Origin of the sequence: Roseovarius nanhaiticus (genome assembly GCF_900156535.1) — a bacterium.
In the GTDB taxonomy this organism is placed as follows: domain Bacteria; phylum Pseudomonadota; class Alphaproteobacteria; order Rhodobacterales; family Rhodobacteraceae; genus Roseovarius; species Roseovarius nanhaiticus.
Genome location: NZ_FTNV01000002.1, coordinates 450,213 through 561,725 on the forward strand (window position 1 = coordinate 450,213; position 111,513 = coordinate 561,725).

Below are 111,513 nucleotides of genomic sequence, written 5' to 3' on the forward strand. Positions count from 1 at the left end.
ACTCGCCGCCATCAACGCGCTCGAATTTGAAGCGCGTGACCAGCTCGTTCAGCGGCACGATTTCGGTGACGCGCACGTTGATCTTGGTTCCGCCGCTCATTCGTAAATCCCCTTCTGCTCGGGCACATTGCCCGGATCCTCGGCATCGACGCAGACGCCCTGATAGGCGGCCAGACGGCGCGAGTAGTGATCGCGCACGAACAGGTTCAGCCCGCAATGCGAGCAGACGAAGGGATCGACCTCGACATCCTCTGTGATGCCCTTGCAGTGGACGCATTGCATGCGCCGCGCGACCGATCCGCGATGCTCGGTCTGGATGGCGGTGTGCGGGATGCCGTGGCTGACGGCCTCCTGCATCGCCTGTCCCATCAGCCCCTCGGTACCGGCCAGATAGACCTGCAGGCCCATATGTGCATCCTGCAGAACCCGCCGGATCCGCTGAAGCGATGCCTCGTAGCTGGGCCCGACATGAAGTATCGCAGGCTCCTGATCGCGCAGCTTCTGCTCGTAATCGGTGCCCTTGGGGATGTAGATGATATGCGACTTAGCCATCAATTCCGGTGCCGCGATCGCTAAAATTGCCTCGGCGCCCTCGCCATCCGCGATCATAAGATGATGTTTGCCGGGGCGCGCCTCTAGGCTGCCCCAGACCGGGCGGCTCTTGATCGAAGGGGGGAAGTCGAATTTTGACATCTGCGCCGTGATCTCCTGTTGGTATCGTTTTTTTGTGGCCGGCGGCAGGGCGATCCCTGCCGCCGGCAATGTCTGATATCAGCCCTTTGCAGTTCGGATCTTCTTGTCCTTGTCGTAGAAGGGCATCTCGGCGGCCTCGGCGGGAATCTCGGTGCCATCGCCATTGCGCACGGTCAGCTTGGTGCCGGGCTTGGCCGCGTCCACGGGCATGCGGGCGATGCCGACGTTATGCTTGTTCAGATGCGAGACCATTCCGTAGGTCACAGTGCCGACCTTCTTGCCGTCGCGCAAGAGATCCGCGCCCTCATCCGCGGGCACCTCACCCTCCAGCTTGACGCCGTAGATCTTGAACCGTTCGCGGCCTTCGAGGGCATAGTGGTTCTCGGCGCCGACAAAGCCGGTCTTGCCGGGCGAGACGACGAATTCGAGGCCCAGCTCCCACAGGGTATCGCCGGCGGGATCGCCATTCTCGTGCGGATAGGTCTCGGAATTGTCGCCCGGAAAGAACAGTAGATAGGATTCGGTGCGCAAACGGTCCAGCGTGCTGAACTGCACGGGGCCGATGCCCATGTCCTTGCCATCCTCCAAGATCTGGTCCCACAGCTCGACCACGTGCTTTTTCTGGCAGAAGATTTCATAGCCCCGCTCGCCGGTATAGCCGGTACGCGAGATCATGACCGGGCAGCCGAACAGCTTGGTTTGCATGATACCGAAATAGGCCAGATCGCGAATACCCGGAACGTGCTTTTCCAGGAAATCGACCGCGACGGGGCCCTGCAGCGAAATGTCATGCAGATCGTCGTCGAAGGTCATCGCGACGTTCTTGCCCGCGGCGGCGGCGGCCATCGATTCCATGCCAGTGCCGGTGCCGTGCACGACCAGCCAGGTATTGACCGAAAGGCGGTAGATCACGCAGTCGTCGATGAACATGCCGCGATCGTTCAGCATCGCAGCATAGACCGCGCGGCCCGGCATCAGTTTTTCGACATTGCGGGTGGTGGTCCGGTCGATGACATAGGCGGCATCGGGGCCGGTCAGGTGCACTTTTTTCAGGCCCGATACGTCCATCAGCCCTGCCTTGGTGCGGACCCGCTCGTAATCGGCCTGGCCGCGCTCTTCGCTGTGGTCATAGAACCAGGCGGTACCCATGCCGTTCCAGTCCTCCAGCTCGGCACCGATTTCGGTGTGACGATGTGCGAGCGCGGAATGTCTCCAGATAATTGCCATTTGTGGGCCCTCTCCTGTGTTGCCGTATCATTTTCTTGCTCCATTCAGACTCAGGCCGGACGGAAAAGCAAGAATGCGATGCAAGACTTTTTCCTGTGAGTATAACTTTGCCGGCTGCGGTCAGCCCGAAAAGTAGCTGCCGAACCGGGGAGCACACATGACGTGTATGGCAAAAGCCTAGTTGACAGGTTTCAATCCTCGCAGTTTAGATACCGGAATAAATTTTCACCGCCAAGCAACTTTGGGCAACAAAGTTGCGCGAAGCGGTGGAGCCAACAAGGAGGGACACCCAAGTGTCATTAGACGTGAACGCAATCTATGCAGGGCAGGTCACCCTGAACTCACTCGTTCAGAACCTGCTCTATGCCTCGGGAACGGTCGGCGCGATTCTGGTCGTCGTGGGGCTTTTGATGATCGATGCAGGTACGGCGCGCCGCAAGAATCTGTTCAACTCGACCATCGAAAAGACTCTTGGCTTCTTTCTAGGGTTTGCCACCTACTACGTCGTCGGCTTCGGACTTTGGGCCGCGCAATATTACGTCATGGAAGGCGCAACCATCATGGATTCGGTCCGTGACTGGTGGATCGGCGGCGCGATGGCCAATGCCCTGGCGCATGAGACGGATCCGGCGGTTTTCCCAGGCGTCAACACCTTCCAGATCTTCATTTTCTTCCTCGCCGTCTTTGCCGGCATCATCAACGTCCTCTTCCACTTTGCGGTGTCCGAGCGGATGAAGGCTGCGGCCTATTTCATCACCTGCGTCGTCGCGGCCGTCGTCTCGTCGGCGCTTAGCTACGCGACATGGGGATCGGTCGGGCCGCTGACGAATGCGGGCTTTCATGACTTCTTCGGCGTCGGCTTCGTCTACATGTTCCCGGCGGGCATGGCGCTGGTCTTTACGCTGATGATGAAGCCGCGTCCCGGCATGATGGCCCCGCACGAGCGGGTGACGGCCTATCTGGCGCCCAGCATCGGCCTGTGTGCTCCGGGTCTCATCCTGATCTTCGGTGGTCTGCCGATGGTGATTCTCTCCTGCCTCTTCTTCTTTGATCCCGAAGCGCTGGCCGTGTCGGTCACGATGGCGAATACCAGCGTCGGCATTGCGCTGAACAACTATGCGCTGGTCTGGGCTGGCGGGGCGATCACGGGCCTCATCATCGCGTATGCCACCGGCAAATACGCCTACACGCTGCTGGGGCCGCTGGCCGGATATGTGGCGGGCGCGTCGGGCTTTGACGTCTATCTGCCGTGGCAGGCGTTCATCCTGGGCCTCGTCGCACCGCTGGCATCTTATGCGGTCTACGAGTTCACGCTGAAGCGCGGCATCGACGAGCACAAGCTCTTCCCGCTCTTCCTGGGGGCCGGAACGCTGGGCATCGTGTCGCTGGGCATTTTCAAGTCCGGCACGCCGCGGGGCGGCTATCTCGGCATCGAAGAAGGGCCCTACGCGTTCCAGCACGGGGAAATCTCGCTGGTGATGCAGTTGGTCGGCTTGGGCGTCTGCGTCGGCGTCGGTGTCGTCACGGCACTGATCCTGTCGGTGATCTTCAAGGCGACCATTGGCCTCGAGCGCAGCGCAGACGCGCAGATCGAAGGTCTGGACAAGTCCCTATGGGAGCTTGAGCCGGATGTGATGACACATGCCGACGCCCGCTGAAGAACGCCGGTGTGTATCCTAGAAAATAAAAAGGGCCGGGCGCACAAGCGCCCGGCCCTTTCGATTGGCGGCAACGCCGATGCACCATCCTTGCCAGCGGCCTCGGCCAACTGCAGGGCAAGACTTCTCAAAAAAGCCAGCCAATAGGCTTCAGTCACAACAAAGAAATCAACAAGGAGAAAGACAGTGGACGGCAATCTAAATGCACTCACCACGATCTTCACCGAGTTCTACTACTGGGTGACCGTCGTGTTCATGTTCCTCATTCACGTGGGGTTCTGCATGTACGAGGTCGGCGCCAGCAGGCGCCGCAATCACATGCACACGTTGATGAAGAACATCATGATCATACCTCTGGTAACCGTGACCTTCTTCTTCTTTGGCTGGTGGATCTATTGGGCCTTTCCGAACTTTTACATCTTCGGCGGCGCGATCAATTGGGACGCGGGCGCGGGTAATGCACCATGGGCCGAGACGATGGGCACCAACCTGAATGACCGGATCACGGGTGTCTTCTGGGCGGCGTTCCTGCTCTTCTCTTGGACGGCGGCCTCTATCGTCTCGGGCTCGGTGATCGAGCGCATCCGCTCGTCTGCGCTTTGGGTGCATGCAGTGCTCATCGGCTCGGTCTTCTGGATCATCGACGCAGCATGGGGCTGGCACTATGACGGCTGGATGGTGAAATACCTAGGCTACCACGATGCCTATGCTTCTGGCGTGATTCACGCCATTGCGGGCGGTTACGCATTGGGCGTCATCATGGTGCTGGGTCCGCGCATCGGAAAATTCGCCGCCGATGGAACGCCTCGGGATATCCCGCCGCATAACCCATGGCTGCTGACAATCGGGATTTTCCTGATCTATACCGGCTTCTGGGGCTTTTACGCGGCGTGCAATGTGCCGCTGATCTCGCCCGAGGTCATCGGCGGTGAAATCACTGGCACCACATGGACAGCGACCAATATCTACCTCGCGCCCACTTCGCTTTCGGGGATCACGTTCAACTTCCTGATGTCGCTCTCGGGTGGTTTGATGGCGGCGTATCTCGTGTCCAAGGGTGATGCGTTCTGGACCTTCTCGGGCGGGCTTGCCGGTGTCATCACGGCGTCGGCAGGGAACGATCTGTATCATCCGATCCAGGCGATGATCGTCGCCGCCATCGGTGTCGTGATCGTCTATAACCTGCACCAATGGGTCGAACGAAAGTTCAAGCTGGACGATGCGGTCGGAGCCGTTGCCGTTCATGGCTATGCCGGCGTCGTAGGTCTGATCCTCGCGGGTTTCATGCTTTGGGGGGCACCCTCGTCGCCCTTCGAAGGCTTTGCCTCGATCAATCCGGTCGGCCAGACCATCGGCGCGGTGATCATGTTCTTCGTGCTTGGCTTTGCGCCGGGATGGGGCGTCGCAAAGATCCAGAGCATGATGGGTGTCCTGCGCATTCCCGAAGAGGTCGAACTGCAAGGTCTCGATTTCGCGGATCACGACACCTACGAGGCCGCAAAGGCCAGCATTATCGAAGCAGACAAGGCGCATCTAGCCGCCAAACTCAGTGCATAAGGAGCGCGTGACATGTCAACGATTGGATATGAAAGCTGGGCCGTCGATCTGGCCGAAGTCGGGCCCGTCTACCCGTTTCAGGGAATGGAGGTGCCAATGGTGGTGATAGGCGTCGTCTTCTGGCTGGGCTGGCATCTCATTCAGTACCAGCGAGAGAAAACCCATTTGGCCAAGGCCAAGAAGATGGGCGATCAGGATCAGATCGCCCGCGCGCTCGAACGGTACTGATCCCGTCCCGCCAAGAAGGGACTGGCGACACCGAAGGAGCGTGCGCAATCGCGCGCGCTCCCATTTGCCTCAAATGAAAATTTGTTTCTTGTTAGTTGAGCGATACACTGTTTGCTGATAGCCTCAGAATCGACACCACGAAAGGATGACAGCCCATGTGCGGGATCGTAGGACTTTTTCTCAAAGACACGTCGCTCGAGCCGAAGCTGGGCCAGATGCTGACGGATATGCTGATCACGATGACGGATCGCGGCCCCGACAGCGCGGGCATCGCTATCTACGGCACGGACACGCCCGGCAAGGTCAAATTGACGGTGCAATCCGATAGCCCTGACCGCGATTTCGCAGATCTCGACAAGGATATTCAAAAGGCTTTGGGCGGCGACGTCACCATGCGCCTGAACGATACCCACGCCGTGATCGAGATCGACACCGCCTGGGCCGCCGCCGCACGCACCGTGCTGGCCGACATTCGCCCCGACGTGCGAATCATGAGCACGGGCGAAAAGCTCGAGATCTACAAAGAGGTCGGCCTGCCCAAGAACGTGGCGGCGCGCTTCGACATCTCATCCATGACGGGCAGCCACGGCATCGGCCACACCCGCATGGCGACCGAATCGGCCGTGACCACCATGGGCGCGCACCCGTTCAACACCGGCCGCGATCAGTGCCTCGTGCATAACGGTTCGCTTTCGAACCATGCCAGCTTGCGCCGCAAGCTGCGCAAGGCGGGCGTTCATATCGAGACCGAGAATGACACCGAAGTCGGCGCCGCCTACCTCACGTGGAAGATGCAGCAGGGCGCGTCACTGGGCCAGGCGCTGGAGAGCAGCCTCGACGATCTCGACGGCTTCTTCACCTTCGTCGTCGGCACCAAGGACGGCTTTGGCGTGGTGCGCGATCCGATCGCGTGCAAGCCCGCCGTGATGGCCGAGACGGATCAGTATGTTGCGTTCGGGTCAGAGTATCGCGCGCTGGTCAACCTGCCCGGCATCGAGCATGCCCGCGTCTGGGAGCCCGAGCCCTCGACCGTCTATTTCTGGAGCCATAACGCTGCACCCACCGCAACCGAGAAGGCCGCCTAAATGCAAGTTTTCGACCTCGAGGCGCAGGGGCTGCGCAACCTCAACGCCGCGCTGCAGGCGCAGGCCAAGGACACCAACCAGACCGCTTGGGAAGTGGTGAACGCCAAGGGCAGCCACGCCATCGCCGTCGGCCTCGACGCGCCGATCGAGGTGATCGTCAAGGGCTCGACCGGGTATTACTGCGCCGGCATGAACAAGCAGGCCACCATTCGCGTCCATGGCTCGGCCGGGCCGGGCGTGGCCGAGAACATGATGTCGGGCACCGTCATCGTCGATGGCGATGCCAGCCAGTACGCGGGCGCCACCGGGCGCGGCGGCACTTTGGTGATCAAGGGCAATGCCAGCTCGCGCTGCGGGATTTCGATGAAGGGCATCGACATCATCGTGCATGGCAATATCGGCCATATGAGCGCCTTCATGGGCCAGTCCGGCAACATGGTTGCGCTGGGCGATGCCGGCGACGCTTTGGGTGACAGCCTGTACGAGGCCCGTCTTTTCGTGCGCGGCAAGGTCAAGAGCCTCGGCGCGGATTGCATCGAAAAGGAGATGCGCCCCGAGCATCTGGAAATCCTGGCCGAATTGCTGGAACGTGGCGAATGCGACGCCAAGCCCGAAGAGTTCCGCCGCTACGGCTCGGCCCGCAAGCTATACAATTTCAACATCGACAACGCGTATTGAGGGCCTGAGATGAAAGACGATCACAAGGGCGCACCGCGCACCGTTCCCATCCAGTCGGCGACCTTCTCGAACCCGACCAATGCCGAGATCCGCCGCGCCGCGGCCACCGGCATCTATGACATTCGTGGCGGCGGGTCCAAGCGCAAGCTGCCGCATTTCGACGATCTGCTGTTTCTCGGCGCGTCGATCTCGCGCTACCCCCTCGAAGGGTATCGCGAGAAATGCGATACCAAGGTGACGCTGGGCACGCGGTTCGCGAAAAAGCCGATCGAACTGGATATCCCGATCACCATCGCGGGCATGTCCTTTGGCGCGCTGTCCGGCCCCGCCAAGGAGGCGCTGGGCCGCGGTGCGACGCTGGCTGGCACCTCGACCACCACAGGCGACGGCGGCATGACCGAGGAAGAGCGCGGCCATTCCAAGACACTGGTCTATCAATATCTGCCCTCGCGCTACGGCATGAACCCCGATGACCTGCGCCGCTGCGACGCGATCGAGATCGTGGTCGGCCAAGGCGCCAAGCCCGGCGGCGGCGGCATGCTGCTTGGCCAGAAAATCAGCGACCGCGTGGCCGAGATGCGCAACCTGCCCAAGGGCATCGACCAGCGCAGCGCCTGCCGCCATCCCGACTGGACCGGCCCGGACGATCTGGAGATCAAGATCCTCGAGCTGCGCGAGATCACCGGCTGGGAAAAGCCGATATACGTCAAGATCGGCGGCGCCCGTCCCTATTTCGACACCACGCTCGCGATCAAGGCCGGCGCGGATGTGGTTGTTCTTGACGGGATGCAGGGCGGCACGGCGGCGACGCAGGACGTCTTTATCGAGCATGTGGGCCAGCCCATCCTTGCCTGCATTGGCGAGGCGGTGCGCGCGCTTCAGGACATGGACATGCACCGTGAGGTGCAGCTGATCGTCTCGGGCGGCATTCGCGGCGGCGCGGACACGGCCAAGGCGCTGGCGCTGGGCGCCGATGCGGTTGCCATCGGCACCGCGGCGCTGATCGCGCTGGGGGATAACGACCCGCGCTGGGAGGCCGAGTATAACGCGCTGGGCACCACGGCGGGTGCCTATGACGACTGGCACGAGGGCCGCGATCCGGCGGGCATCACCACGCAGGACCCCGAGTTGATGAAGCGGTTCGACCCCATCGAGGGCGGGCGCCGCCTGAACAACTACCTCAAGGTAATGGCACTTGAGGCGCAGACCATCGCGCGGGCCTGTGGCAAAAACCACCTGCACAACCTCGAGCCCGAGGATCTGTGCGCCGTGACACTGGAGGCCGCGGCAATGGCCAAGATCCCGCTTGCAGGAACCAGCTGGTATCCGGGCAAGCCGGGCAGCGGCTACTGATCCGGGACGCGTGAAAAAAAGGCGCGGCGTTGATTGCGCCGCGCCTTTTGCCATCGTAGCTTCCCCAAAAAACGAAACAACAGGGACACAAAACATGACCACCGATCTGGCCAAGTTCGCCAAGGACAATGGCGTCAAATACTTCATGATCTCCTTTACCGACCTTTTCGGCGCACAGCGCGCCAAACTGGTTCCGGCCCGCGCCATCGCGGATATGCAAGAGGATGGCGCAGGCTTTGCAGGCTTTGCGACCTATCTGGATCTGACACCTGCCCACCCTGACATGCTGGCCGTGCCGGACCCGTCCTCGGTCATTCAGCTTCCGTGGAAGCCCGAGATCGCCTGGGTCGCCTCGAACTGCGTGATGGAGGGCGAGGACGTCGCCCAGGCGCCGCGCAACGTGCTGCGCCGCCTCATCAAAGAGGCTGCGGACGAGGGGATGCACGTCAAGACCGGCATCGAGGCCGAGTTCTTTCTGCTGTCGCCCGAAGGCACCGAGATCAACGATCCATATGATCGGGCAGCCAAGCCTTGTTACGACCAGCAGACAATGATGCGCAGCTACGAGGTGATCCGCGAGATCAGCGATTACATGCTGGAGCTGGGCTGGAACCCTTACCAGTCGGACCACGAGGACGCGAACGGCCAGTGGGAGATGAACTGGGATTTCGACGACGCGCTGGTGACAGCGGACAAGCACAGCTTTTTCAAGTTCATGACCAAGACCGTTGCGGAAAAGCACGGCATGCGCGCCACGTTCATGCCCAAGCCCATTCCGGGCCTGACGGGCAATGGTTGTCACGCGCATATCTCGGTCTGGGACGCGCCGGGCAAGAAGAGCAAGACAAACGTCTTCGCCGCCGAAAAGACCGATACACCCACGGGCGAGCTGGGCCTGTCGGAGCAGGGCAAGCATTTCCTCGGCGGGATCATGAAGCACGCAAGCGCGCTGGCCGCAATCACCAACCCGACGGTCAACAGCTACAAGCGCATCAACGCGCCGCGCACCACCTCGGGCGCCACGTGGGCGCCGAACACCGTTACATGGACCGGCAATAACCGCACTCACATGGTGCGTGTGCCCGGACCCGGCCGGTTCGAGCTGCGCCTGCCCGATGGCGCGGTGAACCCCTACCTCTTGCAGGCGGTCATCATCGCGGCGGGCCTATCGGGCGTGCGGTCCAAGGCAGAGCCGGGCAAGCGGCACGATATCGACATGTATGCCGAAGGTCACAAGGTGCGCGGCGCGCCCAAGCTGCCGTTGAACATGCTGGACGCGATGCGCGCGTATGACAGCGACAAAGAGCTGAAAGCATCAATGGGCGAGGAATTCTCGGCGGCATTTCTCAAGATGAAGCGCGAGGAATGGAACCAGTTCGTCTCGCATTTCTCGCGCTGGGAGCGTGAGAACACGATTGATATCTAATCATCAATTCAAGGTAACGACAAAAGGGCAGGCCGATGCGCCTGCCCTTTTCACGTCTGCGGCGCGCCGCCAAACCGCGTTAATTCAGAATACCGGCCACGGCCCCGATAAGGTCCAACACCTTGCGCGTGTCCCGATCAACTCGGTAGACGTAATCGCCCATGCGGTAATAGGTTTCGTCCCGGTCCAAGCCATAGCGCCCGGGATTTCTGATCAGCACATAGTCGCCAGTGAGGCGATCGCCGCGGCCATAAATTTTCTTGGCTTGGCCCGGTGGCAGGCATCCGTTCTGTTTCTTGGCAAGGCCCGGTGGGCAGCCCTTGGAGCTGCCCGCAAGGACCGAAACAGGCGAAACCGCCAACATAGCCGCTGCTGAGATCAGGATGATGGGACGCATAATTCCTCTCCTGTCAGATCATGCCTTATACGTGGTAACGCCGCAGCATGCGAAAGAGTTCTGATCGCAAATGACCTCACCCCTCTTTGCGCATCTCCTTGGGTGCGCCAGTAGACATTTCGGTGCCGATATACGGCTGTCCGCTTTCCTTCCAGGCCGCCATGCCGCCCTCCATATGCGCAATCGGATCCAGCCCGGCCTCGAGGCACATCTGCGCCGCCTTGCCCGAGCGCACCCCCGAGCCGCAATGCAGCACCAGGCGCTTGCCCTGCTGCCCCGGCAGGCGTTCGGGGCGGAACTCCTGAAGCGGCATCAACAAGGCGCCCTCGATCCGTTCCAGCGCAAATTCCTGCGGCGAGCGTACGTCGATCAGCACGAGACTGTCTCGGTCCGCGGCAATCTCCTCGGGGGTCCACAAATCCACGGGGCCTGCATCCGTTTGTTCGGTCTTCATGTCACTCTCCTTCTTTCATGACGCGTCAACGCCAAAACACGCGGCGCGGTTCACCAACCAAGCTGGGGATGACGACGCAGAATGGAAAGCCCATGACGCACGCAAAGCACATAATAGGAGGGATTGCCGTGTATCAGGCTCTGCCCTAGGCTTTGCAATCGGCAGATCAAGCCCCGAAACACCACATACTCATGGTCAAATTTCTTGACTTGCAGGAAACGCGCCGTTTGAATTGGGTCCAAACGCGGCACGCCTAATCTGTCCGCTTTGAACCAACAGGAGACATCAATGACGAAACGTATCGCGATCCTCGGCGCGGGCCCTTCGGGCCTCGCACAGTTGCGCGCCTTTCAATCGGCCAAGGAAAAAGGCGAGGATATTCCCGAGATCGTCTGCTTTGAAAAGCAGGACGATTGGGGCGGTCTGTGGAATTACACCTGGCGCACCGGCGTCGATCAATATGGCGAGCCGGTTCACGGCTCGATGTATCGCTACCTTTGGTCGAACGGCCCTAAGGAAGGCCTGGAATTCGCGGACTACTCCTTCGAGGAGCATTTCGGCAAACAGATCGCCAGCTATCCGCCCCGCGCCGTTTTGATGGACTACATCGAAGGCCGCGTGAAAAAGGCCGGCGTGCGCGACTGGATCCGCTTTGAGACCGCCGTGCGCCGCGTCGAAAAGAACGACAACGGCAAGTTCAACGTCACCGTCTGCAACCTGCCCAAGGATGACGAATATACCGAAGAGTTCGATCACGTTATCTGCGCGACCGGCCATTTCAGCACGCCGAACGTGCCCCAATTCGACGGCTTCGACAAGTTCAAGGGCCGCATCCTGCACGCCCATGACTTCCGCGATGCGCTGGAGTTCAAGGATCAGGATCTGCTGATCATCGGCACGTCCTACTCGGCCGAGGATATCGGCAGCCAGTGCTGGAAATACGGGGCCAAGTCGATCACGGTCAGCCACCGTACGGCGCCCATGGGCTTCAAATGGCCGGATAACTGGCAGGAAGTCCCACTGCTCACGCATGTCGATGGCAACACCGCTTACTTCAAGGACGGCACGTCCAAGGATGTGGACGCGATCCTGCTCTGCACGGGCTACCAGCATCATTTCCCCTTCATGGCCGACAATCTGCGCCTGCGCACGGCCAACCGCCTGGCCACCTCGGACCTCTACAAGGGCGTGGCCTGGGTCCATGACCCCGACCTCTTCTATCTCGGCATGCAAGACCAGTGGTTCACCTTCAACATGTTCGACGCGCAGGCCTGGTGGGTGCGCGATGCGATCATGGGCAAGATCAAGATCCCCGGCAAATCCGAAATGGAGGCAGATGTGGCGGACCGCATCGCGCGCGAAGATGCGGGCGAGGACGACTATCAGGCGATCCAGTATCAGGCCGACTACATCAAGGAGCTGATTGCCGAGACGGATTATCCCAGCTTTAACGTCGACGGCGCATGCGAGGCATTCTTCGAGTGGAAAAAGCACAAGAAGGAAGACATCATGACCTTCCGCAACAACAGCTACACCTCGGTGATCACGAACACCAAGGCGCCCAAGCACCACACCCCGTGGAAGGACGCTCTGGACGATAGCCTCGAAGTCTATCTGCAAAACTGAGCCGACCGGCTCGGCGTCAAGGCGCGGCACCCAGGTGCCGCGCTTTTCATTTGGGCTCAGCCCAGATCCAAGCCAGCGTAGTGCCGTGCGATTTTCCCCGGCGTCGTGAACCACGTCTCGGCCCCTGCCCGCTCCTTCAAATGCGTCAACGCACGCTCCAGATGCGCAAAGCGGTGCGCCTGCCCCATCAGGTAGGGATGCAGCGCGATCCCCATGACGACGGGCCGCTGGCGGCATTCGCGCTGGTGCAGGTCATAGGCGTCCTCGATCATCCCGGCAAATTCAGCACCCTCGCGGCGGCGCCCGATGATCTGCGGCACGTCGTTGATCTCTTGCGGGTATGGGACGGACAAGATTCGGCCTGTGCCGCCTTGCGTGTCGAACCACACTGGTTGTTCGTCATGCGACCAGTCCATCAGATAGCTGTAGCCGGCATCCTCCAGCAGGTCGGGCGTATCGACCGACTCGGAGATGAGCGGCGCAAGGTAGCCCGAGGGCGCGGTGCCGGTCGCGTCGGTCAGGCGCTGGCGGCTTTCTCGCAGCATCTTGGCTTCTTCTGCTTTGGGCAGCCTGCCTGGCTCGGTCGAGTTGGTCCAGCCATGCGCCACGATCTCATCCCCGCGCGCGGCGAAAGCATCCACGATCTGCGGTGCATGATCGCAAACCGCCGCGTTCAAAAGGGCCGCTGCCGGCAGATCCAGACGATCCAGCAGATCCAGCATCCGCCAGATACCCACCCTGTTGCCGTAATCGCGCCAAGCAAAATTCAGAACGTCGGGTGCATGATTGGCCGAGGCCAGAACCGCGCCGCCCGGCTCGTTGAAATTGAACCATTCGATATTAATCGCGACATAGACCGCCAAGCGCCGCCCCTCGGGCCAGGAAAAATCCGGGCGCCCAGTGATCGGTGAGTAGTCATAGCGTCGATGATGGGACATCTGTGTCGGCATGGGGCACCACCGTGTTGTTGCACAAGTGGCTTCAACGCCCGGCCCACCTCAGTGTTCCGCGTCAGACCGCATCGCGCCGCGCGCTTTGCTCGCCTACAACATCGCCATTATTGACCAGCGCCAGTGCCACGCGCCGCAAGGTGGCGCGAACCCGCTCGATATGCGCGCCCGAATGGCCCAGATCGGCCAAGGCGCGGTCCATCAGTGCCAGCCAATTCTCGGCATCCTCCTGAAGGATGGGAATGTGTTCGTGAATAAGCTTCACGTTCATATGCCCATGCCGCTCTTTGTAGTAATGCCGCCCGCCGAAAAAGCCGCTCAGGAAATTGAACTGCTCTTCCCGCGTGGCGGCAATACCGTGTCCGTCCATGTGAAGACGTACAATTTGCGCCCCCTCGGGCCTGGCCTCGACCAAGTCGTAGAAGTGCTCGACAAGGCGTTTGAGCGCGGGCTCACCGCCCATCTTGTCAAGCACGGTATCGGTCATGAGCGCGGACGTTCCTTTTTCGGGTCATACGCCGCGAAGGGTACGATAGTTGCCGGCAAACGTTTTTGATGTCCGTCAAGTTTGCCAACTTCCACTTCGGTGCCGAACTCGGCATGGGTCACATCCACCCGCGCCAAAGCGATATTCTTGCCCAAGAGCGGCGAGATCATCGACGAGGTCACTTCACCGATCTGCGCGCGCCCGATATGGATGCAATCGCCGTGGCCGACCTGCACCTTGCTGTCGATCTCAAGGCCGACCATCTTGCGCAGCGGGTTTTCCTTGCGCCGGATCAGCGCGTCCCGCCCGATGAAGTCATCCTCCTTCGATTTGAGCGGCACGGTAAAGCCGATGCCCGCCTCGAAAGGATCCGTCTGGTCCGAGAAATCGTAGCCGGCAAAAATCAGGCCCGCCTCGATACGCACCATGTCCAGCGCCTCCAGACCCATCGGCTTCAGCCCGAATTCCTGGCCCGCGTCCCAGATCGCCTTGAATATTTCGTCACAATCCTTGGGATGGCACATCACCTCGTAACCCAACTCGCCGGTATAGCCCGTGCGGCTGATGACGAAGGCGGTGCCCGTCTCGTTCCGCAGGCGCGCCGGAGTGAAACGGAACCAGCCCAACTGATCGAACTCAGGATTATGCGGTGCGGTCCAAACCAGTCTGCGTAGCAAATCGCGGCTTTTGGGCCCCTGCACGGCGACGTTGTGCAACTGGTCCGTGGAAGAGCGGACAAGAACCTTGAGCCCCAGCTTTTCCGCAATCTCGCGGATCCATTCGCCGCCATAATCCGTGCCGCCGATCCACCGGAAATTATCCTGACCCAGACGGAATACCGTGCCATCGTCGATCATGCCGCCATGCTCGTAGCACATCGCAGTATAGACGACGCCGCCGATGGCCAATGTCTTCATGTTGCGGGTAAAGACGTACTGACACAGTTTTTCGGCGTCGGGTCCGGTGATCTCGAACTTGCGCAAGGGGCTGAGATCCATGATCGCCACATCCTTGCGGCAGGCCCAGTATTCCTCGATCGGGCCAGTCTCGGCAAAGCAATTGGCCAGCCAATAGCCGTTATATTCGATGAAATTGCGCGTCAGCTTTGCAAAATTCTCGTGAAATCCGGTTTCCTTGGTCATCTTCGCCTCTGAATTGGGGGTCGGACGATAGGCAATCGACCGGCTGAATGTCTCGGTCCCGCTATAGGTGCGGATATGAATGTCGGTCGGATTCCAGCCGTTTGCGGCAGTGGTGTCATCCGGGCAGGCCGAACTGACGCAAACGATGTCGGTCAACGCGCGCAGCAGCACGTAATCGCCGGGGCGCGACCATGGCTCGTCCGTGTACATCACACCGTGATCGTCGATGGATGTATTGAAGAAGAAATTGATGGCCATCCAACCCGGCCGCCCGGTGACGTTGTAGGTCTTGAGCGCATTGTTGAAATTGGTCGAGCAGTTCACATGGCCAGGGTAGCCGATATCGTTGTAATACTTCTCCGAGCAGGCCATCGCGAAGGCATCGTGACGCCCGCAAGTGTCCTGGATCACCTCGACCAGCGGCAGCATCTCCTGATCGTAGTATTTCGCGTGCAGGCCGGGCATTGGGTAGGCATGGCTCATGAGCGTTCGGGTCGTGGTCACGTCCAGCGCGTGTTCAATCCCCTTATCCAGCTTGGAGGCCGAAAAGCATTCAAAATCCGTACATTGCCGGCCATCCACATCCTGAATTTGAATGTAGTCTCCGGCCTTCACGAAATACGCTTCGGCAGTGGCGCTATGCACCCGAATGCTCTGAAGCGGATCAGCCAGCGGATCCGGCAGCTCGAATTTGGGGACACGCTTGATCACGGCGCGGCTGACCATCACGGTCAGCGGTGTCGCCGTATCTTGCACCTCGAGATCCATTGCCCCGCCTGGCGCGGCGACGATCAGCACACCATCCCGCTCGACCGAAAACTCCTGACTGGAGCCCGCAGGCGTGCCCGCATCCCAGAACCGGTGCGCGCGCGCCTGCGCAAGGTCCAGCCCGCGCGCCTCGAGCCCCATGCGCAATCCGCGCAGCGATTGATCGGACGCGGTCAACAGCGCCTTCAGCCCCGCCGCATCACTATTGGGCGCGCCTCCGATGATGGCAGGGTCAATCTGGCCCTTCTCATCGGCAGCCACCACTTCGCACGGCTGTCCGCCCTCGTCGTTGGTGATGGTGAATCGATCGCCGGCCTCGATGCGAATCAGGATCGCACCGGCCCCTTCGACCACGTAACGCTCGGTTCCGGGCGGCAATGAAAAGACGCGCGGCTCAATTATTCGGCTGGGTCGAGGCGGTCCAGGCTGGACCCTTGCGTAGATATCGTCGAGCATCGTGACCTTCCCTGAACCATGCAAAGATTGCATCTGTGGAATAATTATTTAGCCTCGAGAATATCAGCGAAGCCCAAACCTAGCAACAAGAGCCTGCAGCCTCATGACAGATCACCAAATCAACTTTCTCGGTTGGATCCTTTTCCTGATCTCGGCCGTCGGATTTTGTATCGCCAGCATTGGGCATTTCTGGGCCATGTTCGGCTCACTGTTTTTCCTGGTTGCGTGCCTCGTGTTCATGATCCCGTTCTTTCGGAGCCCGCGCTGATGGCGTCGCTCGCATTCGGCCTCGTCGCTGCACTTTGCTGGGGCATTCACGACATCTGTGTGCGGTATGTCTCGCAGCGCACCGGCATCCTGCCGGCGCTTGCAACCGTGCTGATCATCGGCACTATCGTAATGGCGCCCGCCGCATTTTTCATGGGCGATTGGCGCGTCATGGACATCCGCGCGCTGATGCTCTCGGCCGCCAGCGGGATCGCCTTCACTCTCGCGTATCTCGGCCTTTACAAGGCGTTCGAGATAGGACCAGTCCGCTTGGTGGCTCCGATCATCGGGGCATACCCAATTCTGTCGGTCGGCTGGGCCGCCGCCTCGGGTCAGGCGGTCACGGCAGATCAATGGCTGGCCGTCGCCGCCGTGATCGCTGGCGTCGCCATCGTGGGCATGCTCACCGACGAGGCCGCCAGCAGCGGAAACAAGCGCACAGCAATCCTCTGGGCCATGCTCGGCGGCACGGCCTTCGCCGCCACCTTCGCGCTCGGCCAGGCGGCTGCCCATGCGGGCAGCGAAGCGGCCGCCATCCTCATTACCCGCGTCGTCGCCGTAGCTTTGGCGCTGGTCTTGTTGGTGGGGTCGGGCGGCATCCGCTGGCCAGCGCGCAGCGCCCTGCCGCTCCTCGGCCTCATGGGCGTGCTTGACTGCATCGCGCTTGGCATTGTCATCGCAGCGGCCAGCATGGCACGGCCCGAATTCGCCTCGGTCGCGGCGTCGACCTTCGGCATGATCACCGTCATCCTCGCCTGGGCCATCCTGCGCGAGCGGATGACGCCGGGCCAATGGGCAGGTGTCGTGCTGACCTTTTCGGCCATCGGCTACCTTGCAACCTGATCTTTCATCTTGGCAAAAATACTCTCGCCGAAGGCGCGAAGCTGCCACAGGCAGCGACCGACCGGGGCGGGGCTCAATGCCCCGGCCCGGTCGCACCCCGTTACTTGCCCGGCCTCCAGGCCCGCTGATCAGGTACGAAAAGACGCAGCGCATCCCCCACTGCCATGCGCCCTTCGCGCTCGACCCAGGCGGTGACGCCGCGGCGGCCCTTGGCGGCAGCCTTGAATTTGGGACCCCGCCCGGGATGATCCTTGTCGATCTCGCGTGCGGGAAAAAGACAAGGGCGGTTCTGCATGTCGATCACCAGCGACGCCCCGTCCGGCCCTTGCAGGCGCGCCGAGGGCGGCAGATGGCTGAAATCCGGAACGCCCTCCACAACCATCGACGCGCCGAGCCACGCGGGATCCATCGCCTCCAAACCCATCTGCGCGGCGATCTCGGCCAGCTCCTCTGCCGAAACGATGCTGAGCTGGCGGGTATTGGCGATTTCCGTACCCCGCGCGAACTGTTCTTTGACGCGCACACAGGCCGGGCGGGTAAGGCCCGAATGCATCTCGCCCTGCACGCCGGCATAGGTCAGTTCCACGTCATCCACCGGGACCGAACGGATATCGGGCCGTTCCTCGGGGACGAGGCCCAGCCAAGTGATCCGGCATTTATACGGGGTGAGTTTCAGCGCAGGCATCGGCAGGCTCCAGACATCGAAGACAATGCGCCTACCTTCTCGGATCCCGCGCATCTGTCAAATGCGGATCCGTGATAAAGGCCATCGCGACTCGACGTCAGACCGTGAGCGTAAAAAACAACCGCCGGAATGGAAAGAGAACCGTGCCATCGCCCCGGACCGGATAGGCCGTCTGCATGACATCCTCGTAGCGCGCGATCAGCGCGGCGCGCTCATCCGGCTCCAGCTCGGCAAGGATGGGCCGGGCATAGGTGCTCTCGGTATACCGGCGCACCGGATGACTGCCTGGCTCGGCCGTCAGGCGCTGGTAATACTCGGTCTCCCACATGCGGAATTTGCCCTTGGGGGCCAGCAGAGTGTCATACTCGACGGGCGGCAGGACATCTGGTCCGCTGCCCGCGTCGATACGGCCGGGAAAGAGATCCTCGGCCAGCGTCCGCCAGACGCGGTGCGAGGGCGCATTGTTCTGGTGCGGCAGTTGCACCGCCAGTGTGCCGCCTTTGCCCAGCATTGCCGCAAGGCGCGGCATCAGTGCAGGGTGATCCCCAATCCAGTGCAGCACGGCATTGGAGTAGATCAGCCCCGGTGCCCGGCGCGGGTGCCATTCCCGGATATCGGCCTGACCAAGGCTTTTATAGCCACGTGTCTGGCGCGCTTTTTCCAGCATCGCGGGCGACGCATCGACACCGATGACGTCGCGGCCCATCGCCCGCTCGGCCAGTGCGGCGCCCATTTGTCCGGCGCCGCAGCCAAGGTCGATCACATCACCGGCGCCCATCTGACCGACGGCGTTGAGCAAGTCCATCGCGGGACGCAGGCGCAAATCTTGGAACCGCGCGTAGGCGCGCGGGTTCCAGTCTGATTTGACCGTAGCGGTTGTCATCGTCCCCGTCACGCTGTGGGTTCCGGCTCCATCCCGCCATCGCCGCCGCCGCGCGGCGCCTTTGGCTTGGTCTTGGGAATGGCAGTGACCGAAGGCGCGCTGCCCGCGTCGGCACCATCATCATCGTCATCGGCTTGGGGCGGCTCGCCCCGTGCGACGCGCTGAATTTCCTCGCCGGTCAGCGTCTCGTATTCCAGCAAGCCCTGGGCCAGACGCTCCCACTCGTCCTTTTTCTCGGTAAGAATGCGGTGCGCGGTGGCGTAGGCTTCGTCGATCATGCGCTTGACCTCTTCCTCGATCAGCTCCTTGGTGTGAGCCGAGATCGAGAAGCTGCCCGCGCCATTGCCCATGTAGCCTTCATGTGCCTGCTGGTAGTCGATATTGCCGACCTTATCGGACATGCCCCAACGCAGTACCATGGCCCGGGCCAGCCCGCTGGCCTGCTGGATATCACCAGCCGGTCCGTTCGAGACATCATCCTCGCCGTATTTGATGATCTCGGCGGCCTTGCCGGCCATCGTCATCGCCAGCTTTTGCTCGCATTCCGACTTGTGCCAGTTGAGGCGGTCGATCTCGGGCAGGGACACGACCATGCCAAGCGCGCCACCGCGAGGGATGATCGTGGCCTTGTAGACCGGATCGCATTTCGGCAAAGCCAGACCAACGATGGCGTGACCGGCCTCGTGATATGCGGTTTTTTCTTTTTGATCGGCGGTCAGAACCATGCTGCGACGCTCGGCGCCCATCATGACCTTGTCCTTGGCCATCTCGAAATCTTCCATCGCGACAAAGCGGCGACCAATCCGGGCCGCCATCAGCGCGGCCTCGTTCACGAGGTTCGCAAGGTCCGCACCCGAAAAACCGGGCGTGCCGCGCGCGATGATGCGCAGGTCCACATCGGGGCCGAGCGGTGTCTTGCGGGCGTGAACCCCCAGGATTTTCTCGCGACCCTTGATGTCAGGGTTGGGGACAGTGACCTGACGGTCAAACCGGCCCGGACGCAGCAGCGCAGGATCAAGCACGTCCTTGCGGTTCGTCGCCGCGACGATGATCACGCCCTCATTCGCCTCAAAGCCGTCCATTTCGACCAGAAGCTGGTTCAGAGTCTGCTCACGCTCGTCATTGCCGCCGCCGTAACCGGCGCCACGGTGGCGACCCACGGCGTCGATCTCGTCGATAAAGACGATGCAGGGCGCGTTCTTTTTCGCCTGCTCGAACATGTCGCGCACACGGCTTGCGCCGACACCGACGAACATCTCGACAAAGTCCGAGCCCGAAATGGTGAAAAAGGGCACGCCCGCCTCGCCCGCGATGGCACGCGCAAGCAGCGTCTTGCCGGTGCCCGGAGGGCCCACCAGAAGCGCGCCCTTGGGGATCTGACCACCAAGGCGGCTGAACTTCTGCGGGTTGCGCAAAAATTCGACGATCTCTTCCAGCTCTTCCTTGGCCTCGTCGATGCCCGCGACGTCATCAAAGGTCACGCGGCCCGATTTCTCGGTCAGCATCTTGGCCTTGGACTTGCCAAAGCCCATCGCGCCGCCTTTGCCGCCGCCCTGCATGCGGTTCATGAAGTAGATCCAGACACCGATCAGCAAAAGGAACGGCAGAAGCGACAGAAGGAAGGTCTGAAATCCAGATTCCTGCTGCGCTTTGGCGGTGACGGGGATGCCCTTGTCGATCAGCGTTTGCGTGATGTCGGCATCCGCCGGTTTCACGGCAACATAATCGCGACCATCGGATTTGCGGAACTGGATGGTTTCGCCATCGAGCGTCACGTTCGTGACGGCGTCATCCTGAACGGCTGTGACGAATTCGGAATATTTCACCGACTGGCTCTGAAGCGAGCCGCCAGAGCCGCTGAAGAGGTTGAACAGCGCCAGAACCAGCAGGAACAGAACCAGCCAGAAGGCGATATTGCGTGCGTTGCCCAAGGAAACTCTCCTGAATATTCGGTTGCCCGGCACATATCATGCGGGCGGTACCTCTTAAATAGAGATCATGCCCTCTTCTTCAATGCGATAATAGCCCTGCGTTCAAATCACGCAGGTCTTGGCAGGGATCGGCGGCATAGCCTGCAGGCTCTCCGGCCAGCGGCGCCGCGATCAATTCCTGTCCATGCCAAAGCGCGGGCGAGGCATCGATGGAATGCGCGGGCAGGCCAGACGCGCGCCAATCGGGGCAAAGCGCCCGCCCCTCGGGCCCAAGCGCGGCGACATGCGTGCCGGGCAGGTTCGGCCCCATCATGCGCCAGCGCCTATCCCAGATAGCGCCGATATCTGCGGTCACGCCCCTGACTGCCCCCCATTCACGCGCCAGCCGAACGCGCCCGGCCTTTGCAGTGATGCGGCAGCCAGCAAGGGTGCCGCCCCTCCCACCCGCAAGCGCGGCCATGAGACGCGTCAGATCCGGCCCGCGCGGGGGGCCACCTGCCATCCAGGCAATGCCTGCCGCGATAATCCGGCGCGCGATGTCGGGGCGCAGGGCGGATAGCTCTGCGGCCTCCATCGTCAGATCGCCCTGATCCAGCCGGACGATGCGCGCTGCCTCGATGGCTGCGTAATGGCCCAGCGTGGCGCGCGCCTCGCTCAGATGCCCCGCGACATCGGCCAGCGCCGCCGCATTGATCCCCAGAGGGGCCAGCGCGGCCAGGGCGCGGCGCGCGCGTGTTCGGCGATAGCGCAGGTCATCATTGCTGGGATCCTCGGCCCAGTCGATGCCACGCGCCGTCAAAAACCGGCGCAGATCCTCGCGGCGGGCGGCCAGAAGGGGGCGGTGCAGGACGCTCGCCCCATGCGCCCGGCGCGCCTGCATCGCGGCGAGGCCATCCACGCCAGCGCGGCGGGCCAGACGCATTAGCAAGGTTTCGGCCACGTCATCGGCGGTATGGCCCAGTACGATCCCCGCCAGACCATGCTGTTCTGCCCAATCCGCCATCAAGTCATAGCGCGCCCGGCGCGCGGTGGCGGCCAGGTTGCCCTGACCGTCCCAGCCACGCCAGATCAGCGTGTCATGCGCAATATCCAAGGCGGCAGAGTGCAGCGCGACCACGCGCGCCTCCGCCGACGCCTCCGGGCGCAGGCGGTGATCCACCGTGACGCAGCGCAGCGGCGCTCCGCCCCACTCGACCATAAGATAGAGAAGGGCCAGCGAGTCGCTGCCGCCGGACACCGCCACGCCCAGCGGCGCCTGCGGGGCATGATCGCCAAAATGCGCCGCGATCAGCGCGCACAGATCCGCATCCGCCTCAGCCATGGCAGGCAGACACGGCAGCGCGCGTCACTGGCAGGACAGGGATTGCATCTCGGTGCGGGCGTCGGTGGCGGGTATCGTCCCGGCAAAGCGCGTTTCAACTTCGCCCAATGTCTGGCAAGCGGCATCGCCCTGCCCGAGCTGGCCCAGCGCGCGCCCGAGACGGAATAGCGACTCCGCGGCCTCGGGTCCGTTCTTGTCAGCGGAAAAGCCGTCGAGATAGGATTTGGCCGCGTCCTTGAGGCTACCTTGCTGTTCCAGTGCCTTGCCCCGCGCCAGATATGCGCGCGGCGCCAGCGGGCTGCCGGGATACGTCTGCAGAAAACTTCCGAAAAGCTCGGCGGCGCGGGCCGTCTCGCCCGCGTCCATGGCAACCTGAGCCGCGTCGAAATCCGCCTGTTCGCCCACGGCCAGTGACGTTGTGGGCGCCGGGGCCGCATCGCCCGTTCCCTGCCCCTGATCTGCGGGCTGGATCACCGAGCTGCCGCCGGTGCTGGGCATGTCGCCGCCGCCGAGTGTCGTCGTCTCGCCCAGTTTGGACGTATCACCACCCTCCAGCTCGACGAGGCGGAACTCCAGATCACCGATGCGATTGGTGCCATCCGTGACGACCCGGTCGATGCGCAGCTGCATCTCCTCGGTCCGCGCGGTGAGGCGCTGCAACTCGCTCTCGATTGCGCCCACACGGTCAAGGACCGAGCCGGATGTATTCAGCGTGCCCGCGCCGCCTGTCGTGCTCAGCTCGCGGCGTAGTTTTTGCACCTCGACGTAAAGCACCGAAAGTTCCTGCCGAATATCGGCAAGGGTCGCCTGGCGGTCCTGCGCCTGCGCCGGGGCGCTGAAAATACCCGGCAGGGCAAGGGTCAGGGTTGCGATCAGTGCTAGGATGAGGCGCATGGGCGGGCTCCGGGAATTGGCGAAAGTTTGAGGCTTAGCTGCTGGCACCGCCGACCGAGATGACGGTCACGGCCCGGCGGTTCTGAGCGTAGCACGCCTCGGCCGAGCAGATCTCGATCGGGCGTTCCTTGCCGTAGCTGACAGTGCGCAGGCGGCTGGCGGGCACTCCTTGACTAAGCAGATATTCCTCAACCGAGTTGGCGCGGCGCGCGCCCAGCGCAAGGTTGTATTCGCGCGTGCCCTGCTCGTCCGCATGGCCCTCGATCACGGCGCTGTAGTCGCGGTTGGTCAGCAACCACTGCGCCTGCCCATCCAGCGTGCGCTGCGCATCGGGGGTCAGCGTATAGGTGTCGATGACGAAAAGGACGCGATCGCCCACGGTCTGCTGGAAATAGGCCGGCGAGGTCGGGTCGCTGGCCGAGCCTGCGACCATACCGGCATTGGCCCCCATACCGCCGTTCAAACCGCCGGCCGGGTCATCGCCGAAACGGCCGGGATCGGTACATGCGGCCAGTGTCAGGCCCGCGCCGAGAAGGATCATCGTCTTGAGAAAGGTCATGTCGTGCCTCATGGGTGTTATGCTCGTGCGGACAATCCGCGTTATTTGCGCCTTTTGTAGCATAGCGCGGCGCCCAAGGGAAACGCCGCGCATCTGTTTTCCGGTCAAGCTCCGCGCTTATTGCAGCGGCGACCAGGACGGGTCGCTCGCGCCAGATGCGGTGGGCACGCGGCGCAGGTTGCGGCCGGTGATATCAACGGAATAAAGGCCCGCCTGTCCGTCCGCGCCCTGCGTCTCGCGGGTGAACATGATGACGCGGCCATTGGGCGCCCATGTCGGCCCCTCATCGAGGAAGGAGGCAGTAAGCAGGCGCTCTTCGCTGCCATCGGTGCGCATCACGCCGATATGGAAGCGCCCCGCCGTCTGCTTGGTAAAGGCGATCAGATCGCCGCGAGGCGACCAAACGGGCGTTCCGTAATTGCCATCGCCGGTCGAGATGCGCTGCGCCTCGCCGCCATTGGCGGGCATGACATAGAGATGATTGCGCCCGGTCCGGTCACTTTCGAACACGATCCGGCGGCCATCGGGGCTGAAGCTGGGCGCCGTTTCGATGGAGGGCGCATTGGTCAGCCGGGTCGAAATGCCGTTGTTGATGTTCATGGTGAAAAGGTCGGTATTGCCGCCCTGCTCCAATGAATAGACCACAGTCTGCCCGTCGGGGGCAAAGCGGGGCGCAAAGCTCATTGTGGCGTCCTGCGTGGGCAGTTGCCGGCGGTTCACGCTGGCTACGTCCAGCACGTAGATGCGGGGAAATCCGCTCTCGTAACTTGTATAGAGAATGCGGTCCCCGGTGGGCGAGAAACGCGGCGCCAGAACCAGCGACGACGAGTCGGTGAGGTAAGTCACGTTGGCACCGTCGTAATCCATGATGGCCAGGCGCTTGGCCCGTTGATCTTTGGGGCCGGTTTCGCTGACGAAAACGACGCGGCTGTCGAAATAGCCGCCCTCGCCGGTGATCCGGCTATAGACCTGGTCGGCGATCTTGTGCGCGATGCGGCGCCATCCCTGCGCGGTGCCAACGAATTGCTGTCCGCTGCCCAGCTCCTGGCCCGCGAAGACGTCCCACACTCGGAACTGGACAGTCAGGCGCCCCGAAGCATCGACATCGACCGAGCCGGTGACAAGAGCCTGCGCGTTGACGGCCTTCCAATCGGCAAACTGCACCGGGCTGGAAAAGCTCGTGATCGTGCTGATATGCGCGCTGGCAGGGATCTCGCGGAAAAGGCCTGTGCCGCTGAGGTCCGCGGCAATGAGGTTCGAGATATCCTGCGCGGCCTGCCCGCCCCCGCCCGTGGCCACGAATTGCGGCACGGCAAAAGGCAGCGGCTCGATCACGCCTTCGGTGATTTCCAGCCTGAGCGGACCGTTCTGCGCAGCGGCAGGGAGCGTTGTCAGCGCCATGAAAAGAAGAGCCAGAAGGGCCGTGAATCGCGCCATCATTTGATCCTCATGTTTTCGGGGTTGAAGACAAGCTCGACATTTTGCCAGCTTGCAAATTTTTCGACCGGAAGGCCAAAGCCGCGGGCGCCGCAACGCAGGATCGCGCGGCGGGCCGCCTCATAAGCCTGCTGCGCCGAGCCTGCGGTGCCACCCGAGCTGTCGGTCATGCGCAGGGTGGATTCGATGGGCCGCGCGTCCTCGGACATCTCGAAGCTGACGGTGACGACCGTGCGCAGCGCATCGCTGCTGAGCGAGCCGGTGTTCCAGCAGCTTTGCACGGCAACGCGCAGACCGTCCTTTTCACCCGCCGTCAGCGGTGGGCCCGCATTGATCGAGGGCGCGGGCGTTTCGGCGGCTCCGCCCAGCGCGGCGGCCAGTGCATCATTGACGCTGGAGCTGTCGACCGAGGGCGCCGGGGCAGGCGCCGGATCAGGCTCTGGCGCCGCCTCGGGCGCAGGATCGGCGGTTGCTGTCTGCGTTTCGGGCTCCGGTTGCGGCGCTGGCTGTAGATTCTGCGGACGGGTGCGTGGACGCACTGAATTGAGCGGCGCGGAGTCTTGCTCCGCCTCCTCGGCCTCGGTCACGATTTCGGTCGCGGCAGCCTCGGGGGCGGTTGCCTCGGTTTCTTCGGAAACCGTCTCGCCCGCCTCATCCGGCACCGCCTCTTCGCGCACCACGTCATCGACGGCGACGTCCGGCTCGGGCTGCGGCGCCGCCTGCGGCGCGACACGCTCAGCAGGCCGCTGCTGCGGGCGCGGTGAGGATTCGGGCACCAGAGCGGCCATGTCCTGCGACGGCTGCTCGATCACCGGCGCCTCGTCGGCGACGTCGGCCTGGGGCGCGGCGGGCGGGGGTGTCGGTGCAGGATCAGGCGCCGCTTCGGGCGCGGGCGTCGGCTGCGGCGCGTCGGGGGGCGTGTCGGCGGCACTGGTGAGATCGGGCGCGTCCTGCGGCACCTCGGGGGCGGCGGGCGGCGCGATCTCGGTCGTTTGTTCGGGCGAGGTGCTGCGCGCGACAATCTCTGCATATTCCTCGGAGCTGACGGTCACGGCCTGCACCGCATCGAACTCGAACTCGCGGTCAGGAAAGGCGCCGCCAAAGAGCACCCAGCCAATGAGGCCGATATGCCCGGCGCCCGATATGATTTGACCGATATTCACGCGGGCCGCGCCTTAGCCTTCCGGCGCGTCCAGCGCCGGACCGCCGACATCCGTGACGAGGCCGATATTGTCAAAACCTCCGCGATTGAGCGCGCCCATGATCTGCACAACATCTGCATAGGGCACGGCGCCATCAGCGCGCAGGAACACGCGATTGCTCTCACGCTCGGCGGCAATGGCGCGCAGGCGGCCGATCAGATCCTCGCGGGCGACCTCAGTGGTCTGGATCGACACGACGCCCTCGGCGGTGATGGTGATTGTGAGTGGCTCTTCCTGCTCGCCCGGCAGGGCGTTGGCCGCCGTCTTGGGCAGCTCGACCGGCACGCCGACGGTCATCAGGGGCGCCGCCACCATGAAGATGATCAGCAGCACCAGCATCACGTCCACGAAGGGTGTGACGTTGATTTCGGACATGGGCCGCGCGCGGCTCCGCCCGCGCCTGCGACGCTTGCCCCCGCCGCCGCCCGAGCTTTGGATTGCTGCGCCCATGGCCTAGCTGTCCAACTGGCGGCTGAGGATGGTGGCGAACTCGTCGGCAAAGGCCTCGTAGCCCGCGACGATCCGGTCACTGTCAGCGCTCAGCTTGTTATAGAAGATGACCGCCGGGATCGCCGCCAGCAGGCCCAGAGCGGTGGCCAGAAGCGCCTCGGCAATGCCGGGCGCCACGACGGCGAGGCTGGTGTTCTGCGAGGCAGCAATGCCGACAAACGCCTGCATGATACCCCACACCGTGCCGAAAAGGCCGACAAACGGCGCGATCGAGCCGACAGTGGCCAGCACCGTCAGGTTGGATTGCAGCCCTTCGGATTCCTTGGCGATGGCCACGTCCATGCTGCGATCAATGCGCGCGGTCGCGCCCGCGATCATCCCGCCGTCCTGGCGATGGCTACGGCGCCACTCCATCATGCCCGAGGCAAATATGCGCTGCGAATGCCCTGCCGGATCTGTTCCGATTTGCTCGAAAAGTTCATCCAAGGGCTCGCCAGACCAGAATTGACGGTCAAAGGCGTCGGCCTCGGCGCGCGCCTTGCGATACATGATGAGTTTCTGGATGATGATCGCCCACGCCCAAAAGGACGCGAAGATCAGCATCAGCATCACCACCTTCACGATGAAAGTGGCCTGCGCGAACATGCCCCACATCGAAAAGTCGATTTGATGCGCGACTGCGAGTGTCTCTGCTTCCATACTGCCTGCTCTTTTTTTGCGCGATGCGCCATATGGCCCGCGATATTTGGCCGCAAGCTATCTGATCACCGGTGCGATTGCCAATAACATCGCCGCTACCCGCGCGAAATTGCGCGATCAGTGCAAAATCAGGCGGATATTCGCCGGAAGACGTGCGGGATGGCCCGTATCGGTCAGGCACACGATGGTGACGATGGCGGCGAAGATCGCCTCGCCGCCGCGCATCACCTGCTGGCGCAGCACCAGCCGCGCTCCACTGACCGATTGAACATCCGTCAGCACCTCTAGCCGGTCGTCGAACCGCGCAGCCATCAGGTAATCGCACTCGATCCGGCGAACGGCAAAGACAAGGCCGCCCTCGTCCTTCATGGCGCGCTGGTCGATTCCCATATCGGCCACCCAATCGCTGCGCGCGCGCTCGATGAACTTGAGGTAATTGGCGTGATAGACGATCCCGCCCATATCCGTGTCCTCATAATAGACGCGCACGTCAAAGCGGTGCGGAGGACGGGCGCCCGGGGCGCGGATTTCGCTGGCCATGTTTTGCGGGGCCTTTCTGCAGGGTGGTGCTGGACGGCATTAAGCATTTTTGCGGGCGGCGGTGCAATGCGGCGGGCCGGGCTTTACGCCTGCGCGCTTGTATGCTGTTATCCAACTTACCGACAGGGGTGTCGGCAAGTGCCGCGCACCCCGCCCGCACATCCGAAAGAGGAATTCATCATGACGTCATTGCTGATCAAGAACGCGCGTATCGTGGACGGCACCAGCGATCGCCCCGGCGATCCGGTAGACATTGCCATCGAGGACGGGCGCTTCGTCGAGGTCGGTTCTGGCGTCAAGTTCAACGCCGATGAGACGCTGGACATGAAGAGCGGCATCGTGATGCCCGGCCTGATCGACTGCCATGTGCATGTCATTGCCACCACGGCCAATCTTGGCCTGAATGCGGATCTGCCGAATTCCTGGATCGCGCTCAAATCGGCGCAGATGATGCGCGCGATGCTCATGCGCGGCTTTACCACCGTGCGCGATCTGGGCGGCGCGGACCGCGGATTGCAAAAGGCGCAGGAGGACGGGCTGATGGACGCGCCCCGCCTCGTGATCTGCGGCAAGGCGCTGAGCCAGACGGGCGGGCACACCGATTACCGCGGCCCCAATCAGAGCCGCGATGTGAGCTGGTACAAGGACAAGCTGGGCTCGATGGGCCGTATTCTGGACGGGGTAGACGCGATGCGCGCCGCCTGCCGGGACGAGCTGAAGAATGGCGCGCAATTCATCAAGATCATGGCCGACGGGGGCGTCTCGTCACCCTCCGATCCGGTGGGATACCTCGTTTTTTCGGTCGATGAATTGAAGGCCGCGGTCGAGGTCGCCAAGGGGTTCGGCACCTATGTGTCAGGGCATCTCTACGACGACACGGCGATCAACCGCGCACTCGATGCCGGTTTCGAGTGCGTCGAGCACGGCAACCTGATGAGCGACGAGACCATTCAGCGCATCGCCCGCGAGGGACAATGCGTCGTGCCCACCAACATCACCTATGATCGCCTGGCCAAGACCGGCGCAGACTATGGCCTGCCAGAAGAATCGATCGCCAAGATCGCCGACGTACGCGAGGCCGGGCTGGAGCGCTTGGCCAAGATGCATGACGCGGGCGTGACCGTCGGCTACGGCTCGGACCTTCTGGGTGGGATGCAGCCGCACCAGTCGGGCGAGTTTCCCTTGCGAGGGCAGTTCATCCCCGCGGATGCGGTGATCCGCTCGGCCACCGTGGATGCGGCGAAGGTGCTCCGCATGGAGGGCGAGCTTGGGGCGATCACGCCGGGCGCACATGCCGATCTGATCGCGGTCGACGGCAATCCGCTGGAGGATCTGAACCTTCTGACCGAACAAGGCGCGCATATGCCACTTATCTTGCAGGGCGGTGTGGCCAAGAAGAAGGCAGCGGGGCTGTAGGTCGAGAGCCGGGGGCGCGGCCTGCATCTTGCGGGCGGTTGGGTGGAACGGCTGCTTCTATCCGATGCGATTCTGCCGTTCGCCACGGATGCCTCCGATGGCGGCTTTGGGAAAACCGGCGCAGAGGGTATGCTTTGCCTCCGAAGTTGAGCGGAGAGCGTTGTGTTGGAATTTGATGAACAGATCAAAAGTATCGAGCGGCTCAGAGAGCTTTTGCCGACCGAAGGCTTTACGAACACTTTTCTCAAGGTAAGCGATCGACTGAACGACACAGCGCGGAAATTCATCGAATTTGCGCCATTTGTTGTCGTAGCAACCAAAGCGCCCGAAGGTCTGATTGACGTCTCGCCAAAAGGTGACCCTGCAGGTTTCGTCGAAGTCTACGATGACAAGACGCTCATCATTCCGGACAGGCTCGGAAATCACCGTGTCGATGGCTTTCAAAATCTATTGGAAGACCCGAACATTGCCGTCCTCTTCGTTGTGCCCGGCCACGGTGACACGCTGCGCATCGCGGGCAAGGCACGCATTGTGAAAGATGCGGCAATCAGCAAGCGCCATGCGATCAACGGAAAGCAGCCATTGCTCGCACTCGTTATTGAGGTCGAGGAAGCTTTCATGCACTGCTCGAAATCTTTCATTCGGTCTCGGTTATGGCACCCTGATCACTGGCCCGAACGCAAGTCCGCCCCCACACTTGCTGAATGGGTGATGTCCACGGTCGATAGGGATCAAACGCTGCAAGAGGTCGAAGATGATCACGCAGCGGACGAAGGAACCCGGCTCTACTAGACTGCCGGAAAGAGGCCGTTTGCGCGCTACGCCGGATCCGGCGACTCGGGCCCAAGAACAAAGCCGCCGGCTGCGCGCGGTGGGGCAGATCCGAACGTCCGCGTGAGTTACGGCCCTCGATCGCCGGCCGCGTCAGTTGACACAGCTTCGGTATCTACTTTTTCAAGCAGCCAGTCGCGGAAGTCGCAGGCAGTGGTCTTGGCCTCGTTGATTCTCAAATAATAGGCTTCTGTGGACGCAGCCACCGCCGAATGCGCCATGACAAGCTGCCCCGTTTGCAGCGCGTTATGCGCCAGTATTTCTGCGACCAGGGCCACGCCCGTGCCATGTGCCGCGATGTTCAAGGCGGCGCCATACGTGTCGACGAAAATCTCCGGCTTCAGGTTTTTGCCAACAAGGGTGCCCCATGTCTTCCAACCATCCGACGTGCCCACGGCTTCGATGAGGGGCAAGATATCGACAGTCCCCGGCAGCCCCGGCGCCTTCAGGGCGACCAGACCCTTGCATTTCAGACGAGCCGCATTGCGGCCGACTTGCTTTTCAGAGCCGAAGGGGATTTCGACATCCGCTCTGACGGTATTGAAATCGTCGGGCCAGATCGTGCTCAGAAACCGCAATCGGATTTCAGGGTGCCGCTGCGTGAATTCCGAAAGATGCGGCGCGATGATCCATTGGGCGACGCTGACCGAAGATGCGATGGTCAGAACATTGTCCGTTGGCAAGGGATCGTATGCGCGCGTGGCGGCCGTCAGGCTTTCCAGGGCGGCGCCGACCTTGGGCAGCAACTTGCGGCCATCATCGGTCAGCGACAGCCCCCGCGCCCGGCGGATGAACAGCATGACACCCAGAGAGGTCTCCAACGATCTGACATGCTGACTCACGGCAGATTGCGTCATCCCGATCTCGGATGCAGCAGCGGTAAAGCTCAGGTGGCGCGCGGCAGATTCAAACGCGCGGAACCACGCAAGCGGTGGCAGAGATTTCACCATGCTCAAGCAACCCATTAGCTCTGCTAATGTCTAAGCCTCAAAATCATTCATTTGTCAAATGGGGCCCGGCCTGCGGATATTCGGCGGATGCTCTAGCGAGGAACACCATGCATCCAGAAATCCGAAAAATCGTAACCTATGATGAAGAAATTTTCATTGAGGGGTTTCGCGCTGCAGAACACCCTTGGCGCCTCTTCGCCGTTGCTGCGGTGGTCCGCAACCCATGGGCCGGGCGGTTCGTCGAAGATCTCAAGCCTGAAATCCACGCCTATGGCCCGATCCTGGGCGAGATGATGACAAAGCGCATGATCAGGCTTGCCGGATCGGGCGAAGCGATCGAGGCCTACGGCAAAGCCGCGGTCGTCGGGTTGGACGGCGAGATCGAGCACGCGTCGGGCCTCATCCACACCCTGCGGTTCGGTAACTTCTACCGCGAGGCGGTGGGCGCGAAATCGTATCTCGCCTTCACCAATACGCGCGGCGGGGCGAACGCGCCCATCATGGTTCCGCTGATGGACAAGAACGACGCGGGACGCCGCTCGCATTACCTGACGATCCAGTTCGCGATCCCGGACGCGCCGCGTGCCGACGAAATCGTGGTCGTTCTTGGTGCGGCGACTGGCGGACGGCCACATCATCGTATCGGCGACAGGTATCAGGACTTGAAGGATCTGGGTCATGACTTGGACAACCCGGCCGCGGTCTGACATCGGACAGATCAGCATGATCCGCAACGGGCAAGGACGGCAGGTCGTGCTGATCCACGGCGTCGGCTTGCGCGCCGAGGCTTGGGGCGGGCAGCTGCAAACCTTGGCGCAAAAATACGCGGTTCTCGCCGTCGATATGCCAGGACATGGGCAGAGCGCCCGCTTGCCAGGGCGGCCTTCCTTGGCGGATTTCACGGACGCGATCGCGCCGGTGATATCCACCTCCGCGGTGGTCATCGGGCATTCCTTCGGGGCGATGATCGCGCTGGACATGGCAATCCGCTATCCCGCGCGCGTGGGCGGCGTGGTTGCCCTGAACGCTGTTTTCCAAAGAGATGCGGCGGCGAAGACAGCAGTCGAGGCGCGCGCGTCGAGCTTGGACGGAGAGACGGTGGCTGACCCATCCGCGCCCTTGGAAAGATGGTTTGGTGCCGAGCCGTCTGCGGCCCGAAATGCCTGCCACGCGTGGCTCTGCACGGTCGATCCCGCAGGCTACAGAGATGCCTACCGCGTCTTCGCGACCGAGGATGGTCCGGCCGAGAGCGCCCTCGCGCAACTCCATTGCCCGGCTTTGTTCCTGACCGGCGCGGACGAGCCGAATTCCACCCCTGCCATGTCGAAACGCATGGCAGAGCTGGCGCCGGATGGGCACGCGGTCACTGTCGACGGGGCGGCGCATATGGCGCCGATGACGCATGCCGCTGAGATCAATCCCATTCTGGAGCAGTTCATTCAGGAGGCCTTGCAATGACGCAGATCGACCCCCGCGCTCTGCGATCGGCGCTCGGAAGCTTCATGACCGGGGTGACCGTTGTGACCGCCCTTCGCAACGACGGCGTTGCTGTCGGGTTCACGGCGAATTCCTTTTCTTCGGTATCGCTCGATCCGCCGCTGGTGCTGGTCTGTCCGGGCAAATTCCTGTCGAGCTTCGACACCTTCGCCAACGCCAGACACTTCGCCATCAATATCCTGGCGGAAGGGCAAGAAGACGTCTCCAACATTTTCGCCAAATCCACAGCGGATCGTTTTGCACAGGTTCCACACCGGTTCGATGCCAATGGCGTGCCGCTTATCGAAGGCGCGGCCGCTCAGTTTTCCTGCACCACGGAACAAGTCGTTCCGGCGGGGGATCATTGCATCCTGATCGGCAGGGTCGACACCTTCGTTCACGCCCGGGATGCGGGGTTGGGCTACGTCAACGGGCGGTATTTCAGCCTTGGGCTAGAGCGCGCCGCATTCGACGAAACAAGCGGCCCGGCGGTCTGCGGTGCAATCATAGAGAGCGGCAGAGACGTGCTGATGGTCCAGACCAAGAATGGTCTGAGGCCGCCCCATTGCGCGCATATGGAGCGTGGCCGCCTGATCAATGATCTGCGCGACACCCTGATCACCGCCGGGATCGAGGCGGACCTGGGCCAAGCCTACTCGGTGTTCGAGAGCAACGCGCCGCGTGTGCAGTACAGCTACTTTTTGGCAACGGGCCATTTGACTGCGCAGGCGCCAGGTATCGTCGCCGTCCCGATTGCGGACCTTACGAAGCAGACGTTCGCGAGCGCGCCCATCGCGCGGATGATGACGCGCTTCGCGCTCGAGCATCAGACGCGCAACTTCTCGCTTTATGTCGGAAGTTCCGAAGAGGGCGCGACCCACCAATATCAGACAGGAAGGTAGCCCATGGACTTCTCGCTTTTTGCGCATATGGAGCGCACGAGTGCCGACCAGGACCAGCGCGCGTTGCGCGGCGATCTGATCGCGCTGGCCAAGATGGCCGATGAGGGCGGCATGCGGGCGATCTGGACCGGCGAGCATCACGGGATGGATTTCACGATCTCGCCCAACCCGTTCATGAGCCTTGTGGACCTAAGCTATCATACCAAAAACCTGCGCCTTGGAACGGGCACCGTGATCGCCCCGTTCTGGCATCCGATCGCCCTTGCCGGGGAGGCGGCGGCAGCCGACCTGATAACCGACGGGCGGATCGAGCTTGGGGTCGCGCGCGGGGCCTATTCCTATGAGTACGAGCGCCTGAGCCCCGGTCTGGATGCCTGGGACGCAGGACAGCGAATGCGCGAAATGACCCCCTTGCTGCGGCAGCTTTGGGCGGGCGATTGCGCCCACGAGGGGACATTCTACCACTTTCCCTCCACAACGTCGGCGCCCAAGCCGGTGCAGCCCGATGGGCCGCCCATCTGGATCGCGGCGCGCGACATCAACAGCCACGCGTTCGGCGTCGAGAATGGATTCAACATCCAGGTCACTCCCCTGTGGAAGGGACTCGATGAGATTGAAAGCTTGATGGCAAAATTCAACGAGGCCTGCGCCAATCACGGTGGGGCGCGCCCGAAGATCATGCTGCTGCACCATACTTACGTCGGCTCGGACGCGGATGACATCCAAGTCGCCGCCAAGGAAATCTCGGAGTTTTACTGCTACTTCGGAGCGTGGTTTCAAAACAAGCGTCCGGTCCGACAGGGCTTGATCGAAACTTTGACCGAGGATGACATGGCCGCAAATACCATGATGTCGCCGCAGAACATGCTGCGCGACCTGACCATGGGCACCGCACAAGAGGTGATTGACCAGATCAGACAGTATGAGGATCTGGGCTATGACGAATTTGCCTTCTGGATCGACAGCGGGATGAGTTTCGAGCGCAAGCGCGCCTCGCTGGCGCGTTTTATCGACGATGTCATGCCAGCATTTGCGTGAGGGTGATGATGACACAGCTTCCACATTTTCAGATGTATATCGACGGTGCGTGGACCGAAGGGTCTGCCGCCCAGAGGATGACGTCGCAGAACCCTGCGACAGGCGCAGATTGGGCTACATTCGCCTGCGCCTCACCGGCGGATGTGGACCGCGCCATCGTGGCCGCGCGCCGGGCGCTGACCGATGCTGCGTGGCGCGATATGACCCAAACGCAGCGGGGCAAGCTAATCTATCGCTTGGCGGAGCTCATCGAGGAAAACGCCGCGGAACTGGGCCGTCTCGAGACGACAGACAGCGGCAAGTTGCTGGCCGAAACCTCGACGCAGACCGCTTATGTCGGCGACTATTATCGCTATTACGCGGGTCTGGCCGACAAGATCGAAGGCGCCGTTCTTCCCATCGACAAACCCGAAATGCATGTCTTTACCCGGCGCGAGCCCATCGGCGTGGTTGCGGCCATCGTGCCGTGGAACGCCCAGATGTTCCTGGCCGCGACCAAGCTGGCCCCTGCCCTTGCCGCTGGCTGCACAGTGGTCTTGAAGGCCTCGGAAATTGCCCCTGCCCCGATGCTCGCCTTCGCGAAGCTGATCGAAGAGGCGGGTTTTCCGGCCGGGGTCGTCTCGATCGTGACGGGCGACGCGGAGAGCTGCGCGATACCGCTGACGCGGCATCCGGATGTGGACCGCATCGCCTTCACCGGCGGGCCCGAGACGGCACGGCACGTCGTTCGCAACTCGGCCGAGAATTTCGCCGTCACGTCGCTGGAGTTGGGAGGGAAATCCCCCATTCTTGTCTTCGAGGATGCGGATCTGGAAGGCGCCGCAAACGGGCTGATCGCCGGAAACTTCGGCGCCTCCGGGCAAAGCTGCGTCGCCGGCTCTCGCGGCTTGGTCCACCGCTCGATCATGGACGCGTTGATCGCAAAAATCGCCGAAAAAAGCGCGGGAATAATCGTCGGCGATCCGATGGACCACCAGTCTCACCTCGGTCCTGTCTGCACCGGGGCGCAGATCGACAAGATCGTCGCGACACTGGCGACCGCCAGATCTCAAGGCGCGACCATTCATTTCGGTGGCACGCCGCTCGCCCAGGCCGGCAATTACATGGCGCCGACCCTTGTCGAATGCCAAAGCACGGACACCGAAACGCTGAAGGTGGAGATGTTCGGGCCGGTCATGTCGCTGATCCCGTTCGACACCGAGCAGGACGCGATTGCCATGGCCAATGACACACCGTTCGGCCTTGGCTCGGGCGTGTTCACCGAAAACCTTGCGCGGGCGCACCGCGTATCGGCAAGGCTGAAAGCGGGAATTTGCTGGGTGAACACATATCGCGCGATCTCACCCATCGCGCCGTTCGGGGGCTATAACCAATCGGGCTACGGGCGCGAGGCGGGCATGGACGCGATCCATGACTACACGCGGACGAAAACAACCTGGATCAATACATCGGACAGCCCAATGGCAAATCCATTCGTGATGCGTTGACCGCGTTTGGGAGGGGACGGGCCGTCGCGCCTCGACCGAGAATTATCGAAGGATGTCACAGACAGTATGAATGCCCGTCATGGGATCGCCGACCAGCGACGCAATTTTCATGCCAAGGCTGAGAGTCTGGTCCCTGTTTAGGGACCGATGACAGCCCGAACGTCTTGAACGCCGGTCTCTAAGGCGAAATCCAAACTCGCACTCAATCACCCTCCGCGAGCCACAAGTCAGCTCGGTCCTTGGCTGCGGCATTGCCAATCGTGCTGCACCGTGATGCCAAAGACCGTTTCGCTATAGATGGATCACAGCATTCATCACTGTGTTCAAGGTCTGCAAATTGCGGCTCCGGTCAGAGCCAATACCGGCTTTTAGCGCATCGCAGCCATGCATATATCTCACTGCAGGACGCCGTATCGGATCAAAGGCATCATTCGCGCGCATTGATGCGCGGGGCGGTCCGCCCCCTCCAAACTCCCCCTCACGAATTCAGCCGACCCACCTCCTCGATATACCCGATCATCTCGTCGCAGGTCGAAATGTCGGCATATCTCCGTCCCAGATCGCGCAGGTTGTCCTTGTGCGGCTGCTCGTCATGATCGCCCACGCAATCCTCGGGCACGATGGTGCGGTAACCCCATTGGAAGCTGTCGATCGAGGAGGCGCGGATGCAGCCGCTGGTGATGCAGCCGGTGACGATCACCGTGTCGACGCTGTGCTTGGTAAAGAACGGCACGACCGGTGTCTGGAAAAAGATCGAGGGGCCGGTCTTGCAGATCTTGACGTCGTAATCCGGCTCATAGATGCGCGGGTCGAGCTCGGTGCTGGGATGGCCGTGGATGAACTCGCGGCGGACCACGTCGATCTTCCAGTGCGGCATGTCCTCCTCGTCCTTGTAGGCCGTATAGCAATTGGCGACGGGGATGTTGTGTGCGCGCGCGACCTTCAACAGGCGCGCGGTATTCTCGAGGCCCCGCATCACCATGGGCGCGCCGCCGAGGGCATATTGTTCCTCGGTGAAGGCCTTCTGGTAGTCGATCACGACGATGCCGGGGCGCCGCCCGCGCCCGACCGAAATCGTGCCATAGCTGCGGGTCTCGTAGTCGGCGTTGGTATAGTCGGTCATGGAAATTCCTCCATATATCAGTTGAAGGCCAGTGACGGCAGCCAGAGCGACATGGCCGGGATCATAATGATCAGGAACAGCGTCACGATATCCATCGCGATGAACCACGCGACGCCCTTGAACACCTCGGGCAAGGTCACGAGGTTCCCCAGCGCGCCCTTGATCACATAGACGTTGAGACCAATGGGCGGCGTGACGAGGCCGACCTCCAGCAGCTTGATCACGATGATGCCGAACCACACGAGGTCCAGCCCCGCGCCCTGCACCAGCGGCAGGACCAGCGGCAGGGTCAGAAGCAAAAGGCCGATGGAGTCGATCAGCATCCCGAGGATGATGTAGAGCAGCGCGACCGCGAAGAGGATCCACCAGACGTTGTCGCTGACGCTGAGGATCACGTCCGCAAACGCCTGCGGCAGGCCACTGAGCGCGAGGAAGCGGGTGAAGAAGACCGAGCCGATGAGGATGATGAAGATGCCCGTCGTGCTGATGGCCGTCTGGATCAGAGCGTCGCGCAGGGCCGTCCAGCTGAACGCACCGCGCAGGATGGCGATCAGCAGAGCGACGGCCGCGCCGATCGCGCCCGCCTCGGTGGGTGAAAAGACACCCGCAAAGATACCGCCCAGCACCGAGAAAATGAGAAGCGGCAGGGGCCAGATATCCTTGACCGCCGCGATCTTTTCCTCGCGGCTGATATCGTCCTGGACCGTGCCGGCCAGTGACGGCTTGAGCTTTACTCGCGTCACGATCATCGCCATGTAGATCAGCGCCGAGACGACACCGGGCATGAAGCCCGCAAGGAAAAGCTGGCCCACCGACACCTGCGCATAGACACCGAAGAGGATCAGCAGCACCGAGGGCGGGATAAGCGAGCCGAGCGTGCCCGAGGCCGCGATCGTGCCCGTCGCCAGCCCCTTGTCATATTTCGCCTTCAGCATTTCGGGGACCGCGATGCGCGACATGGCCGCCGCCGTCGCCACGCTGGATCCCGATGCGGCGGCGAAGAACGCGCAGGCGCCGACACTGGCCACGGCCAGCCCACCGGGCAAGCGTGCGAGCACGATCTTGAGCGAGATGAAGAGGCTCTTGGTCATGTCGGTCGTCGTGCAGATATAGCCCATCAGCAGGAACATGGGCGCTGCCGTCAACTCCCACTGGCCGACGAAATCGAAAGGGGTGGCGCTGATCATGCCCCAGGCGACATTCATCGAGATCATCGCCCCGATGCCGAAGATCGACACAAGGCCCAGCGTCAGGCCGATAGGCACCCGTAGCGCGATCATCGCCAGCGCCGTCAGCGTGCCGATGATGCCGATATCGAGATTGCTCATTGGGCGTCCTTCACAAGGCTTGGCGGCGCTGGATCGCGCGCAGGAGGTTCGACAGGATGGCCAGGCACATGCCCCCAAATCCGATGGGCAGCGCCCAGCGGCTGGGCCAGATGTAGAAAAGGAAGTTCGACATGATCGTCTCGGCCCGCTGGGTCGAGCGGATGGCGTCGATCCCGCTTTGCCAGGCCAGCATGCCAAAGAAAACGAGACCCGCGACGCAGGCGAGGATGTAGAGTGCCAGTTGCGCCCAATTCGGCATCATCTGCACGAAGAGATCGACGCGTATGTGCTCGGATTTCAGCTCGACATATCCCAAGGGCAGGAACACGGCGAGTACGACATAGTAGAAAGACACCGTCTCCAGCGTGCCCACCATCGAGCCGTTGAAAACGTAGCGCACAAAGACATCGACCGCGATGTGACCCATCATCAGCAGCAGGAAGACACAGCCGAACGCCAGAAGCGCGAGGTTGACGTAGCGGATCGCGCCGTGGATCAAGCCACCTTCTTGTGGCGGGTCGGTTTCTGCGGTCATCGGGGCGTCCCTTCATCCGGGCCGGGCAGCATATTGCCCAGCGAGGTTTTCCAGAATTCCAGCATCTCCTGAAAGAGCTTGGGATCGTCGCGCCAGATCGACTGGGTCGCCATACCGCGCAGGAGGCACAGCGTGGTGTTCAGCGCTATGCGCCGCGTGCCGCGGATATGCGCGGCATCGGGGAAAAGGTTCTCCCAGATCTCATCGAGCTGGTGGTTGTAATCCGTGGCCACGGGCACCAGCGCATCGCGCATGGCGGGATCGGTGCGGGCGGCGGTCAGAAATTCGATCGTGACCATGAAAAGCGGGCCGGAAAAGCGGCGCCACATCTCGGTCAGGAAGCCGTCCACATCCATATCGCCCGCGCGGATCGCGGCGGCGATAACGGTAATCTCGGCAATCTCGCGGTTCAGCAGATGGCGCAGCGCCTCCTGCATCAGGATCTGGCGGCTGGGATAATGATGCAGCAACGCCCCGCGCGACACGCCCGCCGCCTCGGCCACATCAACGGTCGACGTGTCGCGCAGACCTTTGGAAAGGATAAGGTCCGTCGTGACATCAAGGATCTTCTGCTGCGTCGCCGCCGAGCGTTCGGCTTGCGTGCGGCGCCGCGGCGCGGACCCCGCCGCCCGGCGGTGTCCGGCGCCGCGCGATGCGGCGCCGTCCATCTCCATTATTCGACGCCGTAGGTGGCGGGGTCGATATCGGCGTAGATCTCGCGCATGGCGATCTCGGCCAGTGCATCCGGGTCGGTGCGATCGACATCCGCCAGCAGCGCCTCCCACTTGTCCCAAGTCGCGCGGAAGTCGTCGATCACCTCTTGGCCGTTGCTGAGGCCGTACTTCTCTTCGGCGGTCTTCACGACATCGGCCAGCGCCTTCTCGCGGTAGTCGAGGATGGACTGCATCAAGTCATCTTCAGGCTCGTAAACGGTGTGACCCTTCTCCTGCGCCTCGACCAGCGCATCCTCGGCGCGCTGGATGTAATTGACGTTCATCCGTGCCATGCCCAGCGCCGACGCGTCCATCATGACCTTCCGCTGCTCGGGTGTCAGCGACGCCCAGAAGCCGGGATTGACGCCCCATTGCGGCCCGGACCAGTACATCCCGGTCGGCAGGAGCGTCGTATGCTCGGCCACTTCCCATAGCGAGCGGTCGATCAGGTCATTGCCCGCGTTCGACGCGCAATCGAGGGTTCCGCGCTCGAGGCCGGTATACATCTCGGACGAGGGCACGTTGACGGGAATACCGCCAGCCGCCTCGACCCAGAGCGAAACGGTCGATCCCGCGGTGCGGATGCGCTTGCCCTTCAACTCGGCGAGGTTGCGAATGGGCTCGCGACAAAAGAGCAGATAGGGCGGCGTGGCATAGGCGCCCAGATAGACGACCCCCTTGTCCTTCCACTCGGCCAGCTGCGTTTCATTATGCATGCTGAAATCCGCGACGGCAAAAATCGCGACCAGCGGATCGGAGTAGTTGAAGCCCAGTTCCTGCACCGCATTGGCGACGGGCAGTTCCGAGGGCGTGTAGACGGCGGCGTGATGCGCAACCTGCACGACGTTGTCGCGGATGCCTTGCAAGTTGGCGCGCGGTGCCAGCAGGACGCTGCCGGTAAAGACTTCGGGCACCAATTCGCCGCCCGACATTTCCTTGACGTTCTCGGCCCAGTCCACATAGCCCCACTTGGTAAAGGGTGTTTCGGCCCCGTAGAACGAGTTGGCGATGAAGTTGGTTTCGGCGCTGGCGGCCAGCGGCGCCAGAGCAGCGATACCGGCGATGCCGGCGCCCTTGATGATGTTGCGAATGGCGGTCATGTCGATCTCCCTATTGGAGGGTGGGACGCCTGCAGCCTTCGGGCCACGCGCCCCCCCTCGCCGAACAGACTGCCTGCAGAAGGAACAAACCGTCAAGCCTGTTTGTAAGTGGCACCCTAGATCACCGCAGCAGTCGCCACGATTTCGATCAGCGTGCCGTCGCGCCGCACTGTCGCCTCGCAGGTCGCGCGGGCGGGCGGGTTTTCGGGGTCGAGCCATGCCTCGTAAATGCGGTTCATTTCATCGAAATCCCCAAGATCCGCGAGCCATATCTCGATCTTGATGATATGCGCCTTGTCCGATCCGCCGGCCTTCAGCAGCGCCTCGATCTGCGACAGGCACGCCCGCGTCTGGCCCTCCAGATCGTCCGAGGCAGTCCCAATTTGGCCAGACAGCCATAGGATACCGTTATAGGTCACCGCCTGACTCATGCGGGGTCCGGGCGCGATTCGGGTAAGGGTCATGGTCTGCCTTTCGCTATGTCGGCCTTGCGCAAGACTAGGCGCGCCGCTCTGGCGCAGCAATGCCCCAAGCGTGCTCATGTGCTGCAACACGATCGCATCCCGGCGGCCCGACGCGCGCAAACGTTCCAGCCCCGCGTTCAGCCGGTAAGTCGGCATCGTGCCGCGCCAATGCGCGCGCAAAGCTCCGACATAAAGCGCATTATGCGACAGTGGCGAATCCAGCGGTGTGATAAAGATCGAGGCTCGCCCCATCGGCGCCGCCCCGTATCGATAGGCCCAACCCGCGGCACCGGACGCGCAGATCAGTGTGATGCGCCCATCCGTGATCGAGCGGCGACGCATCCGGCCCAGATGCAGCACGCCCTCGCCCTCTAGGGAGGGCGCCCGATCACATTCGCATCGCCTTTAAAGACGAAGCCGCTCCCGGCCCGCGCAAAAACCATGACGGGCAACTCGAAGATGGGCTATGAGAAGTGAAGGGCGCCGCACATCGGATGCGTCGGGGTGGCGCCGCAGAGTCGGGCCACGTCCAGGCGAAACCCAGAGCCATCAGCCCAAGAGACAGCCGGATCATGACAAAAACTGCCCGCCTCGTGTCATCTCCCAAGATCTGGGGCTTTAAATAAAAAGGCCCGGCGGCACGTCCTGGTCGCTCAGCTCTCGCGCGCCGTCAGCCGTGCTGAAAGGCGCAGCGCATGCGCGGGATCCTGCGCCGCGCGCGGCAAGATTGGATCATAGGCCGCGCGGATCAGCTGCCCGATTTCGGGGCGCAAGACCGCCACATCTTTGCCGGGTATCAGCGCCAGTGGCGAGCGGTCCTGAAAAGCAGCATCGGACCACAGAAGAATGGTCTGCACAGCCTGGCTCAACGCCAGCGTCTCAGCGGGAACATCGCTCAGATGCGCATCCATCCGCAGAAAGACGAACGCGGACTTGATCGCGCCATCCGGCTCAAACCGGAAGATGCGGTACTGATTGGCATCCGCCGCGACAAGCCGCGCCACCAGCGGCTCCAGATCGGGGATCATCCGGCCCAGATCCGGCAGCTCCAGCAACTCGGACCAGTCACGGAAGAAGAAGACCATCATGTTCGCGCCCAGCTCGGGATCGGTCTCGACAACCTCGTGCCCGGCCAGCTGCGCCACCGCCTCGATCGCGCCCTTGACCACCGAAAGGGTTGCATCGTCGACGCCGAAAACGACCGGCGCGATGGGCCGACCCCAGCGTGCGCACAGATAGCTCCCATCCGTGCGGGTGAAATGCGCCTCGATCTCGTCAGGTGTCATGGCTGCCTCCGGCCTGAAATTGCGCCCTTTTATCCCGGGGACAAACGGCCTGTAACCCTTTGCAAACCGCGGATCAGGTATTTTCACCAAGAAAAAGCGCACCGGCACGCAGCTTCATCTTGGCAAAAATACTCATTCGCCATAGGCCATCCAGGCGCCTTCCCTCAAAACAGATCGGCCTGCCCCGCAGGTTTCGGCGGCGCGAGCCCCAGATGGGCCCATGCACCTTGCGTCAGCATCCTTCCGCGCGGGGTGCGCTGAATCAGGCCGCGCTGCAGCAGGTATGGCTCGATCACCTCTTCGAGCGCGTCGCGCGACTCCGAAAGGGCCGCGCTGAGCGTCTCGATCCCGACGGGGCCGCCCTGATAGGCTTCGGCAATCAGGGTCAGATAGCGCCGATCGGCTGAATCGAGGCCGAGGTGATCGACGCCGAGCCGCGTCAGCGCATTATCGGCTAGATCGCGCGTGATGGTGCCGTCGCCGTCGATCAGCGCGAAATCCACCACGCGTCGCAAGAGCCGCCCGGCGATGCGCGGCGTGCCGCGCGCGCGGCGGGCGATCTCATGCGCGCCGTCGGGCACACAGGGGATGTTCAAGAGCTTGGCATTTCGGGCTACGATCTCGTGCAGCTCGTCCACCGTGTAGAATTGCAGTCGCGTCGGGATGCCGAACCGGTCGCGCAGCGGTGTCGTCAGAAGGCCGAGCCGCGTTGTGGCGCCGACGAGTGTGAAGGGCTGAAGCTCGATCCGGACGGTGCGCGCGGCGGGGCCTTCTCCGATGACAAGGTCCAGCTCGAAATCCTCGAGCGCGGGATAGAGCACCTCCTCCACCGCTGGATTGAGACGGTGAATCTCGTCTATGAAAAGGACGTCGCGGGCCTCGAGATTGGTGAGGATCGCGGCCAGATCGCCCGCTTTGGCCAGAACCGGCCCCGAGGTCATGCGAAAGCCGACGCCAAGCTCGCGCGCCATGATCTGCGCCAGCGTCGTCTTGCCCAAACCTGGCGGGCCGTGAAAAAGCGTGTGATCCATCGCCTCTTCGCGCTGTCGGGCCGAGGCGATGAAGACGCGCAGGTTCGCGCGCGCCTCGGCCTGGCCAATGAAGGCGTCGAGCGCTTGGGGGCGCAGGCTGCGGCCCTCATCCTCGGCCAGCTTCTCGGGGCGGAGCGTGGGGTCCGGCTCGGTCATCACTTACCCTTTCGGCGCCAGCAGTTTCAGCGCGGCGCGGATGAGGTCGGCGACGTTTGCGTCCGGAATATCACCCGCCGCCTGCGCCACGGCGCCCGAAGCCTCGCCGGGGGCGTAGCCCAGATTGGTCAGCGCCGACAGCGCCTCGGCCTGGGGGCCGGGACCGGCGGAAACAGGCGCAGGGGCTGCGGGGATCGCCTCGATCACGTCATCCTCACCGCTTGGCAGAACCGGCGCCGGCGCGGGGGCCGCGCCCATTGCCATGATCTCGGGCGCCTTGTCCTTCAGCTCGTTCACGACGCGCTGCGCCGTCTTGGGGCCGATGCCCTTGGCGGCCTTGACCGAATTCCAGTCGCCCAGCGCGATCGCCCGCCCGATGCCATTGGGGCCGAGCGTGCCCAGGATCGCCAGCGATGCCTTGGCGCCCACGCCCTGAACGCTCATCAACAGGCGGTGCCATTCCTTTTCGACCAACGTGGTAAAGCCGAAGAGCTGAAGAATATCCTCGCGCACCAGAAGGTCCGTATAGAGCGCCGCGTGCTCGCCCGCGCGGGGCAGCGCCTGCATCGTGCGGTCCGAGCAAAAGACCAGATAGCCGACGCCGCGCACGTCGATCAGCACGTGATCGGCGGCGCGATAGTCGATGCGGCCCGCGATGCGCCCGATCATGCCAGCGCCTTGGCGATGCGCGCGCGGCTGGTGAAATGATGCGCGTGGCAGATCGCGATCGCCAGCGCGTCGGCGGCGTCGGGGCCGGTCAGCACCGCGCCGGGCAGCTGCATTTTTACCATATGAGCGATCTGGTCCTTGCTGGCGTGGCCGACGCCGACGACTGTCTTCTTCACCTTGTTCGGCGCGTATTCGCCCACTTCGATGCCGTATTGCGCCGGGGCGAGCACCGCGATGCCGCGCGCTTGGCCCAGCTTGAGTGTGCCGGCGCCATCCTTGTTGACGAAAGTCTGCTCGACCGCTGCGGTGTGCGGGGCATATTGAATGAGGATCGCGCCCAATTGCTGGAACAGTGACAGGAGGCGGGCTGGCATCTCGTCGCCCACCGAATGAAGCGTACCGTTGGCGACATGGCTCAGACGGCTGCCATCGACGTCGATCACGCCCCAGCCGAGATTTCGCAATCCCGGATCAATGCCAAGAACCCGCATGTTGAAACGCCCCTGCCCTGCCGTGATGTTCCGGCGCCTGAAGACCGCTGTACCGCGGCTTTGATATAGATCTAGCACGAAACGGGAACGCGGGCCAAGGGCTTTGCACATCGCCGCAACGTTGGAGAGCGCAGAGCGCCAGAATGCTGCATCGCGGCATACGCGAGGAGACGCCATGACGACCGGCGCAAAAATGCTACCTGAACGTTAATAAAAAGGCTGACGGCCCTTTTGGCCGACCTATGCGCGCGATGCATGATGACTATGCAAGAACCGATATTGCCAGAGTGCCTTCTCGCATCTATCTGCACTGCAGCGAAGGGGATCATCCCGTCGCAGTGATTTGGAACAGAGCCGATCCGCGGCTCTGATTTTTTACAGGATTAGCACAATGTCCGCTATCGACTTCAACAGCCCCCGCCATATCGAGCCCGGCGTCGTCGGCCTCGGCCTTACCCGTATGTTCTCGGCCTTCACGGCTTGGAATGACGCGCGCGCAACGCGCAAGGCACTTTCGGCTCTGACCGACCGAGAGCTGGAAGATATCGGCCTGACACGCGGCGACGTCGCCAATTTCCGCATCCGTTGATGGATGGCTCCGGGCTTCGCATGCGAGGCAACGACGTGACTGCGGCCAGACCGGCCAACATCTGAAACGCGCGCCCTTCTGCCAAAGGCGCGCGTTTTGCGTTGCGGGGTCCCGCCACGCTTGAAAAAACAGAAAAGCCCCCAAGCCTTACCAAGACACGAGGGCTTTGCCGAAATAGAGAAATAAAAAAGATACTCGTTAAAATACAATCAGAAACTTGAAGACACGTGCCCCCAAACACAGAGCCACAATGGAGAGGGTTACAATAGCGGAGCGATCTGGGCCTGAATGGCTGCGGTCACGGGGTCGATCTGCATCAGCCAGCCACCGATCTGCTCTGCTGCCGAGCCGTTCATCAACTCTGCTGCACGCTCGGTATAAGTGACTTCTCCCAGATGCATCAGAACCAGCACCTTGAAGCCGAAGAATGCGGCGACTGTGAGAAGGATGCCGCGCAAGGGTAGCCCCGAGCGGCGGCGTCTGGGCCGAAACACGATCAGCCCGTCGCGCCCGACCTGCGCATTATAGCCCCGAGCCAGACGGGAATGCGAGCGGCGCAGCTTCTTCAGACGGTCATTGAATCCGTCCTGCGAATTGATTTGCGTCGATGTAGACATAGCAGCTTTCCGTTTTCCGGCCCCCCGCCAGATCACAAGGAAAAACTAGGTTCGAATTGTGGCAATTCTGGGGCAACTGCCTCAATTCGGCTGCTTTACAGCGCCTTTTCAGACAATTTTCTGCAAGGTGAGCGTGGTCCAGTCACCAATGACTTCGCGGTGCGCCAGACTGTTTCCCACTTGGAGATAAACTTCCAGCACCTCGTCTGCTTGCTCGTTCAGGATACCCGAGAGAATCGCATGCCCGCCCGGCGCCATGGCCGCGGTCATCGCAGGTGCCAGATCGATCAGCGGGCCCTTGAGTATATTGGCAAAGACCAGATCGAAGGGCGCCGCGGCGGCCAAGTCCGGGTGATCGAGCCCAGTGGCCACGATGCAGTGCACGCGGCCCTCCAGATCATTGGCGGCCACGTTGACCAGTGCCACATCCACGGCCACCGGGTCGATATCGCTGGCCAATACGGTGCCGGGCCAGACGCGCGCCGCGCCCATGGCCAGCACCGCCGTGCCGCAGCCGATATCGACGATTGAGGCATGGGGCGCATCCTGCGCGGCAAGCCGGTCGAGCGCACGCAGGCAGCCTTGAGTCGTGCCATGGTGCCCGGTGCCGAAGGCCATGGCGGCCTCGATCAAAAGCGGCTCGGCATCCTCGGGCACCTTGTCGGCGTCGTGACTGCCATAGACAAAGAACCGGCCCGCCGCGACGGGCGTCAACTCGCGCTTCACATGGGCGACCCAGTCGGTCTCGGGGACTTCGGATATCACGAAGGGCCGCGCGCCATGCACCTGCGCCAGCAGGGCAAGCCCCGCGATATCCGGCGCCTCCTCGAAATAGCCGCCGACTTCCCAGGTACCGCTGCCATCCTCGATCTCAAACGTGCCGACGCCCATCGGTTCGGGCGTCAGATCGTCCAGCGCGTCGGCCAGCGCCTCGGCGCTGGTCTGGCCGGTCAGGGTCGTGAGGGCGGTATAGGTGGGCATGGCGGCCTTTCGGGGGTTACTCCGCCGGAGCGGCGACGAGGCGGGTCAGCACCGTCTCGTGCCCCGGCGCAGGATGGCGCGGGATCAGCATCGCCAGTAGCAGCGATATCCCCGCCATGCCAGCGGCCAGGACAAAGACGGCGCCGGGCGAGATCAGCCAGAGCGCACCGAGGAGCGCGGGCAGGAACACCGCCGCGATATGGTTGATGGTAAATGCAACGGCAGCCGTTGGCGCGATATCGCCCGGATCGGCGATCTTCTGGAAATAGGTCTTGAGCGCCAAGGCCAGCGCGAAGAGCAGATGGTCGATCACGTAAAGCGTCGCGGCCAGCACGACGCCCCAGCCGAACATGTAAATGCCGCCATAGGCCAGAAAGACGATCATCAGCCCGGCATATTCGAAGATCAACGTGCGCCTCTCGCCATAGCGGCCCACGGCGGCGCCCATCAGCGGGGCAAAGGCCATGTTGGCAACCAAGTTGATCAGGAACAGCGCCGTGACCTCATGCACCGCAAAGCCGAACTTCTCGACCATCATGAAGCCCGCGAAGACGACAAAGATCTGCCGCCGCGCCCCCGACATGAATTGCAGACAGTAATAAAGCCAGTAGCGCTTGCGCAGGATCATCTTCTTGAGCTGCGGATTGGGCGCCTCGAATTGCGGATAGGCGACAAGGGCAAAGATCGCGATGGCCGCCGTCAGCCCGCCCGACATGAGGTAGACAATGGTGTAGGTCAGGCCCAGCGGCTCCCACAGGAGCACGATCAGGCCATAGCAGATTAGCGTCGCGCCCGAGCCCGCAGCCAAGAGCCAGCCCAGCATCTGCGGCGCACGGGCGCGGTCGATCCATTGCAGTTGCAGCGATTGGTTGACTGTCTCGTAATAGTGAAACCCGATCGAGCTGAGCATGGTTATGGTCAGGATGCCGCCCATGGTGGGAAACTGCGCGGTGATCGCCGTGGCCACGCCCAGGAGGATCAGAGATACCAGCGCCAGAACCTGCTCGCGCACGAAGATGATGATGGCGATGACCCCGATGGCCAGAAACCCGGGGATCTCACGTACCGTATGCAGCCAGCCGATATCCTGACCGTCGAACTGCGCCACCTCGATCACGAAGTTATTGAGCAGAGCCGACCATGTGGCAAAGGCAATGGGCATCGCCGCCGCCATCAGGAACAGCAGCGTGATCGGGCGGCGCCAGAACGGCAACGCGCGGGCGTCGGCAAGGCGAACAAGGCGTGTCATGGATTTGCTTTACGCCCGGACGCGCAACTTGGCGAGCGGAATGTACACCCTCAGGACGCTGCTATCTTGCGGCTGCGCCAGAGAATGAAGATGCCGGAGGCCACGATCAGGCCCGATCCGACAAGCATCGGCACAGTGATTTCTTCACCGAAGAGCACAACGCCCAGCGCGATCCCGAAAAGGAGACGCGTGTACCGAAAGGGCGTCACCGCTGAGACATCGCCGGTGCGCATCGCTTTCATCAGACAGGCATAGGCAACGGTACCGCCCGCGATGGCGCCCAGCAGTTGCAGCGCCGCATGCCCGCTCGGTATGACAAGGCCATCACCGCTCCACAGCGCATAGATCAGCCCGGCCAGCGCCATGGCAAGAAAGCCGTAGAGGCCAAGGATCGCCGTGCTGATGGAAGCAGGCGCCGCGCGGCTGGCCAGATCGCGGCCCGCAAAGCCGACCATCGCGATCAATGCCAGGATTGACAGCGCCGAAAAGCTGTCGAGGCCCGGCTGAATGATGACGATGACGCCCGTCATCCCGATTCCGATGGCGCTCCAGCGGCGCCAGCCGACGCGCTCGCCAAAGACCAGCGCCGCGCCCGCGACGACCACCAGCGGCGTTGCCTGCAAGATCACAGTCGCCGATGACAGCGGCGTCAACGCCAGTGCCAGCACCCAGAAAAGGCGGCCGGTCACTTCAAAGCACACGCGGATACGCATTGGGCGCGAGACGACCTCGGGCTGAAACAGCGGCTTGCCCTGAAGGGCCAGCAGGCATGCAAAGACCGCCGCGCCGCCCAGCCCGAACAGGATCAGAACCTCGCCCACGGGCACCGTCTGGGAGGCGACCTTGACGAAGGAATCCTCGACCGCAAAGAGCGCCATGGCGGTAATCATCCAGAGGCTTCCCAGCAGGTTCGCGGGATGGCCCGGCAATATGGTACTGCGCATGATCCGGCCCGCCCTAATAAAAGCTCTGCGGGTCGATATCGACGCTGAGGCGCAGAGAGTTCGGCAATTTCAGCGCGCCGGTCCATTGCGCCAGCGCCGCTTGCAAAGCCGCGCCCTTGGGCGCCTTGACCAAAAGGCGCACGCGGTGCCGCCCCCTGACCCGGGCGATGGGCGCGGGCGCGGGGCCAAAGACCTGCGCGCCGATCTGGCGCAGGGGCGCGTCAGTACGGGCCAGATGCGTGCCCAGATCAAAGGCTTCCTGCATGTCGGGCGAGCTGAGGATGATCCCCGCCATGCGTCCGAAAGGCGGCACGCCCGCGTGGCGGCGTTCTTCGGCTTCGGCCCGCCAGAAGCCTTCCTCATCCCCCGACAGGATCGCGCGGATCACCGGATGCTCGGGCTGGAAGGTCTGCAGCATGGCCGCGCCCGGCTTCTCGGCGCGCCCCGCCCGACCCGCGACCTGCCGCATCAGTTGGAACGTGCGCTCGGCCGCGCGCAGGTCCGAGCCTTGCAGGCCCAGATCGGCGTCGATCACGCCAACCAGCGTCAGCAGCGGAAAGTTGTGCCCCTTGGCCACCAGCTGCGTGCCGATGATGATATCGGCCTCGCCCGCCGCGATAGCGCGGATCTGCTCCTTGAGCGCGCGTGCGCTGGCGAACATGTCACTGCTCAGCGTGGCGACGCGCGCCTCGGGGAAGAGTGCCGCCGCCTCTTCACCAAGCCGTTCCACCCCCGGCCCGACGGGAGCCATTTTGCCCTCGACCTCGCAGGCGGGGCATTTTTCGGGCATCGGCTTCGTCTCGCCGCATTGATGGCACATCAGACGCTTTTGAAAGCGATGCTCGACCATGCGGGCGTCGCAATGATCGCAGCCCACCTGATGCCCGCAGGCGCGGCAGATCGTGACGGGCGCATAACCGCGCCGGTTGATGAAGAGCAGCGACTGCTCGCCCCGCTCGATGCGCTGCGTTACCGCCGCTTGCATCGTGGGCGAGATCCAGCGATTGGACGGCAGATCCTCGCTGCGCATGTCGATAGCCCGCAACTCGGGCATCACGGCGACGCCGAAGCGCGCCTTGAGGTCGAGCCGGGTGTATTTGCCCGCCTCGGCATTGACCCAGGTCTCGAGGCTGGGCGTGGCCGAGGCCAAAACCACCTGCGCGCCGCAGATGGAGGCGCGCAAGACAGCCATGTCGCGGGCATTGTAGAGCACGCCATCCTCCTGCTTGTAGGAAGTGTCATGCTCCTCATCGACGACGATCAGGCCCAGATCGCGAAAGGGCAGAAAGAGCGCCGAGCGCGCGCCGACGACAAGCTGCGCGCCCCCCTCGCCGACCATCTTCCAGCAGCGCCGTCGCTCGGTCATGGTGACGCCGGAATGCCACTCGGCAGGCTTGGCGCCGAAGCGCTCCTGCACGCGGGTGAGGAACTCGGCGGTCAACGCGATTTCAGGGAGCAGCACCAGAGCCTGACGCCCGGCGCGCAGTGTCGCCGCGACCGCTTCAAGATAAACCTCGGTCTTGCCCGATCCGGTGACGCCGCGCAGCAGTGTCGTGCCATAGGCGCTCGTCTGGATGGCGGTATCGAGCGTTTGGGCGCAGGCGCGCTGGTCCTCGGTCAGATCCTTGGACGCATGCGCCGGATCGAGGCGGCGGTAGGGCGTGTCGCGCGGCGTGTCGACCTCATCGACCGCGCCCTGTTTGACCAGCCCCTTGACGACCGAGGAAGTCACGCCCGCCTCGTCCGACAGTTCCTTCAGCGTAAACGCCTGATCGCCCTGCCCCTCCAGCACATCCAGCACGCGCTGGCGCGCGTCGGTCACGCGGCTCGGCTCGGAATAGCCCAAACGATAGACCTTGCGCATCGACGGCGGATCGCCCAGCCCCGGCGCGCGGGTGGCGAGGCGCAGCATCGCGCTCATCGGCGTCAAAGTGTAATCGGCCGCCTTTTGCAGGAACGCCTGCATTTCCTCCGCCATCGGCGCCACGTCGAGCACGCGGATGATACTGCGCACCTTCGCCAGATCATACCCGCCCTCACCCGGCCCCATCACCACGCCCAGCACCTTGCGCGGCCCCAGCGGCACTTCGACGAAGGCGCCGACATGGCAGCCACCCTCGGGCGCGCGGTAATCCAGCACGCGGTCCAGAGGCTGCGCCGTCAGCACGCCCACCAGCGCGCCCGCATCGAAGAAATCAGGACCGGCGGTCACGCGGCATCGGCTCCTTTGAGGGGTTTCACGGGGGTCATGCATGGGATAGACGATGGTCCCAGAAACTCCAATCCATCAGATAGGGCTGCCGCCATGAAATTTTTCGTCGATACCGCCGAAGTCGATCAAATCAAGGAGCTGAACGACCTGGGGATGGTCGACGGCGTCACCACCAACCCGTCGCTGATCCTGAAGTCGGGGCGCGATATCCTGGAAGTCACCAAGGAAATCGCCGAGATGGTCGATGGCCCTGTCAGCGCCGAAGTCGTCGCGCTGGAAGCCGACGAGATGATCGCCGAGGGCCGCAAGCTGGCGCAGATCGCGGGCAATATCGCGGTCAAGGTGCCGCTGACCTGGGCCGGCCTCAAGGCGTGCAAGGTGCTCTCGGACGAGGGCAACATGGTCAACGTGACGCTCTGCTTCTCGGCCAACCAGGCGCTGCTGGCCGCGAAGGCGGGCGCGACCTTCATCTCGCCCTTCATCGGGCGCCTGGATGACATCAACCTCGACGGCATGGAGCTGATCTCGGATATCCGTCAGGTCTATGACAATTACGGCTACGAGACGCAGATCCTGGCCGCCTCGATCCGCACCGTGAATCACGCCTACCAATCCGCGATGATCGGCGCCGACGTGATGACCGCGCCGCCCGCCGTGATCAAGAAGATGGCCGACCACCCGCTGACAGATGCGGGCCTCGACCAGTTCATGAAAGATTGGGCCAAGACGGGTCAGAAGATCGTCTGAGGCGCGCGCAATCAAATTGCAGAAAAGGCCCGGCAATTGATCCTGCCGGGCCTTTTTTCTTGGGTGCGCACCCCTCTCACGCGGTTGGACATCCCGCAGACGAAGGCGTAGCATACCGCAGCCGTGGACCGGCACGATCCAGTCCCGCCTCGGCACGACCCGAAAGGACATCCCATGAAAAAGATCGACGTCGACGAAGACACGAAACGGTCCAAGTTTCTCATCAAGGCTATGGTGGCGCAGATCGTGATCGTTTTGGTCGTGATGTTTTGCTACTGGGCGTATCTGAAGGCCTGACCTCCTTCACGCAGCGGGCGCCGAATTTCTTTGACAGCGGGCGCAGGATCTTCGCAGGCTGGCTCGGTGCCTTTTTCCAAGGAGCGCGCCAGCATGTTCAACGAAGTATTCGGCAGTGACGAACAGCGCGCACTTTTGCGGCGTGGACGGGCGATGGCGGACCTGACCCGCGAGGATCCGCGCTACAGCTATTACGGCCGCACCGTCCTTCTTTCGACCCCGGAAGATGGGGATATAGATCAGCTTGCGGCGCTATGCCGTTTGCAGGGGTATTCCAGCTACAGCTGCGTTCCGGTTGCCGATATCGACGCGGTAAAGCAGGGCCTTGATACGCGCGGCCTCGCGGCGATGCACTACCTCAGATGGGAAGGATCGAATACCGCGCTTGTCGCGGCGGGCGCGATTCTGGCCGAGCATACGCTGCCGACTGATCTGAGGCTGGTGCGATTGGATGCGGACACGCCCGCCGATGTGATGACCTCGCTTGCCGAGATGTGCCTCGGCTGCGGAGTGCTGCCTGCCAGTGGCGATGTGTTGCGCGGGCTCATGTTCCCGGCGGTTTGCCTTGTGGCCATGGATGACGCGGGCCGGGTGGTCTCCTGCGCGGCATCGGCCAGATACGCGCATCCGGGCCATCCCACCCTCGGGCGGCAGGCATGGTGGGGCATGCTGGCCACAGATCCCGCCCGCCGCGGAGAACGGCTGGCCCTGATCTTGGGCGCACTGGCGATGCAGGCGATGGAACAAACCTCAGGCCTAGGAGACTTCATGACCGGCGTCGTGCCGGGCAACACCGCATCCGAGGCCGTTTGCAAGCGTCTTGGCCTCGCCCCGAGTGGCCAAGCCATCGTCGGCGCGGCGGACCCCATGTCGCTGACCTCGGGCCAGATGACAAAATAGACGTGCGCCGTTCTTATCCGCTTTATGGCGCCGTCTACCTTTCAATAGGCGCGCCATGTGCGCTGACGCTTGGGGCGGTCTTTTCCGGCGCCGCAACGAGATGACTGAGGTATTGCTTCAGCCCTCAACATGGGGTTCGCTGTGTGTTCACGCCCACGCCTCAATTTCCCCGCCCCCTCAATGACGATCTTACAGTCCCTACGTGCCCCATTTTCGGCCGACTTGGAGAGCAAAATGCACAGATTAGCGGCTGCGCTCTTGGTGGTGATTTGCGCCAGTCAGGCGCAGGCGCAGGCACCAGAACAGCAACAGAACTGCCCCTCCTTTTACCGCTTCGTCGATTTCGGGCTCAAGGGACGTGATGGGGTTATGCGGCGCGGGGGCACCATCTTTCGGGCCTTTCGCGCGGATGGAACACACCTCTTGCGGCCTGAAAGCAGCACTTGCCTTGAGGTCGAAGAGCTGGCCCGCGACGGGCGCGCGCATCCTATTCCCGTCGTCTCGAGCATCGGGATCGACGCTCAGATTGCCGGTCTTGATTTGACGGAGCTGAGGCTGGCAGCCAGCGAGGATATGGTGACCCTTGCCGCGGCAAAGGCCGCATCGCACCGAGAAAACCTCGCCCGGACGGATGCCATCATCGCCCGCGGCGAGAGCTTTCTGTGCGCTCGCTCCTCCGAACCAGAGACCGTCAGTTGCCAAATGCTGTCTCCCTATCCGGGGAATTTTCCGCTTGTGGTGTATTGCGGGGCCGGGCGCTGCACGACACCCGTCATGGCACGAGACGAACAGCTGTTTGTAACTGCGTCCTGGCGCAACAGCGCGACTGATATCGAAGAGCTTACAGATGAGATCTCGAATAAGTTGAAGCAGATTCACACCTTCTTCGAACAACAGATTTAGGTCGAGATCGGCGCCCGACAGAGAGCGCCACATCTTTCATGACCTCAAGCGTCTGTTCGCCAGCCCGGCAACTTTCTCCCATCGCGCATAAATCAAATGAAGATTTCCCCACAACCTCATGCTAAGACGGTCAAAACCAAAAAAACGAGCGTGAGCATGAGCAGCAAACCCAAGATGGACGATCACCTGCGCGAGCGGATCATCAGCCAGCCCGACGTCATCCTTGAAGATCAAGACCTTATGCACGCCCTCATCGCCGCGAACGAGCGGGCGATGGGCGGTAATATCGTCGATCTGCGCGGCATCGCGATGGACCGGCTGGAGGCGCGGCTGGACCGGCTGGAGGACACGCATCGCAGCGTGATCGCCGCCGCCTATGACAACCTGGCCGGCACGAACCAGGTCCACCGTGCCATCCTGCGCATGCTGGACCCGACCGAATTCGAGGCGTTCCTGCACAATCTGGGCGGCGAGGTGGCCGATATCCTGCGCGTGTCATCGGTGCGCCTGATCCTCGAATCGGTGCAGGACGATACTGACCCCGCCGTGCAGCGACTGGGCGATGTGCTGTCGGTGGCAGAGCCGGGCTTCGTCTCGCGCTATATCGAGAATGGGCGCAGCGGCGAGCGCCCTGTGACCCTGCGCCAGCTGAGCGGCGGCGAAGGCGCGCTGCACGGCGACGCCGCGGCGCATATCCGCTCGGAGGCGTGTCTGCGCCTCGATTTCGGATCAGGGCGCCTGCCCGGCATGCTGGTTCTCGGGGCCGAGGATCCGCATCAGTTCACTCCGCAGCAGGGCACAGATTTGCTGGCCTTTTTCGCGGGCGTTTTCGAGCGGGCCATGCGGCGCTGGCTGTCATGATCTCGCCCGCCGCGCGGGATGCATTGGAGCTGTGGCTGGATCACCAGCGGGCACTGCGCGGCGCGGCGGAGAACACGATCAGCGCCTATCAGGGTGACGTGGCCGAATTTCTGGCCTTCATCACGCGGCACAAGGGCGCGCAGCAGGGTCTTGGCGCGCTTAGCGTTCTGACCACATCGGACATGCGGGCCTGGATGGCCCATATGCGCGGCCAAGAGGTGGGCGCAAGATCGCTGGCGCGCAAATTGTCGGCGGTCAAATCCTTTTACCGCTGGCTGTCCGAGCGCGAGGGGTTCGAGCCGACCGCCGTTCTGGCCACCCGCAGTCCAAAGTTCCAGCGCAAGTTGCCCCGCCCCCTGAGCGTCGATGCTGCCAAGGCCGTGATCGAGACGGCGGAGCTGCAATCGTTAACACCCTGGATCGCGGCGCGCGATCAGGCGGTCATCACCCTTCTCTACGGCTGCGGCCTGCGGATCTCGGAGGCGCTGTCCCTGACGGGCGCCGACGCACCCCTCCCCGCCAGCCTGCGCATCACCGGCAAAGGCGGCAAGGAGCGGGTCGTGCCAGTTTTGCCCGCCGCACGCGACGCTGTCAGCGCCTATATCCGCGCCTGCCCGCATCTCATCGCGGCGGATGGCCCCCTTTTCAAAGGCGCCCGCGGCGGCGCTCTCAGCCCGCGCGCGATCCAGGGCGTCATGGCGCAGGTGCGCGCGCAGCTGGGCCTGCCCGCCACGGCGACGCCCCACGCGATGCGCCACAGCTTTGCCACGCATCTGCTGAACGCGGGCGGCGATCTGCGCGCCATCCAAGAGCTTCTGGGTCACGCCAGCCTTTCGACCACGCAGGCCTACACAGCCGTGGATACGGCCCGCCTGATGGAGGTCTACGCCCGCGCCCACCCCAAGGCCAATCGCAACAGAGCCACCAAAGCCTGATTGCCCGCCGGGGCCGCACCGCCTATAGGGACGCCATGACACGCGAAATCAAAGCCCTCTCCGTCCATCTGTTCACCGCGACCGGCATCGTCTTTGCCATGCTCGCCATGCTCGCCGCCGCGGACGAGCAATGGGGCATGATGTTTGTCTGGCTGGTCGTCGCATTCGCGGTGGACGGCGCCGATGGCCCGCTGGCCCGCAAATACGAGGTCGACAAATACGCGCCGCGCTTTGACGGCAATCTGCTCGACATGATCATCGACTTCATCACCTACGCCTTCATTCCCGCCTTCGCCCTGTTCAAATCGGGGCTATTGCCGGGCTGGACAGGCTGGGCCGCAATCATCGTGATCACCTTCGCCAGCGCGATGTATTTCTGCGACCGCAGCATGAAGACCGAAGACAAGTCCTTTCGCGGTTTTCCCGGCTGTTGGAACATGCTGGTGCTGGTCCTCTTCGCGACGTCGCCGCCCTTCTGGTTCACGCTGGGCCTGGTGACTGTGCTGGCCGTGGCGATGTTCCTGCCTTTGAAATTCATCCACCCCGTCCGCACCAAACGCTGGCGCGCCATCTCGCTGCCGATGATCTTCATCTGGACGTTTTTCGCCGGCTGGGCAGCCTGGGTCGACTTCCACCCCGAAAGCTGGGCGCATTGGGGACTGGTCATCAGTTCAGTCTACCTGCTGGGCGCGGGTGTGGTGCAGCAGATCGTGCCGGAGCGGCGAGGCTGACACCACGGCAACAGCGCCTCCCGAATTCTGTCAAACTACTGCCCCATTGACACGCTAGTCGGTGAAACGACAATGATTTGCAGAGGGCGTTGTTATGGGGACGCAGCGGATCGCCGTTCTGGTCGATGGCGACAACATCAACGCAGCGCATGCGAATGAAATACTGTCCCGAGCAGGCAAGCTGGGCCGCGTTGACGTAGCCCGTGTCTATGCCGGGCTGAATCCGTCCTGCGAATGGCTCAAAACGCCGGGCTACCGGCTGTTCCATGCCGGAGCAGGCAAGAACGCCGCAGATATCCTTCTTTGCATCGATGCGATGGAATTGGCCATGACGGGCGATCTGAGCACCTTCGTGATCGCCACATCGGACGGCGATTTCTCGCATCTCGTGCTTCGTCAGCGAGAGCGCGGTCTGCATGTTCTCGGCCTTGGAGAGGCAAAAGCACCTGAGTGCTTCCGCCTCGCCTGCTCCGAGTTCGCGACCCTCGAAGGTGGGAAGCTCGCTGCGCAGCCACCTACCTCAAGACCCGCGGTGCGCAACTGCTCGGTTCTTGATTGGAACATTCGCAAGATGATCGCCAGCGGTAGCGAGGCAGGACAAGGCATTCCGATCGCGGATCTAGGAAGGCTGATGGGTCAGAAGCACGGCACACGCATCGGCGACATGCCGGACAAGACATGGCGCGCCTATTTGACAAGCCGTGCGAAGCTCTACGATCTGGACCCACGTGGTCCGAAGGCAAAGGTGCGCTTCAAACCCGATGGCTTCGCAGCGCTACCTGTCTAAATCAGCAGCCCGCTCGCGCCCTCGTGCCGAAGCAGCCAGACCTTCGTTTCGACCCCGCCCTTGCCCGAGAATCCGCCGAGCCCGCTTGTTCCCAGAACGCGGTGGCAGGGGATGATGATTGGAATCGGGTTGCCGCCGCAGCCGGTGCCGATGGCCTGCGCGGGTGCCTTGAGCGCGCGGGCCAGATCGCCGTAGCTGCGCGTCTCGCCATGGGGGATGGCGGCGATGGCGGCGCAAACCTCGCGCTGGAAGGCACTGCCGGCCACGCGCGTCGGCAGATCGAACTCGGTCAGATCGCCCGCAAAATAGGCAGAGAGCTGTTCCAGCGACCGCCGCAGGAGCGGCGTGTCATCCTGCACAAATGCGTCGTGCCAAGCGAGCGAGGTGATCGCGCCGTGCTCTTCCGTGACGCAAAGGGCGCCAAGCGGGGTTTTGAGGGACGCGCTCGGCATGGCGCGGTGTCAGGCGGAATGGGCGCCGTCGGCCAGCCCCTTGACGAAGCTCAGCACGTCTGCGGGGCTGTCACCTGCCGCCAGCTTGGCCACGATGGCGCTGCCGACGACCGCGCCATCGGCGACGCCTGCAATCGCCTTGGACGTCTCGGGCGTGCGGATGCCGAAGCCGACGATCACGGGCAGGTCGGTGACCGCCTTGATGCGCGCGACCTCGGGGGCGACGTCGCCCGCCTCGGCGGCGGCGGCGCCGGTGATACCGGTGATCGAGACGTAATAGACGAAGCCAGAGGTATTCTGCATGACCTTGGGAAGGCGCATGTCATCCGTGGTGGGCGTTGCCAGCCGGATGAAGTTTAGGCCCGCCGCCTGCGCGGGGATGCACAGCTCGTCATCTTCTTCAGGCGGCAGGTCCACGACGATCAACCCGTCGATGCCCGCTTCCTTGGCGTCCACCAGAAACCTGTCCACGCCGTGGTTATAGATCGGGTTGTAATAGCCCATCAGCACGATGGGCGTCGTGTCGTCACCCTTGCGGAACTCGCGCGCCATCTCGAGCGTCCGTTTCAGCGTCATGCCGCCCTTGAGCGCACGCTGGCCCGCCAGCTGGATCGTCTCCCCATCGGCCATCGGATCGGTGAAGGGCAGGCCCAACTCGATGATGTCGACGCCCGCACCGGGAAGGCCCTTGACCACCTCCAGCGACGTGTCGAAATCGGGATCCCCGGCCATGACATAGGCCACGAATGCCTTCTTCCCGGCGGATTGCAACTCGGCGAATTTGGCGTCGATACGGCTCATGGCGGTCCCTCTGATTGATGCAACCGGGTTTGGCCCAAGCGCCGGTGGAAATCAATGGTCTGCTTGACGCCATGCGCCCCTCTGCCCTAGATGCCGTGACTTTTGCATCGGGAGCGGCGTCATGGGTTTCAAAATGGGTATCGTGGGCTTGCCCAATGTGGGCAAATCGACGCTCTTCAACGCGCTGACGCGCACCGCCGCCGCGCAGGCCGCGAACTTCCCCTTCTGCACGATCGAGCCGAATGTGGGCGATGTCGCCGTGCCGGATGCGCGGCTGGACACTCTGGCCGGGATCGCGGGCAGCAAGCAGATCATCCCGACGCGCATGACCTTCGTCGATATCGCGGGCCTGGTGAAGGGCGCGAGCAAGGGCGAAGGTCTGGGCAACCAATTCCTCGCCAATATCCGCGAGGTCGATGCCATCGCGCATGTGCTGCGCTGCTTTGAAGATGGCGACGTCACCCATGTCGAGAACCGTATCGATCCCGTCGCCGACGCCGAGACCATCGAGACCGAGCTGATGCTGGCCGATATCGACAGCATAGAAAAGCGGATGCAGAACATCACTCGCAAGGTGCGCGGCGGCGACAAGGAGGCTGTCCAGCAGGAGCGCCTTCTGAAGTCCGCGCTTGCGGCGCTGGAAGAGGGCAAACCGGCCCGCACCGTGGATGTCGATGACGAAGACCTGCGCGCGTGGAAAATGCTGCAACTCCTGACCACCAAACCGGTGCTATACGTCTGCAACGTGGGCGAGGCGGACGCCGCCGAGGGCAATGCGCTCTCGGCCAAGGTGGCCGAGATGGCCGCCGCCGAGGGCAACAGCCATGTCGTCATCAGCGCCCAGATCGAGGAAGAGATCAGCCAGCTCGACGCCGAAGAGGCTGAGATGTTTTTGAGTGAGATGGGCCTTGATGAGGCGGGCCTCAGCCGCCTCATCAAAGCAGGCTACGAGCTACTCCACTTGGAGACGTATTTCACCGTCGGCCCCAAGGAGGCGCGCGCCTGGACCATCCGCACCGGCACCAGCGCACCCAAGGCCGCGGGCGTCATCCACGGCGATTTCGAGCGCGGTTTCATCCGCGCCGAGACCATCGCCTATGATGATTTCGTGCGTCTGGGTGGTGAGCAACCGGCCAAGGAAGCGGGCAAGATGCGCGCCGAGGGAAAGTCGTATATCGTCAAGGACGGCGACGTGCTGCATTTTCTGTTCAACACCTGAAGGCACGCGCCGGGAAGGACGCCGGATGACGGACAAAGGTACAGGCAGACAGAGCGTCGCAAGCCGGGTGAGCGGCTGCCCGTTGGGTGGCGCAGCAACCGAGGTGACGAGCATTTTATCTCAGCCAAGTCCCTCCTTCCGCACTTCTCAGCGGGCGATAGCAGACGCGCCAGCCCGCCGGAACGGGCAGGCTCTCGCCCGGCGCCGTCGGCTTGAGTCCGGGCTGGCCTGCTTTCCATCGGCCCACCCATGAGTGACACCTTCCCCGAAGGCCTGCAGGAGTTCCTGCACCAGCTGAACGATGACATGCATGCCGCCGCCGACTGGGGCACGCCCGCCGGTTACATCCCCGAGCTTGCCGCCGTGGACCCTGCGCAATTCGCGATCTCGGTCGCTATGGCAGACGGTCGCACGATCTCGGCGGGCCAACATGACAAGCGGTTTTCAATCCAGAGTGTCAGCAAGGTCTTTACACTCGCCGCGGCTTTGGGGCGCATCGGTGATGCACTTTGGGCGAGGGTCGGGCGCGAGCCATCGGGCACGGCCTTCAACTCCATCGCACTATTGGAGCAAGAACGCGGCCGCCCGCGCAATCCCTTCATCAACGCGGGGGCAATCGTGACCACCGACGCGCTACTGGATGGCCGCCAGCCGCGCGACGCGCTGGCCGAGCTGATCCAATTCATCCGCGCGGCGGCGGAAGACAGCGACATTCATATCGACAAGCATGTCGCCGCCTCCGAGGAGGCGACGGGCCATCGCAACGCGGCCCTGGCGCATTACCTCTATTCCTTCGACAACCTGCAGAACGATCCCGATCTGACGCTGGGCACCTACATGCACCAATGCGCCATCGCCATGACGACAGACCAATTGGCCAGCGCCGGACGGATGCTGTCCGGGCTCGAGGGTGCACCGCGCCTGATTTCCGCGCGCCGGGCGCGCCGGATCAACGCCTTGATGATGACCTGCGGCCATTACGACGGGTCGGGCGATTTCGCCTATCGCGTCGGCCTGCCGGGCAAGAGCGGCGTTGGCGGCGGCATCCTGATGATCGCGCCGGGCAAGGCGTCCATCGCGGTCTGGTCGCCGGGCCTCAATCACTACGGCAATTCCAAGGCCGGTACCGAGGCCGCGCACCGGCTTGCGAATTTCACCGGCTGGTCCGTCTTCGGCACCTGACCGGCTTGCAGTTCGCGGGCGCCTGCCCGATGGTTCGGGCAACTCAGCAAAGGCCCGCAGATATGACCCAGTTTCGCAAATCCACCGCCCTCTCGCGCATTCAGCCCGCCGCGACCATCGCCATCACGCAAAAGGCGCGCGATCTTCGCGGTCAGGGCCATGACATCATCTCGCTGTCGATCGGCGAGCCGGATTTCGACACGCCGGATCACGTCAAGACCGCCGCCGCCGAGGCCGTGGCGCGGGGCGAGACGAAATACACACCCATCCCCGGCATCCCCCAGCTGCGCGAGGCCATTGCCGAGAAGTTCAAGCGCGAGAACGGGCTGGATTATGCGCCCTCGCAGACCATCGTCTGCACGGGTGGCAAGCAGGTGATCGCCAACGCATTGCTGGCCACGCTCAATCCCGGTGACGAGGTGATCGTGCCTGCGCCCTATTGGGTCAGCTACACCCAGCAGGTCGAAATGACGGGCGCTGTGCCCGTGGTGGTGCCGACGCGCGAAGAGGACGGGTTTCTGCTCACGCCCGCCGCGCTGGAGGCGGCGATCACCGAGAAGACCCGCTGGCTCATCCTCAACTCCCCCTCGAATCCCTCGGGCGCGGTTTATTCGGCAGAGGATCTGCGCGGGCTGGCCGATGTGCTGGAGCGGCACACGGACGTCTGGGTGCTGTCGGATGACATGTACGAGCACCTCATCTATGGCGGCGTGCCCTTCGCCACGATGGCCGCCGCCGCGCCTGCCATGAAGGACCGCACGCTCACCATGAACGGCGTCAGCAAGGCTTATGCGATGACCGGGTGGCGCATCGGCTATGCGGCCGGGCCACAGGCGCTGATCGATGCGATGGCGCTGGTGCAAGGGCAACTGACCAGCGGCGCGGCGCGGCCCTGCCAATGGGCGGCCCATGCCGCGCTGACCGGCCCGCAGGACGCCATCGCGCGCCAGCGGGATGCGTTTAAACGCCGCCGCGATCTGGTGGTCCAGCGCCTCAATGCCATTCCCGGCATGACCTGCCCCACCCCGCCCGGTGCCTTCTATGTCTTTCCCTCCTGCGAGGCTTACCTGGGCAAGACCACGCCCAAGGGTCGCAAGATCGACACCGACGAGAATTTCGTCATGGCCCTCTTGGAGGAGGGCGGCGTCGCCTGCGTGCACGGCGCGGCCTTCGGCCAAAGCCCCTATTTCCGCGTCAGCTATGCCGCCTCGGAGGCCGAGCTGACGCAGGCAATGGACCGCATCGAGGCATTTTGCAGCACGCTGACGTAGATCAGTAGCTTGCCTCCGCCTTGCACGATACAGCCATTTCAGCGATCGAGGCGGTGTTCGGCAGGTTCAGCGCCAGAAGGGCCATCCGCGCCACATCCTCGGGCTGGGTCATGTCCTGCGCCGAATAATCCGTGATCGCGCCGGCCATGTCGGTGTTGACGTAGCTGGGGCAGATCGCGGTGGCCCGAATACCTTTGTCCCATCCGGCCTGCCTGATACCGTGGGTCAGTGCGACCGCGGCGAATTTTGACACCGAATAAGCGCCGCTGGCCGCCGAGGCGACACGCTTGCCCGAGAGCGAGGCCAGCATGATCACCCGCCCCTCGCCCGAGCGGCCCAGCGCCTGCCATGCCGCGCGCACGAGGCGGCGGGGCGAATTGACGTTGACCTCCATCATCGCGGTCTGATCGGCCTCGCCCAGCGAGATCACATCGCCCAGCTCGATGATCCCGGCGCAGCAGATCACGGCATCGATACGGCCATAATGGCCCAGCGCGGCCTCGGCCCATGCGGCCTCGTTCGCCTCCATCGCATCGAAGGCACAGACATGGTGCTGCGCCCAGCGCGCATCGGCGTCCTGAGGGCGGCGCATCCCCAGCGACAGGCGCCAGCCCGCATCCGCCAGCTTTGCGGCCACCTCGGCGCCGATGCCCCGGCTGCCGCCCGATATCAGTGCAACCTTGTCCATTATCTGCCCTCTCGTTCCGCGTTTGCCTGCATGGTGCGAGGGCGCAGGCCGAATGGCAAGGCCGTGGCGGTCTCAGCTGAAGAGGCGCGCGAGTTGGCGGCAGGCACGGCGCGCGCGGTCTGTCTTGCCCGCCTCGAAAAACCCGTCGATCTGCTCCAGCGCCCCGCCGGTGCAGATGCTGTCGAAATCGCCCGGCGAAACGCCCGCCTCCCGCGTGATCAGGAGCGAGGTGAGGCGGCGCGACTTGGCACCATAGGAAAATTTGTAGGGCTCGTCCCCGCGCCCGAAATCATAAGTGTCGCAGCCCAGAAAAATCGCACATTCGATGGAATGGAAATGCAGCGCCGCGGCAATGAAAGGCTCGGAAGCGGCTGGGTCTTGAGCGGCCGTCACGAAATGCATCATTCCCAGCCGCGGGTCCAGCACATGGCCCAGCGCACCAATCGGCACATCCCCGCGCCAAAGGATCGGCAGAAAAAGCGCGTCGATCTCAAGTGCGGCGGTCAGGATGCGGTCGAACGCGGTCTGCGCAAGGTCCGCGGCCTTTTGTGCCGCCGCGTCCCGCACCTGCGCGCCCTTGGCTGCCCGCATCGCGCGCAGCATCGCCAGATCGGCCTGGAAACCGGGGGTGTCGGAATGGGTGAACCTGTAGGCGCCGCTTGTGAAGTGCCGCGTCTTGAAGCTGCGATAGCGCGATGCGACCTCGGACGCGACACTGCTGTCCAGCCAATCGTCGAAACTGTCCGGCAGCGCCACGCGAGGCGCGACGAGGCGGTCGATCTTGCCGTCGGCGCTGCGCTCGGGCGGCGCCTCGGCCCGGTAGCCGTTGCGGCGAAACGCGGCCAGCAGGCGCGCGGCACGGCCCAACTGCGCCATGTGACGCAGCGACAGACGCGCCCACGGCAGGCGCATCAGTCGCGCGGCCAGCGCGGCGATGGCGGCCTCCTCCTGCGCGGGATCGCACAAAAGCCCAGCCAGATCGCTGTGCAAAAGGCGCCCGCCGCCTTCGAGATAGGTCTGAAAGGCCCCGTTCGACCCACTCCACCTTGTGCTGTATTTCAGGGGCAGAACTGCGGCCATCGCGCCGCCGCCGCGCGGGCGTGCCACCAGAACGCTCCACCGATAGGGCCGCCCGGCAAAAGCCTGCTCCATCCAGTCCCAAGACAAAAACACGGTCGCCTCCGGGTCGGATGCCTCCAGCGCCTTCCACTCGCGCTCGAGCGCGCGAAACCGGGCGATGTCGTCGACGATCTCGACGCTAAGATCCGCGCCATCCTGCGCGCTTGCCGTCTGCGCCGTCACGCCGGCACCCTCATTTGGTCGGGTCTGCCCCCTGCCGCCCGGCTGAGAATTTGGCAAAACACCGTCTCGGCCTCTTCGAAATCACGCTGCAATGGCGCGGTCAGGGCGTTGCGCTGCGCGAAATGCGCTCCTACCCGGCACAGATGCGCGGCAAATTCGGGATGCACCCCCACATCGTCGCGGCTACGGATTCGGGTCTTGGACAGCCAGCCCCGGCTTTGCGCCTCGTCAATGATCAGCTGGAAACGTTGCAGCACGTGCAGTGTGGTATAGAGCGACAGGTAATCCAGATACGGCTCCAGCGCGTGAGGGCCGGAGGCGTCGAAGGCAGAGACGATCATGTCTTCCATCTGGTCGGGCGGAACGGGCCAAGCCTCGTCCCCGAGGAGCCACGCCAGATCCTCGGCGCCGTGACGCACGCCGCAATATTCCAGATCGAACCAGCGCACCTTGTCATCGGGGCCCATGGCCGCGTTGCCCGATCGGCAATCCCATTTGACGAATTGCACCGCCGGGCGCAGCGCCGCCTCGGCCAATGCGGCCCGGTCGATCCCCATGCCGCGCCCTTGCGAATAGGGCGCCAGCGCCTCTACCCCATCCGCGAAATTGGCAATCCAGTCCGCATTGATGCCCAGATGCGGCATCTGCTCGTTCAAGCCTGCGGCACGGGCCGCCGCCTGAATGCGAAAGATCGCGGCCACAGCCTGATACGCGGTATCGGCCCTTTGCGCGCGGCCCAGCTTGACGATCTCCTGATTCAGCCTGCGACCCCCGACATCGGATTGGAACATGATCTCGCCCACCACGCCCAGGCATTGTGGCACATCATCCGACAGCGCGCCGATATGCGTCAGCGCAAATGCCTCGAGGTGGGTCCGCCGGAAATTGGGGCGCAGTGTACCGATGACACTTCGGCTGGGCATGACAAGACGCCAGCTTGCCCGGCTTTCTCCGCCGGGGGCCGAGCTGTCGATGACCGCCTCGCCGAAATGCGCTTCGGCGGCGGCGATCAGCCGCGCCAGGCGCTTTGCATTGCTTTTCTTGCCCATGAAGGCCCCTTGCCTTGTCGCGCTGTCTTGGATGCCGCACTGCCAATGCCGCGCCGGGCCTATCCTAGCAACCAATCGTGGCGATTCTTTGAAAGCGATATCGCAAACCGAATCGCCTTTCGTGTCACTGGCGCGACCGCATGAGGGCAATTGACCACCTAGACGCGGCAATGCCCTAATCACCAATGGATTGTTTCCGGGGCTGCCCGGAAAAGTCCATATTTTACCTCAATTTAAATCTTTTATTGCCTGCTTCGCTCAAGCTCTCGTACCTCTTTTCCCCTGACCAAACCGCTGGGAACCTGCCGCCTCTGGCGCTCTTTCCCGCGCGCTGGATCGTTCAGTTACGAGTTGGGAAGGCAAGTTTCATGGGTAGAAAACATTTCGGCGGCAAAAAGGGCTCGGGCGGGTCCAACGGCACCAAGGGATCGGGCCACGACAAGGCGAGCGCGGGCAAATCCTACTACAATGGCGGCGTCGAGGGCGACAGCTTTGCCAAGTGGTACGACACGCATCTCGCCAGCCAGATGGGCGGCGGCAAGAACGACGATGACGGCAAGGCCGGCTCCGGCGGGACGAAGGGCTCTGCCGGGACTAAGGGCACTAAGGGCACTAAGGGCACCAAGGGCTCTGATGGTACCAAAGGGACCAAGGGGTCCGGCGGAACCAAAGGATCTGCTGGCAGCAAGGGCTCCGGTGGCACCAAAGGGACCAAAGGATCTGACGGCATAAAGGGAACCAAGGGTACTCAGGGGTCTGGCGGCACAAAAGGCTCCGGTGGCACCAAGGGATCCGGCGGCACCAAGGGATCCGGCGGCGTCAAGGGCGGCACCGAAACGCTGGGCAAGACCACGATCACCCTGCAACTGGGCGATCAGCCCGCGGTCGATGTCACAATCAGCGAGACCGATACTGGTACGCTTTTCTTCAATCTTACTCCGACAACCTTCCTGTCGGATCAGGCCGATATAGACGGCATCTTCCTGAACCTGGCGGATGACAGCCTGCTGAAATCGCTGAACTTCTTTCCCGAAGAGAACCAACGCGAAGTCACCGACATCCAGACCGATGCCAATAACGTCACAACCTTGGCGAATGGCGCAAGCGTCCCAGAAGGATACGACATCGGCCTGCAATTCGGCCTCGTGCCGGACAGCACCGAGGGCAACGTCCAAACAGTCAACTTCACATTATGGTCGAGCGACGGGCCTTTGAGCCTCGAGGATATTGACCTCGACAGCATCGCAATGATCGTCGATAGCGACACCGAAAACCCGCTGGTCCTGAAGGTCACGTCGCTTGACGCCGACCCGAACGACGACATGAGCAACGCCGACGACGACGCGCCGGATGATGGCCAAGGCGCTGGCGGCACCAAGGGCTCCGGCGGCACCAAGGGATCCGGCGGTACCAAGGGCTCCGGCGGCACCAAGGGCTCCGGCGGTACCAAGGGCTCCGGTGGTACCAAAGGCTCCGGCGGCACCAAGGGATCCGGCGGCACCAAAGGCTCCGGCGGCACCAAGGGATCCGGCGGTACCAAAGGCTCCGGCGGCACCAAAGGCTCCGGCGGCACCAAAGGCTCCGGCGGCACCAAGGGATCCGGCGGCACCAAAGGCTCCGGCGGCACCAAAGGCTCCGGCGGGACGATCGGTGGGCATGCTCAATGGCAGGGTTGGCATGCGTCGGCAGCGGCTGACAATTTGCCCGCCTATAGCGGCCATGCGGAGGATGAGAGCGGCATCACGACCGAGGACGCCCTCGCCCTCATGACCCAAGATGCCGACGACGTGAGCGACGACGCGCTGAACGGCAATGCGCCTGACGAAGATGACGAGGACTGGTACTTCGCCTGAGCCGAAATCCCGAAAACAACGGCGGCGGCGCATCATGCGCCGCCGTTTTGCGTTGCTCGTTTTTTGAATATTGGCCCGCACAGAAAATTTGCAGACAGCAAAAAGGCGCATCCTTGCGGATGCGCCTTTCCAAAAATTCAGATCGTCGAATACCCGAAAGGGGTAGCCTCAGGCCAGAGCGATATTGGTCGCGCTTTCGCGGCCATCACGGCCCGCTTCGACGTCGAACGTCACTTTCTGGTCGTCATTGAGGCCGGTCAGACCTGCCTGCTCGACGGCAGAAATATGGACGAAAACGTCCTTGCCGCCACCATCGGGCGCGATAAAGCCGAAGCCTTTAGTTGTGTTGAACCATTTGACGGTGCCATTAGCCATCGTCTTACTCCTAAATTTAGTCTGCCCGCAGAATGCGGCAGGTCGGCCAAGTCAGTGCAAGATCGAATGACTGTCTCGGTTAGAGGAGCAGTGATGCCGATAAAGGTAACGTCGCTTGGGTCACATGCGCCTTTACCACGCAATAAGCAAGGGCCATGGCACAAAAGTGGAAAAATGGCGGAGAAGCGCCGGTCGGCCGCGCCGCGAAGCGTAGCCTTATTTCACCGTCTGGCGGGTTGCGGGCAATGCCCGTTTCCAAGCCCGGTAATGCGCCAGTGCCAAAACTCTGTGCGTTTTTACGCCTCGCATTATTTGAGGCCGCGCCGGTTGGTCCCTTCTCACAACTGGCATTGGTGGCGCGGCATCGTTCGCGGACATGGCGGCCGATATCTTGGAGCGTCAGACGTTTGCGCGGGCCTTGGCCGTGCTTTCGTCCAGCGCGCGCTGCTGGCCGCGCGATACGGTCGTTACCGGCGTTCCAAAGAGCTCGGCCGCGCGGGCGGCATCTTCGGGCGTCTGAACGCCGGTCCAGTCAAGGCCGGTGATATCAAGCGCATGAAGCGTGCCAGCGCTCTCCAGCAAAGCCGCATGCGCCGCATCCGGCGCAGATTTCGGCCGCGCGGGGCCTTCGACGATCTGCGCGAGGCTCTTGAAAAAAGCCGGTCCCGCCTTGGCGCTGACCTTGTCGATCCCGATGGGAACACCCACCGTGATCGCCGGCTTCACCGCCGTGCCAAAATCAATAATCTGCATCGCCTCATCCACCACGACGCGCCGCGCGCGCGCACCATTCGCGGCGCCACGATCAACGCAGAGGGCGTTTGGCTGGTCACTGTCAATCAGATTGCGCAGGATCTTGACCTCGAACACCATATCCGCGTCCAGCGAAATGAATTCCGACATCCCGATTGCCGGCGCCGCGCGCAAGAGAGCCTGCGCCACGCTCAAATCCTTGTATCGATCAGCCGTGACATAGGTCACTCGAATGCCCCGAAATGTCTTGTCGACAAAAGCCCTTATCGCGGCGCCAGCCGATCCGAGCACGATCACGAATTGCGAGATTCCACAGCTAAGGCAATTGCGGATGATCCGCTCGAGTACGAGAGAGCCGCCCACAACCTGGAGGCAGACCGGCACATCGCCGCCCAAATCCATTGATGGAGGCCGCGTCCCCGCTGCCAGGATCACCGCGGTCGGGGCGCGCGTCGTTTCATATGCCATGTTGTCATGTCTCCTGCCAAAGGGCCGTGGTGGATGCCCGCATCGTGTCTATCTGCCAAGCGCCCGCTCGCGATGCAGCGCACCAGCCAAATTCGTCGAATTCCTGTCGATACGTCACCAGGCGTGGCCCGCATGTTGCGTGCCTAGCCTCACATCCCGCGACCGCCTGCCGCTACGCGATTATCTATCGAAACACGGCCGCAATGCCGCGGCCCGGAAATTTACGCTGACGTAAACCTTTTTAAGACCTAGGCTTGAAGTCCAGAATTGCAAGGTCGCCCGCGCCGGAGCAACCACGGATGCAAACGCCATCAAATGCGAGAAAGTCGAGAAGCGAGCCACCAAGACTGGTGCCGCCCACTCTCACTCGCCGCGCAAATACGGAAACCACTGAAAGGATTGCGGCCCAAAACAGCCCAACCAGCTGTCTTTGGCAAGGAAATGGCGGAGACGATGGGATTCGAACCCACGAGACCCTTCCGGGCCTACTCCCTTAGCAGGGGAGCGCCTTCGACCACTCGGCCACGTCTCCACCGACGCGTATAACCAAGCAAACAGAAGGGTTACAAGGCTAAAATCGCTCTTTTCAAAATTAGTCCCGTGGGCCTCAAAGCCGCCTGGAATAGCTTGAGGGGCATAGGCCATGAGTGCATTTGGGTTATATTTGACCGCTTTCTCGCTGTGTAAATGCAGCTCCGGGCTTTGAGGCTCGGGGCTGACGGCGGCTCCCGCATGGAATCGTAGCCGGAGAATTTCAGGCAAGTCACAAGCACATCGAGCAACCACTGCCGGGCAGACCGGTCAGGTTTTTGCACGCATTTTTTCAGAGAGACCTTCCGCGTCATGGCTCTCATCATCATCAGAACCTCAGCACTCCAGCCAAGGCAAGGGACGGTGACCTTTCAGAACCTCGAGAGCACCTCCGCGCCGGGTCATAATGGAATAAACCACTTCACCGATTGATGTCTGCCCTGCTCCCGAACGTCATCGACGCAGCCGCCCGACGGAATGCAGACGAGACGGCTGCCCGGCGCTGTGGCTAAATCAGAGGTCGCGAAAGCAAGGTGCCGCCCCAGCGCGTTGGACGCCGCGACATCGGGCGATAAAAACGGGGCTTTGGCATGTGTAGCCGGATTATCGCAATCTGGGCGGCTTCGGCAGCAGAAGGCCGAACCCGATCAGGTAGGTGCCAGCGTTTGAAAGCATATGCGCGTGGCTCTGCGAAAAATCCTCACCGAGCTCGATGATGGTCCTCTGGATCGCTGCGGTGCCAACCCGCGCAATCAGGTACATCAGATCCCCATGCACAGGTTGTTACGGTGGTCTCTGCTCCCTATGCCGCCCCCGGAACAGAACGCAGAAAACGGGTCGAAAAAATCAGGTGCCCCTCATCGACACCCACCCGCCGATCAAGACCAGCATGAAGGACCGGGCCCGCCCCAATGACGGCAATAGCCACTAAATAACGGAGGCTGGTCATCCTAATTTTCGTAGTGAAAATAGGGCCTGGCCGGAATGAGCTTGACCCAAAATTCTTGAGGGCCACGTACATCACAGTACGTATGCAAATCAAAAACTGCTTGCCGCCTACGCGGACGAGGCGCAAATCGCCTATGTCGCACCAGGCGCCATGCATGCCACGGAGGCTTATGACTGGTCAAATCATCGCAATGATCCTGCTCACACCGTTCGGGCTGGCGTTCATCTATGCGGGTGTCCATGAATATCTGCGTCTGAGATCCAGCGACGGCGCAAGTTACGGGCTCGTCTATGATGAGGAAACGGGAACAACGCATATTTCCGGCATCGCCGAGCATGAAGATGCCTACGACCCCGAAGAGTTCGATCCCAATGATTTCAACGGATCCGATGACGAAGCCGGTAAATCTTGACGCGCGGACGCCTTGCCGGCCCCCAAACACCTATCTGCATTGTAAAACCTGTGAATTTTGCGGCCTAAGTTCTGCCCAATTCCAAACGGTCTGACGGTCACGGGTCGTATCTGCTTTCTACGCATCATCAGACAGAGTAGTGAGCCCCGATCCGCGGAGGCTCAGGACAAACTATGGCTCAGAATTCCACCATCTATAAAGTCGAGCTGTCGGTTTCTGACATGGATCGCCACTATTACGAGGTCCACAAACTGACGGTCGCCAAGCATCCGTCCGAGACCGATGAGCGGTTGATGCTGCGTATTGTTGCCTTCGCCCTGAATGCCCATGAACACCTGGAATTGACAAAAGGACTGTCGACAGACAGCGAGCCCGACATCTGGCAAAAGAGCCTCAGCGGAGAGATCGACGTTTGGGTGGCCCTCGGGCTTCCCAGTGAGAAGGTCTTGCGCCAATCCTGCAGCAAAGCGGCAAAGGTGATTGTCTATCCCTACGGTGGCAGGACCGCAGAAGTTTGGTGGGACAAGGTCAAAAGCGGCACGACCCGGTTCGATAATCTGCAAGTCGTCAACTTTTCCGAGACCGATGCGGCGGCACTGGCCAAAATGGCAAGCCGTGCCATGAAGGTTCAGGTCAATATTCAGGACGCGGAAGTGATGGTCAGCGTCAATGAAGACACCATCTATGTCACGCCAGACATCTGGAAGGGCGCAGCCTAGCCCGGCAACGCTCGCGCCAAAGCGGGACCACGGCCACCCCGAACTGCGTTAGCTTGGCCTGACATCCATGATCCGATATAGGCGCGCGTGCGTCGCCCCTAAGACAACGATTGCGAAACTCGGCGTGCCGGGACGGCCCCAAGCCCGCGGTCCAGTCGCCGCACATGGTGATTACTCCTGCGCCGGCAACAGCGTGATCCAATTCGGCGTCAAACCGAATTCTGCAAACGCGTGACGATGCTTTGGGGGGTGACCGTTCCGATGACGGCGGCGTCCTCGATCACGTTGAGGGCGCTGTCCTCACCGCTCAGCCGGGCGATCAGGTCGCGCACCGGGGTTTCCGCGGCCACATCGCCCGAGGCGCGCCCACCCGCCTGCCCCATCACATCGCGGGCGGTCAGCACGCCGAGCGGGTTCATGTTGGCAACGAAATCGGCAACATACTCCGACGCGGGGTTCGAGAATATCTCGCGCGGGGTGCCGATCTGCACGATGCGCCCGCCCTCCATGATGGCAATGCGCTCGCCCAGCTTGAACGCCTCGTCGAGATCATGACTGACAAAGATGATTGAGCGTCTGAGATCGCGTTGCAGATCCAGCAACTCGTCCTGAAGCCGGGCACGGATCAGCGGATCCAGCGCGCTGAAAGGCTCGTCCATCAATAGGATCGGCGCCTCGGTGACCAGCGCCCGCGCAAGGCCGACGCGTTGCTGCATCCCGCCCGACAGCTCGCTGACCTTGCGGTCTGCCCATTCGTCGAGGCCAACCAGTGCCAGCTGCTTTTCGGCGCGCTCAAGCCGCTCCTTGCGGGGCACATCCGACAGTTCCAGCGCCAGTGCCACGTTGTCGCGCACATTGCGCCATGGCAGCAGGCCGAATTGCTGGAAGACCATCGACACGCATTCGCGCCGCACCCGGCGCAAATCGCGGGCCGAGCACTCCTGCACGTTGGCTGACCATGTGCCATCGTTCACCGCGACATGGCCGCGCGCCACCGGGTTCAGCCCATTCACCGCGCGCAAGAGCGTCGATTTGCCCGAACCGGACAGGCCCATCAAAACGAGGGTTTCCCCCTCGGCCACATCAAAGGTGCAGTCATGCACTCCCAGGACCTGCCCGGTCTCGGCCTCGATTTCCGAGCGGCTCAGCCCCTTGTCCATCAACGGGAGTGCCTTGTCCGGTGCATCACCGAAGACGATCGAGACATTCTGAAAAGAAACTGCTGTTGTCATTTGCTCTTCAGCCTCAGCATCCGGTCTAGCATGATGGCGACCACCACGATGATCAGACCGGATTCAAAGCCCAGTCCGCTATCCACCCGGTTCAGCGCCCGGACCACGGGCACGCCCAGCCCGTCCGCGCCCACCAGGGCGGCGATGACCACCATCGACAGCGACAGCATGATCGTCTGATTCAGTCCCGCCATGATTTGTGGCAGGGCATAGGGCAGTTCGATTTTCCACAAGGTCTGGCGGGGTTTGGCCCCGAAGGCCTGCGCCGCCTCCAAGAGGGAGGCCGGCGTCGATGAAATCCCCAGCTGTGTCAGGCGTATGGGGGCGGGCAGAACGAAAATGACCGTTGCGATCAGGCCCGGCACCATGCCGATACCGAAAAACACGATCGCCGGGATCAGATAGACGAAGGGCGGCAGCGTCTGCATCAGATCAAGCACGGGGCGCAGCGTGCGATAGAGACGCGGGCGATGCGCCGCGGCAATGCCGATCGGCACGCCCACGCCCATGCAGACGAGGCAGGCCGAGAGCACCAGGGTCAGGCTTTCGGTGGTCTCCTCCCAATAGCCCTGATTGAGGATAAAGAGGAAACCCAGAACGATGAATGCAACGGTTTTCCAGTTGCGATGCAACGCCCAGGTCAGCGCCGCGAACGCGGCCACGATGATGAGGGGATGCGGCGTTTGCAGCACCCACAATATGGCATCGATCAAGCGCTCCATCGCCAGCGCAAGGCCGTCAAAGAAGACCGCACCGTTGATCTGAAGCCACTCGAGCGCGTCCTCGGCCACGGTGGCGATGGGGATCTTGTGGTCTGTCAGCCAATCCATTCAGGGGCCCCTCGGATCTGTTGCGCAAGAAGGAGACTGACGGGCCCGCCGCTCTGGCAGGCGGACCCTCACAGCCATACGGCTAGCCTATTTGATCGCCGCGTCTACCGCAGCCATCGCGTCGCCGCCATCCATCGTGGTCACACCGTCCAGCCATGTGTCCAGCATGCCCGGATTGGCCTTGAGCCACTCACTGGCGGCGTCTTCGGGATCCTTGCCGTCATCGAGGATCGCGCCCATGATTTCGTTCTCCATGGCGAGGGTGAATTCCATGTTTTCCAGCAGCTTGCCGATGTTGGGGCATTCCTCGACATAGCCTGCGCGGGTATTGGTGCGGACAGTCGCGCCGCCCAGATCAGGGCCAAAGTAGTCATCGCCCCCGATCAGGTACGTCAGCTCGAAATTGGCGTTCATCGGATGCGGCTCCCAACCGAGGAACACCACCGGCTCTTCCTTGCGGTCCGCGCGCGCGACCTGCGCCAGCATCCCCTGCTCCGAGCTTTCGGCGACTTCGAACCCTTCGAGACCAAACGCATTCTCCTCGATCATCGTCTGGATCAGTCGATTGCCGTCATTGCCCGGCTCGATGCCATAGATCTTGCCGTCCAGCGCGTCCTTGTGCTCGGCGATCGCGTCAAAGCTGGTGATGCCCAGATCGGCGGCCACCTTGTTTGCGGCGAGCGTGTATTTCGCGCCCTCCAGATTGGTGCGCACGGTATCGACCGTGCCCGCATCGCGGTAAGGCGCGATGTCGGCCTCCATTGTCGGCATCCAGTTGCCCAGGAATACGTCGATATCGCCCGCCTCCAGCGACTTGTAGGTGACGGGCACCGACAGGACTTTGGTTTCGGTGTCATAGCCCAGCGCGCGCACGACAACGCTGGCGGCTGCGGTGGTGGCGGTGATGTCGGTCCAGCCGACATCGGAGAATGTGACCTCTTCGCACCCGGCGGCTGCCACGGATGAGGCGGCGGTGATGGCCAGTGCGGTGGTTGCTAGCATGCATTTCATTGGTTCGGTAACTCCCATGGATTGTTATCGACTAAAGCGACAATTGAACGCCGCCCGCGCCATATTGCAACCGCGATTGCAAGATGAAGCGTCACCGCCGCCCTTCGCGCGCCTCCGAGGCCGCATCAAGGCGCCGCCAAAAACGCAGACAGGCCCGCCCCGCTACCGGCCCGAAAGGTGGTCGGGAGCCGCGCTTGGAAACCGCTTCTTTGTGGCGCCGTCGTACAGAGCGGACGCCAGAAACCGAGGCGCCCCAAACGCAACATGCGATTGCCACCAAGGGCTTGGGACTTCTCGGGCAACAGCCCAGCGAAGGCCTTACGCACCTCGCGGCGCGCGGCCACGATCCCGCAAGATCGGCGCAACAGGACACGTGGCGTTCCCTCGCGGCCCGCCCGGTCTTTGTCGGAAACGCAGAAAAATGAGTGCCCGACGCCTTATTTTCATCTCTTCCCGGCTTTTTGTTGACTGACGACAAGCTTCGCGATTTAACGCGCGGGCCTGTGCGGCGATGCGCTGCGGGCGTTGCATGGGAGGGCGCGACGATGATGCGATTGATCGCCGGGATTGCTGGTGTCATCTGCTGGATCAACTGGATCATCGGGCAGGTGTTCTCATGGCTGAGCCTAGGGATTGTGCTGGTCTGCTTTACCGTCGTTGTGCAGCGCTATGTCTTTGCCATCAGCTATGTCTGGATGCAGGACCTTTATATCTGGCTTAGCGGCGCGATGTTCACCGCCGTCGCCGGATTTGCGCTGATGCGCGACGACCATGTGCGCGTCGATATCTTTTACCGCCCCGCCACGGTGCGGCGCCGCGCGCTGGTCGATCTGGTGGGCGCGCTGATCTTTTTGCTGCCTTTCACCGCGGTCGTCTATGTATACTCGATGCCCTTCGTGCAGCGCGCCTGGTCCTATACCGAAGGCTCGGCAAATGTCGGGGGCATGCCAGGCCTCTACATCCTCAAGACGTTCATCATCGCCTTTGCGGCCCTTTTGGCGCTGCAGGGCATCGCGATGATCTGCCGGTCGATCCTGATCTTCGGCGGGCGCAGCGATCTTGTGCCGCGCCGCATTCAATACCCGGTCAGCGCGAATGACGCCGCGGCCGCAGCCATCGAGGGATCGCACTGATGGACCCCATTCTGATCGGCGAAATCCTCGCCGGGCTCATGTTCTTTGGCATCATCGGCTTCTTGCTCATGGGCTTTCCCGTCGCCTTCACGCTGGCAGGCGTGTCGCTGATGTTCGGCCTGGTGGGCTATTGGCTGGGCGTTTTCGATCCCTCGAACTTCGGCGCGCTGCCCAATCGCTATATCGGCTTCATGACCAACGAGGTGCTGGTGGCCGTGCCACTCTTCATCTTCATGGGGGTCATGCTGGAGCGATCGCGTATCGCCGAGCAACTGCTGCTGACCATGGGCAAGCTCTTTGGCAATTTGCGCGGCGGCCTTGGCATTTCCGTTATCCTTGTGGGCGCCATGCTGGCGGCTTCCACGGGCGTCGTGGGCGCCACGGTGGTCACGATGGGCCTCATCTCGCTGCCCGCGATGCTGCGCGCGGGCTACGACCCCAAGCTCAGCACCGGCGTCATCTGTGCCAGCGGCACGCTGGGCCAGATCGTGCCGCCCTCCACCGTTCTCATCTTCATGGGCGACATGCTGTCGGGCATCAACTCTCAGGTGCAGATGGAGAAGGGCAACTTCGCGCCCACGCCGGTATCGGTCGGCGACCTTTTCGCGGGCGCGCTCCTGCCCGGTTTCCTGCTGGTTGGCCTCTACCTCGCGTACACGATCTTCAAGGCCATCACCGATCCCGCCTCCTGCCCTGCCACCCCGGTGCCCGCCGAGGAAAAGGGCAACCTCATGGGCGAGGTCTTCTCGGCCCTCTTGCCACCCATGCTGCTGATCCTCGCGGTCCTCGGCTCGATCCTGGGCGGCATCGCCACCCCGACCGAGGCCGCGTCCGTGGGCGCCGTGGGTGCGATGGTGCTGGCGGCCATGCGCTGGCGGCTAAATCTGACGATCCTGCGCGAGACGGTTATCGCCACCGCGACGATTACCTCGATGGTGTTTATCGTCCTCTTGGGGGCATCAGTCTTCTCGGTTGTCTTCCGCCTGATGGGCGGCGACAACCTGGTGCATGAATTCCTCAGCACCTTGCCCGGCGGCACGCTGACCGCGGTGGCTATGGTGATGGCGATCATGTTCTTCCTCGGGTTCATCCTCGACACGTTCGAGATCATCTTTATCGTGATCCCGATCACCGCGCCCGTCCTTCTGATGATGGACGTGGACCCGGTGTGGCTGGGCGTGATCGTGGGCGTGAACCTGCAGACATCCTTTCTGACGCCGCCCTTCGGCTTTGCCCTTTTCTACCTGCGCGGCGTAGCCCCGCCCGACCTGCCGACCTCGGCGATCTACAAGGGCATCCTGCCCTTCGTAGGGCTACAGATCCTTGCGATTGCGATCCTCTTCGCGTTCCCGGCGATCGTGACATGGCTGCCGAGGCTTATCGCGGGATAGCCCGCCACACTCTTCGGCATCGTATAAGGCCCGGCAGTGATGCCGGGCCTTAACGTTTGCGGCATGCGCCAGATGGCGCTTTCGGCGGGCAGGATTCACACGCATCACGAAACTGGCCCACCGACGCAAACCAGCAAATCGCGCAACAATCCGCGAAATTCGCGCCCACTTGCCATAATCCAAGCACAGTTAGGGGGCACAAACCGTTCCGACATGGCGACGTAGCGTATTGGAGAAGCCTCATGCTGGACCAAGCTCACCCAGAGACCGAAAAGATCCTGACGGATCGACGATTGGTCAAGTACAAGCCCTTTGCCAAACTCGTGGAGGCCGCAGCACGAGAGCAAAAGATTGGCGCCGGCCGCATTTTCCGCGAAATCGTCGGCCTGACCGCCCGCAAGGCAGGCCTGACAGCGGACGAGTATTTCGCCTATCGAGTCTATCGAGCGGATCTCAGCCGCACCGAAAAGCGCGAATTCGTCGGCGCGCGGGGAAGTTTCGAGCTCAACCGCAAACTCTCGCCTCCCGGTCTGACCCAGATGCGGGGTTTTCTGGGGGACAAGTTCGGCTTCCCGGCGCTGCTACAACAGACCGGCCTTCCCACTACGGAGATCCAGGCGGCCTTCACGACCGACCGCTTCATCGGATCATTGCCGGCCTTGAAAAATGCCACCGACATCGTCTCATTCTTGAGCGAGACTGCAAAATTCCCACTGTTCGGCAAACCCGTCAAAGGCGCTCAGGCACTAGGAACGATCCGCATTGATGCGGTCGATGCCGCGTCCGATATCGCAAAGCTGCACGATGGACGTGTGGTGGCCATCAGCGCGCTGTCCGAGGAGATCGTCAGGGATTTTCCAGATGGTTATCTGTTCCAGTCCGTCGTGGAGCAGCACCCTGTTCTCACGGAGACTGCGGGGGAAATCCTTGCCACGATGCGGATGGTGACCGTGATTGAAGATACAGCGCCAACCTTGCTGTATGCTCTTTGGAAAATGCCGTCACCCAAGGCGATGTCGGACAATTTCTGGCAAGACGGCAGCATGCTGTCGTGGCTCAACGTCGTGACCGGCCAAGTCGAGCGGTGCGTCACCGGCGGCGGCTCCGATCAAAAAGAAATTTCCATCCATCCCGTCTCAGGCAAGGACTTGCTGCAGATGCGCATGCCGCATTGGGCAGAAGCGACGGACCTCGTGAAAAAGGCCCACGCATTGTTTCCGGTAAATGGCTGCCTTGGCTGGGATGTCGCTATCGGCAAGGACGGCCCGCTCATCGTTGAATGCAACACGAACCCGGGCCACGATTTTTATCAGATCGGCACAGGACGCGGCGCGCTCAACCCCGAAATGCAGGCCGTGTTTTCCCGCGTGATCGCACGAAACAAAGCCATGATAGCGAGCCTGACCAAGCGCAAATACAAAATCGGGCGTTGAATTGCGTCCGAACTGCTTGATGGCTCAATATTTCATTCGGCTCCTCACACTGCTGAGCGCCTCACGCCGGATAAGCAGGCAATCAGTGCATTTCAGTTGGCAGCATCGCCCCCAACGCAAAAGGCCCGGCATCGCTGCCGGGCCTTTCCTCGCCTTGATCTTGTAATTCAGAGATCGAAATAGCTCTTGCGGGCTTGCTGGTAAGGCATGTCGATCTGCTCGGTGCGCGAGCGGACCAATTTGAGCGCTTCGATGTAGCTTTCTGTCGTTTTCTGCACCAGCGGATCGCTGTCGGCGCGCAGCTCTTCGATCAGCTCTTTCGCGCCCTTGGCACCCGCTTCCATGATGTCGTCGGGGAACTGATGCACCTGAACGCCGTGATCGTTGATCAGCGTCTGCAGCGCGCGCGGGTCGTTCGCGATGAAGTCAGACGACACCATCTCGTACTCGGCCTGCGCCACATCGCGTACCAGCGCCTGCAAGTCGTCCGGCAGCTCCTGATACTTGGCCTTGTCGACGACGATCTCGGTGGCGAGACCCGGCTCGACGAAGCTGGACAGGTAATAATGCTTGGCCACCTGGTGAAAGCCCAGCGCGAGGTCATTGTAGGGGCCGACGAATTCGGCGGCATCGAGCGTGCCCGATTGCAGCGCCTGGAAAATCTCGCCGCCCGCCATGTTGGTCACGGTCGCGCCCATCTTCTCCCACACGCGGCCACCGAGGCCGGGGGTGCGGAAACGCTTGCCCTGGATGTCGGCAAGGCCGGTCAGCTCTTCGCGGAACCAACCGCCGGTCTGGTTGCCGGTGTTACCCGACAAAAAGCCCTGAACGCCGAACTGGTCATAGATCTCGTCCCAGATCTCCTGCCCGCCCATGAACCGGACCCAGGCGCCCAGCTCGGCCGTGGTCATGCCGTAGGGGACACCGGTAAAGAACGACAGCGCGGTCGACTTGTTCTGCCAGTAATACGCCGCGCCGTGGCTCATTTCGGCGGTGCCGTCGATGACGGCGTCAAGGCTCTGCAGGGGCGGGACAAGCTCGCCGGCGGAGTAGACCTGAATGGTCAGTCGCCCGCCCGAGGCGGCGGTGATCCGGTCGGCCAGACGCTGCGCGCCGACACCCAGACCGGGGAAATTCTTGGGCCATGTGGTGACCATGCGCCAGGTGATATTGCCCTGCGCGATGGCCGGTGCGGCCAGGGCTGTCGCGGCGGTGCCGATGGCGCCTGCGCGGATAAAGGAACGACGATCCATTAAGGTAACCTCCCAGTTAAATCGGATCATGCGGCGGTTCGGACACCGCATGTGCCCGCCCTCCGCTATGGTGCCGCGAATTAATCAGCGGTCGCTGCGAATGTCCATCTCTACATGCGGCGCACCCGCCTCAGGCGCGTGACAGCACCGCCCTTGGCCGCGCCCGGTAAAGCGCCGAAGTAATGAGCCCCGCCAGCACCGCCTTGATCGCGTCACCGGGGATGAACGCCGTTACCAATAGCGCCGCCTCGCCCAGCGATTTGCCCAGAACCTGCGCCAGTCCGACAATGCCGAAGGCATAAAGAACAAGGCCGCCCGCCACCGCCGCGATGCCCGCCGATACGGCCAGAGGCACGCTGCGCCAGCTTTGCGTGATGAGGCCCGCAACGAAGGCAGCCACCGGAAATGCCAGGAAAAATCCGCCCGTGGGCGACACGATCACGCCAAGGCCTCCGCGTCCGCCCGACAAAAGCGGCAAGCCAAGGCAGACCAGCAGCATGAAGAGAAGCACCGCAAGCGTGCCGCGTTTCGCACCCAGAACCGTCCCGCAGAGCATGACGCCCAGGGATTGCGCCGTGATCGGCACGCCGAAGGGCAGCGTGACTTGCGGGATGACGCCCAGCGCGGCGATCAATGCGGCGAAAAGCGCGACGAGGGCAATGTTGCGTTCCATTTGGGCGCAGCTCCTATGACAGTTGTTCAGGCGCATTGGTGCGCCGGAATGACGCAGCCTGGCAACCCAAAACCGACACCGCGCACAGTCTAAACGCCGCCGCGCGCCCGCAGCGCATCGGCCACATGCTCGGCATCGTCGATGGCGCACAGGGCAAAGGGCGTCACGATGCGCCAGCCCGGCCTGCGGGGCGAGCGGGCGCGCCAAGCGCGGGCCAGCTGCGTCCCCTTGCCCGCCAGCATCGGGGTAAACCGGATCACCAGCGCGATCCCCAGCTCGAGGCCGCGCGTCTCGATCCCGAAGCGGCGCAGCGGTGCGGCCAGCCAGCGCACCACGCCGATCATGTCCGACAGCCGCGTTGTCATCGTCACGAGGTTCGCAAGCCCCACCGCCGTCACGAGGCGGAGCGCGATGATTGCCCCCTCTGCGGGCGTTGCCGTGACCACATGCCAAAGCGCGATGATGACAAAGAAGGGCCAGAGCACCCGCAGCCGCGCCATGCCGCTGCGGAAAAACACGCGTCCCGGCGCCGCATAAAGCGCTAGCATCACGGCGCAGGCGGCCAGATGCCCCACCACACTGTCCATTGCGAAAAGGCCCATGGTGGCAAGGCAAAGCGCCGCCAGCTTGGCACCGGCAGGCCAGCCATGCGCGCGCGTCTCAACCGGCGAGGTCAGCGATATCATCCATCCCTCCCAGCCGCTGCATTTCAGCGGTGAACGCGGGCAGCACGCGATCCGGCACGCCGTCCTCAGCAATCTGCCCGTCCGTGATCCAAAGGGCACGGTCATAGCCCGCCAAAAGCTCGGGGTCGTGCGAGATATGGATCAGCTGCGCCTCGGCCCTGTCCAGATAGCGCATCAGCTGCATCCGCGTGGGGATGTCGAGGCCCGACAAGGGCTCGTCCAGGACGATCAGCGCGGGGCGCATCGCAAGGATCGACATGAGGCAAACCAGCTGTTTCTGCCCTTGGCTCAGCGGATGAATCGCCGCGCCCGCCCAATGCGCCTTGCCGAAACGTGCGAGGATGGCGCGCACGCCCTCGGCGGCCTCGGTTTTAGACTGGCCCAGTTGGCGCAGGCCAAAGGCGATTTCCTCGTCCACCGTGGGAAAGATGATCTGATGGTCCGGGTTCTGAAAAAGGATGCCAACGGTCCGTATGGCCCCGCGCCGGTCGCGCGCCACGTCGATGCCGCCAATGCGCACCCGGCCCGTATCGACCGACTGCAACCCCGCGATAACTCGCGCCAGCGTGCTCTTGCCCGATCCGTTGCGCCCAACGATACCGATGCGCGCCTCATCTCCGCGCAGCGTGACACCCCGCAGGATCGCCCGCCCGTCCAGCGTCAGCGATACGTTCTCGATGTCCAGTGTGACGCCCAATGCACGGCCCTTCCCGATCAGCGCATGACTTAGCCGGGCCGGGCGGCAGAAAACAAGGCTTGAGATGCGCGCAGGGCGCGGGCAAGGTGCGCGCAAAATCGCCACCAGCACGCCGGGCGATACGATACCGACAGGAGGGCCCCCGCATGGACCGCGCCGACATCGTGCATGAGAATTTCCGCATGCGCGCAGCATCGGGCGATCTGCCCGGGGGCGCAGATCCGGTGGCCTCGCTCGGCGCGCAGGACGCCATTCGGCTCTTTCGCGCGCAATGCCTCAGCCGGGCGCTCGACCGTACCAGCCGGGCGATGCAGAAGGCCGGCCAAGGCTTTTACACCATCGGCTCCTCGGGGCACGAAGGGATGGCGGCGGTCGCTCACGCTTTGCGCCCCGACGATATAGCGTTCCTCCACTATCGCGACGCCGCGTTCCAGATCGCCCGCGCCGATCAGGTGCCGGGCCAGTCGATCCTCTGGGACATGCTGCTCAGCTTCGCCTGCTCGTCCGAGGATCCGGTATCGGGCGGGCGGCACAAGGTGCTGGGCTCGAAGGCGCTGATGATCCCGCCGCAGACCTCGACCATCGCGTCGCATCTGCCCAAGGCGGTCGGCGCGGCCTATGGCATTGGCCTTGCACGTCGCCGCCCGCCCGAGCATCGCGTTCTGCCCGAAGACGCGATTGCGGTGGCGACATTCGGGGATGCGTCGCTCAACCATTCGACGGCGCAGGGCGCGATCAACACCGCGGGCTGGACCAGCGTGCAATCAGTGCCCCTGCCCCTTCTGCTGGTCTGCGAGGATAACGGCATAGGCATTTCCACGCCCACGCCCAAAGGCTGGGTTGCGGCCAGCATGCGGCACCGCCCTGGCATCAGGTATTTCTCGGCCAATGCGCTGGATATCTACGAAACGGCCCAGGTCGCCGCCGAGGCCGCCCGTTATGTGCGCTGTCACCGCAAGCCCGCGTTTCTGCACCTCACGATGGTGCGCCTTTATGGCCATGCGGGGGCCGACTTGCCCACCACCTACATGCCCGCCGCGCAGGTCGAGGCCGAGGAGGCAAACGATCCGCTGCTGCATTCCGTGCGCCTCTTGGACGCAGCCGGCGCGATGGGGCGCGCGGACGCGCTGGCGATCTATGACGAGACCTGCGCGCGCGTGTCCCGCGTGGCCGAGGAGGTCGTCACGCGCCCGCATCTGAAAACGGCCAAGGATGTGATGGCCAGCATCATCCCGCCCCGCCGCCTCTGCGCGCCCTCGAACGGGCCGAGCGAAGAGGCGCGGCAGGCCGCCTTCGGCAGTGATCTGAAACAGATGGAGCAGCCCCAGCCGATGAGCCGCCTCATCAACTGGGCGCTGACCGATCTGATGGCCACCCATGGCGAATTGGCCCTGATGGGCGAGGATGTGGGCCGCAAGGGGGGCGTCTATGGCGTCACCCAGCGGCTGCAGCAACGCTTCGGCACCGACCGCGTGATCGACACTATCCTCGACGAGCAAAGCATCCTCGGCCTCGCCATCGGCATGGCACATAATGGCTTTGTTCCGATCCCCGAGATCCAGTTTCTCGCCTATCTGCACAATGCCGAAGATCAGCTGAGGGGAGAGGCCGCGACGCTGCCCTTCTTCTCCCAAGGGCAATTCACCAACCCGATGGTGCTGCGCATCGCCGGGCTGGGCTATCAAAAGGGGTTTGGCGGGCATTTCCACAACGACAACTCGCTCGCCGTGCTGCGCGATATTCCGGGCCTGATCGTCGCCTGCCCCTCGACCGGGCCGGACGCGGCCAAAATGCTGCGCGAATGCGTGCGCCTTGCCCGCGAGGAACAGCGCGTCGTCGTCTTTGTCGAGCCCATCGCGCTCTACCCGATGCGCGATCTGTTTGAGGCCGGCGATAACGCTTGGATCGGCACCTACCCCGCGCCGGACGAGCGGATCCGGCTGGGCGAGGTCGGCGTGCATGGGCAGGGGCGCGATCTGGCCATCCTGACCTACGGCAACGGGCATTATCTGTCGCGGCAGGCGCAAAAGACGCTGGGCGCGCAGGGCATCGACGCGCGCGTGATCGACATGCGCTGGATCGCGCCCCTGCCCGAAAAGGCGCTGCTCGATGCGGTGCGCGGCTGCGGGTCCGTCCTCGTCGTCGATGAATGTCGCCGGACCGGCGGACAGGCCGAGGCGCTGATGGCGCTTATAGTCGAGCGCGCGGAACTGCCCGTGACGCGCCTCACTGCCGAGGACAGCTTCATCGCCACCGGCTTGGCCTATGCCGCCACCATGCCGTCGGTGGACAGCATCGTCGCCGCAGCAAAGGAGGCCTGCGAATGAGCTGCCGCGCCGTCCTCATCTGCCCCGGCCGGGGCACCTATAACAAGAGTGAGCTGGGCTATCTCGCGCGACATCACGCGGGCGCGCCGCTGCTCGGTGCCTTCGACGACATGCGCCGCGGTGCGGGTCAGGCGCCGCTGACCGAACTCGACAGCGCATCGCGCTTCGATCCCCAGACGCATGTCACCGGCGACAATGCCTCGCCACTGATCTACGCCTGCGCACTTCTCGACCGGCAGGCGCTGGCCGAGGATATCGAACTGGTGGCCGTCACCGGAAATTCGCTGGGCTGGTACAGCGCGCTCGCCGCTGCCGGGGCCGTCACGCCCAAGGGCGGTTTCGAGATCGTGGGCACGATGGGCCGCCTCATGCATGAGCGGGGGGCGGGCGGACAGATCGTCTATCCCTGCACCGGCCCCGACTGGCGCCCCGATCCGGCGCGCCGCGCGGGCCTGATGCGCATCTTGCAAGAGATCGACGGGCAGGACGGCATCCTGCGCCTCTCGATCGACCTTGGCGGTATGCTGGTGCTGGCGGGCGACGATGCGGGCCTTGCCGTCTTCACCGAAGCCGTGCCGCAGATCGACGGCCGCTTTCCGATGCGCCTGCCCCATCACGCGGCGTTCCACACCGATCTGATGGCGCCTATTGCCGAAGCCGGGCGCGCCGCCCTACCCCGCTCGCTCTTTCGCCAGCCAAGCCTGCCGATGATCGACGGGCGCGGCGCCATCTGGTGGCCGGGCGGCACGGATCTTGCCGCACTCCACGCCTACACGCTGGGCGCGCAAGTCACGCAAACCTACGATTTCGCCCGCGCCGTTCGCCACGCGGCGCGCGAATTCGCGCCGGATATGTTTATCATCGCCGGACCCGGCACCACGCTGGGCGGATCGGTGGCGCAATCGCTGATCACCTGCGACTGGCGAGGGCTGGACGGCAAGGCGAGCTTTCAGGACCGGCAGGAGGAGGCGCCGCTGCTGGTCTCGATGGGCGATCCCGCGCAGCGCGAGATCGCCGCAGGCTAGGCCCGCCTAGCGCCCCTTCCAGACCGGATCACGCTTTTCGGCGAAGGCGCGCGCACCTTCAAGCTGGTCCTCCGAGGAATAAAGACGGTCCACCGTGGGATATTGTCGCCGCGCGATCTTGTTCATCACGGTTTGAAAATCGCTACCTTCAGCGTCGCGCACGATTTCCTTCAGCGCCGCATAAACCAAGGGCGGGCCACCCGCCAACTTGTCGGCCAGCGCGCGCGCCTCGGCCATGAGCGTATCGGCCGAATGAACGTGATTTATCATACCCCAGCGTGCCGCCTCCTCGGCGTCGATCCAACGGCCTGTCAGCAGCATCTCCATCGCGATATGATAGGGGATGCGCTTGGGCAGCTTGACGCTGGCCGCGTCCGCGACCGTGCCGGAATTGATCTCGGGCAGGGCAAACTGCGCGTGATCGGCCGCCAGGATGATGTCCGCGCCCAGCGCCAGTTCCAGCCCGCCACCACAGCAGATACCGTTGACGGCGGCGATGATGGGCTTGTTCAGATCGCGCAGTTCCTGAATGCCGCCGAAACCGCCGACGCCATAATCACCATCGACCGCATCCCCATCCGCGGCCGCCTTCAGATCCCAGCCGGGGCAAAAGAACTTGTCGCCGCCGCCGGTGATGATGGCGACCCTCAGATTGTCGTCATCACGAAAGTCGCGAAACACCTCGCCCATGAGGCGGCTGGTCTTCAGGTCGATCGCGTTGGCCTTGGGCCGGTCCAGCGTCACCTCAAGGACATGGCCGCGGGTTTCTGTCTTGATCGGGCTGTCGGTCATACGGTGTCTCCTGTTCTGATAAGCGCGTCCGCGACGACGGCGCGCGTGGGGGTGCAGATCAGCGGATTGATCTCGACTTCCTGCACATGGGCGGCATTTTCGATGACATAACCCTGCACCGCGCGCACCGCAGCCACAATCGCATCGCGCTGCGCCGCGGGCTGACCGCGATAGCCATCCAGCAGCGGCGCGATGCGCAGACTGTCCAGCGCGGCTGTGATATCGGCCTCGGAGGCGGGCAGGATAAGCGAGGCACTGTCCTGCATGATCTCGGTCAGCGTGCCGCCCGCCGCCAGCGTCAGGACAAAGCCATGCGCCGGATCGCGCACCACGCCAACAAGCAACTCGGCCACGCCGCCCGTGATCATCTCCTCCAGCAGATAGGCGGGCGCGTTCATGCGGCCCGCCGCGGCGGTGATGGCCTCGGACGAGGCAAGGTTCAGGGCCACCGCGCCCGCCTCGGTCTTGTGGGCGAACCCTTCGCCCTTCAGCACGGCGGGCAGGGCCATGCGCGCGCTGGCGGCGACAAGATCCGCCGCCTCGACGCGCAGCGCCTGCGGCACATCCGCCCCAAATGCAGCCAGCGCTGCCTTGCTCTCGGCCTCGCTCAGAATGCGGGTATCGCCCTCATCCCCCGGCAGCAAAACGGGAGCATCCGGCGCGCTGTGGCGGCCCAACCCGGCGGCCGCCTCGATGGCGGTCAGCGCATCGTCGATTCCCGAAAGCGGAATCATCCCCGCCGCGATGATCCGCTCAGCCATGCGCTCGCTCAAGTTCTCGGGCAGGCTTGCCACGATGGCCAGCGGCTTGCCAGTGGAACGCACGGCGGCGCCCCCGGCGGCCAGGGTGCAATCCCAAGCGGCATCGCTGCACCTGTCGGTGCGTGGGTAATCGACGACAAGGCATCCGATCGCAACATCGCCCAAGAGCGCGGCAGTGAAAGCCTCGGTCATCCGGGGCACGTCATCCCAAATAAAAGTGTGATAATCCAATGGATTGGCCAATGCCACCATCGGGCCCAGCGCCGCGCGCAGCGCGCCCGTCTGTGCCCCGTTCAGCGGTGGATAGCTGATGCCCCGCCCTTCGGCGGCGTCCGCCATCAGGCTCGCCTCGCCGCCCGAGCAAGACATCGACACGATACGTTCCGAGGCCAGCGGACCCGCCAGATGCAGAAGTTTCAACGTCTCGACCAGCGCCGGCAAGCTCGCCACCTGCGCCACGCCAAGCCGTGCAAGCAGCGCGCGTGCGCCCGCATCACTCCCCGCCAGAGACGCGGTGTGCGATACCGCCGCCGCCCGCGCTCGTTCGGATTTACCGGCCTTCAGCGCCACAATCGGCTTGCCCAATGTGCGGGCGCGCGCCGCCAGCGCCTCAAACGCGCGCAGATCGCCGATCCCCTCGATATGGAGGCCCAGCGCAGTGACGCGGCTATCTTCCAGAAGCGCCGCGCCGATCTCGGCCAACCCCGTCTGCGCCTGGTTCCCGGCGGTCGCGACATAAGCCAGCGGCAGTCCGCGCGCCTGCATGGTCAGGTTGATCGCGATGTTGGAGCTTTGCGTGATGAGCGCCACGCCCCGCGCGCAGCGCTGCCCGCCGTGCTGGTCAGGCCAAAGAAGCGCGCCGTCGAGATAATTGATGAAGCCGTAGCAGTTGGGGCCGATGATCGGCATGGCCCCCGCCGCGTCCAGCAGACGGTCCTGCATTGCACCGCCATCCCCTGTCTCGGCCTGCGCCTCGCGAAAGCCGCTGGCGAAACAGACCGCCCCGCCCGCCCCCATGGTGGCAAGGCTCTTGACCGTGTCGATGGTGGCGGAGCGGTTCACGCCGATGAACGTGGCATCCGGCGCTGCAGGCAATTCCTCGATCGACGCAAAGGCGGGCAGCCCGCCGAGTTCGGCGCGTTTCGGGTGAACCGGCCAGACCTCACCGGCAAAGCCCATGCGGCGGCACTGCTCGATCACCGACGCGCACCAGACGCCGCCGCCGACCACGGCAATGGAAGTGGGACGGATAAGACGGGAGAGGTCGCGCTTCATGTCGGCTGTCCCTCCGACAACGATTTTTGCCTCCGGCGGGGATATTTTTCGCAAGAAGAAAGCAGGGCGTAACGCATGATTAACCATTCCTGGCCAGAGTGGGATCACGGTACAGGCGGGGACGCCGATGACCGTGCAAGGAGAAAGGGTTCAGCCTTTTCGAGGGGGGCGCCGGACAGGCCCCTCCTCTTTCTTTTTGCTCCAAATATCCTCGCCGAAGGCGAAATCCTTTTGGAGCATCACCGGATCACGCGCCCAGCGGGCGCAAAAGATCGCGACTGATGATATGGCGCTGAATCTCACTGGTCCCGTCCCAGATCCGCTCGACCCGCGCGTCGCGCCAGAACCGCTCGATCGGGAAGTCGTCCATAAGGCCCATACCGCCATAAATCTGCAGCGTCGCGTCGGTGACACGGGCCAGCATTTCGCTGGCATAGAGCTTGGCCGACGCGATCTCGCGGTTGGCGGGCAGACCCTGGTCCAGCCGCCAGGCGGAGGCGAGGGTCAGCCAGTCCGCGGCGTCGATCTCGGTGATCATGTCGGCGATCTGGAAGCTGACGCCCTGGTTCTTGCCGATGGGCTGGCCGAACTGCTTGCGCTCGGCAGCGTAGTTCAGCGCGAGGTCAAAGCAGCGGCGCGCGCGGCCCACGGACATGGTGGCGACCGTGATGCGCGTGGCATAGAGCCACTCGTTCATCACCTCGAAGCCGCCATCCACCTCGCCCAGCACCTGCGCGTCCGGCAGGCGGCAGTCATCGAACTCGAGGATCATGTTCTTGTAGCCGCGATGGCTGACCGATTTGTAGCCATCGCGGATGGTGAAGCCCGGCGTGCCGCGATCGACGAGGAAGGTCGTGATGCGTTTTTTCGGCCCTTTGGGCGTGTCATCCTCGCCCGTCGCGATGAAGACGATGATAAAATCGGCATGGTCCGCGCCCGAGATGAAATGCTTGGTCCCGTTGATGACCCAGTCGCCGCCGTCGCGCTTGGCCGTGCATTTCATGCCGCGCACGTCCGATCCGGCGCCCGGCTCGGTCATGGCGAGCGCATCCATCCGCTCGCCGCGCACCGCCGGAAGCAGGTAGCGCTCTCGCTGCTCATCGTTACAGGCCATCAGGATGTTCTGGGGCCGGCCAAAGAAATGCGTGAGCGCCATGGAGCCGCGGCCCAGCTCGCGCTCGACCAGCGCGAATTCGAGGTGATTGAGGCCCGCGCCGCCCACGTCCTCGGGGAAGTTGCAGGCGTAGAAGCCCAGATCCAGCGTCTTTTGCTTGATTTTCTCGGCCAGCGCGGGCGGCACTTCGCCGTTGCGCTCGACCTCGGCCTCGTGGGGGTAGATCTCGTTCTCGACAAAGCTGCGCACGGTCGAGACGATCATTTCCTGTTCGTCAGTCAGTCCGAAATTCATGTGTCTGCTCCTTGATGTGCGGCGGCCAGCGCCTCGACGCGGGCGGCGACGTCCGGCGAGGGCTCGCAGGTGCGGCGGGTCTCCAGGCTGACATGCAGCATGAACTGGTCGCAGGTCGCCATGACCTCGCCATCCGAGGCGCGGCGCATTTCGTGCAGGCAGCGCAGTTTCTTACCCTTGCCCTCGGTGACGCGGCTATGGACCTCGACCGCTTCGCCCGCATGTGTCTCGGCCAGGTATTTCGTCGTCGTCTCGACGGTGAAATAGCTCATCCCGCCCGCGATATAGGCGTCATCGGCGCCGACATAGGCCATCACCTCTTCGGAGGCGTCCGAGAAGATCTGGCCATAGCGCCCTTCGTTCATGTGCCCGTTCACATCGGTCCAGTCGACGGGGATCGTGCGCCGCAGGCTGAGCATGGGCACGCCCGCCTCGAGTGTGGGGCGCATCGTCTTTTCATGCTCGTTCAGCAGCCGCCCCGAGGCGTTGCCCTGCTGTTTCAGCGCGCGCATCATGGCGATGAGATTGCCGTCGCGCTTGCGCTCGAGCTGCCGAATGGTGAGATGACCCGACTGCGCGTCGGACTGGTCGGCGATCATCTGCGCCAGCTCATCGGTCAGCTCGGGGACGTCCATCAGCTTGGTCCAGGGCCATTTGAGGCAAGGACCAAATTGGTCGATGAAATGCTTCATCCCCGCCTCGCCGCCCGCGACGCGGTAGGTCTCGAACAGGCCCATCTGCGCCCAGCGGATGCCGAAGCCATAGCGGATCGCGTTGTCGATCTCCTCGGTCGTGGCGATGCCGTCCTTGACCAGCCACAGCGCCTCGCGCCAGACGGCCTCGAGGAAACGGTCGGCGATATGCGCGTCGATCTCCTTGCGCACGCGCAGGGGATAGAGGCCGACAGCTGTGAGCATTTCGGCGGCGCGGTCGACGGTGGCGGTGTCGCTTGCGTCCGTCGCAACCACTTCGATCAGGGGCAGGAGGTAGACAGGGTTGAACGGGTGGCAGACCATGATCTGGCCAAGGCGTGCGGCACCCTCCTGCAACTCGCTGGGCTTGTAGCCGCTGGTCGAGGAGCCGATGATCGCCGCCGCGTCGCAGGCGCCTTGGATCTCGGCATAGACCTTGTGCTTGATGTCGAGCCGCTCGGGCACGCTTTCCTGGATCCAGTCGGCGCCAGCGACCGTCTCGGCCACAGTCTCGTGGAAGGTGAGCGCGCCCTCCGCGGGCATGGCGTAGTCATAGAGCATCGGCAGTGCGTGGCGCGCATTGTCCAGCACCTCGCCGATCTTGCGCTGTGCCTCGGGGTCGGGATCGAAGATGCGCACGTCCCAGCCATTGAGCAGGAAGCGCGCGGCCCATCCGCCGCCGATCACGCCGCCGCCGATGATGGCGGCTGTCATTTTCTTGGTCATATCGGGTCTCTTATCTGCCCATCAGGGCGCGTTGGTTTCGGTGTGGCCGTCGATCGCGATGATCTGGCCGGACATCTTGGAGGCCGCGGGCGAGGCGAGGAAGAGCGCGGTATCGGCCAGATCGTCGACCGTGACCCATGTGCGCATGGACACGCCGCGCACATATTGCTCGCGCACCTCCGCCTCATCACGGCCCGAGGCCTTGGCCTCCATCGCCACGACGCGGTCCATCCGGTCACCCTCGACCGCGCCGGGGCAGATGGCGTTGACGCGCACGCCCACGGGGCCCAGCTCCATCGCCAGCGTCTTGGTGAGGCCCACAAGCCCCCATTTCGCCGCCGCATAGGGCGAGCGGTAGGGGTGGCCCCACTGGCCCGAGGTAGAGGAGGTGATGAGGATGAGGCCCGAGCCTTGCGCGCGCATCATCCGCGCGGCCCAGCGGCAGGTCAGGAAGGCCCCGCCGAGATTCACATCGAGGCAGGCCTGCCAATCGGCATAGTCCAGATCCTCAATCCGGCCCGCCGGGCCACCCGTGCCGGCATTGGCGCAGACCACATCGACGCCGCCCCACGCCTCTTCGACCTCGGCCAGAAAGGCGGCCATCTGCGCCTCGTCGGTGACGTCCGCCTGCCGCGCGATGGCACCCGGCAGCGCCTCGGCGGCGCGGGCGACGGCGGCGGGATCGCTGTCGCAGAGCGCCACTCGGTCGCCGCGCTCGGCAAACCGGCGAGCAAGGCCGAAGCCGATGCCCGAGGCGCCCCCGGTTATGAGGACGCGGCTGCTCACTTCGGAGCGCGTTTCTTGAGGTTCAGCTTGTCGCGCACATCGGCGGGGCCCATCACGCGCGCGCCCATCCGCTCGATGATCTCGCGGGCGCGGGTTACCAACTGATGGTTCTCGGCCAGCACGCCCTTGTCGAGCATCAGATTGTCCTCCAGCCCCACGCGCACGTTGCCGCCCGCCAAGACCGAGGCCGCGACATAGGGCATCTGGTCACGGCCCAGCGAAAAGGCGGACCAGTTCCAATCGGCGGGCACGTTGTTCACCATCGCCATGAAGGTGTTCATGTCATTGGGCGCGCCCCAAGGCACGCCCATGCAGAGCTGCACCAGTGCATCCGCCTCAAGCACGCCGTCCTTGACCAGCTGCTTGGCATACCAGAGGTGCCCGGTGTCAAACGCCTCGATCTCGGGCTTGACGCCTGCCTCGGTCATCATGCCGCCCATCGCCTGAAGCATGCCGGGCGTGTTGGTCATCACATAATCGGCCTCGGCAAAGTTCATCGTGCCGCAATCGAGCGTGCAGATCTCGGGCAGGCAATCGAGCACATGCTGCGTGCGCTCGGTCGCGCCCACCATGTCGCTGCTGCCTTGCAGGGGCAGCGGGCTTTCAACATCGCCAAATATCATATCGCCGCCCATCCCGGCGGTCAGGTTCAGCACCACGTCAGTATCGCTGGCGCGGATCCGCTCGGTCAGCTCGCGGTAGAGCTTCAGATCGCGGCTGGGCGCGCCGGTTTCGGGGTCGCGCACGTGGCAGTGCACGATGGCCGCGCCCGCCTTGGCGGCGGCGATGGCGCTCTCGGCGATCTGCTCGGGCGAGCGGGGCACATGCGGGCTGCGGTCCTGCGTGCCGCCGCCGCCGGTCACGGCGCAGGTGATAAAGACATCGCGGTTCATGGTGAGGGGCATGGGCCGTCCTTTCGGGCAAAGTCGAGTCGGGTGATTTGGGCACATCGTAACGCTGGCCTTGCCGACTAAAGTGCAGTATCGGACAGCTATGATGCAGGAATGGACAAAACCGCGCGGCGCCGCCACCTCGATCGCATTCCTGCTTTTCGACAGGTTTTCCAACCTTTGCCTCGCCAACTGTCTCGAGCCGCTGCGCGCCGCGAATTCGGTCAGCCGGGCGGATCTGTTCGAGTGGCGCATCACGACGCTTGCCGGCGATCCTGCAAACAGCTCCAGCGGGATGCAGGTTTTGCCCCATGGCGCCCTCGGCGATCTGAAACGCTGCGATTATCTATTCATTCTAGCAAGTTACGACCACATCCGCCACGACACGTCCCTCGCGCGCAAGGCGCTGCGCGGCGCGGCGAAACGCGCGCAGCGCATCGTGGGCATGGATGCGGCCCCCTGGCTCATGGCGTCGGCCGGGCTGCTTTCGGGTCGCCGCGCAACGCTGCATTGGGATCTGCAAGATGCCTTCGCCGAGCGGTTTCTGGATGTCGAGGTCGAGCGCGCCCGCGTCACCCGCGACGGGCCGGTCATCACCTGCGCGGGCGCGATGAGCGCGCTTGACCTGATGATGGAGTTGATCGCCCATCACGGGGGCATGGCCACGCGCCTGGATGTCGAGGATCAGTTCATGCATGGCAGCGATACCTCGGCCATCGCGCCGCAATCCGATGCGCTGGTGCAGGGCGCGCTGGCCCAGATGCGCGCCCATGTCGAGCGGCCCCTGCCGATCGAGCGGATCGCGGCACTGCTCAACAGCCAGCCCCGCACGCTCGACCGGCATTTTCGCCGCGCCCTGGGCGCGCCGCCCGGCACCGTCTATCGCCATTTGCGCCTGTCCGAGGCGCGCAAGCTGCTGGACAGCACCGCGCTGCCCGTGGGCGAAATCGCGGTGCGCTGCGGCTACGAGTCGCCCGCGGCCATGGCGCGCGCGATGCGCCAACGCTATGGCGCGGCGCCCTCGGCCCTGCGGACGGAAGGGCCGCCCGGACAGCGCGGAACATCGGCGCCGCCCACGCGTTGACAAGATGCCTCAAGGGAGGACAACCATGGACAAGCTACTCGTATTCCTGACCATTCTCAGCGGCAGCGCTATATCCGGCGCGCTGATCGCGATTTGCTGGGCGCTGGATTACACATCGTTCTGGGCGGTTCTGGCATCGATCGTCGCAGCCTTCGCCATCGCATGGCCCGGCGCGCAGATCGCCGTGCAAGGCATCCGCGAGGCGAAGCGCATCAGGGACGATCAGGCCCGTTCGACCAAAACAGACCCTACCGAATAGCCCGCCCCGAAAGAGCAGATCATGCCCTTGGCGCCGGGCGGCAGATCCGCGCTGTGCTGCGAAAACGCGATCATGGATCCGGCAGAGGATGTGTTGGCATAATCTTGCAAAATGTTCGGCTGCTCATGCGCCTCCGGCGCGCGGCCCATGACCTTGCGCCCAATGAATTCGTTCATCGCCTTGTTCGCTTGGTGTAGCCAAAGCCGGCTGAGCGCGCTTGCCTCGATCCCGGCCTCAGCCAAATGATCGGCGATATGGCTTGAGACAAGCGGAAGCACCTCCTTGAAGACGCGCCGACCCTCCTGCATGAACTGCATATCGCGCCGGTCCCCCATCTGGCCGTGAGCGCGGCGCAAAAAGCCTTCGTTGTTACGGATGTTATTGGAAAACTGCGTGGCGCAGCGGGTGCCGAGGATGCGGAAATGGGCGTCCTTGGCACGCTCTTCGGGCTCGATCACCACAGCCGTGCAGACATCGCCAAAGATGAAATGACAGTCCCGGTCGCGCCATTCCAGATGCGCGCTGCAGATCTCGGGGCTGACCACGATGGCGCAGCGCGCGCCGCCATTCCGCATCATGTCCGCCGCCGCCTTGATCCCGAAGGTCGCCGAGGAACAGGCGACATTCATGTCGAAAGCGAAGCCCCCCGCGCCCAGAAGCTCTTGGATTTCGACCGCGATCGCCGGGTAGGCCCGCTCGTGATTGGACGCGGCGCAAATGATCAGATCCACCTCATCCGGCGCGCGCCCCGCCTGCGCCAGCGCCTTGCGGCACGCATCCAGCGCCATCTCGGCCATCAGGCTGGGCTGATCATCGCCCCGCGGCGGCAGGCGCGGGTGCATGACGTCGGGATCGAGGATGCCGGATTTCTCCATCACGTACCGCTGGTGAATGCCCGAAGCATTCACGATGAAATCACTGCTGGAATGTGCCTTGGCGGGCATTTCGCCCGCCGCGATCCGTGCTGTGTGATCCGCGTTGTAGCGATCCACATAGGCGTTGAACGCCGTCACCAATTCGTCATTGGTGATGACATGCGGCGGTGTGAAGACACCCGTGCCGGTGACGGCAGGCAAGCTCATGTCACCGCGTTCGGCGGCGCCTCGCCCGCAAAGAAGGCGCGCAGGTTTTCGACGGCCAACATGCCCATCGCCTCACGGACCTCAAGCGCGGCGGTGCCGAGATGGGGCAGCAGCACGGCGTTCTCCAGCGCGATCAGCGCGGGCGGTACCTTTGGCTCATGCTCGTAGACATCGAGGCCCGCACCGGCGATCTGCCCCGACTTCAAGGCGTCGACCAGCGCGACCTCATTCACCACGTCCCCGCGCGAGATGTTGATGAAATGCGCGTGGGCCTGCATGGCGGCAAAGACATCGTGCCCGATCAGATGATGTGTCTCAGCGCCGCCGGGCACGCAGACAACGACAACATCGGCGCGCTCGGCCAGCGCCTCTATGCTGTCCATCCGCGTCGCGGGCAGGTCCAAGGACTTTTCCGAGCGGTTCTGGTAGATCACATCCATGCCAAAACCATGATGGCACCGCTTGGCAATCGCCTGCCCGATGCGGCCCATGCCGATGATACCCACCGTCTTGCCGCCCAGGTGCAGGCCCAGCATCTGGGTCGGATGCCAGCCCTCCCATGCGCCGCTGCGCACGACGCGCTCGCCTTCGCCCGCGCGGCGGGCGCTCATCAGCATGAGGGTCATGGCGATGTCGGCGGTGGAGTCGGTCACGGCGCCGGGCGTATTTGTCACGGTAATGCCGCAGGCGCGCGCGGCGTCCACGCCGATATGATTGTATCCCACACCGAAATTGGCCAACACCTTGCAGCGGTGGCCGCCCTCCTCGAAAATCTCGGCGTCGAAATTGTCGCGCAGCGTGGGCAGCACCCCGTCATAAAGCGCCAATGCCGCGCGCATCTCTGCGGGCTTCATCGGCAAGGTACTCTCCCGCACTTCGACGTCGAAATGCGCCTCGGCGGCGGCGATCACACTTTCCGGCAGGGGGCGGGTCAGGAAGACACGGCTCAATGCATCCGCCCTCCGATGGGCACGTTCTGGTCGGGCGACAGAAGAACAATCTCGCCATCTGCGTCGGCCACACCCAGCACCAGCACCTCGGACATGAAGGGGCCGATCTGGCGGGGAGGGAAATTGACGACCCCCATCACCATGCGGCCCGTCAGGCTTTCGGGTGTGTAATGCTTGGTCACTTGCGCCGACGTCTTGCGCTCGCCGATCTCGTCGCCGAAATCGATCCACATCTTGATTGCTGGCTTACGCGCCTCGGGGAAAGGCTCGGCCCGGATGACGCGGCCTACGCGGATATCGACCTTGAGAAAGTCGTCGAACGTGATGTCCTCAGCCATTCTTGAGCTCCCGCGAACGGTTTGCGGCGGCGGCCACTGTGCGGCGCATGAGGTCCGGCAGGCCGCGTTCCTCATCCATCAGCACATCTAAGCCCGCCTGCGTCGTGCCATTGGGGCTGGTCACGTTGACCCTCAGCTGTTCGGGCGTTTCCTTGGCGTTCTCGGCCAGCGCACCGGCGCCAGCCACAGTGGCCTGCGCCAACTGCATCGCCAGTTCGGGCGACAGCCCCTCGGCCTCACCCGCTTTGGCCATGCATTCGATCATGTGAAAGACGTAAGCCGGCCCTGACCCCGAGACGCCGGTGACGGCATCCATCTGGTCCTCGTTCTCCAGCCTCACCACCTGCCCCACCGCGCTCAGCAGCGTCTCGGCCAGATCCATCTGGCCGCTGCTGGCATGCACATTGCCGATGATCGAGGTAATCCCGCGGCCTACGGCGGCGGGCGTGTTGGGCATGGCGCGGATGATCGGGCTGTGGGCGCCCAGCGCGTCCTCGAAAGCCGAGATCGGCGTGCCCGCCGCGACCGAGATGAAGAGGGTCGTGCCGTTGCCCATCTCCTTGAGCGACGGCAGCGCGTCACCCATCATCTGCGGCTTGACCGCGATCAGCACGATACCCGGGGTCTGGGGCAGGTCACCGTTTATGGTGACGCCCGTGGATGTCAGCCAGTCGGAGGGTTTGGGATCGATCACCCAGACCGATGAGGGGGGCAGCCCGCCGTTCAGCCAGCCTTCCAGCATGGCGCCACCCATCTTGCCGCATCCCAGCAGCACGAGGCCGTTTTCGGCCACGAAATCCATATCCATAACGCTGTCCCTCTTGCCTGATTTCAGGTTCAGGGGGCGAGGTTACGCGCGGCCATACGCCTCTGCAATGGCAACCTGCATCGCATCGCGTGGGGTGCGATCGCCCCAGATGACCAGCTGAAACGCGGGGTAGTACCGCTCGGCGGCCAGCACGGCGCAGGTGATCATACCGTCGATCTGCTCGGGCGAGGCGATCTGCCCACCATGAAGCAGCAGGCCATAGCGATAGACCATCAGCTTCTGCTCGGACCAGTAGGCAAATGCGCCCGCCCAGCACTGATCGTTGACCTCATTCATGGCCTCGTAGAGCACCGGCAGTTTTTCGCTGGGCGGCTCCATATCGAAGGTGCAGATGAGGCGCAGCGTCTCGTCATGGGAGGTCCAGGCGAGTGTGATCGAATAGGTGCGCCATTGGCCCTCGACGGCCATGGCGATCTGGTTGTCGCCCACGCGGTCGAATTGCCAATCGTTCAGTTCGGCGAGGTTTTCGACCATATCGATGGGGTGAATGTCGTCTGACAGGAACTCTTCGGACAATGCCATGTCGTCACCTTTGGGTTCGCTCCGGCGGAGGGGATCTGACGCCCCCAAACACTGGATGACTGCTCAACCGGATGGGGTTCGGCCCCATTCTATTACCAGATATGGTGCGGCACCTTTAATGTTCTGTAAAGCAATTTATTGGGGATAACCGCAATAAGTTGTGGACGAAATGAGGTCGCCCGCTAGATGGGGCGCGCCTGTCTAAAGATTGGCACGGAAGGCGCGGTGCCTGTCAATCGCGAGAAACGGCGCCCTGTCCCAGTCTGCGCAGGCATATATCGAACAGGCCCATCTCCTCGATCGCGCCCAGATCTTCGACAAGGCTGTCGAGCGTTCGACTGTATGAGATGATGGCTGCATCGCGCCGTAACTTGTCGGGCGCCTCGCGGATCACGAGGCGCAATGCGCGCAGTTTCGCCAGCCGCTCCTGCACGGTGCGCACGCATTCGGCGGCACGCCTTTTCATGCGGCCGAACCTTCGTGGATCGCACTGATGTCGGCCCAGAATGGGCGGCCCGATCGTGCGGTACACTTCATGGGCGATCCCTTTTTACTCAATACACTTTATACTGGTAACCCACGGAAAACGTGGCACTATTCGCACAGCGTGTAAAACTTTAACCGACTAGTCAATGGGTATCCAACGTGCCACACCGCAGGCATGGACCGCTTCGATTTGCAAACTCTGCGTGATATCGCCGATGAGGGGATCGCCCGACACGGTCTGCGCGGCTACGCTCGCAAGCTCGGGCTGGATGTCAGCACGATGCGCAGCCTGCGGGACGGGCGCGATATGCAGATCTCGAAACTGATCCAGATCGTCGAGGCCATGGGCATGGGCCTAATGCTTGGGCCCGCGCAACACACAGACAGTCCACGCCCGCTGCGGCCCGATGCCCCTGCCGCGCCGGCCATATCCGGCGACTTGCACGTCATTCCCTACCATGCCAGCGCGGCCAAAGTCCAAGGCGGCCGAATGCAAACGCCCATCGCGCTTAATGCCGACTGGCTGCGGATGCGGGGTTGGCCAGCGCAGGATCTCCGCTGCATCGTCGCGCCCGAAACGGCGCATGGTGCGGCACTCGGCTGCGTTACCCGGGGCTCGCTGTGTATTTTGGATTGTAGCGAGGCCTGGCCGAGCGATCACGCCCTCTGGGCTTACATCGAGGGCGGAAAGATGCGGCTTGGCCATGTTGGCAGGCCAGCGGCAGGCACGCTTATCTTCGCGGGGGATGCTCTTTGCGCGGCGCCGCGCATGGTAACGGGCGCCGAGCTGGAGCGCATTCAGCCGCTGGGGCGTATCGTATGGGCCGGGGCGCCGCCCTGCGCAGCGGCGCCGAGGCATGGCGGCGGCCCGATCAGCGAAAGCTGACCCCGCCGCAAGCGCACATCAGCGTTTGTTGCCGGACGCTTCCATCGCATCAAGGCGTGCTTTCAGCGCCTCATTTTCTTCACGGGCCTTCTGCGCCATTGCACGCACGGCATCGAACTCCTCGCGGGTCACAAAGTCGCGGTCCGCCAGCCATCGGTCGATCATCGACGACATCGCCGTCTCGGCCTCTTGCCGCGCGCCTTGGGCCACGCCCATCGCGTTGGTCATCAACTGAGATATATCGTCCATCACCTTGTTTCGGGTCTGCATGTATGCCTCCTGGCTTGGGGCGCCCGTCTTGGCGCGTCCTAGGTAATATGGGCTGAGAAAGGCTTGATCACAAGATGCACGGATACCGTTGACTTCCCCCCGCCCGCACGGCCATGTCACGCCATGATAGCCTCATTGCCCTTCCCCGACGTCTCGCCCGAGCTCTTTTCCATCTCGATTTTCGGCATGGAATTCGCGCTACGCTGGTATGCACTTGCCTATATCGCAGGCATTCTCATCGGCTGGCGGCTGGTGCTGAATGCAGTGAAGCGGCCCGCACTATGGGGGCCAGAGGGGCCGGCCATGACCCCCAAACAGGTCGAGGATCTCCTGTTCTGGGCGATCCTCGGCGTTATTCTCGGCGGGCGGCTGGGCTTCGTCCTCTTTTACCAGCCAGGTTATTATCTGTCGCACCCCGCACAGATCCTGCAGGTCTGGCAGGGGGGCATGTCCTTTCATGGGGGCATGCTGGGCGTCGCGGCGGCCTGTATCGGATTCTCGCTACGCCACAAGCTTCGCATTCTATCGGTTGGCGATCTGCTGGCTATGGCGGCGCCCATCGGGCTGGCGCTGGGCCGAACGGCGAATTTCATCAACGCCGAGCTGTGGGGCCGCCCGACCGATCTGCCTTGGGGCGTGATATTCCCCGGCGGAGCCGCGCAGGATTGCCCCGATGTTGTCGGCCTTTGCGCGCGCCACCCCTCGCAGCTTTACGAGGCACTGCTTGAGGGCGTGATCCTTGGCGCGGTGCTGATCTGGCTGGCCTACCGGCGCGGCGCGCTCAAGGCGCCGGGGCGCATCGCGGGCTGGTTCTTTGTCGGCTACGGCGCCGCGCGGTTTGCGGTCGAATTCGTACGCCAGGCGGATGCGCAATTCATGACGCCGGAGAATCCGCTCGGCCACGCGCTGCAACTTGGCGCCGGTTTGGGCCTGACGATGGGGCAGATCCTGTCATTGCCGATGATCGCAGCGGGACTGATCCTGTTGCTGCGGGCCAAGCGCATCGCCCCATGACGGATCTCGCGCGCCTCTTGATTGCGCAGATCGACGCGGACGGGCCAATGACCCTGGCCGATTACATGACCGCCTGCCTGATGCATCCCCAGCACGGCTATTACGCCACGCGCGATCCGCTGGGCGCGGCGGGCGATTTCACGACTGCCCCCGAGGTCAGCCAGATGTTCGGCGAGATGATCGGCCTCGCCTTGGCGCAGACATGGCTGGACCAGGGCGCACCAACCCCCGTCGCGCTGACCGAGCTGGGGCCGGGGCGTGGGACGCTGATGGCCGATATCCTCCGCGCCACCCGCGCCGTACCGGGATTTCACGGCGCCGTGCAGGTGCATCTGGTCGAGGCGTCGCCAGCCTTGCGCGCGGTGCAGGCGCGCACCCTGGCGGGGCATGCACCCGAATGGCACGCCAGCGTGGATACGCTGCCGCATCTGCCGAGTCTCATTGTGGCCAACGAGTTCTTTGACGCGCTGCCAATCCGGCAGGCCCAGAGGGACGGTGATCACTGGCGCGAGCGAATGGTCACGCGCAACGCTGATCGCCTGATCCCGGCGCTGAGCGCGCCCACCCTGCTGCCCATGCTGACGCACAGGCTGGAGGATACCAAGGACGGAGACGTGGTAGAATTCTGCCCCGCGGGCACGCGCATCGCGGCCACCATTGGCGCACGCATCTCTGAGCAGGGCGGTGCCGCGCTGATCATCGACTATGGCGATTGGCGCAGCCTTGGGGATACGTTTCAGGCGCTGCGCGCCCACGCGCCCACCGACCCCTTTGAGGCGCCCGGCGCCGCTGACCTGACCGCACATGTGGATTTCGAGGCGCTCGCCACCGCCGCCGCACCTGCGCAGCATACCCGTCTGACGGCGCAGGGTGTCATGCTTGAGCGGCTCGGCATCACCCAGCGCGCGCAAAAATTGGCAGCCGCGCTCAGCGGCGAGGCCCGGCGCGCTCATGTCGCCGCACATCGGCGCTTGACCCACCCCGAGGAAATGGGGACGCTCTTTAAGGTGATGGCCCTTTATCCCGAAGGTGCCGCACCGCCGCCCGGCCTTCAGGGGTAGCCTGAACATGACACTCGAGATCCTCACCTCCGACCGGCTTGCGCCGCTCCGCCACGGGTTTTTCACCCGGCGCGGCGGCGCGTCCTCGGGGATCTTCGCGGGGCTGAACTGCGGCCCGGGCTCTAGCGATCAGGCCGAGATCGTGGCGATCAACCGCGCCCGCGTCGCGGATGCGATGGGCGTCGCGCCGGACCATCTGCAAACGTTGCATCAAGTCCATTCGCCCGATGTGGTGACGCTGGACGCACCGCTGGACACGCGGCCGCGCGCCGACGCCCTTGTAACCCGGACGCCCGGCCTCGCCATTTCGATCCTGACCGCCGATTGCCAGCCGGTACTTTTCGCCGATGCCGAAGCGGGCGTGATCGGCGCGGCCCATGCCGGATGGCGCGGGGCGCTGGATGGCGTGTTGGAGGCGACGGTGGAGGCCATGGTCGCGCTGGGGGCCGTGCGGGGCGCGATCACGGCCGTAATCGGCCCGTCGATCAGCCAGGAGGCCTACGAAGTCGGCGCCGATTTCGTGCAAACCTTTACCGCGGCGCACTCGAACCATGCGCAGTTTTTCGCGCCCGGTGCCGAGGGGCGGATGCAGTTCGACCTACCCGCCTTCGGCCTCGCACGGCTGCGTGCCGCCGGAATTGGCCATGCGGAATGGACCGGCCATTGCACCTACGGGGACGAAAACCGATTCTACTCCTATCGCCGCGCCACCCATCGCGGTGAGGCGGATTACGGACGGCTGATTGCGTCCATCCGGCTCTGAAGCAAGGCACGCCCAAGGCGTCCATGTGGCGCTGCTGCCCTGAATTTGCCCAGATCGGCATGCCTTCCGCGCAAGGGCTGCTCGGCGACATCGCTCAAAATCATAGTATTTACCCTGTTTGGCGCGCCCGGCACGTCGGGTTCGGGTCATTCGGCTGCATCGGCGGCGCCCCAAGGCCCGGCCTCGGTAAATGTCACGAAGCAGCCCAAGACTGGCCGCAAACCGCTGACATATTATCCAAGACAGCAACCAAACAGACCTGCTTGGCGGGCAGATGAGGAGTTTTGAGATGAGCAGCACGAAGAAACCGCAAAAGCGTTGGATGGCCTCGGTTTTGAAGACCGCAGCAGGCGACATGCCGTCCCTGCCGTTCCAGCGCGGCCAGCGCAAGACGGTGGCACAGCGCGGCCTGACCGCACGCCCACAGTCCCGCGCCCTGCGCAGCGCCTGATCAAAGGCGCGATCCCCTCACCCAATAGCCGGAAAGTCGCACAAAGCATGGTCTACACCCCCTCCGCATCCGGTCTGACACGCGATCTGCGCGCCGAACTGGGCGAGACGGGCGACATGCGCCGCGGCAGCGGCCTGCGTGATCCGGAGAGGCACCTTGCGGGCCGCCCCGCGCCGCAACGCCAAGCCGAGCTGCGGTATCTGCGTGCAGATGCCAGCATCGTCACCCGGCAACATGCCGTGCCCATGCATCCGGTATTCGACGCCGCATTTTCCGCCTTTGCGCGCGGCACGCTCATTGCCACCACGCGCGGCCCCGTGGCGGTCGAAGATCTGGATCCCGGCGACAAAGTGGTCACGAACGAGCGTGGTCCCTCGCCCGTCCTGTGGATTGGGCGCATGACATGGGGAGGTCAGCACGATGACGCCTTTCAGACGCAAAGTGGCCCGCGCCTGACGCGGATCCGAACCGGCGCGCTCGGCCTAGGTCGCCCGCTCGCCGATGTGCTGACCGGCCCCGGTGCCCGACTCCTGCATCGCAATGAAGGACGCCCCGGCGAGGGCGGCACCGGCCGCATGCTGCGCCCGATCCACGACATGATTGACGGCACCCATGTCATCTCCCTCAGCCCGCCGGGCGAGGTGGAGTTGTATCATGTCGGTTTGCGGCGCCACGCCACGATCACTGCGGCTGGCCTCGATTTCGAGACGTATCACCCCGGTCCCGGATTCGAGACACAGATGACGCTCCAACAGCTTGCGCTCTTCATGCAACTCTTTCCGCATACGATGCGGCCGGCTGATTTCGGCAGCCTCGTGCATCCACGCGCGCCGCTAGGCGATGGGGGCCGCGCCGTAGCCTGACGCGGCTTCAGGCCTCGCGGGCCAGCCGCGCTTCCAGAATGTCGAAGGGCACGCCTGGCTCGTCCTTGGCGCCGCGAATGACCAGCGCCGTCTTGACGCTGGCCACGTTGCTGGCCGCCGTCAGCTCCTCGGTCAGGAAACGCTGAAACGTGCTCAGATCCGGCGCCACGCATTTCAGGATGAAATCAACCTCGCCATTCAGCATGTGGCACTCGCGCACCAGCGGCCAGTCGCGGCAGCGCGCCTCGAAGGCGCTCAGATCCGCCTCGGCCTGGCTTTGGAGGCCCACATTGGCGAACACCTGCACCTCGAAGCCCAATTCACGCGCATCCACATCGGCATGATAGCCGCGAATATAGCCCGCCTCTTCCAATGTGCGGACCCGGCGCAGGCAGGGCGGGGCGGAAATCCCGACGCGCTTGGCCAGCTCCACATTGGTCATGCGGCCATCGGCCTGAAGCTCGGCCAAAATCTTGCGGTCGATCGGGTCCAGACGGGTCGTGGCCATACTGCCTCTGCTCTCTTTCAATTTCGCGATTGTTATATCAGCCGCGCCGGTTTGCGCAACAATCTTTCGCAGGTGCGCAAGATCGTTGCGTGTCTTATCGCAAGGCAGCGGGGGGATACAAGCGCCGCGCATCGAGGGGTTTCACCGCGCGCCGCCGGGGTCTATATGACGTTCAAATCCTTGAACACCCGAAAGGCGACGCAAATGGCCAGCACGGAAAAGACCACGAAAAAGACCAAGGTTCTGATCATCGGCTCGGGCCCCGCGGGCTACACCGCCGCGGTCTATGCCAGCCGCGCCATGCTGGAGCCCGTTCTGGTCCAAGGCATCGAGCCGGGTGGCCAGCTGACCACCACCACCGAGGTCGAGAACTGGCCCGGCGATACCGAGGTGCAGGGCCCCGATCTGATGGTGCGCATGGAGGCCCATGCCAAGGCGATGGGCTGCGAGATCATCGGCGACATCATCAGCAGCATCGACTTTTCCAAGCGTCCCTATGTCTGCCAGTCCGACAGCGGCACGGAATACGTGGCCGACGCGATCATCCTGTGCACCGGCGCGCGCGCCAAATGGCTGGGCCTGCCCAGCGAGGAAAAGTTCAAGGGTTTCGGCGTGTCGGCCTGCGCCACCTGCGACGGGTTTTTTTATCGCGGTCAGGAGATCGTCGTGGTCGGCGGCGGCAATACGGCAGTCGAAGAGGCGCTCTTCCTGACCAACTTCGCCTCCAAAGTCACACTGATCCACCGCCGCGATGAATTGCGCGCCGAGCGGATCCTGGTTGACCGTCTCGAGAAGAATCCCAAGATCCATCCTCTGTGGTTCCACGAGTTGGATGAGGTCTATGGCACTGAAAACCCACTGGGCGTCGAGGGCGTAAAAGCCCGCCACACCCAGACCGGTGAGATCACCGATATTCCCGCCAAGGGCGTCTTCATCGCCATCGGCCACGCACCCGCGAACGAATTGGTCAAGGATGTGCTCGAGACGCATATGGGCGGCTATGTCGTGACCAAGCCCGACAGCACCGAAACCTCCCTGCCCGGCGTCTTTGCGGCGGGCGATCTGACCGATCACAAGTATCGCCAGGCCGTGACCAGCGCCGGAATGGGCTGCATGGCAGCCCTTGAGGCCGAGCGCTGGCTGGCCGAGCACGGAATGGCCGAAAATGCGGATGCCGTGAACACGGAAGCCGCGGAATGAGCCATGACTTCGCGGCCCAAAAAGCCGAGACATACGCCGTCTGGGACGAGATCGCCGAGGCGGCTGATCTGCCCGATGTGGCTGACATCGACTATGCGTTTGTCCCCGTTGAGGGTGCGGATTGGGACGGCGCCGAGGCGGCGCTGAGCGAGGCCGGGTTCGAGACTGCCCGCCTCGATGACGAGGATGGCCGCCCGTATCTGGCCGCCCGCCTGCCCGATCAGCCCGCGACCGCCATGGCCGTCTGGCTGGGCGAGGAAGCGTCGACCCGCATGCTCCTGCCGCTCGGGTTTCAGCCCGACGGCTGGGGATTCGAAGGATGAGCGCGCAGGACTGGTACAAGCTGCAAGAGATCGCGCCCGGCATCACCGCCATCGGCGAGCCGCGTTATCACCAGCAGAACTGGAGCTATCTGATCTGCGGCAGCGATGCCGCGCTTCTCTTCGATACCGGCTCCTACTACGGCGACATGGCGCCGGTCGTGGCAAGCCTCACCGATCTGCCGCTGTCCGTGCTGCCCTCGCATATGCATTATGACCATCTGGGCAATATCACGGCCTTCGAGCGCATCGTTCTGCCCGATCTGCCGGTGCTGCGCGCCTGCGAAGCGGATGGGCGCGTCACACCCTCGGACACCCTCTTTCTTGGCGACCGCGAGGACCGCACACCGCCCAGCTTTGGCGTCGCGGACTGGCTGGCGCCGGGCAGCATGATCGACCTTGGCAGACGGCAGCTGCAACTGATCCATACGCCCGGTCATTCGCCCGACAGCGTGTCGCTTTGGGACGCGGAGGCGGGTATCCTCTTTGCCGCCGACTACCTCTATGACGGCGCGCTTTATGCGCAGGTTCCGGGCGCATCGCTGCGCGGCTACCTGGAAACGGCGGGCCAGCTCGGCACTCTTTTGCCCGCGGATGCGCGCATCCTGGGCGCCCATGGCGACGCCAAGGACGAGACCAGCGCAACGGCGCCCACGCTCGACACCAGCGTTCTGGGCCGCCTGATGATCTGCCTGTCAGACCTGATGATGAGCCCTGCACCCGCCGAGGGCGAGACGCTGCGCGCCAACGTTCAGCCCGGCGTCGATATTCTGGTCAATTCGGACGCCCATGGGCGCTAGCACCCGAACGGATGCGTCCCCCGGGCGCCAGTTTGCGAAAAATCGGTCCTTATCCGCGCAAAACCCGCCTCTTTGCTAGACTTTCGCCACATTGGCGGGCTAATCCGCGCTCAAACGGCCATCCAAGCGCCGTGACCAGACAGCATTTCGGCAGGCAATTTTCGAAAGTGATCCCATGACGAACCTGAGCAACCTCACCCCCATCCCCGAACTCTATGTCAGTCACGAGAGCGCGCAAAAGCTGAAGGTGGAGGCCGCCAATCTGGTCAGCCACGACCTGACGCCGCGCCAGATCTGCGATCTGGAGCTTTTGATGAATGGTGGCTTCAACCCGCTCAAGGGGTTTCTGAGCGAAGAAGATTACGACGGCGTCGTCGAGAACATGCGCCTCGCCTCAGGCGCGCTCTGGCCCATGCCGATCACGCTGGACGTCAGCGAGAAATTCGCCGAGGCGCTGGAACTCGGCCAGGATATAGCCCTGCGCGATCAGGAGGGCGTGATCCTCGCCACGATGACGGTCACCGACCGCTGGACCCCGAACAAATCGCGCGAGGCCGAAAAGGTCTTTGGTGCCGATGACAGCGCGCATCCCGCCGTCAATTATCTGCACAACACCGCCGGCGCCGTCTATCTGGGCGGGCCGATCACCGGCATCCAGCAGCCGGTGCATTACGATTTCCGCGCCCGCCGCGACACTCCGAACGAGCTGCGCGCCTATTTCCGCAAAGTCGGCTGGCGCAAGGTCGTCGCGTTCCAGACGCGCAATCCGCTGCACCGCGCGCATCAGGAACTGACCTTCCGCGCCGCCAAAGAGGCGCAGGCGAACCTTCTGATCCATCCCGTCGTCGGCATGACCAAACCCGGCGACGTCGATCACTTCACCCGCGTGCGATGCTATGAGGCGGTTCTGGACAAATACCCCGGCTCGACCACGGCGATGTCGCTGCTGAACCTCGCCATGCGCATGGCCGGCCCGCGCGAGGCGGTCTGGCACGGGCTCATCCGCGCCAATCACGGCTGCACGCATTTCATCGTCGGCCGCGACCACGCCGGCCCCGGCAAGAATTCGGCAGGCGAGGATTTCTACGGACCTTACGACGCGCAGGACCTTTTCCGCGAACATCAAAGCGAGATCGGCGTCGAAATGGTCGACTTCAAGCATATGGTCTATGTGCAGGAACGCGCCCAATACGAACCGATGGACGAGATCGAGGACAAGGACAACGTCACGATCCTCAACATCTCGGGCACCGAGCTGCGCCGCCGCCTGCAGGAAGGGCTGGAAATCCCCGACTGGTTCAGCTTCCCCGAAGTTGTGAACGAGCTGCGCCGCACCCGCCCACCGCGGGCCAACCAGGGCTTCACCGTCTTCTTCACCGGTTTTTCAGGCAGCGGCAAATCCACCATCGCCAACGCGCTGATGGTCAAGCTGATGGAGATGGGCGGCCGCCCCGTGACGCTGCTCGACGGCGATATCGTGCGGAAAAACCTTTCCTCCGAGCTGGGCTTTTCCAAGGAGCACCGCGATCTGAACATCCGCCGCATCGGCTATGTCGCGTCCGAGATCACGAAAAACGGCGGCATCGCCATCTGCGCGCCCATTGCGCCCTATGCCACGACGCGCCGCGCCGTCCGCGAGGATGTCGAGCAGTTCGGCGCCTTCGTCGAGGTCCACGTCGCGACCTCGCTGGAGGAATGCGAGCGCCGCGACCGCAAGGGCCTCTACAAGCTGGCGCGCGAGGGCAAGATCAAGGAATTCACCGGCATCTCCGACCCTTACGACGTGCCTGAAAACCCCGAGCTAAGCGTCGAGACCGAGAATGTCGATGTCGACAACTGCGCGCATCAGGTCATCCTGAAACTGGAGCAGATGGGGCTGATCGCCGGGTGATGATTGCGAAGGGCCGCGTTCGAGGATGCGGCCCTTGTCATGCGGGTGGCAGTTTTGCGGGACAAACTACCTGCATTAGAAACCAGATCATCGATACCGACTGACGTGTATTCGACGTCGTCTTCAAGGTATGGATCATTCAGGTATCAACGGCCAACCCACACTGAGGATCGGGTCAACTCTTGTAAAATCGATCTCTTCGACCCTGATATATTGGACGCCTTCTGCTTTTAGCAAATCGGCAACACCATGCTTGCCCTTCAATGCCGCACTGTGCGTCCTCTCGATATGTTTCAACAGAAATAGCTTGGTATCGTGATTATACGTTTTACTATTTTTGATACTCTCGGCGATTTCTTCTACGACATTTTCTGCCCTATCGAATTGGCCCAGACTTAACCTCACTTTAGCTAATTCCAACGCCCAATATGGCGGCATCATACCTTTATGCTTATCAGAGATTCTCTTGAGGGCTTTTAAAGCTGTATGGAAATCCTCTTGCTTAACAGCCTGATAGTAGATGCGCTGCCAGTATGCATAAACCGGTGATTTGATTTTCGCGAGTTGAAGTCTCAAATCCATAGACCGATTTTCACCAAGTTGAAGTATACCTTATGTGCGGCATCGGCTCACTAAATCTTCCGTGAGCTAGGAAGAGTAACAGTCGGTGCTTCATGCATGTTGCTCTCAATTTTGTGCAGGGGCAATGCTAATATGGCGATCGGACCATCCAAGACATCCCTCACGGTAGGTCAGGGCTCGAAGCTGCCATTAACCTCCCTCCCCCAGCACCGCCCGCGCCGCGCGGCCATAAACATCGCCGTACTCCGCCGCCACATCCCGTACCGCATCCAGCTTAGGCGCCCGCGCCTCGAATTCCTCTACTGAAGCCGCCTCTATCGCCGCCATCACCTCGGCCTCGCTCTCGCAGATGATCATGCCCGAGGTATCAAAGAACTCCCCGATATTCGGACAGCCCCAGTAGATCGGCACGCAGCGGCACAGAATGGCATCCACCAGCTTCTCGGTAAAGTAATTCGGCTCGCGCACATTCTCGATCACCACCGAATAGCGGTAAGGCGCGAGGCCATCGGCCTTGGCCGCAAAGGGCGTATAGCCGCGCCCCATGACATCCAGGTCCATCCCCTGCCCCTTGGCCCAGGCGGCCAGCGCGTGGCGCAGCCGGTGCCCCTCCTGCGAGCGCTTGTCGGAGGCGATCAGCGACATCATCCGGCTCTTCGTAACATCCAGATCGCGCCATTCCGGAACCCAAGTGCTGCCGAACGGAAAGAATACGCCGTTCGGAATGGCGTCCAACAGGCCGGGATGCGCGGTCAGCACCTTGTAGAACCGCCCATGCGAGCGGCGCAGCGACGCGATCTGTCCGCCATGGATCGCCTCGGGCTCCAGCACCATGATCGACACGCGCGCGCGCATGCCGAAACCGGGGCGCCAGTGCAGCGATTTTCGGGGAAAGACGATCAGGTGATCGCGCGGCTCCAGATCGGCGAGTGTCTGCCCCGCAATCCCGTCGGGCGTGCCCAGCGGCCAGATCAGACGATCCAGAGGAATGCGGCCGGGCCGCACGCCCAGCTTCATGTCGTGGGGCAGAACCGCCACCTTGGGCACTGGCTGGACCATCAACTCACTCCTTCAAAATCGCCCCTTCCCTTACGCGAGAGGGCGCGCACCGGCAACATGCCCATGCGCGCCCCCAATTTCATCTTGGCAAAAATACTCATGCTTGGCCCGCAAGGGGGCCGTCGCGTTCAATGCACGGTGACGGGATCCAGATCATGCTGGCGTGCCAGCACGAAGGCCATCTTGCGGTCGCTGACCAAGGCCAGACGCTCGCCCGCCTCATCATGCACGGCGTAAAGTGTGGTCAGATCACCCACCTGGCTCTGCACATCCTCGGGCAGATCCTCGACCGCGACCGAGCGGACATAGGCGATGCGGTGGCCCGCTTCGTGCGCAAATTCGAATTCGGTATCCATGATTATGCCTCCTTAAGACGGCTATTGGCCCCATTTGTTGATCTTTATTGTCTGAACAACTGTCTCGGGTTGGGCCCGGGTCAAGTCGATATGCAAAAGTCCGTTCTCCATGATCGCGGCGCCCACTTCGACGCCATCGGCCAGCACGAAACTGCGCTGGAACTGCCGCGCGGCGATGCCTCGGTGCAGGAACACCCGCTCACCCATATCGGCGCCCTGCCGGCCCCGGATCACCAATTGGCGGTCCTCGACGGTGACCGACAGATCATCCTCGCCAAAGCCCGCGACGGCCAGCGTGATGCGATAGGAATTGTCGGAGGTCTGCTCGATATTGAAGGGCGGGTACCCCTCGTTACCGGATTTCGCGCTGCGCTCAAGCAGCCGTTCCAGCTGGTCAAAGCCCAGCATATAGGGGTGCGCCCCCAGCGTCAGTTTCGTCATGTGCCACGTCCTTGCGTCAAGCGACTGGTCGGATCGGCGCCGTCCCATTCATCGGCGGCGGCGCCTTGGTAACAAATATGGGCGCTCACCTCCGCCGGTGCAAGGGCTAGGCGAAGTCGCGTTTTGCGCCTATTATCAACGGGTCTCTCATCCATGGAATCATGCACCGATGAACGCCTATAGCGAACTTGCGATGAAATCGGACGACGTGCTCCGCGTCGAGCTGGAGCAGTTTCGCCGCGAGCATCGCGATCTGGACGAGGCCATCGCAGCCTTGGAAGAGCGCACCGTGCGCGATCCACTGACGGTCAAACGGCTCAAGCAGCAAAAGCTGCGACTCAAGGACCGCATCGCCTATATCGAGGATCGCCTTCTGCCCGATATCATCGCCTGATATCGCAGTGATTTTGCCCGCTTGGGGGAGTGGACGCTGACCGCCCGCCCGCCTATGGTTCGCGCCTGAATCACCAAAGGGGCGACAGATGCCGAAAATAGAGGTCGGGATCATCATGGGCAGCCAATCTGACTGGCCCACGATGAAGGAAGCCGCAGATATTCTGGACGCGCTTGAGGTGCCCTTTGAGACGCGCATCGTCTCGGCCCATCGCACGCCCGACAGGCTTTGGTCCTATGGCGCCGAAGCGGCATCGCGCGGGCTCAAGGCGATCATCGCGGGCGCGGGCGGCGCCGCGCACCTGCCGGGCATGATGGCGTCCAAGACGCGTGTGCCGGTGATCGGCGTGCCGGTGCAGACACGCGCGCTTTCGGGCGTCGACAGCCTCTATTCCATCGTGCAAATGCCCAAGGG

General features: G+C 63.2%; 118 protein-coding genes, 1 tRNA gene and 1 pseudogene (2 of these 120 running past the window's edge). 51 read left to right on the top strand and 69 right to left on the bottom strand.

Annotated features, from left to right (window positions below):
• The 3 genes from BW975_RS12370 to BW975_RS12380 form a co-directional block, all read right to left on the bottom strand.
• Positions 1-100, bottom strand: partial view of a PDR/VanB family oxidoreductase gene (locus tag BW975_RS12370; RefSeq protein WP_076534443.1) — the beginning only. 863 nt of this gene lie to the left of the window's left edge; the window shows 100 of its 963 coding nt (coding positions 1-100); the start codon lies at positions 98-100; its stop codon lies off the left edge, out of view.
• Positions 97-693: a dimethylamine monooxygenase subunit DmmA family protein gene (locus BW975_RS12375; protein ID WP_076534789.1), complete on the bottom strand. Its 597-nt coding sequence runs from the start codon at positions 691-693 to the stop codon at positions 97-99. The genes BW975_RS12370 and BW975_RS12375 overlap by 4 nt, the downstream gene beginning before the upstream one ends.
• Positions 694-771: 78 nt before the next feature.
• A complete protein-coding gene (locus BW975_RS12380; RefSeq protein ID WP_076534445.1) occupies positions 772-1,920 on the bottom strand; it encodes an aminomethyl transferase family protein in 1,149 nt (382 codons plus the stop codon).
• 293 nt (positions 1,921-2,213) lie between these two features.
• On the opposite strand from BW975_RS12380, the gene BW975_RS12385 reads away from it, so the two are divergent.
• The 7 genes from BW975_RS12385 (at position 2,214) to glnT (ending at position 9,905) form a co-directional block, all read left to right on the top strand.
• Positions 2,214-3,578 (top strand): ammonium transporter, encoded by a 1,365-nt coding sequence (locus BW975_RS12385; protein ID WP_076534447.1) that lies wholly within the window; start codon positions 2,214-2,216, stop codon positions 3,576-3,578.
• A 186-nt stretch (positions 3,579-3,764) separates the two neighbouring features.
• Entirely contained in the window at positions 3,765-5,135 is a 1,371-nt protein-coding gene (locus BW975_RS12390; protein ID WP_076534449.1) for an ammonium transporter, read from the top strand.
• Positions 5,136-5,147: 12 nt separating this feature from the next.
• Positions 5,148-5,363: a hypothetical protein gene (locus tag BW975_RS12395; RefSeq protein ID WP_076534451.1), complete on the top strand. Its 216-nt coding sequence runs from the start codon at positions 5,148-5,150 to the stop codon at positions 5,361-5,363.
• A 155-nt stretch (positions 5,364-5,518) separates the two neighbouring features.
• On the top strand, positions 5,519-6,448 hold the full coding sequence (locus tag BW975_RS12400) for a class II glutamine amidotransferase (protein WP_076534453.1): 930 nt from the start codon (positions 5,519-5,521) through the stop codon (positions 6,446-6,448).
• Positions 6,449-7,126 carry a GltB/FmdC/FwdC-like GXGXG domain-containing protein gene (locus BW975_RS12405; protein WP_076534455.1) on the top strand — a complete coding sequence of 226 codons (678 nt, stop codon included), beginning with the start codon at positions 6,449-6,451 and terminating at the stop codon, positions 7,124-7,126.
• Positions 7,127-7,135: 9 nt separating this feature from the next.
• Positions 7,136-8,479, top strand: coding sequence for an FMN-binding glutamate synthase family protein (locus BW975_RS12410; RefSeq protein WP_076534457.1), 1,344 nt, complete (start codon positions 7,136-7,138; stop codon positions 8,477-8,479).
• Between the two features lie 94 nt (positions 8,480-8,573).
• Positions 8,574-9,905, top strand: coding sequence for a type III glutamate--ammonia ligase (glnT, locus tag BW975_RS12415; RefSeq protein WP_076534459.1), 1,332 nt, complete (start codon positions 8,574-8,576; stop codon positions 9,903-9,905).
• Between the two features lie 79 nt (positions 9,906-9,984).
• Here the strand turns inward: glnT and BW975_RS12420 are convergent, their stop codons facing one another.
• Together BW975_RS12420 and BW975_RS12425 are read right to left on the bottom strand one after the other, a co-directional pair.
• Positions 9,985-10,302, bottom strand: a complete 318-nt coding sequence (locus BW975_RS12420) for an excinuclease ABC subunit A (protein ID WP_076534461.1) — start codon at positions 10,300-10,302, stop codon at positions 9,985-9,987.
• A gap of 76 nt (positions 10,303-10,378) precedes the next feature.
• Positions 10,379-10,756: a rhodanese-like domain-containing protein gene (locus BW975_RS12425; RefSeq protein ID WP_076534463.1), complete on the bottom strand. Its 378-nt coding sequence runs from the start codon at positions 10,754-10,756 to the stop codon at positions 10,379-10,381.
• Between the two features lie 288 nt (positions 10,757-11,044).
• Between BW975_RS12425 and BW975_RS12430 the strand changes: the two genes are divergently transcribed.
• Entirely contained in the window at positions 11,045-12,382 is a 1,338-nt protein-coding gene (locus BW975_RS12430; RefSeq protein ID WP_076534465.1) for an NAD(P)-binding domain-containing protein, read from the top strand.
• A gap of 56 nt (positions 12,383-12,438) precedes the next feature.
• Here the strand turns inward: BW975_RS12430 and BW975_RS12435 are convergent, their stop codons facing one another.
• From BW975_RS12435 to BW975_RS12445, 3 genes are all read right to left on the bottom strand, one after another.
• A complete protein-coding gene (locus BW975_RS12435) occupies positions 12,439-13,320 on the bottom strand; it encodes a polysaccharide deacetylase family protein (RefSeq protein WP_212634898.1) in 882 nt (293 codons plus the stop codon).
• A gap of 73 nt (positions 13,321-13,393) precedes the next feature.
• Positions 13,394-13,819 (bottom strand): group II truncated hemoglobin, encoded by a 426-nt coding sequence (locus BW975_RS12440; RefSeq protein ID WP_076534469.1) that lies wholly within the window; start codon positions 13,817-13,819, stop codon positions 13,394-13,396.
• Positions 13,816-16,185, bottom strand: coding sequence for a DUF1989 domain-containing protein (locus BW975_RS12445; RefSeq protein ID WP_076534471.1), 2,370 nt, complete (start codon positions 16,183-16,185; stop codon positions 13,816-13,818). Before BW975_RS12445 ends, BW975_RS12440 begins: the two co-directional genes overlap by 4 nt.
• A 103-nt stretch (positions 16,186-16,288) precedes the next feature.
• Here BW975_RS12445 and BW975_RS12450 point away from each other — a divergent pair, with 103 nt between their 5' ends.
• Together BW975_RS12450 and BW975_RS12455 are read left to right on the top strand one after the other, a co-directional pair.
• On the top strand, positions 16,289-16,453 hold the full coding sequence (locus BW975_RS12450) for a cytochrome oxidase subunit III (protein WP_076534473.1): 165 nt from the start codon (positions 16,289-16,291) through the stop codon (positions 16,451-16,453).
• Positions 16,453-17,295 (top strand): DMT family transporter, encoded by an 843-nt coding sequence (locus BW975_RS12455; RefSeq protein WP_076534475.1) that lies wholly within the window; start codon positions 16,453-16,455, stop codon positions 17,293-17,295. The genes BW975_RS12450 and BW975_RS12455 overlap by 1 nt, the downstream gene beginning before the upstream one ends.
• Positions 17,296-17,395: 100 nt before the next feature.
• Here BW975_RS12455 and BW975_RS12460 read toward each other — a convergent pair whose 3' ends face one another.
• The 11 genes from BW975_RS12460 to ybgC form a co-directional block, all read right to left on the bottom strand.
• On the bottom strand, positions 17,396-17,980 hold the full coding sequence (locus BW975_RS12460; RefSeq protein ID WP_076534477.1) for an MOSC domain-containing protein: 585 nt from the start codon (positions 17,978-17,980) through the stop codon (positions 17,396-17,398).
• A gap of 97 nt (positions 17,981-18,077) precedes the next feature.
• Complete coding sequence (locus BW975_RS12465) at positions 18,078-18,785, bottom strand: methyltransferase domain-containing protein (protein WP_076534790.1); 708 nt, start codon at positions 18,783-18,785, stop codon at positions 18,078-18,080.
• Positions 18,786-18,871: 86 nt separating this feature from the next.
• Complete coding sequence (ftsH, locus tag BW975_RS12470; protein WP_076534479.1) at positions 18,872-20,794, bottom strand: ATP-dependent zinc metalloprotease FtsH; 1,923 nt, start codon at positions 20,792-20,794, stop codon at positions 18,872-18,874.
• A 79-nt stretch (positions 20,795-20,873) separates the two neighbouring features.
• Positions 20,874-22,115 carry a tRNA lysidine(34) synthetase TilS gene (gene tilS / locus BW975_RS12475; RefSeq protein ID WP_083687097.1) on the bottom strand — a complete coding sequence of 414 codons (1,242 nt, stop codon included), beginning with the start codon at positions 22,113-22,115 and terminating at the stop codon, positions 20,874-20,876.
• A gap of 24 nt (positions 22,116-22,139) precedes the next feature.
• A complete protein-coding gene (locus BW975_RS12480; RefSeq protein ID WP_076534481.1) occupies positions 22,140-23,009 on the bottom strand; it encodes a tetratricopeptide repeat protein in 870 nt (289 codons plus the stop codon).
• 34 nt (positions 23,010-23,043) lie between these two features.
• On the bottom strand, positions 23,044-23,568 hold the full coding sequence (pal, locus tag BW975_RS12485) for a peptidoglycan-associated lipoprotein Pal (RefSeq protein ID WP_076534483.1): 525 nt from the start codon (positions 23,566-23,568) through the stop codon (positions 23,044-23,046).
• A gap of 117 nt (positions 23,569-23,685) precedes the next feature.
• Positions 23,686-25,005 carry a Tol-Pal system beta propeller repeat protein TolB gene (gene tolB, locus BW975_RS12490; RefSeq protein WP_418314350.1) on the bottom strand — a complete coding sequence of 440 codons (1,320 nt, stop codon included), beginning with the start codon at positions 25,003-25,005 and terminating at the stop codon, positions 23,686-23,688.
• Positions 25,005-26,168, bottom strand: a complete 1,164-nt coding sequence (locus tag BW975_RS12495; RefSeq protein ID WP_076534487.1) for an energy transducer TonB — start codon at positions 26,166-26,168, stop codon at positions 25,005-25,007. Before BW975_RS12495 ends, tolB begins: the two co-directional genes overlap by 1 nt.
• 12 nt (positions 26,169-26,180) lie before the next feature.
• The gene (gene tolR, locus BW975_RS12500) at positions 26,181-26,657 is read right to left on the bottom strand and encodes a protein TolR (protein ID WP_076534489.1); all 477 of its coding nucleotides are present in this window, start codon (positions 26,655-26,657) and stop codon (positions 26,181-26,183) included.
• 3 nt (positions 26,658-26,660) lie between these two features.
• On the bottom strand, positions 26,661-27,356 hold the full coding sequence (gene tolQ / locus BW975_RS12505) for a protein TolQ (protein WP_076534491.1): 696 nt from the start codon (positions 27,354-27,356) through the stop codon (positions 26,661-26,663).
• Positions 27,357-27,473: 117 nt separating this feature from the next.
• Positions 27,474-27,896 carry a tol-pal system-associated acyl-CoA thioesterase gene (gene ybgC, locus BW975_RS12510; protein WP_076534493.1) on the bottom strand — a complete coding sequence of 141 codons (423 nt, stop codon included), beginning with the start codon at positions 27,894-27,896 and terminating at the stop codon, positions 27,474-27,476.
• Positions 27,897-28,076: 180 nt separating this feature from the next.
• Between ybgC and BW975_RS12515 the strand changes: the two genes are divergently transcribed.
• Entirely contained in the window at positions 28,077-29,312 is a 1,236-nt protein-coding gene (locus BW975_RS12515) for a metal-dependent hydrolase family protein (protein WP_076534495.1), read from the top strand.
• A 165-nt stretch (positions 29,313-29,477) separates the two neighbouring features.
• Positions 29,478-30,104: an MSMEG_1061 family FMN-dependent PPOX-type flavoprotein gene (locus BW975_RS12520; RefSeq protein ID WP_175610727.1), complete on the top strand. Its 627-nt coding sequence runs from the start codon at positions 29,478-29,480 to the stop codon at positions 30,102-30,104.
• A gap of 107 nt (positions 30,105-30,211) precedes the next feature.
• Here BW975_RS12520 and BW975_RS12525 read toward each other — a convergent pair whose 3' ends face one another.
• Positions 30,212-30,889: a LysR substrate-binding domain-containing protein gene (locus BW975_RS12525; protein WP_244512615.1), complete on the bottom strand. Its 678-nt coding sequence runs from the start codon at positions 30,887-30,889 to the stop codon at positions 30,212-30,214.
• Between the two features lie 63 nt (positions 30,890-30,952).
• A pseudogene (locus BW975_RS18265) lies at positions 30,953-31,108 on the bottom strand (LysR family transcriptional regulator); the annotation flags it as partial.
• 92 nt (positions 31,109-31,200) lie between these two features.
• Here BW975_RS18265 and BW975_RS12530 point away from each other — a divergent pair.
• The 5 genes from BW975_RS12530 to BW975_RS12550 are packed head-to-tail and all read left to right on the top strand — an operon-like array spanning position 31,201 to position 35,996.
• Entirely contained in the window at positions 31,201-31,800 is a 600-nt protein-coding gene (locus BW975_RS12530; protein WP_076534501.1) for an amino acid synthesis family protein, read from the top strand.
• The gene (locus BW975_RS12535) at positions 31,772-32,551 is read left to right on the top strand and encodes an alpha/beta fold hydrolase (protein WP_076534503.1); all 780 of its coding nucleotides are present in this window, start codon (positions 31,772-31,774) and stop codon (positions 32,549-32,551) included. The genes BW975_RS12530 and BW975_RS12535 overlap by 29 nt, the downstream gene beginning before the upstream one ends.
• Complete coding sequence (locus BW975_RS12540; protein ID WP_076534505.1) at positions 32,548-33,471, top strand: flavin reductase family protein; 924 nt, start codon at positions 32,548-32,550, stop codon at positions 33,469-33,471. The genes BW975_RS12535 and BW975_RS12540 overlap by 4 nt, the downstream gene beginning before the upstream one ends.
• A gap of 3 nt (positions 33,472-33,474) precedes the next feature.
• Positions 33,475-34,509 carry an LLM class flavin-dependent oxidoreductase gene (locus tag BW975_RS12545; RefSeq protein WP_076534507.1) on the top strand — a complete coding sequence of 345 codons (1,035 nt, stop codon included), beginning with the start codon at positions 33,475-33,477 and terminating at the stop codon, positions 34,507-34,509.
• 8 nt (positions 34,510-34,517) lie between these two features.
• Positions 34,518-35,996, top strand: a complete 1,479-nt coding sequence (locus tag BW975_RS12550; protein ID WP_076534792.1) for an aldehyde dehydrogenase — start codon at positions 34,518-34,520, stop codon at positions 35,994-35,996.
• A gap of 478 nt (positions 35,997-36,474) precedes the next feature.
• On the opposite strand, the gene BW975_RS12555 is transcribed toward BW975_RS12550, so the two are convergent.
• The 10 genes from BW975_RS12555 to ruvC all read right to left on the bottom strand — a co-directional run bounded on the left by BW975_RS12555 (position 36,475) and on the right by ruvC (position 44,892).
• Positions 36,475-37,119 (bottom strand): isochorismatase family protein, encoded by a 645-nt coding sequence (locus BW975_RS12555; RefSeq protein WP_076534509.1) that lies wholly within the window; start codon positions 37,117-37,119, stop codon positions 36,475-36,477.
• A 17-nt stretch (positions 37,120-37,136) separates the two neighbouring features.
• Positions 37,137-38,447, bottom strand: a complete 1,311-nt coding sequence (locus tag BW975_RS12560; RefSeq protein WP_076534511.1) for a TRAP transporter large permease — start codon at positions 38,445-38,447, stop codon at positions 37,137-37,139.
• Positions 38,448-38,457: 10 nt separating this feature from the next.
• Positions 38,458-38,982 (bottom strand): TRAP transporter small permease, encoded by a 525-nt coding sequence (locus tag BW975_RS12565; protein WP_076534513.1) that lies wholly within the window; start codon positions 38,980-38,982, stop codon positions 38,458-38,460.
• Positions 38,979-39,656 (bottom strand): TetR/AcrR family transcriptional regulator, encoded by a 678-nt coding sequence (locus BW975_RS12570; protein ID WP_212634894.1) that lies wholly within the window; start codon positions 39,654-39,656, stop codon positions 38,979-38,981. Before BW975_RS12570 ends, BW975_RS12565 begins: the two co-directional genes overlap by 4 nt.
• Complete coding sequence (locus BW975_RS12575; RefSeq protein ID WP_076534515.1) at positions 39,656-40,795, bottom strand: C4-dicarboxylate TRAP transporter substrate-binding protein; 1,140 nt, start codon at positions 40,793-40,795, stop codon at positions 39,656-39,658. Before BW975_RS12575 ends, BW975_RS12570 begins: the two co-directional genes overlap by 1 nt.
• Positions 40,796-40,911: 116 nt before the next feature.
• Positions 40,912-41,619, bottom strand: a complete 708-nt coding sequence (locus BW975_RS18270) for a RidA family protein (protein WP_244512599.1) — start codon at positions 41,617-41,619, stop codon at positions 40,912-40,914.
• A 293-nt stretch (positions 41,620-41,912) separates the two neighbouring features.
• On the bottom strand, positions 41,913-42,545 hold the full coding sequence (locus tag BW975_RS12585; RefSeq protein WP_076534517.1) for a hypothetical protein: 633 nt from the start codon (positions 42,543-42,545) through the stop codon (positions 41,913-41,915).
• 164 nt (positions 42,546-42,709) lie between these two features.
• Positions 42,710-43,732 carry a Holliday junction branch migration DNA helicase RuvB gene (gene ruvB, locus BW975_RS12590; protein ID WP_076534519.1) on the bottom strand — a complete coding sequence of 341 codons (1,023 nt, stop codon included), beginning with the start codon at positions 43,730-43,732 and terminating at the stop codon, positions 42,710-42,712.
• 3 nt (positions 43,733-43,735) lie between these two features.
• Entirely contained in the window at positions 43,736-44,401 is a 666-nt protein-coding gene (ruvA, locus tag BW975_RS12595; RefSeq protein WP_076534521.1) for a Holliday junction branch migration protein RuvA, read from the bottom strand.
• Positions 44,398-44,892 carry a crossover junction endodeoxyribonuclease RuvC gene (gene ruvC / locus BW975_RS12600; RefSeq protein WP_076534523.1) on the bottom strand — a complete coding sequence of 165 codons (495 nt, stop codon included), beginning with the start codon at positions 44,890-44,892 and terminating at the stop codon, positions 44,398-44,400. Before ruvC ends, ruvA begins: the two co-directional genes overlap by 4 nt.
• A gap of 391 nt (positions 44,893-45,283) precedes the next feature.
• On the opposite strand from ruvC, the gene BW975_RS12605 reads away from it, so the two are divergent.
• Entirely contained in the window at positions 45,284-45,481 is a 198-nt protein-coding gene (locus BW975_RS12605; RefSeq protein ID WP_076534525.1) for a DUF1127 domain-containing protein, read from the top strand.
• A 260-nt stretch (positions 45,482-45,741) separates the two neighbouring features.
• On the opposite strand, the gene BW975_RS12610 is transcribed toward BW975_RS12605, so the two are convergent.
• From BW975_RS12610 to BW975_RS12630, 5 genes are all read right to left on the bottom strand, one after another.
• The gene (locus BW975_RS12610) at positions 45,742-46,098 is read right to left on the bottom strand and encodes a hypothetical protein (protein ID WP_076534527.1); all 357 of its coding nucleotides are present in this window, start codon (positions 46,096-46,098) and stop codon (positions 45,742-45,744) included.
• 108 nt (positions 46,099-46,206) lie between these two features.
• On the bottom strand, positions 46,207-47,079 hold the full coding sequence (locus BW975_RS12615) for a 50S ribosomal protein L11 methyltransferase (protein ID WP_076534529.1): 873 nt from the start codon (positions 47,077-47,079) through the stop codon (positions 46,207-46,209).
• A 16-nt stretch (positions 47,080-47,095) separates the two neighbouring features.
• The gene (locus BW975_RS12620; protein WP_076534531.1) at positions 47,096-48,328 is read right to left on the bottom strand and encodes an MFS transporter; all 1,233 of its coding nucleotides are present in this window, start codon (positions 48,326-48,328) and stop codon (positions 47,096-47,098) included.
• A gap of 50 nt (positions 48,329-48,378) precedes the next feature.
• Positions 48,379-49,272: a DMT family transporter gene (locus BW975_RS12625; RefSeq protein ID WP_076534533.1), complete on the bottom strand. Its 894-nt coding sequence runs from the start codon at positions 49,270-49,272 to the stop codon at positions 48,379-48,381.
• Positions 49,273-49,285: 13 nt separating this feature from the next.
• Complete coding sequence (locus tag BW975_RS12630) at positions 49,286-51,484, bottom strand: primosomal protein N' (protein WP_418314354.1); 2,199 nt, start codon at positions 51,482-51,484, stop codon at positions 49,286-49,288.
• 93 nt (positions 51,485-51,577) lie between these two features.
• Here BW975_RS12630 and fsa point away from each other — a divergent pair, with 93 nt between their 5' ends.
• The 8 genes from fsa to BW975_RS12665 all read left to right on the top strand — a co-directional run bounded on the left by fsa (position 51,578) and on the right by BW975_RS12665 (position 57,645).
• Complete coding sequence (fsa, locus tag BW975_RS12635) at positions 51,578-52,231, top strand: fructose-6-phosphate aldolase (protein ID WP_076534537.1); 654 nt, start codon at positions 51,578-51,580, stop codon at positions 52,229-52,231.
• A 174-nt stretch (positions 52,232-52,405) separates the two neighbouring features.
• The gene (locus BW975_RS18365; RefSeq protein WP_272482024.1) at positions 52,406-52,528 is read left to right on the top strand and encodes a hypothetical protein; all 123 of its coding nucleotides are present in this window, start codon (positions 52,406-52,408) and stop codon (positions 52,526-52,528) included.
• A 93-nt stretch (positions 52,529-52,621) separates the two neighbouring features.
• Positions 52,622-53,428 (top strand): GNAT family protein, encoded by an 807-nt coding sequence (locus BW975_RS12640; RefSeq protein ID WP_076534539.1) that lies wholly within the window; start codon positions 52,622-52,624, stop codon positions 53,426-53,428.
• 261 nt (positions 53,429-53,689) lie between these two features.
• Positions 53,690-54,331, top strand: a complete 642-nt coding sequence (locus BW975_RS12645; RefSeq protein WP_170846603.1) for a hypothetical protein — start codon at positions 53,690-53,692, stop codon at positions 54,329-54,331.
• A gap of 156 nt (positions 54,332-54,487) precedes the next feature.
• The gene (locus BW975_RS12650; RefSeq protein WP_076534542.1) at positions 54,488-55,192 is read left to right on the top strand and encodes a DUF484 family protein; all 705 of its coding nucleotides are present in this window, start codon (positions 54,488-54,490) and stop codon (positions 55,190-55,192) included.
• Positions 55,189-56,127, top strand: coding sequence for a tyrosine recombinase XerC (locus BW975_RS12655; RefSeq protein WP_076534544.1), 939 nt, complete (start codon positions 55,189-55,191; stop codon positions 56,125-56,127). The genes BW975_RS12650 and BW975_RS12655 overlap by 4 nt, the downstream gene beginning before the upstream one ends.
• Before the next feature lie 35 nt (positions 56,128-56,162).
• Complete coding sequence (locus tag BW975_RS12660) at positions 56,163-56,858, top strand: CDP-alcohol phosphatidyltransferase family protein (protein ID WP_076534546.1); 696 nt, start codon at positions 56,163-56,165, stop codon at positions 56,856-56,858.
• Positions 56,859-56,952: 94 nt separating this feature from the next.
• Entirely contained in the window at positions 56,953-57,645 is a 693-nt protein-coding gene (locus BW975_RS12665; RefSeq protein WP_076534547.1) for an NYN domain-containing protein, read from the top strand.
• On the opposite strand, the gene BW975_RS12670 is transcribed toward BW975_RS12665, so the two are convergent.
• Together BW975_RS12670 and trpA are read right to left on the bottom strand one after the other, a co-directional pair.
• A complete protein-coding gene (locus BW975_RS12670) occupies positions 57,642-58,097 on the bottom strand; it encodes a methylated-DNA--[protein]-cysteine S-methyltransferase (protein ID WP_076534549.1) in 456 nt (151 codons plus the stop codon). The two genes, BW975_RS12665 and BW975_RS12670, sit on opposite strands and share 4 nt — an antisense overlap.
• Before the next feature lie 9 nt (positions 58,098-58,106).
• Positions 58,107-58,898, bottom strand: coding sequence for a tryptophan synthase subunit alpha (gene trpA / locus BW975_RS12675; protein WP_076534550.1), 792 nt, complete (start codon positions 58,896-58,898; stop codon positions 58,107-58,109).
• A 121-nt stretch (positions 58,899-59,019) separates the two neighbouring features.
• On the opposite strand from trpA, the gene ychF reads away from it, so the two are divergent.
• From ychF to BW975_RS12690, 3 genes are all read left to right on the top strand, one after another.
• Positions 59,020-60,117 carry a redox-regulated ATPase YchF gene (gene ychF / locus BW975_RS12680; protein WP_076534552.1) on the top strand — a complete coding sequence of 366 codons (1,098 nt, stop codon included), beginning with the start codon at positions 59,020-59,022 and terminating at the stop codon, positions 60,115-60,117.
• A 249-nt stretch (positions 60,118-60,366) separates the two neighbouring features.
• On the top strand, positions 60,367-61,299 hold the full coding sequence (locus BW975_RS12685; protein WP_076534553.1) for a glutaminase: 933 nt from the start codon (positions 60,367-60,369) through the stop codon (positions 61,297-61,299).
• Positions 61,300-61,361: 62 nt separating this feature from the next.
• Entirely contained in the window at positions 61,362-62,570 is a 1,209-nt protein-coding gene (locus BW975_RS12690; protein WP_076534555.1) for a pyridoxal phosphate-dependent aminotransferase, read from the top strand.
• A 1-nt stretch (position 62,571) separates the two neighbouring features.
• Here BW975_RS12690 and BW975_RS12695 read toward each other — a convergent pair whose 3' ends face one another.
• From BW975_RS12695 to BW975_RS12705, 3 genes are all read right to left on the bottom strand, one after another.
• A complete protein-coding gene (locus tag BW975_RS12695; protein WP_076534556.1) occupies positions 62,572-63,258 on the bottom strand; it encodes an SDR family NAD(P)-dependent oxidoreductase in 687 nt (228 codons plus the stop codon).
• Positions 63,259-63,330: 72 nt separating this feature from the next.
• On the bottom strand, positions 63,331-64,560 hold the full coding sequence (locus BW975_RS12700; protein ID WP_076534558.1) for a GNAT family N-acetyltransferase: 1,230 nt from the start codon (positions 64,558-64,560) through the stop codon (positions 63,331-63,333).
• Entirely contained in the window at positions 64,557-65,609 is a 1,053-nt protein-coding gene (locus tag BW975_RS12705; RefSeq protein WP_076534560.1) for a phosphotransferase, read from the bottom strand. The genes BW975_RS12700 and BW975_RS12705 overlap by 4 nt, the downstream gene beginning before the upstream one ends.
• 368 nt (positions 65,610-65,977) lie before the next feature.
• Here BW975_RS12705 and BW975_RS18170 point away from each other — a divergent pair, with 368 nt between their 5' ends.
• Complete coding sequence (locus BW975_RS18170; protein ID WP_217696927.1) at positions 65,978-67,462, top strand: hypothetical protein; 1,485 nt, start codon at positions 65,978-65,980, stop codon at positions 67,460-67,462.
• Positions 67,463-67,630: 168 nt separating this feature from the next.
• On the opposite strand, the gene BW975_RS12715 is transcribed toward BW975_RS18170, so the two are convergent.
• The 3 genes from BW975_RS12715 to BW975_RS12725 form a co-directional block, all read right to left on the bottom strand.
• Complete coding sequence (locus BW975_RS12715; RefSeq protein WP_076534562.1) at positions 67,631-67,837, bottom strand: cold-shock protein; 207 nt, start codon at positions 67,835-67,837, stop codon at positions 67,631-67,633.
• 399 nt (positions 67,838-68,236) lie between these two features.
• Positions 68,237-69,058, bottom strand: coding sequence for a phosphocholine cytidylyltransferase family protein (locus BW975_RS12720; RefSeq protein WP_076534563.1), 822 nt, complete (start codon positions 69,056-69,058; stop codon positions 68,237-68,239).
• A gap of 442 nt (positions 69,059-69,500) precedes the next feature.
• Positions 69,501-69,590, bottom strand: a tRNA-Ser gene (locus BW975_RS12725).
• 1,117 nt (positions 69,591-70,707) lie between these two features.
• On the opposite strand from BW975_RS12725, the gene BW975_RS12735 reads away from it, so the two are divergent.
• Positions 70,708-70,950, top strand: coding sequence for a hypothetical protein (locus tag BW975_RS12735; RefSeq protein WP_076534567.1), 243 nt, complete (start codon positions 70,708-70,710; stop codon positions 70,948-70,950).
• A gap of 173 nt (positions 70,951-71,123) precedes the next feature.
• Complete coding sequence (locus BW975_RS12740; RefSeq protein WP_076534569.1) at positions 71,124-71,669, top strand: YaeQ family protein; 546 nt, start codon at positions 71,124-71,126, stop codon at positions 71,667-71,669.
• Between the two features lie 209 nt (positions 71,670-71,878).
• On the opposite strand, the gene choV is transcribed toward BW975_RS12740, so the two are convergent.
• The 3 genes from choV to BW975_RS12755 all read right to left on the bottom strand — a co-directional run bounded on the left by choV (position 71,879) and on the right by BW975_RS12755 (position 74,742).
• On the bottom strand, positions 71,879-72,901 hold the full coding sequence (gene choV / locus BW975_RS12745) for a choline ABC transporter ATP-binding protein (RefSeq protein ID WP_076534571.1): 1,023 nt from the start codon (positions 72,899-72,901) through the stop codon (positions 71,879-71,881).
• Complete coding sequence (choW, locus tag BW975_RS12750; RefSeq protein WP_076534573.1) at positions 72,898-73,731, bottom strand: choline ABC transporter permease subunit; 834 nt, start codon at positions 73,729-73,731, stop codon at positions 72,898-72,900. Before choW ends, choV begins: the two co-directional genes overlap by 4 nt.
• 87 nt (positions 73,732-73,818) lie before the next feature.
• The gene (locus BW975_RS12755; protein WP_076534575.1) at positions 73,819-74,742 is read right to left on the bottom strand and encodes a choline ABC transporter substrate-binding protein; all 924 of its coding nucleotides are present in this window, start codon (positions 74,740-74,742) and stop codon (positions 73,819-73,821) included.
• Positions 74,743-75,290: 548 nt separating this feature from the next.
• Here BW975_RS12755 and BW975_RS12760 point away from each other — a divergent pair.
• The 3 genes from BW975_RS12760 (at position 75,291) to BW975_RS12770 (ending at position 78,699) form a co-directional block, all read left to right on the top strand.
• On the top strand, positions 75,291-75,875 hold the full coding sequence (locus tag BW975_RS12760) for a TRAP transporter small permease subunit (protein ID WP_076534795.1): 585 nt from the start codon (positions 75,291-75,293) through the stop codon (positions 75,873-75,875).
• Positions 75,875-77,266, top strand: a complete 1,392-nt coding sequence (locus BW975_RS12765; RefSeq protein WP_076534577.1) for a TRAP transporter large permease — start codon at positions 75,875-75,877, stop codon at positions 77,264-77,266. Before BW975_RS12760 ends, BW975_RS12765 begins: the two co-directional genes overlap by 1 nt.
• A 242-nt stretch (positions 77,267-77,508) precedes the next feature.
• On the top strand, positions 77,509-78,699 hold the full coding sequence (locus BW975_RS12770; RefSeq protein WP_083687099.1) for a sugar-transfer associated ATP-grasp domain-containing protein: 1,191 nt from the start codon (positions 77,509-77,511) through the stop codon (positions 78,697-78,699).
• Positions 78,700-78,866: 167 nt separating this feature from the next.
• Here BW975_RS12770 and BW975_RS12775 read toward each other — a convergent pair whose 3' ends face one another.
• The 4 genes from BW975_RS12775 to BW975_RS12790 form a co-directional block, all read right to left on the bottom strand.
• Positions 78,867-79,952: a TRAP transporter substrate-binding protein gene (locus BW975_RS12775; RefSeq protein ID WP_076534579.1), complete on the bottom strand. Its 1,086-nt coding sequence runs from the start codon at positions 79,950-79,952 to the stop codon at positions 78,867-78,869.
• 130 nt (positions 79,953-80,082) lie between these two features.
• Positions 80,083-80,625 (bottom strand): biotin transporter BioY, encoded by a 543-nt coding sequence (locus tag BW975_RS12780; protein WP_076534581.1) that lies wholly within the window; start codon positions 80,623-80,625, stop codon positions 80,083-80,085.
• Between the two features lie 89 nt (positions 80,626-80,714).
• Positions 80,715-81,311, bottom strand: a complete 597-nt coding sequence (locus BW975_RS12785) for an energy-coupling factor transporter transmembrane component T family protein (protein ID WP_076534583.1) — start codon at positions 81,309-81,311, stop codon at positions 80,715-80,717.
• Positions 81,286-82,008 carry an energy-coupling factor ABC transporter ATP-binding protein gene (locus BW975_RS12790; protein WP_076534797.1) on the bottom strand — a complete coding sequence of 241 codons (723 nt, stop codon included), beginning with the start codon at positions 82,006-82,008 and terminating at the stop codon, positions 81,286-81,288. Before BW975_RS12790 ends, BW975_RS12785 begins: the two co-directional genes overlap by 26 nt.
• Positions 82,009-82,154: 146 nt before the next feature.
• Here BW975_RS12790 and BW975_RS12795 point away from each other — a divergent pair, with 146 nt between their 5' ends.
• Entirely contained in the window at positions 82,155-84,335 is a 2,181-nt protein-coding gene (locus tag BW975_RS12795; RefSeq protein WP_076534585.1) for a thiamine pyrophosphate-dependent enzyme, read from the top strand.
• Positions 84,332-85,360 carry an ACP S-malonyltransferase gene (locus BW975_RS12800; RefSeq protein ID WP_076534587.1) on the top strand — a complete coding sequence of 343 codons (1,029 nt, stop codon included), beginning with the start codon at positions 84,332-84,334 and terminating at the stop codon, positions 85,358-85,360. The genes BW975_RS12795 and BW975_RS12800 overlap by 4 nt, the downstream gene beginning before the upstream one ends.
• A gap of 6 nt (positions 85,361-85,366) precedes the next feature.
• Here BW975_RS12800 and BW975_RS12805 read toward each other — a convergent pair whose 3' ends face one another.
• The 6 genes from BW975_RS12805 to BW975_RS12830 form a co-directional block, all read right to left on the bottom strand.
• A complete protein-coding gene (locus BW975_RS12805; protein ID WP_076534588.1) occupies positions 85,367-86,152 on the bottom strand; it encodes a carnitinyl-CoA dehydratase in 786 nt (261 codons plus the stop codon).
• Entirely contained in the window at positions 86,149-88,188 is a 2,040-nt protein-coding gene (locus tag BW975_RS12810) for an acetate--CoA ligase family protein (RefSeq protein WP_076534590.1), read from the bottom strand. Before BW975_RS12810 ends, BW975_RS12805 begins: the two co-directional genes overlap by 4 nt.
• A gap of 247 nt (positions 88,189-88,435) precedes the next feature.
• On the bottom strand, positions 88,436-89,596 hold the full coding sequence (locus BW975_RS12815; protein ID WP_076534592.1) for an acyl-CoA dehydrogenase family protein: 1,161 nt from the start codon (positions 89,594-89,596) through the stop codon (positions 88,436-88,438).
• On the bottom strand, positions 89,593-91,014 hold the full coding sequence (locus tag BW975_RS12820) for a carnitine 3-dehydrogenase (RefSeq protein WP_076534594.1): 1,422 nt from the start codon (positions 91,012-91,014) through the stop codon (positions 89,593-89,595). Before BW975_RS12820 ends, BW975_RS12815 begins: the two co-directional genes overlap by 4 nt.
• Before the next feature lie 21 nt (positions 91,015-91,035).
• The gene (locus BW975_RS12825; protein WP_076534596.1) at positions 91,036-91,800 is read right to left on the bottom strand and encodes an SDR family oxidoreductase; all 765 of its coding nucleotides are present in this window, start codon (positions 91,798-91,800) and stop codon (positions 91,036-91,038) included.
• Positions 91,797-92,705, bottom strand: coding sequence for a beta-keto acid cleavage family enzyme (locus BW975_RS12830; RefSeq protein WP_076534597.1), 909 nt, complete (start codon positions 92,703-92,705; stop codon positions 91,797-91,799). Before BW975_RS12830 ends, BW975_RS12825 begins: the two co-directional genes overlap by 4 nt.
• Positions 92,706-92,796: 91 nt before the next feature.
• On the opposite strand from BW975_RS12830, the gene BW975_RS12835 reads away from it, so the two are divergent.
• Entirely contained in the window at positions 92,797-93,774 is a 978-nt protein-coding gene (locus BW975_RS12835; RefSeq protein ID WP_076534798.1) for a GlxA family transcriptional regulator, read from the top strand.
• Between the two features lie 25 nt (positions 93,775-93,799).
• Positions 93,800-94,033, top strand: coding sequence for a hypothetical protein (locus BW975_RS12840; RefSeq protein WP_076534599.1), 234 nt, complete (start codon positions 93,800-93,802; stop codon positions 94,031-94,033).
• On the opposite strand, the gene BW975_RS12845 is transcribed toward BW975_RS12840, so the two are convergent.
• The 6 genes from BW975_RS12845 to BW975_RS12870 all read right to left on the bottom strand — a co-directional run bounded on the left by BW975_RS12845 (position 93,997) and on the right by BW975_RS12870 (position 98,220).
• Positions 93,997-95,115 carry a beta-ketoacyl-ACP synthase III gene (locus BW975_RS12845; protein ID WP_076534601.1) on the bottom strand — a complete coding sequence of 373 codons (1,119 nt, stop codon included), beginning with the start codon at positions 95,113-95,115 and terminating at the stop codon, positions 93,997-93,999. The two genes, BW975_RS12840 and BW975_RS12845, sit on opposite strands and share 37 nt — an antisense overlap.
• Positions 95,112-96,065, bottom strand: a complete 954-nt coding sequence (locus BW975_RS12850) for a 2-hydroxyacid dehydrogenase (RefSeq protein ID WP_076534603.1) — start codon at positions 96,063-96,065, stop codon at positions 95,112-95,114. Before BW975_RS12850 ends, BW975_RS12845 begins: the two co-directional genes overlap by 4 nt.
• Positions 96,062-96,403, bottom strand: a complete 342-nt coding sequence (locus BW975_RS12855; RefSeq protein WP_076534605.1) for a tRNA-binding protein — start codon at positions 96,401-96,403, stop codon at positions 96,062-96,064. The genes BW975_RS12850 and BW975_RS12855 overlap by 4 nt, the downstream gene beginning before the upstream one ends.
• Positions 96,396-97,211 (bottom strand): pyrroline-5-carboxylate reductase, encoded by an 816-nt coding sequence (gene proC / locus BW975_RS12860; protein ID WP_076534607.1) that lies wholly within the window; start codon positions 97,209-97,211, stop codon positions 96,396-96,398. The genes BW975_RS12855 and proC overlap by 8 nt, the downstream gene beginning before the upstream one ends.
• A 42-nt stretch (positions 97,212-97,253) precedes the next feature.
• Positions 97,254-97,754 (bottom strand): type III secretion system chaperone family protein, encoded by a 501-nt coding sequence (locus tag BW975_RS12865; protein ID WP_076534609.1) that lies wholly within the window; start codon positions 97,752-97,754, stop codon positions 97,254-97,256.
• A gap of 232 nt (positions 97,755-97,986) precedes the next feature.
• Positions 97,987-98,220, bottom strand: coding sequence for a hypothetical protein (locus BW975_RS12870; protein WP_076534611.1), 234 nt, complete (start codon positions 98,218-98,220; stop codon positions 97,987-97,989).
• Between the two features lie 210 nt (positions 98,221-98,430).
• On the opposite strand from BW975_RS12870, the gene BW975_RS12875 reads away from it, so the two are divergent.
• On the top strand, positions 98,431-99,126 hold the full coding sequence (locus tag BW975_RS12875) for a hypothetical protein (protein ID WP_217696928.1): 696 nt from the start codon (positions 98,431-98,433) through the stop codon (positions 99,124-99,126).
• 18 nt (positions 99,127-99,144) lie between these two features.
• Here BW975_RS12875 and BW975_RS12880 read toward each other — a convergent pair whose 3' ends face one another.
• Positions 99,145-99,396, bottom strand: a complete 252-nt coding sequence (locus tag BW975_RS12880) for an accessory factor UbiK family protein (protein ID WP_076534615.1) — start codon at positions 99,394-99,396, stop codon at positions 99,145-99,147.
• Between the two features lie 123 nt (positions 99,397-99,519).
• Between BW975_RS12880 and lgt the strand changes: the two genes are divergently transcribed.
• The 5 genes from lgt (at position 99,520) to BW975_RS12900 (ending at position 103,548) form a co-directional block, all read left to right on the top strand.
• The gene (lgt, locus tag BW975_RS12885; RefSeq protein ID WP_076534617.1) at positions 99,520-100,410 is read left to right on the top strand and encodes a prolipoprotein diacylglyceryl transferase; all 891 of its coding nucleotides are present in this window, start codon (positions 99,520-99,522) and stop codon (positions 100,408-100,410) included.
• Positions 100,407-101,471: a class I SAM-dependent methyltransferase gene (locus BW975_RS12890; RefSeq protein ID WP_076534619.1), complete on the top strand. Its 1,065-nt coding sequence runs from the start codon at positions 100,407-100,409 to the stop codon at positions 101,469-101,471. Before lgt ends, BW975_RS12890 begins: the two co-directional genes overlap by 4 nt.
• Before the next feature lie 7 nt (positions 101,472-101,478).
• Entirely contained in the window at positions 101,479-102,234 is a 756-nt protein-coding gene (pgeF, locus tag BW975_RS12895; RefSeq protein WP_076534621.1) for a peptidoglycan editing factor PgeF, read from the top strand.
• A 289-nt stretch (positions 102,235-102,523) separates the two neighbouring features.
• On the top strand, positions 102,524-102,685 hold the full coding sequence (locus BW975_RS18085) for a hypothetical protein (protein ID WP_170846602.1): 162 nt from the start codon (positions 102,524-102,526) through the stop codon (positions 102,683-102,685).
• Positions 102,686-102,732: 47 nt separating this feature from the next.
• Entirely contained in the window at positions 102,733-103,548 is an 816-nt protein-coding gene (locus tag BW975_RS12900) for a Hint domain-containing protein (RefSeq protein ID WP_092746254.1), read from the top strand.
• Between the two features lie 7 nt (positions 103,549-103,555).
• On the opposite strand, the gene BW975_RS12905 is transcribed toward BW975_RS12900, so the two are convergent.
• Entirely contained in the window at positions 103,556-104,056 is a 501-nt protein-coding gene (locus BW975_RS12905; protein WP_076534623.1) for an Lrp/AsnC family transcriptional regulator, read from the bottom strand.
• Between the two features lie 204 nt (positions 104,057-104,260).
• On the opposite strand from BW975_RS12905, the gene trxB reads away from it, so the two are divergent.
• The 4 genes from trxB (at position 104,261) to BW975_RS12925 (ending at position 108,267) form a co-directional block, all read left to right on the top strand.
• A complete protein-coding gene (trxB, locus tag BW975_RS12910; protein ID WP_076534627.1) occupies positions 104,261-105,256 on the top strand; it encodes a thioredoxin-disulfide reductase in 996 nt (331 codons plus the stop codon).
• On the top strand, positions 105,253-105,579 hold the full coding sequence (locus BW975_RS12915; protein ID WP_076534629.1) for a hypothetical protein: 327 nt from the start codon (positions 105,253-105,255) through the stop codon (positions 105,577-105,579). The genes trxB and BW975_RS12915 overlap by 4 nt, the downstream gene beginning before the upstream one ends.
• Positions 105,576-106,376: an MBL fold metallo-hydrolase gene (locus tag BW975_RS12920; protein WP_076534631.1), complete on the top strand. Its 801-nt coding sequence runs from the start codon at positions 105,576-105,578 to the stop codon at positions 106,374-106,376. Before BW975_RS12915 ends, BW975_RS12920 begins: the two co-directional genes overlap by 4 nt.
• 175 nt (positions 106,377-106,551) lie before the next feature.
• Complete coding sequence (locus BW975_RS12925; protein WP_076534633.1) at positions 106,552-108,267, top strand: bifunctional sulfate adenylyltransferase/adenylylsulfate kinase; 1,716 nt, start codon at positions 106,552-106,554, stop codon at positions 108,265-108,267.
• A 135-nt stretch (positions 108,268-108,402) separates the two neighbouring features.
• Here the strand turns inward: BW975_RS12925 and BW975_RS12930 are convergent, their stop codons facing one another.
• The 4 genes from BW975_RS12930 to BW975_RS12945 form a co-directional block, all read right to left on the bottom strand.
• On the bottom strand, positions 108,403-108,849 hold the full coding sequence (locus BW975_RS12930) for a tetratricopeptide repeat protein (RefSeq protein WP_076534635.1): 447 nt from the start codon (positions 108,847-108,849) through the stop codon (positions 108,403-108,405).
• 189 nt (positions 108,850-109,038) lie between these two features.
• Positions 109,039-109,908: a hypothetical protein gene (locus BW975_RS12935; RefSeq protein ID WP_076534637.1), complete on the bottom strand. Its 870-nt coding sequence runs from the start codon at positions 109,906-109,908 to the stop codon at positions 109,039-109,041.
• A gap of 128 nt (positions 109,909-110,036) precedes the next feature.
• Complete coding sequence (locus tag BW975_RS12940; protein ID WP_076534639.1) at positions 110,037-110,264, bottom strand: DUF1150 family protein; 228 nt, start codon at positions 110,262-110,264, stop codon at positions 110,037-110,039.
• 21 nt (positions 110,265-110,285) lie between these two features.
• Complete coding sequence (locus BW975_RS12945) at positions 110,286-110,705, bottom strand: Hsp20 family protein (protein WP_076534641.1); 420 nt, start codon at positions 110,703-110,705, stop codon at positions 110,286-110,288.
• 169 nt (positions 110,706-110,874) lie between these two features.
• On the opposite strand from BW975_RS12945, the gene BW975_RS12950 reads away from it, so the two are divergent.
• Complete coding sequence (locus BW975_RS12950) at positions 110,875-111,099, top strand: YdcH family protein (RefSeq protein WP_076534643.1); 225 nt, start codon at positions 110,875-110,877, stop codon at positions 111,097-111,099.
• A gap of 88 nt (positions 111,100-111,187) precedes the next feature.
• Positions 111,188-111,513, top strand: the 5' portion of a protein-coding gene (gene purE / locus BW975_RS12955; RefSeq protein WP_076534645.1) for a 5-(carboxyamino)imidazole ribonucleotide mutase. 163 nt of this gene lie beyond the right edge of the window; the window shows 326 of its 489 coding nt (coding positions 1-326); the start codon lies at positions 111,188-111,190; its stop codon lies off the right edge, out of view.

Bases quoted from the DNA above. Each gene is read 5' to 3' on its own strand.
- ybgC (WP_076534493.1), bottom strand. From the start codon at position 27,896: ATGGCCAGCGAAATCCGCGCCCCGGGCGCCCGTCCTCCGCACCGCTTT.
- BW975_RS12715 (WP_076534562.1), bottom strand. From the start codon at position 67,837: ATGGCTAATGGCACCGTCAAATGGTTCAACACAACTAAAGGCTTCGGC.
- BW975_RS12805 (WP_076534588.1), bottom strand. From the start codon at position 86,152: ATGACCGACAGCCCGATCAAGACAGAAACCCGCGGCCATGTCCTTGAG.
- BW975_RS12695 (WP_076534556.1), bottom strand. From the start codon at position 63,258: ATGGACAAGGTTGCACTGATATCGGGCGGCAGCCGGGGCATCGGCGCC.
- BW975_RS12570 (WP_212634894.1), bottom strand. From the start codon at position 39,656: ATGGAGATGGACGGCGCCGCATCGCGCGGCGCCGGACACCGCCGGGCG.
- BW975_RS12545 (WP_076534507.1), top strand. From the start codon at position 33,475: ATGGACTTCTCGCTTTTTGCGCATATGGAGCGCACGAGTGCCGACCAG.
- BW975_RS12865 (WP_076534609.1), bottom strand. From the start codon at position 97,754: ATGGCATTGTCCGAAGAGTTCCTGTCAGACGACATTCACCCCATCGAT.
- pgeF (WP_076534621.1), top strand. From the start codon at position 101,479: ATGACACTCGAGATCCTCACCTCCGACCGGCTTGCGCCGCTCCGCCAC.
- tolR (WP_076534489.1), bottom strand. From the start codon at position 26,657: ATGGGCGCAGCAATCCAAAGCTCGGGCGGCGGCGGGGGCAAGCGTCGC.
- choW (WP_076534573.1), bottom strand. From the start codon at position 73,731: ATGGATTGGCTGACAGACCACAAGATCCCCATCGCCACCGTGGCCGAG.
- BW975_RS12550 (WP_076534792.1), top strand. From the start codon at position 34,518: ATGACACAGCTTCCACATTTTCAGATGTATATCGACGGTGCGTGGACC.
- BW975_RS12915 (WP_076534629.1), top strand. From the start codon at position 105,253: ATGAGCCATGACTTCGCGGCCCAAAAAGCCGAGACATACGCCGTCTGG.
- BW975_RS12670 (WP_076534549.1), bottom strand. From the start codon at position 58,097: ATGCCGAGCGCGTCCCTCAAAACCCCGCTTGGCGCCCTTTGCGTCACG.
- BW975_RS12800 (WP_076534587.1), top strand. From the start codon at position 84,332: ATGAGCTGCCGCGCCGTCCTCATCTGCCCCGGCCGGGGCACCTATAAC.
- choV (WP_076534571.1), bottom strand. From the start codon at position 72,901: ATGACAACAGCAGTTTCTTTTCAGAATGTCTCGATCGTCTTCGGTGAT.
- BW975_RS12445 (WP_076534471.1), bottom strand. From the start codon at position 16,185: ATGCTCGACGATATCTACGCAAGGGTCCAGCCTGGACCGCCTCGACCC.
- ruvC (WP_076534523.1), bottom strand. From the start codon at position 44,892: ATGCGGGTTCTTGGCATTGATCCGGGATTGCGAAATCTCGGCTGGGGC.
- BW975_RS12870 (WP_076534611.1), bottom strand. From the start codon at position 98,220: ATGAAAAGGCGTGCCGCCGAATGCGTGCGCACCGTGCAGGAGCGGCTG.
- BW975_RS12620 (WP_076534531.1), bottom strand. From the start codon at position 48,328: ATGACACGCCTTGTTCGCCTTGCCGACGCCCGCGCGTTGCCGTTCTGG.
- BW975_RS12655 (WP_076534544.1), top strand. From the start codon at position 55,189: ATGATCTCGCCCGCCGCGCGGGATGCATTGGAGCTGTGGCTGGATCAC.
- BW975_RS12460 (WP_076534477.1), bottom strand. From the start codon at position 17,980: ATGCCTGCGCTGAAACTCACCCCGTATAAATGCCGGATCACTTGGCTG.
- BW975_RS12465 (WP_076534790.1), bottom strand. From the start codon at position 18,785: ATGGACTTGCTCAACGCCGTCGGTCAGATGGGCGCCGGTGATGTGATC.
- BW975_RS12395 (WP_076534451.1), top strand. From the start codon at position 5,148: ATGTCAACGATTGGATATGAAAGCTGGGCCGTCGATCTGGCCGAAGTC.
- BW975_RS12905 (WP_076534623.1), bottom strand. From the start codon at position 104,056: ATGGCCACGACCCGTCTGGACCCGATCGACCGCAAGATTTTGGCCGAG.
- proC (WP_076534607.1), bottom strand. From the start codon at position 97,211: ATGGATATGGATTTCGTGGCCGAAAACGGCCTCGTGCTGCTGGGATGC.
- BW975_RS12920 (WP_076534631.1), top strand. From the start codon at position 105,576: ATGAGCGCGCAGGACTGGTACAAGCTGCAAGAGATCGCGCCCGGCATC.
- lgt (WP_076534617.1), top strand. From the start codon at position 99,520: ATGATAGCCTCATTGCCCTTCCCCGACGTCTCGCCCGAGCTCTTTTCC.
- BW975_RS12775 (WP_076534579.1), bottom strand. From the start codon at position 79,952: ATGGATCGTCGTTCCTTTATCCGCGCAGGCGCCATCGGCACCGCCGCG.
- BW975_RS12430 (WP_076534465.1), top strand. From the start codon at position 11,045: ATGACGAAACGTATCGCGATCCTCGGCGCGGGCCCTTCGGGCCTCGCA.
- BW975_RS12945 (WP_076534641.1), bottom strand. From the start codon at position 110,705: ATGACGAAACTGACGCTGGGGGCGCACCCCTATATGCTGGGCTTTGAC.
- BW975_RS12935 (WP_076534637.1), bottom strand. From the start codon at position 109,908: ATGGTCCAGCCAGTGCCCAAGGTGGCGGTTCTGCCCCACGACATGAAG.
- BW975_RS12845 (WP_076534601.1), bottom strand. From the start codon at position 95,115: ATGAGCTTGCCTGCCGTCACCGGCACGGGTGTCTTCACACCGCCGCAT.
- BW975_RS12410 (WP_076534457.1), top strand. From the start codon at position 7,136: ATGAAAGACGATCACAAGGGCGCACCGCGCACCGTTCCCATCCAGTCG.
- BW975_RS12950 (WP_076534643.1), top strand. From the start codon at position 110,875: ATGAACGCCTATAGCGAACTTGCGATGAAATCGGACGACGTGCTCCGC.
- BW975_RS12380 (WP_076534445.1), bottom strand. From the start codon at position 1,920: ATGGCAATTATCTGGAGACATTCCGCGCTCGCACATCGTCACACCGAA.
- BW975_RS12785 (WP_076534583.1), bottom strand. From the start codon at position 81,311: ATGATATCGCTGACCTCGCCGGTTGAGACGCGCGCGCATGGCTGGCCT.
- BW975_RS12455 (WP_076534475.1), top strand. From the start codon at position 16,453: ATGGCGTCGCTCGCATTCGGCCTCGTCGCTGCACTTTGCTGGGGCATT.
- tilS (WP_083687097.1), bottom strand. From the start codon at position 22,115: ATGGCTGAGGCGGATGCGGATCTGTGCGCGCTGATCGCGGCGCATTTT.
- BW975_RS12615 (WP_076534529.1), bottom strand. From the start codon at position 47,079: ATGCCCACCTATACCGCCCTCACGACCCTGACCGGCCAGACCAGCGCC.
- BW975_RS12575 (WP_076534515.1), bottom strand. From the start codon at position 40,795: ATGACCGCCATTCGCAACATCATCAAGGGCGCCGGCATCGCCGGTATC.
- BW975_RS12610 (WP_076534527.1), bottom strand. From the start codon at position 46,098: ATGTCTACATCGACGCAAATCAATTCGCAGGACGGATTCAATGACCGT.
- fsa (WP_076534537.1), top strand. From the start codon at position 51,578: ATGAAATTTTTCGTCGATACCGCCGAAGTCGATCAAATCAAGGAGCTG.
- BW975_RS12925 (WP_076534633.1), top strand. From the start codon at position 106,552: ATGACGAACCTGAGCAACCTCACCCCCATCCCCGAACTCTATGTCAGT.
- BW975_RS18085 (WP_170846602.1), top strand. From the start codon at position 102,524: ATGAGCAGCACGAAGAAACCGCAAAAGCGTTGGATGGCCTCGGTTTTG.
- BW975_RS12830 (WP_076534597.1), bottom strand. From the start codon at position 92,705: ATGCCCCTCACCATGAACCGCGATGTCTTTATCACCTGCGCCGTGACC.
- BW975_RS12530 (WP_076534501.1), top strand. From the start codon at position 31,201: ATGCATCCAGAAATCCGAAAAATCGTAACCTATGATGAAGAAATTTTC.
- BW975_RS12605 (WP_076534525.1), top strand. From the start codon at position 45,284: ATGTCCGCTATCGACTTCAACAGCCCCCGCCATATCGAGCCCGGCGTC.
- BW975_RS12855 (WP_076534605.1), bottom strand. From the start codon at position 96,403: ATGGCTGAGGACATCACGTTCGACGACTTTCTCAAGGTCGATATCCGC.
- tolQ (WP_076534491.1), bottom strand. From the start codon at position 27,356: ATGGAAGCAGAGACACTCGCAGTCGCGCATCAAATCGACTTTTCGATG.
- BW975_RS12770 (WP_083687099.1), top strand. From the start codon at position 77,509: ATGCTGGACCAAGCTCACCCAGAGACCGAAAAGATCCTGACGGATCGA.
- tolB (WP_418314350.1), bottom strand. From the start codon at position 25,005: ATGGCGCGATTCACGGCCCTTCTGGCTCTTCTTTTCATGGCGCTGACA.
- BW975_RS12560 (WP_076534511.1), bottom strand. From the start codon at position 38,447: ATGAGCAATCTCGATATCGGCATCATCGGCACGCTGACGGCGCTGGCG.
- BW975_RS12420 (WP_076534461.1), bottom strand. From the start codon at position 10,302: ATGCGTCCCATCATCCTGATCTCAGCAGCGGCTATGTTGGCGGTTTCG.
- BW975_RS12405 (WP_076534455.1), top strand. From the start codon at position 6,449: ATGCAAGTTTTCGACCTCGAGGCGCAGGGGCTGCGCAACCTCAACGCC.
- BW975_RS12740 (WP_076534569.1), top strand. From the start codon at position 71,124: ATGGCTCAGAATTCCACCATCTATAAAGTCGAGCTGTCGGTTTCTGAC.
- BW975_RS12765 (WP_076534577.1), top strand. From the start codon at position 75,875: ATGGACCCCATTCTGATCGGCGAAATCCTCGCCGGGCTCATGTTCTTT.
- glnT (WP_076534459.1), top strand. From the start codon at position 8,574: ATGACCACCGATCTGGCCAAGTTCGCCAAGGACAATGGCGTCAAATAC.
- BW975_RS12795 (WP_076534585.1), top strand. From the start codon at position 82,155: ATGGACCGCGCCGACATCGTGCATGAGAATTTCCGCATGCGCGCAGCA.
- BW975_RS12535 (WP_076534503.1), top strand. From the start codon at position 31,772: ATGACTTGGACAACCCGGCCGCGGTCTGACATCGGACAGATCAGCATG.
- BW975_RS12685 (WP_076534553.1), top strand. From the start codon at position 60,367: ATGAGTGACACCTTCCCCGAAGGCCTGCAGGAGTTCCTGCACCAGCTG.
- BW975_RS12760 (WP_076534795.1), top strand. From the start codon at position 75,291: ATGCGATTGATCGCCGGGATTGCTGGTGTCATCTGCTGGATCAACTGG.
- BW975_RS12835 (WP_076534798.1), top strand. From the start codon at position 92,797: ATGCAGGAATGGACAAAACCGCGCGGCGCCGCCACCTCGATCGCATTC.
- BW975_RS12755 (WP_076534575.1), bottom strand. From the start codon at position 74,742: ATGAAATGCATGCTAGCAACCACCGCACTGGCCATCACCGCCGCCTCA.
- BW975_RS12890 (WP_076534619.1), top strand. From the start codon at position 100,407: ATGACGGATCTCGCGCGCCTCTTGATTGCGCAGATCGACGCGGACGGG.
- BW975_RS12660 (WP_076534546.1), top strand. From the start codon at position 56,163: ATGACACGCGAAATCAAAGCCCTCTCCGTCCATCTGTTCACCGCGACC.
- BW975_RS12440 (WP_076534469.1), bottom strand. From the start codon at position 13,819: ATGACCGATACCGTGCTTGACAAGATGGGCGGTGAGCCCGCGCTCAAA.
- BW975_RS12880 (WP_076534615.1), bottom strand. From the start codon at position 99,396: ATGCAGACCCGAAACAAGGTGATGGACGATATATCTCAGTTGATGACC.
- ruvA (WP_076534521.1), bottom strand. From the start codon at position 44,401: ATGATCGGGCGCATCGCGGGCCGCATCGACTATCGCGCCGCCGATCAC.
- BW975_RS12665 (WP_076534547.1), top strand. From the start codon at position 56,953: ATGGGGACGCAGCGGATCGCCGTTCTGGTCGATGGCGACAACATCAAC.
- BW975_RS12435 (WP_212634898.1), bottom strand. From the start codon at position 13,320: ATGTCCCATCATCGACGCTATGACTACTCACCGATCACTGGGCGCCCG.
- BW975_RS12720 (WP_076534563.1), bottom strand. From the start codon at position 69,058: ATGGCATATGAAACGACGCGCGCCCCGACCGCGGTGATCCTGGCAGCG.
- BW975_RS12555 (WP_076534509.1), bottom strand. From the start codon at position 37,119: ATGACCGACTATACCAACGCCGACTACGAGACCCGCAGCTATGGCACG.
- BW975_RS12480 (WP_076534481.1), bottom strand. From the start codon at position 23,009: ATGCGCCTCATCCTAGCACTGATCGCAACCCTGACCCTTGCCCTGCCG.
- BW975_RS12705 (WP_076534560.1), bottom strand. From the start codon at position 65,609: ATGGGCAAGAAAAGCAATGCAAAGCGCCTGGCGCGGCTGATCGCCGCC.
- pal (WP_076534483.1), bottom strand. From the start codon at position 23,568: ATGACCTTTCTCAAGACGATGATCCTTCTCGGCGCGGGCCTGACACTG.
- BW975_RS12625 (WP_076534533.1), bottom strand. From the start codon at position 49,272: ATGCGCAGTACCATATTGCCGGGCCATCCCGCGAACCTGCTGGGAAGC.
- BW975_RS12375 (WP_076534789.1), bottom strand. From the start codon at position 693: ATGTCAAAATTCGACTTCCCCCCTTCGATCAAGAGCCGCCCGGTCTGG.
- trxB (WP_076534627.1), top strand. From the start codon at position 104,261: ATGGCCAGCACGGAAAAGACCACGAAAAAGACCAAGGTTCTGATCATC.
- BW975_RS12900 (WP_092746254.1), top strand. From the start codon at position 102,733: ATGGTCTACACCCCCTCCGCATCCGGTCTGACACGCGATCTGCGCGCC.
- BW975_RS18365 (WP_272482024.1), top strand. From the start codon at position 52,406: ATGAAAAAGATCGACGTCGACGAAGACACGAAACGGTCCAAGTTTCTC.
- BW975_RS12815 (WP_076534592.1), bottom strand. From the start codon at position 89,596: ATGAATTTCGGACTGACTGACGAACAGGAAATGATCGTCTCGACCGTG.
- BW975_RS12640 (WP_076534539.1), top strand. From the start codon at position 52,622: ATGTTCAACGAAGTATTCGGCAGTGACGAACAGCGCGCACTTTTGCGG.
- BW975_RS12540 (WP_076534505.1), top strand. From the start codon at position 32,548: ATGACGCAGATCGACCCCCGCGCTCTGCGATCGGCGCTCGGAAGCTTC.
- BW975_RS12810 (WP_076534590.1), bottom strand. From the start codon at position 88,188: ATGAAGCGCGACCTCTCCCGTCTTATCCGTCCCACTTCCATTGCCGTG.
- BW975_RS12450 (WP_076534473.1), top strand. From the start codon at position 16,289: ATGACAGATCACCAAATCAACTTTCTCGGTTGGATCCTTTTCCTGATC.
- BW975_RS12585 (WP_076534517.1), bottom strand. From the start codon at position 42,545: ATGACACCTGACGAGATCGAGGCGCATTTCACCCGCACGGATGGGAGC.
- BW975_RS12650 (WP_076534542.1), top strand. From the start codon at position 54,488: ATGAGCAGCAAACCCAAGATGGACGATCACCTGCGCGAGCGGATCATC.
- BW975_RS12515 (WP_076534495.1), top strand. From the start codon at position 28,077: ATGACGTCATTGCTGATCAAGAACGCGCGTATCGTGGACGGCACCAGC.
- BW975_RS18170 (WP_217696927.1), top strand. From the start codon at position 65,978: ATGGGTAGAAAACATTTCGGCGGCAAAAAGGGCTCGGGCGGGTCCAAC.
- ychF (WP_076534552.1), top strand. From the start codon at position 59,020: ATGGGTTTCAAAATGGGTATCGTGGGCTTGCCCAATGTGGGCAAATCG.
- BW975_RS12840 (WP_076534599.1), top strand. From the start codon at position 93,800: ATGGACAAGCTACTCGTATTCCTGACCATTCTCAGCGGCAGCGCTATA.
- BW975_RS12780 (WP_076534581.1), bottom strand. From the start codon at position 80,625: ATGGAACGCAACATTGCCCTCGTCGCGCTTTTCGCCGCATTGATCGCC.
- BW975_RS12930 (WP_076534635.1), bottom strand. From the start codon at position 108,849: ATGGATTTGAGACTTCAACTCGCGAAAATCAAATCACCGGTTTATGCA.
- BW975_RS12425 (WP_076534463.1), bottom strand. From the start codon at position 10,756: ATGAAGACCGAACAAACGGATGCAGGCCCCGTGGATTTGTGGACCCCC.
- BW975_RS12400 (WP_076534453.1), top strand. From the start codon at position 5,519: ATGTGCGGGATCGTAGGACTTTTTCTCAAAGACACGTCGCTCGAGCCG.
- trpA (WP_076534550.1), bottom strand. From the start codon at position 58,898: ATGAGCCGTATCGACGCCAAATTCGCCGAGTTGCAATCCGCCGGGAAG.
- BW975_RS12735 (WP_076534567.1), top strand. From the start codon at position 70,708: ATGACTGGTCAAATCATCGCAATGATCCTGCTCACACCGTTCGGGCTG.
- BW975_RS12940 (WP_076534639.1), bottom strand. From the start codon at position 110,264: ATGGATACCGAATTCGAATTTGCGCACGAAGCGGGCCACCGCATCGCC.
- BW975_RS12565 (WP_076534513.1), bottom strand. From the start codon at position 38,982: ATGACCGCAGAAACCGACCCGCCACAAGAAGGTGGCTTGATCCACGGC.
- BW975_RS12820 (WP_076534594.1), bottom strand. From the start codon at position 91,014: ATGACCAAGAAAATGACAGCCGCCATCATCGGCGGCGGCGTGATCGGC.
- ruvB (WP_076534519.1), bottom strand. From the start codon at position 43,732: ATGACCGAGCCGGACCCCACGCTCCGCCCCGAGAAGCTGGCCGAGGAT.
- BW975_RS12690 (WP_076534555.1), top strand. From the start codon at position 61,362: ATGACCCAGTTTCGCAAATCCACCGCCCTCTCGCGCATTCAGCCCGCC.